We start from the raw sequence: 115,343 nt of genomic DNA, 5'->3' as shown, positions 1-115,343 counted from the left end.
CTTCGGTATCCGTCATGATCGGTTTAGGTTTTGCATCCGAAACCGGGGCAGCACGATAAGTCGCCGGCGCAACCGGCTGCGTATTGCCCACCGTTACCGGCGCAGGACTCGATGATCCAAACAGCGGTCCAACCAAAATGGATGAACCTGAACTGGTTTTCACTTTCAGTTTCAACGTGCCATCGCGGCTGTGCTGCGCAATCGGATCGGGGATATCCGGCACCGCATTGCCGGTACCGCGGGCATAGGCTTTCGCCGGATCCAATAACGTGGTGGTTTCGGTCAAATCCTTCTCGGTGGTGAATACCAGCAGATAAATCTTTTGTTGACCCAGCGCAGGCGTCAGTTTCATCACGCCTTCCAGCCGATCCGCCGCCATCACGCCCGGCTGCTGGTAGGTGAAAAAGCGCGCCGGGAACCAGGCCGCCGGACGCATGTTCTCATCCAGCACCAGCACATTCGGTGCGAACACCTGATTTTGTTTCACTTCACTGCTCAGCGTAATGGTGAGTTCACCGATATTGGCTGGCAAGCTGTAGGCCGCCACCGAACCCGTCACGCCCGCTGCATTCAGGTTGCTGTGGCTCTCGCTCAGCGTAGTGACCTGCGTGCGTGAGGTATCGACCGGCAGCCAGCTCAGCGTTTGCAGGCTGGCGGCGGGGAATGTGGGCGCGGCAGAGAGATCCTGTGGCACCAGATTGACATCAGCGAGCGCCGGTAAACTTTGACCGGCCAGCAGCGCGGCGCTCAGGCAGAGCGCAAAAACCGTTTTTTTCATTCTCATTGTATAACCTCAAAAACTGTCAGGCGGCGGCGCGAACCAGGCAATGGCGCGCCGCGCCGAAAAGAGATTGTCTCAGTTAAGCCACATGCGGGTGCATTACCACCAAATCTCCATCTGCGCCCCGAATGTCACCTCATCGTTGTTGCCACGGCTGTTGGTCAGAATGCCGTTGCCGCTGCTGTCGTTCGAGGCAAAGGAGGTCAAATCACCTGAGCTGTCTTTGCTGTAGCCCCACTTCTCATCCCATTTGGCGTAGGTCGCGAACAGACGCAGTGCCGGACGCGACCAGATGCTGTCGCCCGCCTGCCACTGTTGCGCCAGCGTCACTTTGTACTGGCCGTTGCGCTCGTTCACCTGCTGCGACTTCACGTTGTCGTAGCCCACTTCAAGCAGCGTGCTCATGATTGGCGTCCATTTGTACATGGGGCGCACGCCCACGGTGTACCACTCGGTACCACGGTTGTTATCGAGATCGGTGTTCTGGTACATGGCGACATACATCAGATCCCAGCGATCGGCGAGGCTAATCGCACCGTGATCGAGTACGCGATACATGCTGCCGCTGTTGTTGATGTTGGTGCCCTGCGGCAGCCCTTTACCCTGTGAAGTCAACGCATCGGTGGCGTACTGCAGCACGAATTTGTTGTAGCCCTTCAGCATGCTCTGCGTGTGTTCGGCGGTGAACATCCAGCCATCTTTGGAGGCGTTATCTTCCAGGCGATAACCGTCACGCGCGTTGGCGCGGCCATAATCGACGCCCAGCTCCAGCACGCCGTTCGGGTTGGTTTCAAGACCTGCGAGGCGCACATCAAACACGTCGTTGGCGGTGCTGGTGGCGTAATCACGAATCTGATCGCTGGAGAAGGTGTAAGAACCGCCCGCTTCGGAGGAGCGCGTGGCGGCGAAAGAGAGTTTGCCAAAGCCGAGATCCACATCTTCCAGACCGGCACCGGGACCGGAAATATCCCAGTAGTAGAAGTCGATCATATGCACGTCATGACGCTGGTAGAAACGCTTACCGGCCCAGATGGTGGAACCCGGCAGCGATTCGATCAGGTTTTTGCCCTTGACGTTGGCCTCGCGGAACGCGGGCGAGGTCGCTTCCCAGTCATTCTGCTGAGAAACCGAATAGGCGACGTTGGTATCGAAATAGAAGCTCTTATCGCCCTCTTTCCACACTTCCTGGCCCAGCTTCAGTTCAGCGTAGGTTTCACATTCGTTGCCCAGACGGTATTTACTTTGAGCGCCGGTGGCCTGAAAACATTGCTGTTCCCCGCCGCTGCCGGTCCAGCCGATGCCGGAACGGGCATAGCCGGTAAAATCGACTGCCATCGACGGGGCAGCGAGCGTGCCTGCCGCGATAGCAACCGCGATAGGGAGTTTGCGCAGAGTTAACATTTTCTATCTCCTGAGGTCATTGCTTTTATTGTTTTGCAGGGCTAAACACCGGGTTCCTGATGTAGCCGGCGACAGGCGCTGCCATCTTCACGGAAAAGATGGCAACGCTCTGGCGGCAGGCCGATGCCCATCAGGGCGCCCTCTTCTACCAGCACGACGTCCTCCTGGCGGTATACCAGGCTTTGACGAATGGCGGGAATCTGGATGTGAATTTGCGTTTCGTGTCCCAGCTGCTCCACCACCGTCACCTCGCCTTCGAGGGTGACGTCAGCGATATCGCTGGAGAGCAGATGTTCGGGACGAATGCCTAACGACATGTTGCTGCCCACCTGCACACCGGCGCTGTCGACCGGCAGCCACACCAGCTGGGTATTGGGTAAACGCACCTGAACCTGATCGATGGCGGTGGCGGTGACTTTTACCGGTAAGAAATTCATGCGCGGTGAGCCAATAAAACCGGCGACGAAACGATTGGCGGGATAGTGATACAGCTCGAGCGGCTTGCCGACCTGGGCAACGTGGCCGCCATCCAGCACCACGATCTTATCGGCCAGCGTCATCGCTTCGGTCTGATCGTGGGTGACGTAAATCATGGTGCGCTTCAAACGCTTATGCAGGCGTGAGATCTCGATGCGCATCTGCACGCGCAGCGCCGCGTCAAGGTTGGAGAGCGGCTCATCGAGTAAAAACACCCGCGGTTCCGCCACCAGCGTTCGGCCAATCGCCACGCGCTGACGCTGACCACCCGACAACGCTTTCGGACGGCGATCCAGCAGATGCGCCAGCTGCAGCACTTCCGCTACCTGATTGACCCGCTGCTGAATCTCCGCTTTGCGCGTGCCGGCCAGCTTCAGGCCGAACGACATGTTCTCAGCCACCGAAAGGTGGGGATACAGCGCGTAGGACTGAAACACCATGCCGATGCCGCGCTCGGCGGGCGGCACCTCATTCATGCGTTTGTCGCCAATAAACAGATCGCCGCTGGTGATGGTTTCCAGACCGGCAATCATGCGCAGCAGCGTCGATTTGCCGCAGCCTGAAGGTCCGACAAAAACCACGAACTCGCCTTCGGCGATCTCAAGGCTGATGTTTTTCGACACCTCGGTTTCGCCCCACACCTTGGAGACACTGCGCAACGTAACGCTCGACATGATGCTTTCCTCTCAGCTTGCTATCAGCTTGCTATTCCTTGTCCGCAAGTCGGCGGACAGACCCCGGCGACCACTATGGGCAAGGACATCAAGGCCGACATCCTCCACCGCACGGCATCAGCGTGGGGGAGGAGACGGGAGGAGGAGATCTTGCAAACCTGTCTGATAAAACGCGGCAGGCAACCATTTTTGTGAGCTATGACGCAGAGCAGAGCGACGATTGTGTGCGCCAGCCCGTGATAACCGGGTGGTTTTGCAACGCAGATCACATCAGGTGATAAGCAGGCGTAGAGCCGGGGAGGATGAGAAGCGGCGGCAGATACTCACAATGTGGCAGGTAAAACGATTTCCGTTTCCGCTAACAGGATGGAGTTATGACAATGAAAACCGGTGCACGCATTCTTGCCCTTTCCGCCCTGACGGCCGTGCTGTTTTCAGCCTCTGCCGTTGCAAAGATTGAAGAGGGAAAGCTGGTCATCTGGATCAACGGCGACAAGGGCTACAACGGCCTGGCTGAAGTGGGTAAAAAGTTTGAGCAGGAGACCGGCATCAAAGTGACGGTTGAGCATCCGGACAAAATGGAAGAGAAGTATCCGCAGGTGGCCGCCACCGGCGACGGCCCGGACATCATCTTCTGGGCGCACGATCGCTTTGGCGGCTATGCGCAGTCGGGCTTGTTAGCGGAGATCTCGCCGGATGCGCGCTTCCAGGAGAAAATCTTCCCCTTCACCTGGGACGCGGTGCGCTTCAACGGCAAGCTGATCGGTTATCCGATTTCGGTAGAGTCCTTGTCCCTGATCTACAACAAAGATCTGCTGCCTGAGCCGCCAAAAAGCTGGGAAGAGATCGCCGCCATTGATAAGAAAATGCGCGCGCAGGGCAAGAGCGCCATGATGTTTAACCTGCAGGAGCCTTACTTCACCTGGCCGCTGCTGGCGGCGGGCGGCGCTTATGCCTTTAAGCTCAACGATGGCCGTTACGACGTGAAAGATACCGGCGTGGATAACGCGGGCGCCAAAGCGGGCATGAGCTTCCTTGTTGATCAGGTGAAGGCCAAAACGCTGAATGCCGATACCGATTACTCCATCGCCGAAGCCGCCTTTAACAAGGGGCAAACCGCCATGACCATTAACGGGCCGTGGGCGTGGAGCAACATCGATAAGAGCAAAATCAACTACGGCGTCACGCTGCTGCCCACGCTGCATGGCAAAAACTCCAAAACCTTCGTCGGCGTACTGAGTGCCGGCATCAATGCCGCCAGCCCGAATAAAGAGCTGGCCAAAGAGTTCCTGGAAAATTACCTGCTGACCGATTCTGGTCTTGATGCGGTCAACAAAGACAAACCGCTCGGCGCGGTGGCGCTGAAATCGTTCCAGCAGACGCTGGAAAAAGATGAGCGCATTGCCGCCACCATGACCAACGCGCGCAACGGCGACATCATGCCGAACATTCCGCAGATGGCCGCCTTCTGGTACGCGATGCGCACCGCCACGCTGAATGCGCTGAGCGGACGTCAAAGCGTCGATGCGGCGCTGAAAGATGCGCAGGCACGACTCAACAAGTAATCCTCTCTACCAGAGCCGGCGCAATCCGGCTCGTTACTGGCTGTTAAGGAAAACCGCATCATGTCAGGAAAACCGAAAACAGCACGGTTCAGCGCCGTGCTGAAGGCTCTTTTTCTCGGGATCTGCTGTCTGCTGGTCGGCTATCTGCTCGTGCTGATGTATGCAAAAGGTGAATATCTGTTTGCGCTGGTGACGCTGATTATCAGCGCCGTCGGCATCTGGATTTATGCCAACCGTCGCGCTTATGCCTGGCGCTATGTCTACCCCGGACTCGCCGGCATGGCGCTGTTCGTACTGTTTCCCCTCGCCTGTACCGTGGCGATTGCCTTTACCAACTACAGCAGCACCAACCAGCTGACGCTGGAACGTGCGCAACAGGTGCTGTTGAGCCGTCAATATCAGGATGGTTCGGCGCTGAACTTCTCACTGATCCCGGCGGGCGATCGCTGGCAGCTGGTGCTGACCGAAGCGGCCAACGGGCAAACCTTCGTTTCGCCGGCGTTTGCCTTTGGCGGATCGCAAAAGCTGAAACTCACCAGCGCCCCGCCACCGCCGGGCGAACGCGCCACACTGCGCATCGTCACCACCAATCGTCAGGCGCTGAACCAGATTCAGGCCGAACTGCCGGATGGTCGTCAGGTGGTGATGAGCTCACTGCGTCAGTTCTCCGGTACGCGCCCGTTGTATGTACTGCAAGCCAACGGCGATCTGAAAAATCAGCAAAGCGGCGCGCTGTATCAGGCCAATCGTGAGAGCGGTTTCTATCAAAACAGCAGCGGCGAAGCGCTGAGTCCGGGCTTCACGGTGAATACCGGCTGGAAGAATTTCATTCGCGTATTTACCGATGAAGGGATTCAAAAACCGTTTCTGGCGATTTTTGGCTGGACGCTGCTGTTTTCGTTTGTGACGGTAATTCTCACCGTGGCGGTCGGCATGGTGCTGGCTTGCTTAGTGCAGTGGGAAGCGCTGAAAGGCAAAGCGGTATATCGCGTGATGCTGATTTTGCCTTACGCCGTGCCCGCGTTTATCTCGATACTGATCTTCAAAGGCTTGTTTAACCAGAGCTTCGGTGAAATCAACGTGATGCTGAAAGCGCTGTTTGGCTTCCAGCCCGCGTGGTTCAGCGATCCAACGCTGGCGCGCACCATGCTGGTGATCGTCAATACCTGGCTGGGTTATCCCTACATGATGATTCTCTGCATGGGGCTGCTGAAAGCGATTCCAGACGATCTCTATGAAGCTTCGGCGATGGACGGCGCCGGGCCGCTGCAGAACTTCTTCCTGATTACCCTGCCGCTGCTGTTGAAGCCGCTGATGCCGCTAATGATTGCCAGTTTTGCCTTTAACTTTAATAACTTCGTGCTGGTGCAGCTGCTGACCAACGGCGGACCGGATCGTATCGGCACCACCACGCCAGCGGGTTACACCGATTTGCTGGTCAATTACACCTGGCGCATTGCGTTTGAAGGCGGCGGCGGTCAGGACTTTGGTCTGGCGGCGGCGATTGCCACGCTGATCTTCCTGCTGGTAGGCGCGCTGGCGGTGATCAATCTTAAAGCCGTGCGGATGAAATTCGATTAAGGAGACGTTATGGCTATGGTGCAACCCAAATCGCAAAAGCTGCGTCTGTTGATGACGCACCTGCTGCTGCTGATGTTTATTGCGGGAATTCTGTTTCCGCTGCTGATGGTGTTCGCCATCTCACTGCGCGCCGGTAACTTCGCCACCGGCTCGCTGATCCCGGAGCAGATTTCCTGGGAACATTGGCAGCTGGCGTTAGGTTTCAGCGTGGAGCACGCCGATGGCCGCGTCACGCCGCCGCCCTTCCCGGTGCTGCTGTGGTTGTGGAACTCGGTGAAAATCGCCGCCATCAGCGCGATTGGTATTGTGGCGCTTTCCACCACCTGCGCGTATGCCTTTGCGCGCATGCGTTTTGCCGGGCGCGCCACGCTGTTAAAAGGCATGCTGATTTTCCAGATGTTCCCTGCGGTGCTGTCGCTGGTGGCGCTCTATGCGCTGTTTGATCGCTTAGGACAATATCTGCCGTTTATTGGCCTGAATACGCATGGCGGCGTGATCTTTGCCTATCTCGGCGGCATCGCCCTGCACGTCTGGACCATTAAAGGCTATTTCGAAACCATCGACGGATCGCTGGAAGAAGCCGCCGCGCTTGATGGCGCCACACCGTGGCAGGCGTTCCGGCTGGTGCTGCTGCCGCTCTCAGTGCCGATTCTGGCGGTGGTGTTTATTCTGGCATTTATCGCCGCTGTCACCGAAGTGCCGGTCGCCTCGCTGCTGCTGCGCGATGTGAACAGCTACACGCTGGCGGTCGGCATGCAGCAATATCTCAACCCGCAAAACTATCTGTGGGGCGACTTTGCCGCGGCGGCGGTGCTCTCTGCAATTCCGATTACGCTGGTGTTCCTGCTGGCCCAACGCTGGCTGGTCAGCGGCCTGACGGCTGGTGGTGTGAAAGGCTAACCCGTTTATTATCCTCCTTCCTCAATGTTCACTGCAGTTGAGGGTTTTGGCGGCCTTAGGGCCGCTTTTTTTATGGGGTGTGGGGTTATTACAGATCCTTTTGTCACCCGATATAGACTGAATCAATGCGGTCGCGTCAAATTTGGTTAGGGTTTCCGAGTAGTAGAGGCCGCGATCATCTTCTCAAACAATAGGTGTAACGGGTTGAAAAATGAATGTTGCGCTCATGCGACGCTGTGTTTGGAATTTATCAAAAGCGTCAATCGGGCTGACATTTTCCAGATTGCTAAAGTTGAGCCGTTCAAATAAATAACGTTCAATACGTGAGGATAGGATGTATTCATTATTTAAGTGCCCGGTCTGTTTACTGATTCGCTGAGTAAAGCCGCTAATGATAACGGTATTAAATGGCAGCGCGCAAAAAGCCATACCAGCCAGCCGCAATACGATACCATGCACATGCAAAGCATAACGTTCTCGCATCGCCTTTTGTGACAACTCTTTTTCAATAATCTCTGTTCCACGGGCATTCACCCGTACTGATGAAGTAGGCAGCATTTCATATTCTGGCAAATCTACTTCAATGAGAATTTCAGATGTGGAGGCATTCACCTGAAACGACACCAGCGTCTCGCGTGGCCAGTCTGCAGCTTGAATGACTTCGGACAGAAGTGATTCGAAATAGCTGTTATCGGTGGCGAATTGCGATTCAATATTTGCCAACTTGCTTGCAATCTTCTTTTCATGTTCAGCCGCATCGAATTTCCAGTTAGCGTATAGCTCCGCCCAGCGCTGACGCATCGCCTGATATCGCTTCAGAGAAAGTTCGTTTTCCTGTTCGCACTCTTTTACTTCTCGTTGCCATTGCTCAATATTACGTGTTTGCCGATCCTGGCGAGCAGAAGCTGATTCAAATATTCGTCCAATAAGACCACGACCTTGATTGTCTTCAGGTTGTTCAGGTGCAATAAGAGGAACGGGCTTTTCGGGACGGACAGGTGCAGGCACATTGTAGGGCTGCAACATCAACTGCCGATAATGCGCTTCGAGCTCGGAGTAGGAATGCCCCGTACGAGGATCAGGTGTAAGGAGATAGATATTCACAATATCGTCTACAGCCTGATTAAGCGCTTCCACCTCTTGCTCAAGCTCTTGCCGTAAATAGGGATCCTCTTGTCGAGAAGCATTGCGTTTTCTGCTCGCTGCACTTGCTCGATCTAAACGAGTTCGATAGCTCAATCCCGTCCCTGGAAGTCCCAGATTGGCATAAGTACCGCGTTTGCCGAACGAAACGGATGCCCCTCGCGGCCCAACACTCATACTCGCACCCGAGGAGCTCAGGTTCATCCTTACACCGGGAATAATGCTTATCGATTTTCGAAATCTAAACCTCATGTTATTAACCATTCCTTTTGATTATTGAGTAAGGGTAAAAAATTGCCATTTTTCCCGGCTTAAGATGGCGATAAGATAGCCATCAATGTTGTCTAGCCAACCGTAAATATATCGTTATTCGAGTGCGGCTGAATGAAATTATAAAGAACTTTATTGCCCAAGCATTTTTGAATACAGGTCGTAATTTTCCTCATCAAAGCAGACCAAATTGACTTGCTCGATATTGGCGTTCTCACGCAAACACTGATCAATCACGGCTAGTGCGATTTCAGCCGCCAGCACTTTCGGAAATCTGTATATACCAGTGCTGATATTAGGAAACGAAACGGTTTGAATGCCGTATTCTTTTACCAGTTTAAAACAGCTCAGATAGGCATTTTTCAACAGCGTTTCTTCGTCATGTTGCCCGTCATGCCAGTGTGGACCAATGGTGTGAATGACATATTTTGCTGGCAAATCACCCGCCGTTGTGATCACTGCATTTCCGACTTTGCAGCCACCTTGTCGATTCCTGATTTGCTGACACTCAGCCAAAATCGCCGGCCCGCCCGCACGATGGATGGCGCCATCAACTCCGCCGCCGCCCAGCAAGGAGGTGTTGGCGGCGTTCACAATGGCTTCCACTGGGACTTTGGTTATATCGTCTTTAAGCAATACTATTTTGTTCATGTATTTTTAATCCTCAGCGTCAGCAATCTTAGCCGAATGCTAAGCAATCATCCTCTCGTTCCATCCATCCTTAAACACAATATTTCCGTCCACGTATTTCCATGTGATCGTTTCATATCGTAGCTCAATATTTTCCAGATGCGTGCTGGTCTGGCCGTTTGGCAGCAGAGCCGGAGAGATGCTGGAGATTTTGACGTTATCCAGGCGGATATTAAAATACTCAACCTCAATACCCGCTTCGTTAATTTGGTACATCTTGATGGTCGCAGATTTCAGCGTTCTGGCCTGACACAATGCACGAAACAGTAGCGGCGTTGTTCTATCGAACTCCTTTTGAACGGATATTGGTGCATGAATGCGTGTGGCTGTCAGCTTTCCAGTGTGCGGATCCACCGGGATGGTAATATTGTGCATGACCGAATTGAGCTCTATCGAACCGAGTCTGGTCGGCATCATGCTCGAACCCACAATTGGCGATCCGCTTTCATCTTCTAACCAGAGATGTGCTGGAGTTGACATATTTAATCCTTTAAATTAACGAAACTTATAAATAAAGAATGTCAGAGCGCACAAATAAAACACCCCTACGCTCAACATTCCACTATCTGGATAATAAATTACCTTTAACACTCCAAATATTAAAGTAGTAATAACCGGGCCATAAATACATAGCAAAAACTTTCCTTCAGTAATTAACCACCGTTTTAAAAATCTCTTCATGTTTTCCCCATCAATTTCATTAAAACTGCAGCGATCTCATAATCTGATAGCCATTCGTTTTTAAGTGCGCCTGCACGTATTAGTGAAGTTTCAACAAGGAAATACATCATTTCGAGCTCACGAACATATAATGCGTGATAATAAGGCGGATGCATTAACTGCAGGCGCTTCGCGCTGTCTGCTGCATTCTGAACTACACCATATATTCCCAAGCCACCGGCCATAACCCCAACGACTTGTCCAATGTTCCTTCCAATAGGTAGAGTAATGTTAAGTCCCGCTACAACCGCAAGTGTTGCGCCCAGACTAAACGAAGATGAAGTGAGTGTACTTGCAGCGATATGGATGTTAGCCCGCATTAGATGCATTTTTATTACTTCAAGCTGCCGGAAATTTCTGTTTTGCAGTTGATAATCTAAGTATGTTTTTAGCAGTGAGAAAACAATATTTCGCTCTTTTACTAACTGCGCTACCCCCATCAGGAATCGACTATCCTCAAGCGCCTGTTTTTTACAAACATCATAATACTCATCAGTAAAACACGATGCATAAAATGAAAGCCGGGTCGCCCCTTTATTAATCTTACTGACCTGATCGGAAACTGCATCAATAACGCCGGAAACGGCGTTGTCGAGCTTTTCTGCCAGAATCCTTTGCGCCTGAAGCTGCTTTATGACCGCATCACTGTGATACATGTATATCCCTGAAATTTCCTCCGTTAACCACGAAAACTATAGGGTAATGGTATAACTCAGGGAAGCTGAAATTTAGCCAGACGTGATCCTTATTCATAAAATAAGGATGTATAAATTCTCACTTAATTGTGTGTTTTACTCATTTCAGTAAAGAAAATACTGAGAGGCGATAGCGTGTGAAATATCTATTATTTAATCCGTGATTGCGTAGAGATGTATATCATTCGTCTTAAGCTTATTAATGCGGAACGGTCGCCATGAATTAATGGCGACCGTACGGATCAATTCATCACTAATCCGCCATCGACGCACAACGTTTGCCCGGTGACAAATTCGCTCCAGTCGGAGGCGAGAAACAGCACCGGGCCGGTGACATCTTCCGGTCGCGCGATGCGCCGCAGCGGAGTTTGCGCGGTAAGAGAATCGCGCACCGCTTTGCGCGTTGCCTGGCTGGCATCGGTGGGATACACCAGGCCGGGCGCCACGCAGTTTACGCGGATCCCCAGCGGGCCCAGCTCCATCGCCAGCGTGCGGCTAAAGCCGGTCAATGCCGCTTTGGCGGTGATGTAATCGTGGTAAGGCACCGAAGGACGCGCCACCAGATCGCTGGTGAGATTAACGATGCTGCCGCGCACGCGCGCACGCATCAAAGGCAGCGCCGCCTGGCAAACGTTATAGGCGGCTTTTACCGCGCCATCGAACTGCGACTGATAGCCTGACCACGACGTTTCCCAGAAACGTGAACGATTTTCAGTGTCGAAAACGTAGGGTGCGAAAGCGTTGTTGATTACCGCATCGAGGCGGCCGGTGGCGTTGACGATCTGCTCCATCATGGCGTTGACCTGCTGCTCACAGATGACGTCTGCGGCAATCGCCAGCGCGTCGCCGCCCAATGCGCGACACTCCTCAACCACGCCCGCAGCGGCAGCTTCATTGCGCAGATAGTTCACCACCACAAACGCGCCTTCTGCGGCGAAGGCTTTAGCGATCGCCGCACCAATGCCGCGACTTGCGCCGGTCACCAGAACTGTTTGATTGGAGAATTTCATTTTAGCTCCAGGTTGATATGGTCACGCAAAATCTGCAGCGGCGCGATTTATCGCGCACAGCTGATTGATGCGCTATAAATTAGCCGCTACGGTATGTGCGATCTGTTATCGCGTCACTCCGCATACGGTGCGTAACGCTCGGCGGTCGCTTCTGCGCCCTGCTCGATCTCCGTGATGGTCACCAGATCGAGCAAACTAAAACGTCCATCGTGATGCCAGCCCGCTTCCGGCGAGGTCATATTGCCGAACGCCGCGATGCGCGTAACGCCCACTTGCCCGAGCAGAGCCGAAATGCCGAACAACGCCTGCGGCGCGGCCGCCACGCCTGCGGTTTGCAGAAAATGCCGCTGCGGCGCCACCAAATCGACCACTTCCTCCAGCGCATCCACGCACACCACTTTCAACGTACGGCCCAATGCCGCCGGCGATAAAGGCTCCGCATGATCAACGCTCACCACTGCCCAATCGTCTGCCGCCTCGCCGTAAAGCGTACGATCGCCGCCCAGCGCGCGAATCTCCTCGCCATTACGCCACGCGGCAATGCTGTTGATCTCTTCGCTCGCCAGCGGACGGCGCGGATGTTTGTGCGCCAGCGCGGCGAGTTCATGGGCGATATAGCTGGCGAACTCATCCGGCGACACCTTGCCGCCGCGCTCGACAAACAGCATTTGCGGCGAGTAACAACCGGCCTGGTCGTAACGCATCACGTCATACGCCACACGACGCGCCAGCTCCGCGCCCTGTCTTGCATTCAGCGCCGAACGCGCCACTATTCCGAAGCTGATTTTGTGGCCGTGCGGCAGAAAGCGCGTGGTAACCGGCAAACGCTGTTGGATCGCCGCCAGCGTTGAATTTCCGCCATAAGCCACCAGCGCATCGGGCTGACGCAGCCACGTTAGTTCGGTTTGCGCATCGCCGCCTTTCCACCACACCACCGCGATACATTCGCCCAGTTTAGGATCGATCTGCGCCAGCAACTGCGCGAACCAGCTTGCCATCAGCGGCTCATTGCCTGGCAGTTTACCGATGGTGCCCGCCTTAACCAGCAGACCGCAAATCAAACTCCACAGCGGTAAGCCCGGCACGTTGCCCGCCCAGATATGCATTAACAATTGCGGGCCAAATGCGCGCGCAAAGCCGCCTTTGGGGCGCGGCTGGAAATCGTCGAGCATCTGCGCATCGGCGAAATCCTCCGCCAGAAAGCGCTTCAGCTGCGGTTGACGAAAGGTTTTCAGATAGCCGGTAAGGCCAAGCCGCACCATCTCGGCATCGTAACCGGTGACGATGGGCAGCAGCTTTTCGGCCTTGATGCGCAGTGGATGATGACGATCGAGCAGTCGCGCCACCGCTTCATCAATGATGCCCATGATCTGCGCCACGCTCAGCTGCTGGAGATAAGCGCGGGCGTTGGTGCGGATGCGCGCTGCGAGCGCCTTTATCTGCGCGTCATCAAGTTGCGGAACGCAAACCTCGAGGCTTTCGCCACGATGATTGAAACTCAGCGTGTGCCAATGCACTTCGTCAGCGGAGAGGCCCGGCAGATGTCCGGCAATTTCTTTCACGACTGTGCCTGCGCGCTGGCGAGAAACGCTTCCATGGTCAGCGAACAGCCTCTGGCGTCAGCGCCGGTCGCGCGTCCCAGCAGATGGAATCCACCGGGCACCATCACGCCTGCATCTTCCGTTAACAAAGCGGACACCGAGTTGAAATGCGCCAGATCGTGATGCGCCAGCACGCCAACTTCGCCGTCCGGCACATCATCACCGGTAAGCGGATTGACCACGCGCGTGCGGATCCAGTGCGGCCCGGATTTCACCGGCGGGCAGCGCTCATTGCCCGCGTCGTAAAACTGCGTGCTGATTTCCGTCATGCCGTACATGTTGATGCAGTGGGAACGCGGAATGCCGAAGGCATGAGAGAGCGAAGCGTAGAATTCTTCCGCGCCCATCTCGCGCGACTGGCCTTTGAAACCGCCGGTATCAAGAATGCGACTGCCTGCCGGCAGCGCGAAGCGGCGTTTTTGGCGCTGCATGTCATCCAGCAGAGGCACAAAGCTGTAACTGGCGCCCAGCAACGCGTAGGGTTCGCCGCCCGCTTCGGCCTGTTCCAGCGCAGTGAACAGACGACTGGTTTCGAGGCCATGTTCGCCCACCATTACTTCGCTGTTTGGCGTGCCACACTCCTTCATTGCCAGGTCAAGATAGGTCGCCAGCGAGGAGTTCGGCATCGCCACGGTATCCGGGAACAAAATGCCCATACGGATGCGTTCGCGGCCCGCCATAAAGCGACGGCGGAAGTTTAGCAGCATCGATTTTTTCCACACCTCCAGCGTCGGATGGTAACTGCGCCCTTTTACCGTGCCGGTGGTGCCGCTGGTCATGAAGATTTCGGCAATTTGTTCGGTGGGACGGCAGCTGAGCGTCAGATCTTTGAAGGCATTAATCGGGATGGCGGGAATGTTGCGCCAGTTTTTCACCGTCAGCGGCGTGCGTCCGCGCTGGGTGGCGAAGCGTCGATAAGGGGAATTGTGTGCGAACTGATAAGCGAAGATTTCGAGGGCCAGCTGGTTGAAATCGTCGTCTGAGCTATCTTCGCGCTGCAGAAATGTCAGCAGAGCCTGGATGATGTGTATTTCGTTCATGTGCGTCGCCACCTTTGCGATTGCGCAGAGACTCTCAGGCAACGCCTGAAGAGCGCGAACTGTCCGCTACAAAGCACAAAGAGGGAATCAGGGCGCAATATCGCCCTGCGGTTCCGCATCCCTACGCCGGTATTAGCCGGATCAGGTTCGGAGGGTCACTACGTTGCCCGCGCATACACGCCAGCCGGTAGAATCTCAGCCCCTTAACAGAGCACCCCTTGGAACAAGCCGCAGTCTAGGATGGCGCGCGATGATGTGTCAACCATGTTAAATACGCGTGAAAATTTGAGCTGCCCGGCACAAATCACGTCATGTCTTATACTCAGAGCATGAGTATTTGCGGAGGTGAAGTATGGCTGGCGGTTGGTCAGAAGACGGTGCGGTACACAAACAAATTGATGCCACGGTAGATGATGCGGTGGCCCGCGCTCGTGAAAATCTTGGGCACGGTGAAAGTGCTGAATTTTGCGACGAGTGCGGCGAACCGATCCCGGAAGCGCGTCGCGCGGCACTGGCTGGCGTGCGTTACTGCGTGAATTGCCAGAGCAAGATCGATAAAAAACAGGCGGCGATCAGCGGTTATAACCGCCGTGGAAGTAAGGATAGTCAGTTGCGGTAGTTATTTAAATTAATGATTCACTAACACCGGAATGCGCACCTGAATACACAGGCAATTCATTGCTACGTGGTATTGCAGGTGAATGCTTAATCAATCAGTTAAACGTCTGCGTCATGCTAAATCCGATTAGCTCTCAAATTAATAACCGCACATACCGTAGCGTCGCGATGTATCGCGTAATGCTTGTCAGTTAAGCAAGCATTTTGCTTTTAATCTGGTGCGGGCGCTGCCACATCTGCTGCGGCAAATGAGCCCTTTTTAGCAGCACTCACTGAAGCTTCCGAGCAGGCCGGGGACGCTTTTGGACCGGCAATCCGCAGCGCTGAACGAAGCGAGGATGCCAGGAGAGCCCGCAGGACGCGGGCGAAAGGCGGAGACGGGACAATGAAGTCCCGTCTCCGCCGGTCCGTCAGGCAAACGAGCGAAGTGAAGGTACCGCTCTAGCGGCGCGAGGACCGCCGGACCAAAAGTGGCCCCGGCCTGCGCACTCGTCGTTGGCTTAACTTACAAGCATTACGCGATGTATCGCGCGTTTCCATAGCGGCAGCACGCAGACGCATAAGCGCTTAAACCTGCATTACGCGGCCTCAACCGGCTGGCAAATCTCCAGAATGGCCAGCAGATAGATGCGCACCATATCGAGGAATTCACTGATTTCTACGCGCTCATCCGGCATGGTGTTGTATTTGCCGCCTGGCCCACAGACGATCCCTTCCATGCCCGCATGCTGATAGAGATGTGCCGCATCGGTGCCGAAGAACGCCGGAGGCGTGATCACGCCGGTGGGCTGTTCGGTGCCGCGCACGGTTTTCCAGCCGCGATTCACCGCTTTGACGATGGCGGATTCCGGTGACACTTCGAACGGTAACATGGTGGGTTTATCACGGATGCCATCATCATAAAGTTCAGCTTTCAGGCCCGGATAGCGTTGGCATAAGGTGTTCAGCAGCGCCTGCAGATCGGCGAGCACACCTTCCACCGTTTGTCCTGGCGCGAAACGTGCCGAGCCTTTTAAGCGCACAAAGTCAGCCACCTGCGGCGGTCGCCACTCTTCCAGATCGCGGCCTAACGCGCCATGCACGGTACCGATATGACCACGATTAATCTTGCGATGCTCAGCGGTTTTCGCGCCGCTAAAGGTCATGCCGTTAATCTGCGGGATCAGCTCGACGGCGGCGCTGATCGCATCCACCGCTTCTTCACGTTTTGACAGATGCCGCGTATCGCCAGTGAGCTCAATAGTAAACATCAGCGAACCGGCGTGCATGGTCAGCGCTTGCAGATCGGTGGGTTCGGCATTGATGAAGTAGTCGGCGCGCACACCTTGCTCAATCGCCGCCAGCGTACCAATGCCGCCCTGCAACTCGCCCACCACGTAGGTCAGAATCACATCGCCTTTCAGCTTCACACCAGCATCAATCAGCGTTTTCAACGCGCAAAAATAGGCAGCATCACCCGCTTTCATGTTCGAAACGCCGATACCGTAGATAAACTGTTCGTCGATTTTTCCTTCCCAGGGATCGACAGTCCAGCCTTCGGTGACTGGATTGGTATCCAGATGTCCGTTGAACAGCAGGCTTTTGCCGCCGCCGCTGCCTGCCAATCGTCCGATGGCATTCAGCCTGTCGCCGGGCACGTTCTGCAGTTCGGTTTCCAGGCCCAGCTGCGCCATCTGCGCGGCCATGTATTTCGCCAATTCACGCTCGCCATCGGTGGCGCTGTAGCTTTTGTGCTGCACCATTTTCGCCAGGAATGAGAGGCAAAAATCGCGATCGATATGATGAATCAACTGTTCAGGCTTCATGTTTCTCTCGTCATGCAACGGACTTGGATAAGTCGGGAATATGCACCGCATCAAGCAGTGCACGGGTATAAGGATGTTGCGCCAGCGCCGTCATGTTGTCGCCGGGCAGCACTTCCACCACGTCACCGCGATACATCACGGCGACACGATGGGCGATTTGGCGAATCAGGTTGAGATCGTGGGTAATAAACAGATACGCGGTGCCGTAGCGGCGGCGCAGTTCCAGCAGCAGCTCGATAATGGTGGCCTGCACCGAGACGTCGAGCGCGGCGGTGATCTCGTCACAAATCACCAAATCCGGCGGATTGGCAAACGCACGGGCGATAGCAACGCGCTGCTTCTGCCCGCCGGACAGGGCATGCGGATAACGCTGCGCAAACTCCGCCGGCAAACGCACTTCCTGCAGCAGGCGCGCGACCGCCTGCGCTTCGGTTTCACCTGCGGGTACACCATACAACCGCAGTGGCCGTGCGATGATTTCGCCAATGGTCATGCGCGGATTCAGCGAGGCATCTGGATGCTGGAAAATCATCTGCACGCGGCGGCGATACTCTTTATCCATTTGCGCCCGGCCATGCAGCGCGTAGCCACAAAAGTCGAGCTCGCCGCTGAACGGCACCAGGCCGGTAATGGCTTTACCGAGCGAGGATTTGCCGGAACCCGATTCACCAACCACGCCGAGAATTTCTCCCTGATGAACGGTGAGCGCAACCGCATTGGCGGCGCGCGTGGTATTGGCTTCACGCTTCAGCAGACGATCAAGAAGACCTTGTTTGCCGTAGTCGATGGTCAGCTGCTTTAGGCCGAGTAACGGTTGGTTGCCGGGCGCGTCCTGCACCAGCCGGTGCTGCGGATTGGGTACCGCCTCAATCAGCTTGCGCGTATAGGCGTTTTGCGGCGCGCTAAACAGGCTGCGCGTGTCGGCCTGTTCGACAATGCGTCCCTGTTCCAGCACACAGACGCGATTGGCCACTTTGGCCACCAACGCCAGATCGTGCGAGATGTAGAGCGACGCAACGCCGGTCTCTTCGCGCAAACGCTCGTACAGATCGAGGATTTGCGCCGAACTGATCACATCCAGCGCGGTGGTTGGCTCATCAAAAATCATGCAGTCCGGCTGGCAGGCAAACGCGGTGGCGATCAGGATGCGCTGCTTCTCGCCACCCGACACCTGATGCGGATAGCGGCGCATCATGCGCGCCGGATTTTTAAGTTCAACGTCACGCAGCAGCGATTCGCCCATCTCCTGCGCTTCACGCGCCGATAAACCGCGATGGCGGCGTAACACTTCGGTGACCTGCTCACCTAATGTCAGCGTGGGATTGAGCGAGGCGCTGGGATCCTGAAAAATCATGCCGAGTTTGGCACCGCGCAGCGCTGTCAGTTTGGCCGCGGGTAAAGTCAGCAAGCTCTCGCCGTTGAGACGAATATCGCCCTGCAACTCGCGCGCATTGCCCGCCAGCCAGCGCATGATCGCCCAGCCGAGCGTGGTTTTGCCGGAACCCGATTCGCCCACCAGCCCCATCACTTCGCCGGGCATCACCTGCAGGTTGATGTCACGCAGTACCGGTAGCGCATGTCCTTTGGCTATCGCGTAATCGAGGCTGTAATTTTCCAGCGACAGCACCGGTGTCAGCTTGTCACTCATCAGTGGCTCCTTGGGTTGAGCACATCACGCAGCCCGTCACCCAGTAAATTAAAACCAATGGCGACCAGCGCGATGGCGAGGCCCGGAATCATCATCATCCACGGCGCATTAAAGAAGTAAGCGCGCGCTTCGGAGACCATCAATCCCCATTCTGGCTCTGGCGGCTGCGCGCCCAACCCCAGAAAACTCAGGGTGGCAAACAGCATGATGGCGAAGGCAACGCGAATGGTGGCTTCCACGATGATCGGCGCCAGAATATTCGGCAGCATTTCTCGCAGAATGATGTAGTGCCCGGCTTCGCCGCGCGCGATGGCGGCGTTGATGTAATCCTGCTGGCGGGCGGCCAATGCCACGCTGCGCGAGATGCGCACCATGCCCGGCACAAAGGCGATAGTGATCGCCAGCACCGCGTTCATGCTGCTCTGCCCAAGCGTGCTGACAATCAGCAACGCAAACAGCAGGCTGGGAATCGCCATCACCGCATCCATGGTGCGCATCATGAACTCATCAAATTTGCCGCCCAGATAGGCGCTGGCGGTACCGAGCACCGAACCGATTACCATCGCCAGCGCGGTCGCCAGTAGCGACAGTAGAATGGTTGAGCGTGCGCCCACCAGCACGCGGCTGAAGATGTCGCGGCCCATCTGATCGGTACCAAACCAGTGTTCCGCGCTGGGCGGCTTATAGCGCGTCAGGATGGAGATCGATTCAGGATCAAAAGGCGCGACGTGCGCACCGCCCACCACCATCAGCAGCGCCAGCAAGATAATCAGCACGCCAGCGGCACCCTGCGGTGAACGCAGCAAACGTTTCAACATATCAGGCATAGGAGATCCGCTTATCGAGAGTGACATAGGCCAAATCAGCCAGGAAGTTCACCACTGAATAGGTCGCGGCGAGAATCATCACGCCAGCCTGAATGGTGGGCAGATCGCGCGCCTGCACGGCGACAATCAGTTCGCGGCCAATGCCGGGAATGGCGAAGATCTCCTCCACCACCACAATGCCGCCCAGCAGGTAACCAACATCCAGCGCCACAATGGTGATGGTCGGCAACAAGCCGTTACGCAGCGCATGTCGCCAGAGAATGCGGCGACGCGATAAGCCTTTCAACCACGCGGCGCGGATGTAATCGGTATGCAACACATCAACCATTTCTGAGCGCACCATGCGCGAGACGTGCGCCACCAGAATCAGCGCCACGGTCACCGAAGGTAGAATCAGGTGCTGGATCCCGCTGACGACGTTCTCACTGAGCGGCACATAGCCGGTGGCGGGCAAAATCTGCCAGACATCAGCAAACAGCAGCAGCACCAGCGTGGCGGTGACGAACTCCGGGAAGGAGATGCCGATATAGGAGATGACACTCACCAGCACATCGGCGGTTTTGCCACGGCGCACCGCCGCCCAGATGCCGAGGGGAATCGCGATGATCAGCATCAGAATTAAGGCGCACACCGCCAGCAGCAGCGAGCGTGATAATGCCGTCAGCAGCGTCGGCGCCACTTCAAGACCATTGCGCATCGATACGCCAAAGTTGCCCTGCAGCGCCTGCGTCAGCCAATGCCAATATTGCTGCCATGCTGGGGCATCCAGCCCCAGACGTTCACGCACCGCCGCTAGCGCTTCCGGCGTGGCGTTTTGTCCCAGCAAGGTGACAGCCGCATCGGCCGGTAGCAGTTGCGTGATGCCAAAAACCAGCAGCGACACCACTAACAAGGTGTAAACCATCAGCAGAAGGCGTTTGAGCAGATAACTTGCTGTCACGTTCGCTCCTTACGCTGCGCGCTTCGGCGCTTTGTCGGTTAACCAGACATGGTCAAGACGGAATACCGCACCGCGCGGATGCAGATGATATCCGCCGACATAATCGCGGCTGGCGGCGAGCAGATCGAAGAAGGTCGGGATCACCGATGGCACTTCGTCATGCATCAGCTGCTGCGCTTTGCCATACAGCGTGGTGCGCTGTGCTTCATCACGGGTTTCACGCGCCGCACTTACCGCTTTATCAAACTCCGCGTTGTTCCAGCGCGTTTCATTCCACGATGCGGTTGAGGTGTAGAGCAGCGAGAACACCGCGTCTGGCGTCGGCTGCATGTTGTAGAAGCCAACGTAGAAGTTGCCCTTCTTCCACACCTGATCGAGATAGGTGCTGTGCGCCATGGTCTGCACGTTGATGCGGAAACCGCCCTGTTTCGCCATCTCGCGCAGGGCGATGCCCAGCTGCGTGCGGGTGGCCGGTTTGTCGGAGGCGATAAGTGTTAAATCGATCCCGTTGGGATAACCGGCCTCCGCCAGCAGCGCTTTGGCTTTGCTGTAATCCACCGCTTTTTTCGCCAGGTTGGCGAAGAACGGATACGCGCCGTTAATCGGCGTGTCGTTGCCCGGTGAACCCAGGCTATCCGCCACGAAATCCACCGACGCCTGACGATCAACGCACAGTGCCAGCGCCTGACGTACCCGCACATCGTTAAACGGTTTTTGGTCGCAGCCCATGTTCACATTGAGGAACTGGCCGGAGGCCACGCGCAGCGGCAGCACGCCGGAAGATTTGGACAGGCGCGCGAACTCGCTCGACTGCGCGCTCAGCATCAGATCGGTGTCACCGGAGATCAGCGCGGAACTCTCCGCGATGCCATCGGGATAGACCATCACTTCTACGCCATCCAGATAGGGACGCGCCGGATCGTAGTAATGCGGATTGCGCTTCACCACAATTTTGCGTTCTGGATCGTAGGAGACCAGTTGGAAAGGGCCGGCACCTAACGAGGCTTTGCTCAGCTTGTCATACTGGCCTTGCGCGATACTGGCGGGGATGATTTTCGCATCCGGATAAGCCAGCATCACCGGCAAATCGGCGTAAGGCGCATCGGTTTCAATCAAAACCGTGTTGGTATCTGGCGCGCTGACGGCGTTAATCGGCCCAATGTTATGCAGTGCTGGCGAGGCATTTTTCGGATCGAGCAGCGCCTGCAGGCTGGCGACCACATCGGCGGAAGTCAGCGCGGAACCGTCGCTGAACTTCAGGTTCGGGCGCAGGGTAAACGTCCACTGTTTAAGATCGGCGCTGGCCTGCCAGGATTGCGCCAAATCGGCTTCGGCTTTCATCTCCTGCGTCAGACGCGTTAAACCGCTGTACAGCAGTTCCGCCACCAGATATTCCGGGTTGACGCGCACCTGATGTGGATTTAACACGCCGACGGCTTGATCAACGCTGATGCGCAGCACACCGCCTTTACGCGCCGTGCCGCCCGGCGTGGCGCTCGCCACCTGTGCGGCATGGGCCGAGAACGACCAGGGCAGCATCGCTGCGCCCGTCAGAGCGGTAGAACTGGCGATAAACTGTCTGCGGTTTAACCCTTTCATTGCGCACATCTTCTCTTCCTCGTGATTAGTTAATTACCCTGGGTTGGCTGAAAATCATCGGCGAGATACGCCAGAATGGACTGCGAAAGTGCGATCATATCTGCCAGCGTGGTGTACTCATCGGCGGCATGAATGCGGTTGTCAGGACGGGCGAGGCCGCCGAGTAAAATCTCCTGAATCCCGGCTTGCTGGACCCAGCCCATATCGGAACTGGTGGACGATCCCCAGGGTTTGAACTCGCTGGGTTGGAAGCCAAAACCCTGACTCAGCGCCGCCTGCCAGCGCGGCCAGTGCGGACCGTCCGGATTAGCGACCGGCGCCAGATGGCCAATCATTTGCAGCGTGACGTCGAGCGCGGTGCTGTCGCGCATCGCACTTTCCACACAGTGCGTCAGCTCCTGCCACACCGCGTCAAAGCGCTCTTCCGGCGCGTAGCGGCGGTTAATCAGCAGCTCAAACCGTTCTGGAATGGTTGATCCTTTGCTGCCGCCCTGCGCAGCGGCCAGCGTTAACAGTGACGTCAACGGTTTGCCGTGATAGTGCGGCGGAGAAGGCATCGCCGAGGTGCGTTGTTCCACCTCGAGCTTCAGCCGATAAAGCGCGTTCATCATTGGCAGCGCCGCTTCAATAGCATTAATGCCGTTAACCGGATCGCCGGAGTGCGCCGAACGTCCGGTGATAATCACTTTGAGATCGATGCTGCCAAAGCAACCGGCCCAGATGCGCGGCACCGCGCCGCCGTTGAAGCTGAGCAGGTGACCGGAGAAAAGCTGTTGTTCCGCCAGATAACGAATGCCGGGATACAAGCCGCCCTCTTCATCGCTACACAGCAGAAATACCGGATTAAAACGCAGCGGGATGACCGCCGCCTGTGCCGCGCGCACTGCCGCCATCGCGGCAACGATGGTGCCTTTCATGTCTGCAGCGCCACGCCCAAACAGCTTGCCATCTGCTGCGGTCAGCGTGAGCGCTGGAAAACGCCAGCCATCGCCGGCGGGCACGGTATCGGTATGGAAATAAAGATTGCAGTTTTCAGCGGCACCAGCATCAAGCGATGCCAGCAAATTGACGCGTTCACCGTACGCGCTGCCGTCCGGTGCCTGCCATAAATGTTCCGGCACGGAGACGCGCGCAAAGTGAAAATCCAGCGGTGCTAACAAGTGCGTCATCAGGTCAGCAAATGCGCCATAACCGTTGCCTGGCGGGAAGCAGGTATCCACCTCCAGCATCTGTTTAAGGTCATCCGTCATTTGCGCGCCGTCATGAGCAATCATCGCTAATGCGTTGTTAAAGCGTGGATTTTGCATCATAGGATTATCGTCTGTTGTATTTCTATATAGTTTATAGATAATGCAATTCAACGACTGAGGTCAATCGGTAATCGGAAACATGCAAAAAAACTATGACGCGAACCACGCTCAACCTTTCGCCAGACTCAGCGAAGGTGAAGGTGCGCCGCTGTATGAAGTGGTCAAGCGCCATATCAGCGAATCGATCCTGCAAGGTGAACTGCCCGCGGGCACGATTTTGCCGAGTGAAAATAGCCTGGCGGCGAAGTTTGGTGTGTCGGTGGGCACCGTGCGCAAAGCGCTGGCGGCGCTGACCACGGAAGGCATGCTGATGCGACGTCGCAAAACCGGGACCGTGGTAACCGGCTGGGCGCCGCTGCACAATCTCAGCCACTTTTTCCAGTATTTTCGCCTGCACGATAAAACCGGCGGATTGCTGCAATCCGATACCCGATTACTGGATTATCAACTGAGTCTTGCCAGCGCCGACGAAGCAGAGAAACTGCAAATTGGTCAGGGCGATGAAGTGATCCGGCTGAAGCGTTTGCGTCGCGTGAAGGGCATCGCCGCGATGCATGAAACGCTGGTGCTGCCTTCGGCGCGTTTGGCCGATTTCCCAGCAGCCGATCAGTTACCGCCGCTGCTTTATCGCTATTTGTTTGAGCGCTACGACCTGCGCGTCGCCGCCGTGCGTGAACAAATTACCGCCACGCTGGCAAATGAAGAGGATGCGGCGCTGCTAGAACTGAGTTTGCCGCACGCCGTGATGGTGATTGATGAAGTGTCGTTTGATCAAAGTGCACTGCCGGTAATTTTGGCGCATCACCGTTTTAGTACCGAACATTTTATGTATGTGAATGAGATCCGCTAAGCGCGCGGCATGAACCGCCATCTGAGTAGGGTTAAACAGCGCAGATGCGCCGGGTTTCTGGCTGTTTCGGGAAAATGTTCTAAGCTATTTAGGTAGTTAAAACTTATTCCACTGAAAGGAACTCATCACGATGAAAAAAACAGTACTGGCAACGGCATTTCTTGGCACTTTTATGGCAATGACATTGACCGCTTGCTCTTCAAATCAGGCGATTAAGACCACCGACGGACGCACGATTGTGACGTCTGGTAAGCCGCAAATCGACAGTGACACGGGCCTTGTTTCTTACAAGGATGCGCAAACCGGTAAAACTGAGCAGATCAATCGCGACAAGATTACCAACATGAGCGAACTGGATAATTAATATCCTTTTAACAGCCTGGAGAGACTAATGAAAAAATCAATTTTGCTTTCTATTACTGCGCTTATTGCCCTGTCCGCTTTAACCGGATGCACGCGTACCTCGTACGCTATCCACACCAATGATGGACGCACCATCGTCACCGATGGCAAACCACAGGATGCTGAAACCGGCCTGCTGGGTTACGTCGATGCCAATGGCGTGAAGCAGCAAATCAATAAAAGTGACGTGAAAGAGATCTCTGAAGTTCCGCATTAATAATCTTTCTCACTCAAGCCGCCCGCTGTTGTGGATTTCCTTACAGCGGTGCGGGCTTAAACGCCATTCAAATCTCAAAACGTATAGGTCACCGCCGCTGTTGCGGTCAGCTGATTCTGCCTGAACACAATGGGACTGTCCGCCGCGTGATCGTCCAGCCACGTGTAGCCCGCACTTAACGCGCCGCCCCAGTGCTGGGTAAACTGATGACTCCATGTCAGGTCGGTTTCCACCCCATAAAATCCCGCTGCTGGTGAGTAAGTCGCATAGCCACTTTTCACGCTTTGACGCGCACTGACGCCGTACCAGGTTTGCATGTAACGCGCATCCCCAAATAGCGCGGACGTCTGCAAGGAAAGGCTATCCTGCTGGCTTTGCAGCGGAATTAACGTTACCGAGGTGCGATAATTCACGCCCTGACTGTCTGTCAGCGGCAGCACGGCTTTCGCTTCGAGGACCAGCCACGGCGAGACCGCCCAACCGGCCGCAATAGCGGTGTTGAGTGTGGCATTGATCGTGCCCATGCCACGCAGCTTGTCAGAACCGTCGCGCCAGTCGGAATCCTTGTCTGCCCTGCCCAGGCCATATCCCAGCGAATGCTCCAGATACAGGCCGCTGTCGCTTTGCAAATCGTAGCCGACCCCCTTTTGCGAATCGACGAAAAAGGCACCTTTTCTGGCCTGCAACATCGGCACCGCTTGCCAGCGTTGCTTGTCCGCGCCGCTGTATGTCGGCGTGGTCTGCGCGCCCACACCAATCATCACGCCATCCTGCGCTGCGCTGTCATCAGCGCGGCTGCTGGTACTGATACTGACCAGTAACAAACAGCCACTGTACAGCGCCTTTTTTCTCGTTATCATCGTGTCACCTCAGTTACCCATCTGTTTTTAGCCCCTTGCCCGGGCGTTGCGTCACGGATTGGAGTATCCCGAAGCATTGTCAATAACGTGCCAGGGATTTATGAAGAAACTGTCAAGGTGAGCCATGAACAACAGACGAGTATTGGTTATTGAGGATGATGCAGACGCGGCAGACGTGCTGGAAGCCTATCTGCTACGTGAAGGATACGCCGTGGAGATTGCCGGCGATGGGCATAGCGGACTTGAGCGCGTTGAGAAGTGGAAACCCGATCTCATTCTGCTCGACATCATGTTGCCCGGCATGAACGGCACCGAGGTGCTGGCTGCCGTGCGACGCCGCGCGGACACGCCGGTGATTATGATTACCGCGATGACCGACACGCCCGACAGAATCGGCGCGCTGCGCTTAGGCGCGGATGACTACGTCGTGAAACCCTATCATCCGGGCGAAGTGGTGGCGCGCGTGCAGGCGGTGCTGCGCCGCAGCCGGGCGGCCGTTGCGGAGGATGAAGTGCTGCGCTGGCAGGCGCTTGAGGTTAATACCGCCGCGATGACTGCAATGGTCGCGCAGCCAGAGCAACAGCCAACACGCGTTGAACTCACGCCAACCGAATTTTCCCTGCTGGTGACCCTGATGCGAGCGCCGGTGCGCGCACTCAGCCGTCACTATCTGATCGAAACCTGTATGCCTGAAAGCGAGGCGCTGGAAAGGGTGATCGACACCCACGTTTACAACCTGCGTAAGAAGCTCGAAAACGCCGGTTTATCCGAGATATTACTCAACGTGCGCGGCGTGGGTTACAGGTTCAGACAGCCATGAAAAAGTCACCTCCTCAAACGCTATGGCGCTGGATCTGCGTGCGTATTTTGACGCTGGCCATCGTCACGGTGATTGCCGTCGCCGGGATTATGTTCCTGCGCTTTGCGCTGCAAAACCTGTGGATCATCCACCATATGCCGCCGGCGATGCGCCAGGAATTTCTGACGCTGCGTGCGCATCCGCAAACCAATCTGCCGCGCTTCCACGAGATCGTTGATGAACGCTGGGGCGTGCGCTACTCCGATCCTTCGGTGGGTGCCGCTGACTGGCTGATGGTGATCATCCTGATTTTCATCATTACGCCGTTTGTTGCCTTCACCGTTCTGCGCAACGCCCGCCCGCTGGCGTTGCAGTTTAGCCACCTGAAAAAAACCGCTGATCGGGTATCCGAAGGGCAGTTTGGTTCCGCCGCCACCATTGTAAAAAGCGCGCCGGCGGAGTTGTTGCACTTCGCACACGACTTTAATCGCATGAGCCAGCAGCTGGCGCTCTACGATCGTGAACTGCGCGCCTCGCACGTGGCGCTGGCACACGAACTCCGTTCGCCGCTGACGGCCGCCATTGGCCGGTTACAAGGTCTGCTGGATGGCGTGTTTCAGCCCGAACCGCAGCAGATGGAGATGATCATGAAACAGCTGCGCCACATGAGCCGACTGATCGATGAGCTCCACCTGCTGTCGCTGGCCGACGCCGGACAACTCAAGTTGGATCTGCATGAGATCAACCCCGGAGAACTGGCGCGGGAGCGCGTGGCCTGGGTGCGACCGCAAGCCGAAGCCAGCGGCATGATCATCAGTGTGGCAGCAGACAGCACGCTCACCTGCCGCGCCGATCCCTTCCGCCTGGGTCAGGTGTTTAGCGTGTTAATTGAAAATGCGTTGCGCTATGGCAAGCCTGCGGGACAGTTGCAAATTATTGCCCGCGCAGTGCCGGGAGGTTGCAGCATCGAATTCAGGGATGATGGCCCCGGCGTGGCGCCTGAATTTCTGCCCGAGATGTTTGAACGTTTCACGCGCGGTGAATCCTCGCGCGCGCGCCACTCAGGCGGCAGCGGGCTGGGCTTGTCGATCGCCCGCGCCATCTGCGCGGCGCATGGCGGCAGGATCAGCGCCAAACTACCCAAAGAGGGCGGCCTCAGCCTGGCGATTTTCCTGCCGGACGTCAGTCCGGCACCGTTTTAAGCGCTCTTGACAGGATCTTGACTCGCCGTACAACGAATCTCGACAGTTCGCCGTTTTAATGGCGCCAAATCCTTGTACGGAGTGGCGCCATGACTGACTCTTTCACCGGCCTGGTCAAACAGGCCGCCGACCATCTTATCGATGCACAACGCCTGATAACGTTACTGCCATTGTTGCCCTGCATGGTGGTCATCGCCTTGTCGCTGACTGCCTGCGGGCCACGCGATCCCTTACCACCCGCGCCTCCCCGACCGGTAAAATTCATCACCGTGAAGCCCGCCCTGCAAGGGCAACAGGTGCAGATGACCGGCGATATTAATGCCCACGACGAAACATCATTGGGTTTCAGGCTGGATGGGCGGATTCTGACGCGCCCTGCCGAAGTGGGCGATCGTGTTGACGCCGGTCAGGTGCTGGCAACGTTAGAGAGCAGCACTACCGCCAATGCGTTACGCAGCGCGATGGCGGACACCGACAGCGCGCGGGCAGCTGAACGCGTTGCGGCGCTGAATCTACATCGTATGAAACAGTTGATGCCTTCCGGTGCGATTGCACGGGCGCAGCTCGACAGCGCGCAATCCGATTGGCAATCCGCTGCGGCGCACCTGCAAAGCAGCGAAGCCGCACTCAACAGCGCGCAGGAAAATCTACGCTGGACGCAGCTGACGGCTCCTTTTAGCGGCGTGATCACCGCCGTCAGCGCCTCTGCCGGACAGGTCGTGAGCACCGGTCAAACGGTGATGTCACTGGCAAGCGGTGCGCGGCGGGATGTGGTTCTGGATGTGCCTTTCCCGGCAGCATTTTCCTCGCTCCCCAGCGATGCCTTTCGCGTAACTCTGCTCTCTTCACCGGCGATCGCCGCGCAGGCGCATCTGCGCGATATCAGCCCGCAGGCCGACCCGCAAACGCGGACCTGGCGGGTTCGATTAACGCTAGACGATCCACCGCCAGCGATGCTGTTGGGCGCCAGCGTCAGCGTGGCACTACCGGAGAGCGATCCCCGCACCTTTATCCTTCCTGCATCCGTGCTGACGCGCCTGGCGGACAAACCGGCGGTGTTTGTGCTGGATGCGCAGCGCGGCAAGGTCACACGCCGCTCGGTGGTGATTTCCCGCTTCACCGCCAGCGAAGTCTATATCGCCAGTGGTCTCACGGCAGGCGAAAGCGTGGTCACGGCAGGCGTCAGCACACTGCGCGATGGCGAAGCGGTTGCGCGGGGAGATGAGCAGCCATGAGTGAACCTTCCGCTCGCGATAAATTCAACCTTTCCGCCTGGGCGCTGGCTCATCAACAGCTGATGGCTTTTCTGATGCTGATGATCCTTGGCGCTGGCGTGCTCAGCTATCAGGCGCTGCCGCGCAACGAAGATCCCGCCTTTACCATCAAAACCGCCGTGGTCTCCGCGCAGTGGCCCGGTGCCGATCTCGACGATACGGTGCAACTGCTGACTGAACCGCTGGAGAAAAAGCTGCAGGAAGTGCCCTATCTGGATTACGTGCAGAGCGAAACGCATCCCGGTAAAACCGTTATCTTTGTCAATCTGCGCGACAGCACGCCGCCCGGCAAAGTGCAGGACATCTGGTATCAGGTACGCAAGAAAATGCAGGATGTCAGCTCCGCGCTGCCTGCGGGCGTTGCGGCACCGGCGGTCAATGATGATTTTGACGATACCTTTGGCACGATTTACGGTTTTACTGCGGAAGGATTTAGCACGCGTGAACTGCGCGATCGCGTTGAGTCGATTCGCGATCGGCTGATGAGCGTACCGGATGTCGGCAAAATTACGTTGCTCGGCGTGCAGGAGCAGCAGATTGTGGCGAGCTTCTCTCCGCGCACGCTCGCGGGAATGGGCCTGAGCCTGCAACAGGTCACCGATGCCTTGCAGGCGCAGAATGCCTTGTCACCCACAGGCGTCATTCGCACCAACAGCGATAACATCGCGCTGCGCGTCAGCGGTGCCTTCAACTCGGAACAGAGCCTGCGCGCCGTGACGCTGCACATCAATGATCGCTACATTCCCCTGACCGATATTGTCACGCTGACGCGTGTGGCGGCGGAACCGCCAACGCCGCTCTATCGCGTCAACGGTAAGCCAGCGATTGGGCTGGCGATCTCCATGGCGCCGACCGGCAATATGCTGGATTTTGGCCACGCGTTAACGGACAAAATGTCGCTGATTGCCAGCCAACTGCCGCACGGAATTGAGGTAACGAAAGTGGCGGATCAGTCGCGGGTGGTCAACGACGCGGTCAGCGGATTTGTGCGGGTGCTCGGTGAAGCCATCTTTATCGTGCTGGCCGTCTCTTTCGTCTCGCTCGGGCTGCGTGCCGGTTTAGTTGTGGCGGCGGCGATTCCTCTGGTGCTGGCGATGACCTTTACCGGCATGATGCTGGCGGACATTGGGCTGCAACGCATTTCCCTTGGCGCGCTGATCATCGCGTTGGGGTTGTTGGTGGATGATGCGATGATCGCGGTGGAGACCATGGTCGCCCGACTCGAAGCCGGTGATTCCCGCTGGCGCGCCGCTACAGTAGCCTTTGAAACCACCGCATTTCCGATGCTCACCGGCACGCTGGTGATGATTGCCGGTTTCATTCCCGTCGGCTTCGCCGCGTCCGGCGCGGGGGAGTATTGCTACTCGCTGTTTGTGGTGGTGCTGATCTCGCTGCTCAGTTCATGGGTCGTTGCGGTGCTGTTCTCTCCGCTGACCGGCTGCTGGATCCTGGCATCAAGGCCAGGTAAATCGCACGCTGAGCCCGGTTGGTTGCTGCGCCTCTATCGCCGTCTGGTTTCACAGGTCTTGCGCCATCGGGGCTTGACGCTCGGCCTGGCGGGCGCATCGCTGCTGCTCGCCATCTGGGGCATGAGCCATCTGCAGGGCGAGTTTTTCCCGGCATCCGATCGCCCGGAGCTGCTGGTCAGCCTCACGCTGCCCGCGAACGCCTCGCAGGCGCGCACCTTAAGCGTGGTAGAACAGCTCGAAGCGAAACTCAGCGGCAACACCAATATCGACCATTTCTCCTCGTATAGCGGCAGCGGCGCCGTGCGTTTTTATCTGCCGATGGACGTGCTGAACGATGATGAAAACATCGCCCAGCTGGTCGTGGTAGCCAAAAATCTGGCGGCTAGAGATCGGTTGAAAGCTGAACTCGATCGCCTGCTGGCACGAGATTTCAGCGATGTGGTGACGCGCGTATCGCCGCTGGAACTGGGGCCGCCGGTTGGCTGGCCGATCCGCTATCGCATTAGCGGGCCGCACTACGAGCGGGTGAAACAGTATGCGGAAAAGCTGGCCAGCATCCTCGGGCAATCCCGCGCAACGCGCAGCGTAAACCTGACAGCGGGCGAGCCGGAACGCGTCATCACCTTTGCGGTGAACCAAACCGCAGCCCGCGCGGCTGGCGTCTCTTCACAGGATATCGCGCAGCTGCTGAACCGCGTGTGGTCCGGTCAAAGCGTGACTACCGTGAGAGATCATAACCGGCTGGTTGATGTGCTGTTGCGCGCCAACGATGCTGACCGGCTGGATTTAACCAGCCTTGCTGCGTTGAAACTGACCACCGCGTCAGGCGCGAAGATTGCCATCGGCCAGGTTGCGACACTGCAGTGGGGATTGCAGGATCCGGTGATGTGGCGTCGCCAGGGTTTTCCCTATGTGGTGGTACAAACTGATGTAGCGGCGGGCATGCAAGCGGAGACCACATCCGCGCAGCTCATCGCAGATGTCCAGCAGCTGCGTGCCGGATTAGCGCCGGGTTACACCCTTGATGAAGAGGGCCGGTTGCCGAATCGGATAAAGGTAACGGCTCAGTGTTTGCCGTTTTGCCGGTGACGTTGTTTGTCATGCTGATTCTGCTGATGGTGCAGCTGCAACGCGTATCGCGCATGTTGCTGGCATTGGCGATGGCGCCTTTTGGACTGCCTGGCATTGTTCTGGCGATGCTGCCCAGCGGCACGCCGATGGGATTTGTCGCCCTGCTCGGTATGATTGCGCTGGCTGGCATGATCATCCGCAACGCGGTGATCCTGATCATGGAAGCCGATAGCAATCTGCGTGCTGGCATGTCGCGCAATGATGCGGTAAGCCTAGCGGCTGAGCATCGTGCCCGCCCGATTCTTCTCACCGCCTGCGCCGCGATTTTAGGTATGATTCCCATCTCACATCAGGTGTTTTGGGGGCCGATGGCCTACGCCATCATTGGTGGATTGCTGGTGGGAACGCTGATGACGCTGACGGTATTGCCCGCTGCGCTCAGTCTGGTGATGCAGCGTGAATCAGCGTCTTCCGCTGAATGAAAAAGGGTTGGCTGGCATGGCGCCAGCCAACATACGTTAACGGGCCAGACGCCAGCCGCGTGTCAGGCGCTTCTCTATCTCCACCAGCACAAAGATCCCGGCGCTCACCGCCAGCGAAATCAGCCAGTATTTGAACGGCAATGGCGCGGTGCCAAACAGCGTATTCATCAATGGAACATAGATAATCATCGCCTGCAGCGCGATAAGCACCACGGTGACCAGCCAGATGCCACGATTTTTCAGCAAGCCGGCATCCAGCGAGAATCCGTTACTGTTGCGGCAGTTCAGCATGTAAACCCACTGCGCGGTGACCAGCATCTGCAGCAGCACGGTGCGGATGAACTCCGGCGTGTAGCCGCGCGGCTGGAGCCAGGCTTCCAGCACAAAGGCGCTAATCGAAATCAGCAGGCCGACGAAGATCACGCGCCAGATGGCGTAAGCGTCCATCACCGGGCTGCGTGCGTTACGCGGCGGGCGGCGCATGATGTTGCGCTCTGCCGGTTCAAATGCCAGACCAAACGACAGCGTTGCCGAGGTCGCCATGTTCATCCACAGAATCTGTACCGGCGTTAGCGGCAGCAGGTTGCCCATCAGAATCGCAATGATGATCAGCAATCCCTGCGCGAGGTTGGTCGGCATGATAAACAGAATGGTTTTCTTCAGGTTATCGTAGACGCGTCGGCCCTCTTTCACTGCAGCTGCGATGGTGGCGAAGTTGTCGTCGGCGAGGATCATATCCGCCGCCTCTTTGGTCACTTCGGTGCCTTTGATGCCCATCGCGATACCAACGTTGGCCTGCTTCAGCGCGGGCGCATCATTGACGCCATCACCGGTCATGCCGACGATCTCACCGCTGCTCTCCAGCGCTTTCACCAGACGCAGCTTATGCTCGGGGCTGGTACGGGCAAAAATGTCGTATTCACGCGCCGCCACGCCCAACTCGGCATCGTCCATGTGCTCTAGCTGGTAACCGGTGATGGCAGAATCGCTGTTACCAATGCCCAGCATCTGGCCAATCGCCATCGCGGTTTCCGGGTGATCGCCGGTGATCATCTTCACGCGAATCCCTGCCTGCTGGCAGTCGCGAATCGCGGTGATGGCTTCCGGACGCGGCGGATCCATCATGCACGCCAGGCCCAGCATCTTCATGCCGTTGCGTAAATCCTCATGATCGATGTGGTGCTGCGCTTCCGGCAGCCAGCGCCACGCGGCGGCAACCGTGCGCAACCCTTCGCTGGCGTAGGTGGTGATCGCCGCTTCCCAATATTCGCGATCAATCACTTCCGCATCGGTAGCGCCCTGCTGCTGTTGACACAGCGACAGCAACACATCGGGCGCGCCGGTCATCAGCAGGCACGGTTTGCCATCAATCAGGCAGCTCACCGCCATGTATTTGTAGGCCGAGTCAAACGGCAGCTTGCTCAGGATCTGCACCTTGTCACTGTGAATGCCCGCCTTGGCGGCCAGCACTTTCAGCGCCCCTTCCGTTGGGCCACCCACAATGCCCCAGTTGCCGTTGGCATCCTGACGCAGCTGGCTTTCGTTACAGATATCCACCACCTGCAGGAAGCCCTGCATCAGCGCATCGCTCTGTTGACCCGCTTCAAGGGTAAATTCGCCTTTGGGTTCATAGCTGTTGCCGCTGATGCGCCACTGGCTGTTCGCCAGCACCACCGCTTTCACCGTCATCTCGTTCATGGTCAGCGTGCCGGTTTTATCCGAGCAGATCACCGTCATCGCACCGAGCGTTTCGACCGTCGGCAGCTTGCGAATGATGGCGTGATTGCGTGCCATCGACTGCACGCCAAGCGACAGAATGATCGAAATAATCGCCGGTAAACCTTCCGGCACCGCCGCTACCGCGAGGCTGATCACCGACAGCAGCAGCTCCGTCACCGCGATGTCGCGCAGCAGATAACCAAACACAAACAGCGCCGCCATCATCAGCATGATGATGGCGAAGATGGCTTTTCCGAGTTTGTCGATCTGCACCAGCAGCGGGGTTTTCGCCTCTTCAATCGCGGAGATCATCGCATTGATGTGGCCCAGCTCGGTGTCGCCGCCGGTGGCGATCACCACGCCCAGCGCGGTACCTGAACTGACGGTGGTGCCGGAATAGGCCAGATTCAGGCGATCGCCGAGCCCTTTTTCACCTTCAAGTGCCACGGTGTTCTTTGATACCACCGTGGATTCGCCGGTCAGAATCGCCTCTTCGACGCGCAGATTGTGCACCTCGAATAGCCGCAAATCCGCCGGGATCTTATCGCCTGGGCGCAGCATTACCACATCGCCGACCACCAGATGCTGCGTAGCGACGGTGATCTGCTGGCCATCGCGCAGCACCATGGCATCGCTCGACATCATGTTCTGGATGCTTTTCAGCGACTTTTCGGCGTTGCTTTCCTGAATGAAGCCGATCAGGGCGTTGATCACCGCCACGCCGAGAATCACAAAGGTATCCACCCAATGGCCCATCACCGCGGTGATCACCGCCGCAGCTAGCAAGATGTAGATCAGTACATCTTTGAAATGCGCCAGAAAACGCATCAGCAGTGATTTTTCCGCCTTTTGCGGCAGCACGTTCGGCCCGTCGGCGTCCAGTCGTTGCTGTGCGTCGGTGCTGCTCAACCCCGCTGGTGAGCTGTTGATGGCTTTAAATACGGCGGCGTTATCCTGCTGATAATAGGGACGCGCGGATGCTTCCGGACGTTTTGGCTGAATAGGAATAACGGTCATAATTAACCCCGTGACATTGAATTGAAAATAAAAAAAGCGTGCGAAAATAAAAACCACATTTTAATTATATTTTCCCGAAGCATACTGACCGTGGTCATGTTTTTACCGATTCAGAAGTGTGATGCTAATAGTGATAGCACTGATTGCGTAATGTTATTATTTAAAAGCAAATAGAAAGGCACATGACACATATTAATTTTAGTTTCATCTCGAAATGTATTAATTATAGGGGGAATTATTATGAATAAATTACACAACCTGACAATACCGATGATCATTTCCTTTATTATCATTGCGGTATCATCAGCTACCGCCATCGGCTTACTCTCTTATCATGTGGTTTCGCGCATGGTGGCATAATTGATTTCGCCAGACATCGCTAAATTAAACCAACCTTAAACGCACATAATTGTTTCCACCTAATGACCCTTATTTTGCGGAGGGTCATTATTCCCTCTTTCAGGCAATGGCATATTTCCGCCCTTTCTTTCTTATTGAGGCAGGGGCATGAATAATTGGCCAGTGCTGGGCGCACTTGTAATTTGTTTGGTTTTGATCGGTTGTGACAATAAAAGCGATGATGAACTCAGCGCACCTCGCGTAATTAAAGCGCTAACACTGACGGAAAATACCACAGAGAAAGTCAGGGTATTTCCAGCGCGTATTTCGGCGGGCGATTACACCGAATTGGCCTTTAAGCGTACCGGGCGGCTGGCGCAGTTGCAGGTGCGTGAAGGCAGCCATGTTAAGGCTGGCGAGGTGATTGGCCGACTGATCGATACCGATGCGCAGCTGCGCGTCAACGATCAGCAGAACAGATTCCAGCTGGCGGATCGTCAGTATCAGCGCTTCAGTGCCCTGGCCACACGCAGTGCGGTTTCGCAGGCAGATATGGATATGCAAAAGGCGAACCGCGACTCCGCCGCCGTGGCGCTCAACATCGCCAAACAGGAGCTGGATTATCACACCTTGCGCGCACCGTTTGACGGCATCGTCACCAGCGTGGCCTCACAAAATCATCAGGTGGTCACCGCCGGACAAACGGTGGCGGTGATCAGTCGCAACGATGTGCTGGATGTGATATTCAGCGTGCCGGAAAACCTGTTCACCAGCCTTGACGTGCAAAACGTGAGTTATCAGCCAGAGATCAGCCTGAATGCGCTGCCGGGCCGCACGTTTCGCGCGGCATATAAAGAGCATCGCGCAGCAGCTGATGCCGCCACGCTAACCTGGCAAGTGGTGCTGACGATGCCGCGTCCAACGGATTTACCGCAGGTCAGCGGACTGAGCGGCACGGTGAAAGTGCAGATGCATAACCTGCCCACTTCCGACGGCACGCCGCTGCTGCGCGTGCCGGCCAACGCGGTGTTTAACCCGGATCACAGCCTGCCGAATCAGCCTTACGTGTGGCTGATCAGCGGTGAGGGTGATGTGGTTAACGTTCAGCAGCAGCCGGTGGTGGTGGGAAAACTCAATGCGCAGGGCATCGAAATTCTCTCCGGCCTGCAAGTGGGCGATCGCATTGTGGTCGCGGGCGTCAGCGATTTGCGTGATGGTCAGGCGGTGCGCCTGTGGACACGCGAGCGAGGTCTGTGATGCGCCTGCTGGAACCGTTTCTCAAATACCCGATTCGCAGCTGGCTGGTGATCCTGCTGCTGGGCGTGGGCGGCATTTTTGCGCTGCTCAACATTGGCCGTCTGGAGGATCCGCTTTTCACCATTAAATCGGCGGTGATTGTGACGCACTATCCCGGCGCGTCGGCGCAGCAGGTGGAAGAGGAAGTGACGCTGCCGCTGGAGAACGCCTTGCAGCGCTTGCCATCGCTCGACAACGTCAGTTCGATCTCCAGCAACGGTTTGTCGCAGATCACCGTTACGATTCACAGCCACTATCGCGCCGACGACTTGCCGCAGGTGTGGGATGAATTGCGTCGCCGCGTTGACGATGCCACGCGCCAGTTTCCACCCGGCGTCAGCGCGCCGCTGGTAAATGACGACTTTGGCGATGTCTACGGCTACTTCTTTACCCTTTCCGGCGAGAACTTCACCAACAGCGAGCTGCGCACCTACGCCGATCAATTGCGGCGTGAGCTGAATTTGGTACCTGGCGTGGCGAAAGTGGCGATTGCCGGTATTGAGCAGGAGCAGGTGAATATCACGCTCTCCAGCCAGAAGATGGCGGTGCTGGGCGTGACGCCACAGCGCGTGGCCGCTTTGCTCAACAGCGTCAATGCCGTCTCCGATGCGGGCCAGATTCGCCTCGGCAATGAAGCGATTCGTTTCCATCCGACCGGCGAGTTTCACTCACTGGATGAGATCGGTGCGCTGCCAATCTCTGCGCCCGGCAGCAGCCAGCAAGTGTTGCTGCGCGATATCGCCTCGCTCAGCTATGGCGTTACCGATCGGCCGGGCAATCTCTATCACGCTAACGGCAACGCCGCGCTGGCGATGGGCGTCTCCTTTGCGCCTGGCGTCAACGTGATTGATGTCGGCGATGCGTTAAGCGCCAAAATTCAGCAGCATCAGCAGGCCAAACCGCTCGGCATCGATCTGAACGTGTTTTATAACCAGGCGCAGGAAGTGAAGCAGTCGGTGGATGGTTTCATCAATAACTTTCTGATGGCGCTGGCGATTGTCGTCGGAACGCTGCTGCTGTTTATGGGCGTCCGCAGCGGCATGGTGATCGCCGCCTCGCTGGCGCTTAATGTGCTGGGCACGCTGCTGATCATGTATCTGTTTAAGCTTGAGCTACAGCGCGTGTCGCTGGGTGCGCTGATTATCTCTCTCAGCATGCTGGTGGATAACGCCATCGTGGTGGTGGAAGGCATCAAGGTCGATCGCCAGCGCGGCAAGCCGTTGCGACAGGCGATGATGCAGATGGTGAAACGCAGCGCGCTGCCGCTGCTCGGCGCCACGGTGATCGCCATCATCGCCTTCGCGCCAATTGGTTTATCGCAGGATTCCACCGGCGAATACTGTAAATCGTTGTTCCAGGTGCTGCTGATTTCTCTGCTGCTCAGCTGGATTACCGCGCTGACGCTGACGCCGGTGTTCGTGCAGTGGATGGATGGTCGCCAGGCAATCAGCAAAGAGACCGCGCAGCCGTATCAGGGCGTGGTGTTTCGCCTGTATCGCCGCGTGCTCACCACGCTGCTGCGCTTCCGCATCACTACTTTAGTGCTGATGGCCGCGTGCCTGGCCGCCTCGGTCTATGGCTTCGGCTACGTGAAGCAGAACTTCTTCCCCGCCTCCAATACGCCGATTTTCTTCACCGATCTGTGGCTGCCGTATGGCACCGACATCCATTACACCGCACAAACCGCGCGCGAGGTTGAAGGCTGGATCAACCAGCAGCCGGGCGTCAGCAGTACCGTGACCACCATTGGTCAGGGCGCGATGCGCTTTACACTGACCTACGATGCGACGCGTCAGTACAGCAATTATGCGCAGATCATGGTGCGCGTGCAGGACGCCAGGCAGCTGGAAATGCTGGCGCAGCACACCGAGCAGCACATCGGCGAGCACTTCCCACAGGTGACGGAGCGCATCAAACGCATCAATTTCGGTAGTGCCAGCGACAGCGCCATTGCGCTGCGGATTACCGGCCCCGATCCCATTACGCTGCGGCAGATTGCCAGCCAGATTGACGACATTTTCCTCGCCGAGGGCAGCGCGTTTCCGCCGCGTCATGACTGGCAGGCGCGCAGTAAAGTGATTCGTCCGCAGTATTCACCGCTGCGCGGTCAGGAGCTGGGCGTGGACAAGCGCGAGATCGACCGCGCGCTGCGTATCAACTTCAGCGGTGATAGCGTCGGCTTGCTGCGCGAAGGCTCGCGGTTGATGCCGATCATGCTGCAGACCTCCGAGCTGGAGCGGCAGAATATCGACCATCTTGGCAATATTCAGGTGTGGAGTCAGGCGCAGCAGCGCTATGTGCCGCTGGCCAATCTGGTGAACGATTTCCAGCTGGAATGGGAAGATCCGCTGATTATGCGTCGTGACCGCATGCGCGTCTTGACGGTGCAGACCGATCCCGATCCCGCCAGCGGCCGCACCGCCGCAGAGATTGTGGCGCGCGTGCAGCCGGCCATCGATCAGCTGAAGTTGCCCGCCGGCTATCATCTGGAATGGGGTGGCGAGTTGGAGAGTTCACGCGATGCCCAAAGCGGCCTGCTTGGCTCGCTGCCGTTAGGTTTTCTCGCGATGTTTGTGATTACCGTGCTGATGTTTAACTCGCTGCGCGATGCGCTGGCGATCTGGATTACCGTGCCGCTGGCGCTGATTGGCGTCACCTGCGGCTTCCTGCTCACCGGCATTCCGTTTGGCTTTATGGCGTTGATTGGTTTGCTGAGTTTGTCAGGCATGTTAATTCGTAACGGTATCGTGCTGGTTGAGGAAACGCACCAACTGGCGCGGCATCAGCCGTTACAGCAAGCGATTCTCGACGCCGCAACGTCGCGTCTGCGCCCGATTCTGCTCACCGCCTTCACCACCGTGCTCGGCCTGCTACCGCTGCTGCGCGATGTGTTTTTCCAGAGCATGGCGGTGGTGATCATTTTCGGTTTGGGATTCGCCACGGTGCTAACGCTCCTGGTGTTGCCGGTGCTGTATCGGAGTTTTTATCTCTATAAAAAGGATTAAGCGTTTAACACCGCACACTCCGTAGCGGCGCGATTTATCGCGCTTATCATTGGCGGCACCCTGCCCATCCAGATAATGCGCAATAAATTGCGCCGCTACGAGATATCATCAACACGTTGCCCCGCGCTCGCTAATAATATTTTTTTCAACATAAACGTCAGCGGAATTGCCAGAATCGCACCGATGATGCCCAACAAGGATTGCCAGATAAGAAACGCCAGCAGTTGTGTGGTAAGTGCCATATTCAATCGTTTGCCCAATAACAACGGCTCAATGACTGAACTCAGAATTAAATTCAACGCCACGAAGAACAGTGCGACCACCAATGCGGTTTGGATATCGTACAGCATATAACTTTGCAGCACTGGCGGGATGGCCGCCATAAATGAACCCAGCACCGGAATATAGTTGAAGACAAACATCAACACACCCCAGAAAAAGGCGAACTTCAGGCCAAGAAGATGAGCACCCGCCCAGACAATAATGCCGCCGACAATACTGGTCAGGGTTTTAACCTGAGCATAAACGATAACGCTTTGCACACCCTCTTCAAGCGCCACATAATAGCGCTGATATTTCCCTTCGGCCTGTTTGCGTAGCAGGATTTTTAAATTTCTCATTTCATACAGCATGAAAAACAGCATCAGAAATACCATCAGCCACCAGGAAAGAATGCTGGGTATTTGCGTGAGAAAACCCGTGACAAAGCGCACCACCGCACCCGCATCAACAAACGCCAGCATGTCGTTGGGCGTTAAAACCAGGCCCAAATGACTAAATGTCTGCGTCACCGGCTCGAAGCGTTCGGCCAGTAACTGCGGTGCCTGACGGCTCAGCTGGATTAAATCGGGGGTTAATACGGTGAGTTTGATGATGGTGAACACAATCACCAATAACAGCAGCACAATCACCAGCAGCGATGACAGCAGACGCGGCACGCGTTTTCTTTCGAGCCGACTGATTAACGGATCGAGCATAATCGCCAGAAACAATGACAGCATCACCTGATTAATTAATGCCGATGCCAGATAGATACCGGTGAGAATTATGGTCAACGTGGCGAGAATTATCAGTACGCGCAAAAGCCTTGACCATAAAGGAAACTCGTTCAGTCCCATTATTAAGATCCTTCATCCTATACAAAATGTATTATAGAGAAAAACCTGTGCGCTGGGCCTTGTTTGAGGTCAAGTGACGAAAAACATTCAGGCCGTAAGAGAAGCGGCCTGAATGTCACGCGCTATTAATTGATTCTGAATCTCCGCGTTAATGGCTTTTCGATTTCGACAATTAAAAACATCACGAAGCCAATGATCAAGGTAATAATCCAGTAACGTAACGGTAGCGCGGTGGTACCAAACAGCAGCTGCATAAAGGGCGCGTAGATAATCAGCAATTGCAGAACTAACAGCACGCCGCTGACGATCCAGATGCCTTTATTCATCAGCAAACCTTTGCTCAATGAGAAGCCGTCGGAAACACGACAGTTCAGCATATAAAACCACTGCGCCGTTACCAGCGTTTGTAATAACACGGTACGAATAAACTCCGGTGAATAGCCGCGCGGTTGCAGCCAGGCTTCCAGTACAAAAGCGCTGATGGCGATCATCGAACCGACAAAAATCACGCGCCAGATGGCGAAACCATCCATCACATGCAGCTTGGGATCGCGCGGCGGACGACGCATGATATTTTGCTCACCCGCTTCAAACGCCAGGCCGAAGGAGAGCGTGGCGGAAGTCGCCATGTTCATCCACAGAATCAGCACCGGGGTCAGCGGAATGAGGTTACCGGCCAGCAAGGCAATGATGATCAGCAAGCCCTGCGCCAGGTTGGTCGGCATGATGAACAAAATGGTCTTTTTCAGGTTGTCATAGACACGGCGCCCTTCCCGCACCGCGCTGGCGATGGTGGCGAAGTTATCGTCCGTCAGCACCATATCGGCGGCTTCTTTAGTCACTTCGGTGCCTTTAATCCCCATGGCGATACCGACATCCGCCTGCTTCAGCGCGGGCGCATCGTTAACGCCATCGCCGGTCATCCCGACCACCTCTTTTTTGCTTTGCAGCGCCTGCACCAGACGGAATTTATCTTCCGGGCTGGTACGGGCAAAGATGTCGTACGCCTGCGCCGCCTCACTCAATTGCTGGTCATCCATCACTTCCAGCTCGCGTCCGGTGATGGCGGTGCTGGCGTTACCGATTCCCAGCATCTGCCCGATACTCATCGCAGTTTGCGGATGGTCGCCGGTGATCATTTTCACGCGAATGCCGGCTTGCAGGCAGTCGCCAATCGCGGTTATGGCTTCCGGTCGCGGTGGATCCATCATCCCGGCGATGCCGAGCAAAATCATGCCCTGATGCAGATCCTGATGCGTCAGCTCAGTTTGTCCTGGTGTGGCCGGTTTCCAGGCCGCCGCCACCATACGTAATCCTTCGCGCGCATACTCCTCAATTTTGGCTTCCCACCACGGCAGATCGATCGGCTGCAATCCGGCTTCTGTTTGCTGCTGCTGACAATGTCTGAACAGTACGTCCGGCGCGCCGGTCAACAGCACGCACTCTTCATCGCCAATCAGATAGTGCGTCGACATGTATTTGTATTGCGAATCAAAGGGGATTTTATTGCGCAGTTCGGTGGTGACTGAAGGCAGATGTCCTTTGGCGGCCAGCACTTTAAGCGCGCCTTCCGTCGGGCCGCCGGTGATTTTCCACAGTCCGTTTTCGTCTTTAATCAGCTGGCTGTCGTTACACAGATCGATGGTGCGCAGATAGCGCTCGAGGATCGAGCCTTGCGCCACTTTCACCGGCACAGCGTCATCGGCTTTATGGATGGCGCCCACCGGTTCATAGCTCACGCCATCAACGCGGTAAATCTGATCGGCGGTGATAATCGCTTTCACCGTCATTTCATTCATGGTCAGCGTGCCGGTTTTATCTGAGCAGATCACTGTCATCGCGCCCAGCGTTTCCACGGTAGGCAGCTTGCGGATGATCGCCTGCTGCTTCGCCATGGTTTGCACGCCAAGCGACAGAATGATCGAGATAATCGCCGGTAATCCTTCGGGAACCGATGCCACCGCAAGGCTAATCAGAGACAGCATCAGCTCTGAAACCGGCATATCGCGGAACAGCAAACTAAAGACAAACAGCGCGGCCATCATCGCCAGGATGATCAGGAAAATGGCTTTACCGAGTTTATCCATCTGCACCAGCAGCGGCGTGCGGTGCTTTTCGATATCGGACATCATCTGGTTGATGTGCCCAAGTTCCGTGGCGCCACCGGTAGCGACCACCAGTCCTTTGCCGCCGCCCGAACTGACGGTGGTGCCGGAGAACAGCAGATTGGTACGATCGCCCAGCGGCAACTCGCCGATGAGCGCGTCCGTGCCCTTCTCAACCACGGTGGATTCGCCCGTCAGAATCGCTTCTTCAACGCGCAGGTTATGCGCCTCAATAACGCGCAGATCCGCCGGGATGCGGTCGCCAGCGCGGATCACCACCACATCACCTGGCACCAACGCGGTGGTGGGCAGTGTCTCGTGATTACCCGCACGGATCACCACCGTTTCGCTGGAGAGCATATTGCGGATACTTTGCAGGGATTTTTCCGCATTGCTCTCCTGAATGTGGCCAATCAGGGCATTCACCACCGCCACGCCGAGAATCACCAGCGTATCAACCCAGTGTCCCATGACGGCAGTTAGCAGCGCAGCGGCAAGCAAAACGTAGATCAGCACATCGTTGAAGTGAGCGAGAAAACGCAGCCAAACCGGCTTGCCGGGTTTCTGTGGCAGGGCATTTTCCCCGTACTGTGTTAGGCGCGCCGCCGCTTCAGCACTACTGATTCCCTCGGTGGAACTTTGCGTACTGGCCAGCGTTTCATCGACAGAAAGTTGATAATAGGTACTTTCCGGTTTAGCAGTATTCATCGCTTTCTCCTCAAATCCTGTTTCGGAAATCAAGGCGGTGATATCCCGTATTTAACAAGTCGCCATTGAACGAAAAGATCAGACCTGACTTATCCGGTGGAAGAAGCGGTCCGTTTCAGATTGAAAAATATGTCGTTAATGGCTGCTCAGCGGCAATGGAGCAGCCCTATTTTCTATACGAAATTGAAAGTTTTTTGTAAAATGAACGCTATAAACGTAGCACAGGGATATTCAACGCATTCATTTCTCAATAAAAGTCGCGAGGCGGAAAAAATTTATCTCACCAGACTTATCCGATCGCGGATAATAATAAAAATATAGTGTGATAATTCATAAGGCTGGGTAATTTAAAGCCAATATTCAGGTTACTTTAATCTGATATTTTATATCGATATTGCGGATTAAATATCCATGAAAATCATTTTTATTAGATTTAAATCTGGTTAATTTCATCAAAAATATTACAAGCTATCAGGCTTTACTTTTTTTGACATCTGCGTCTATGCTCATCGATAACAAAAACATCCTGTTAATACTTCTCACCTTTCAAGGCGATGGCGCAGTTTTTCTGTGGTCATGGTTAATGGAGGCAACGATGTATGGTTATAGTCTGCTCCGTTTGAGTCTTTATGTTGTCATTGCGATCGTTACCTGCTCCGCCGTAGGACTATTCACCTACGCGGTTGTCTCTATGCTTGGTAATTAAATTATCCACTCACATTATTGCCAACAATGGATTCGTTGTTGCTGAGGATAAAACAGTGACTCGTTATATTATGCTGACTGCCATTGTTATATTTTTAACAACGGGTTGCGATCAAAAAACACAGGAAGTCACGCCACCGCCACGCATGGTGAAAGTCGTTGAAGTTGTGGCGTCCGGCGAATCTCAGCAACGTATCTTCCCGGCGCGCATTGAATCCGGCGACTCCACCGATTTGTCGTTCAAACGTGCAGGACAGATTGAATCGCTGGATATTCGCCAGGGCAACCGCATCGAGCAGGGCCAGCTCATCGCCAGGCTTACGGCGCGGGAAGCGCAGCAGCGCGTTAATGAGCGCCAGATCGCCGCCACGCTTGCACAGCGGCAATTTGCCCGCTTCCAGACGCTCTCCGGCCGCCAGGCGATTTCGCAGGCAGACATGGATGTGCAGCGCGCCAACCGCGATGCGGCCAATGCCGCGCTGCAAATTGCCCGTGAGGAGTTAAGCCAGATGACGCTAACCGCGCCGTTCAGCGGTGTGGCCGCCGTGGTTAACGTGCGCAATCATCAGGTGGTCGCCGCCGGACAAACCATCGCTACCTTGACCCGCAACGATCTGCTCGACGTGGTGTTCAGCGTGCCGGAAAACCTGTTTACCGCGCTGGGTATGCGCAACCTGACCTATCGCCCGGTGGTGCGCATCAACTCGCTGCCGGATCGCGAATTCCAGGCCGAGTACAAAGAGCACACCGGCAGCAGTACCAGCAACTCGCTGACGTGGCAGATCATTTTAACTATGCCGCGCCCGGCCGATTTCCCGGCGGTGGGCGGCGTCAGTGGCACGGTGACGATTAACCTCGCCAATCTACCCGCCAACGTGAATCGCGAATCGTTAGTGGTGCCGGTGGAAGCGGTATTCAATCCCGATAACAGCCAGCGCAACGAGCCGCATGTCTGGGTGGTGCAAGGCAGCGGCGATCAGTTGACGTTAGAAGATCGCAAAGTCAGCGTGGGCGAAGTAACCGATCGTGGCGTGGTGATCACCGCCGGGCTGCATGCAGGTGAACGCGTGGTCGCTGCTGGCGTCAACGAGCTGCATGCTCAGCAACCGGTACGCATCTGGACGCGTGAGCGGGGGCTATAATGGATATCTCCCGGCAGTTTATCGATAATCCGGTCCGCGTCTGGCTGGCGATTCTGTTACTGGGCGTCGGCGGCATTTTTGCTCTGCTCAATATTGGCCGTCTTGAGGATCCAGCCTTTACCATTAAGACCGCGGTGGTTGTCACCCACTATCCCGGCGCGTCCGCGCAGCAGGTGGAAGAGGAAGTCACCTTGCCACTGGAAAATGCGCTGCAGCAGTTGCCCTATCTGGACAATGTCAGCTCCATCTCTTCCAACGGCCTGTCGCAGATTACCGTCAACATTGACTCGCGTTACCACTCCAACGCGTTGCCGCAAATCTGGGATGAGCTGCGGCGCAGAGTCGGCGACGCGGCGCGTTTCTTTCCTCCCGGCGTAGCAGCGCCATTCGTTAACGATGATTTTGGCGATGTGTTTGGTTTCTTCTTCGCCATTTCTGGCGACAACTTCAGCAACCCGGAACTGGTGCAATACGCGGAGCAGCTACGGCGTGAACTGGTGCTGGTGCCGGGCGTGGGCAAGGTGGCGCTGGGCGGCGTGATCCCGCAGCAGATTAATATCGATGTCTCCTTAACGATGATGGCCGCGCGCGGCATTACGCTGCCGCAACTCGCCAGCGTGCTAAGTCGACTCAACGTGGTCTCCAATGCGGGCGACATCAAAGCCGGCACGGAATCGATCCGTCTGCATCCAACCGGCGAGTTTCAGAACATCGAGGAGTTGGGCGACTTGCTGGTCAGCCCGCCTGGCGATCACGCCACCACCCGATTGCGCGATATCGCCTCGCTGTCGCGCGGGCTGAGTGAATCGCCCTCCAGCATTTACCACGCCAGCGGACGTCCGGCGGTCACCATGGGAATTTCGTTTGTTCCCGGCGTGAATGTCATTGATGTCGGGCGCGCGCTGGAGGCCAAACTGCAGCAGATGTCGGCAGAAAAACCGGCGGGCATTCAGATCAACGTGTTTTACGATCAGGCCGCCGAAGTGGCGCACTCGGTGAATGGCTTTATTACCAACTTCCTGATGGCGCTGGCGATTGTCGTCGGCGTGCTGCTGATCTTTATGGGGGTGCGCAGCGGCATTATCATCGCGTTGTCGCTGGCGCTCAATGTGCTGGGCACGCTGCTGATCATGTATCTGTGCGGCATTGAGTTGCAGCGCATTTCGCTGGGCGCGCTGATTATTGCGCTGAGCATGCTGGTGGATAATGCGATTGTGATTGTCGAAGGTGTGTTAATCGCGCGTCAGCAAAACTCGCCGCTGATGACCACCATCAACTTTGTGATTCGCCGCACCGCCTTCCCGCTGCTGGGCGCGACGATAATCGCCATTCTGGCGTTTGCGCCAATTGGTCTTTCGCAGGATTCCACCGGCGAGTACTGCAAATCGCTGTTCCAGGTATTGCTGATTTCCCTGCTGCTGAGCTGGTTCTCGGCGCTTACCATCACGCCAGTGCTGATCAAATGGTGGCTGTTTAAAACACAGGAACCTACTAAAGCTGCGGCTGAAGTTTCACCTTATGACGGCGGTTTTTATCGCTTTTATCAGCGCATGTTGCTGGTGTTGCTCAGGCAAAAAACCCTCACGCTTTCGCTGATGGCGCTGCTGCTGGCGCTGGCGATTTGGGGCTTTGGATCGGTACGACAAAACTTCTTCCCTTCAGCCAATACGCCGATCTTCTTTGTCGATCTCTGGCTGCCGTACGGCACCGATATCAACGCCACCGAGCAGATGGCCAGCGACATTGAAAAATCGATTACCGGGCAGCAAGGCGTGGTGTCTACCGTCACCACCATTGGCCAGGGCAGTATGCGCTTTATCCTCACTTACAACGGGCAGCGTCAGTACAGCAACTATGCGCAAATCATGGTGCGCATGGACGATCAGCGTAATATCGGGGCGCTGTCACACCGTATTGATGCCTACATCGTGCGTCAGTATCCGCAGGTCAATGCCAGCACCAAACGGGTGATGTTTGGTCCTTCAGGCGGTAGCGCGATTGAGGTGCGTATCAAAGGTCCCGATCCCGACAGAATGCGCCTGATCGCCAGCCAGGTCGGCGACATCCTCACCGCCGATCCCGCCACCGACAGCGTGCGCAACGATTGGCAAAACCGCAGCAAAGTTATTCGCCCGCAGTTCAATCTGGCGCTGGGCCGCGAGCTAGGCGTCGATAAGCAGGAGGTGGATAACGCGCTGGAGATGAATTTCACCGGCAGCCGCGTTGGGCTTTATCGTGAAGGCGCTGACCTGCTGCCGGTTATCGTGCGGCCACCGGCCAGCGAGCGGCAGGACGCCAATCATCTCAATAACGTGCTGGTGTGGAGCCAGAGCCAGCAGCAGTACATCCCGCTCAGCAACGTGGTGAGCGGTTTTACGTTGCAATGGGAAGATCCGCTAATTCTGCGCCGCGATCGCAGCCGCGTACTCACCGTGCAGACCGACCCGAATCCGCTCAGCAATGATACCTCCGGCGATATTGTGGCGCGCGTGAAGCCGCAGATTGAGCATATCCCGCTACCGCACGGCTACAGCATTGAGTGGGGTGGCGATGCGGAGAGTTCCAGTGAAGCGCAGCAAGGCGTGTTTACCTCGCTGCCGCTGGGTTATCTGGTAATGTTTGTGATCACCGTGCTGATGTTTAGCTCGCTGAAAAACGCCGTCGCCATTTGGCTGACGGTGCCGCTGGCGCTGATTGGCGTGACGCCGGGCTTTTTGATCACCGGGATTCCGTTTGGCTTTATGGCGTTAATCGGCCTGCTGAGTCTGAGCGGTATGTTGATTCGAAATGGCATCGTGCTGGTCGAAGAGATTGAACAGCAGAAGCTAGTAAAGCCGCAGGCTGACGCGATCATCTACGCCGCCACCTCGCGTCTGCGCCCTATTCTGCTGACCGCCTTTACCACCGTGCTCGGGCTGGCGCCGCTATTGCGCGATGTGTTCTTCCAGAGCATGGCGGTGGTGATCATGTTTGGTCTGGGCTTTGCCACGGTGCTGACGCTGCTGGTGCTGCCGGTGATTTACGCCTGCTTCCATCGCCAAACGGTGGCTAGCGCATCATGAATGTGACCGGCCTAAACGTGATTAAAACGCTGGGATGTATGACGGCGGTGACATTTTTCACCGTGTACAACACCTGGGATCGCTACGATTACGATTATCACTGGATTCTGGCGTTTCTGACCTTTATCTCCACCATCGCGACGCCGCTGTTTTTTGTCGTCGCCGGGATTATGGATGCCCGTTCCGAGCAGGATGTTAACTGGCAGATAGGCAAGATTCGCAATCTGGTGATCGTATTTCTGTTCTGGATGACGGTCTATTACCTGTGGGAACCCTATCAGCGCGGCTACCTGATCCAGCCGTGGTTCATCTTCTCATTCATTATCATCTACAGCTTTCACCCGCTGATGATCTGGCTTAGCCAGCATCGACGCGCGTTCGTTGCGCTGGTGTTTGCGTTGCTGGCGTTCTCATATGGCTACGATTTGCTGGCGGTGCTGCATCCGGACGACCCGCTGTTCCGGCTTGAGCCGCAGTATCGGCTCTGGACCTGGCTGCTGTTTTACTTAACCGGCCAGCTGTTGTGCGATCCGCTGATTAATGACTGGATGGAGCGCAAAAAAGTGGCGCGCGGCGCGGTAATCGCCCTGCCCTTTATCTACCTGTTTACCTGGTTTTATGAGCAGCACTTTTTCTTTGCGCTATTCAAAGCCGATCGCAACGCCTTTATTCTCACCGGCTCGCAGATCTATCTGCTGGTGGTGGTGCTGGTGATCGCCGCCAGTCAGGTGCGCTTTCGCCGCAATGTGGCGGTTAAAGAGACCATTCTGGCGACCATCAGCAAAACCATGACCGGCGTCTATATTCTTCACTACTCGGTTTTCCATCTGCTCACCGCGCTGATTCCCATCACCTCGCTGGCGACTAAGCTGACGCTGATTGCCGTGACCTTTGCCGCTTCGGTGTTGCTCTCCAGAGTGATCCTCGCCAGCGGCTGGCTGAAAAAAGTCATAACGCTTTGATGCAGGCCGGCAGATTGCTCTGACTGCTGCAGTCAATGCGCCCCTTGATTTGCAACATCATGTAATCGAAAAACGGATTGGAAGTGTTGCGCATCAGCGTATCCAGCCCAACGATCAGGCTGGCGGTTTCACCGCGCAGCGAGATGGTGCCAAAGCTAATGCCATAACGATTCTTTTCCGTTGGCTCGCGGCCATACAGCGAGTCGCTGAGTGGGAACGGCACGGCAATGTGCGATAACGAATAGGTATCTTGCGGCCAGGCTTCGTGCATCGAACGCACGATTTCTTGCGTTTGATCCGCCGCTGTAATGCGCGCCACGGTTTGATAGGTGGTCGGTGACGCGTTGGTGATGACCGTTGAGGCATAGCGGCGCGGCGCAGGCGGCAACAAATTATTGACCGCTGAGTAGAGCGCGGGCCTGAACAGCGCGCGCAAGTTCGCCGCCTGGTTGACGTCGAACATCACCAGTTCACTGCCGTTATCCGGCAGATAGCGATAGAACGCATTGACCACTGCGCGGGTGCTGACGGTGGAATCCAGCACTGACTGGAAGGTCAGCACCGGAGGAAACGCCGGCATGCTGCCGCCGCGAATCACATGCAGCAGCTGATCCTGCATCGCCTGAGTCAGCAGCCACGATTGCCGCGCCGCGCGCACCGGGAACGAGTTGTACTTGAAAGGATTGTATTCCGGGATGATGCTCAGCCACGCCGCTTTGGCGAAGCCGGGGATGATGGCTGGCCAGCCGGCTAAGCCAGCAAACCGCGCATAGGCGGTGACGCCAATCATCGGCGACAGCAATACCAGCTGCTGCGGCTTGCGCAGCGCGTTATTTTGCAATGTATCGAGGCTGTATTTCACCGCCAGCGCGCCGCCGTTCGAGTATCCAACCAGATGCAAAGGTACGTTGCTACCCGCCAGGCGTGTCGCTTCGCGCACCGCTAAGCGGGTTGCCGCCATCCACATTTGCCAGTCAACTTTGGTGAGTGAACCGGGCGCCGTGCCGTGTCCCGGCAGCCGCGGCACTACCGCCACAAAACCCTTCTGCTGATACGCCTGCGCCAGATGGCGCATGCTGTACGGCGAATCGGTTAATCCATGCAGCAGCACCACCGCACCTTTCGCTTTTCCTTCCGGCTCGAGGATATAAGAGCGATTCCAGTCGGTGTCGAATCGCGCCGGATAAACCGGGCTTTGCGCGTTAAAGCGGTTGAGCGCCGTTTTCTCATCGCCACTAAGCTGGTCGGTCACGTTGAGCTTCATGTCGTGGAAAATCGCTGCTTCACGCGTCAGATAATCCGCGAAGCTGGCGCGATCAATCTCATCCACCGACATTTCATCCGCCGACCACGTATGCCAGCGATGCAGTGGCGGTCCTTGTTCGGATTGATAACCACGGATCACCAGGAACATCACCAGCAAAGCCAGCAAGCCTAACGCTACGCGCTTGAGCACTTTGCTGATGCGATCTTTATGCAACGCGTTGACGGAATCAGAAGGCATAGCGAACCCAGGCAAACAGCACGTTACCGTTATTGTAAGTGCCGGGAATATAGGTGAACTGCACGTTGAGGCGTTTATAACCAGCGGAGAACAGCGGCAGCACGATGGGCAGCGGCACGTAATTGGCGAAGTCATCGCGCGCGGTGATACCGGCGGTTAGCCCAAGTCCGAGACGAAAATCACGCGATTGATCCAGATACCAGCCTTTCTCCCAGCCATAACCAATGATCGGCTGCCATTCGTTATGGGAATCTTTAAACGCCATCGCGTAGAGCGCGCTCCAGTTACCGTCTTCATTGATGCGCGAGACGCCCAACCCGCCGCCCCACGGCGTTTCATTGTAGTTATCGGTTTTATCTTTATCGTAAGCAAAACGAGCATGCCAGCTGATGAAAGGCAGATAGAGATCGTAATACTGCGGTTCCTGCCAGGTTTGTGAAACGTCCTGCTTGAGCCATTCCCAGCCATCGCTGATTGAGTTGGCCGCCGAGGCGGGACAGACAAACAGGGCCAGAGTAAGCAACCAGGCCGCCTGAAGAGTACGCATCATGTATGCCTCTGAAATTCACCGCCGCGAAAAGGAGTGGAAAAGCTGACGTGCTCACAAAGCAGATCAAGCCACTTAACCGGTAATATTATAGTTGCTTGTTATTGCTATAGGAAATGACCTGGATTAGCTGTTATCGCGCTTTCAACCAAAACACGCCAAAGAGATATGTCGATAAAATGCGTTTTTTTAAACATGTCAGAAGAGATCGAAAAGCCCAATGTGGGGTCCTTAGTTTTTTATCAGAACGGTCCCCAGATAATCGCCACACCAATCAGTAGCATCACCACGCAGATAACAAACCACCTTGTGATAATCGGCGCGGCAAAGCACAGCCAAAGATGAAGCGTAACCGGCCGTTCAGCCGTCCAGGTCTTTAAATGGTTAAAATAAATAAACATATTCGTTGCTAAATTATTATCGCTATGTCTTAATGCGTCATCGGTTTGGAACACAGACCTTATGAAAGCAGTTTTAGTAAAGCAGTCCTCAGTTCAAGTGTTATCCCTAGATATCCTTCTTCGAGAGCCTCCTCCTAAGTGCCCAATAAGTAAATCTTTCACTTCAGGCCAATTTTCGCCGCTACAAGTGGCTCATCAATTAAGGAATTATCTATGTCTAACAAAATGACTGGTTTAGTAAAATGGTTTAACTCTGATAAAGGTTTTGGCTTTATCACTCCTAACGATGGCAGCAAGGATGTTTTCGTCCATTTCTCTGCAATCCAGAGCGACAACTACAAAACTCTTGATGAAGGTCAGCAAGTTTCCTTCACCATCGAAAATGGCGCCAAAGGCCCAGCAGCGGGCAATGTTACTCCGCTGTAAGCCGCGCTCATTATCAGCAACGCTTACAATAGCGATGAAGACAATAGTCTGAGCAGATAAGAACCGCTGATAATAAAAAAACCCGCCTCGTGCGGGTTTTTTTATTGCCTGAAATTGGTGTGACTAAGGTTTGCATAGTGAATAAAATGCTCGCCAGCGGAATTTACGTAGTGGCAGCGCCTCCCAGTCGTTAAAGCTGCAATGCAGGTAATGTACGTCGGTGGTTATGCGACTTTACTCGGAGCGAATGTGGCATTAGCCAGTATCTGGCGCACAGCTCAAGCACAACTCTGCATAGAAGATTACGGTTTTGAATCAAAAAAAAATGAGGTAGGTTTTTTTGCCTTATCCACAAGCGAAGAGCTGTAAAAACAACGATGTTAGAATTGCTTGTTTATAAAAATCTTTTTAAGCGTAGCTTTGATGGTTATATTTAGTACGATTTGATTATGTGCGTAGCCAGGAAGTTACCGCTAATCCAGGTATCTAACGTAAACCAAGGGAATGAAATTAATGAGAGCAGTCGAGTTATTGCAGTACATTCTGAAGCCAGGCACTGGACAAGAATTCCATACAATCATGGTTGAAATAAGTGCTCCTCTCCATCGTGGAGCGGGTATCGACATCATTGCATTTGGCAACTCGATTCATGATGAGGATTCTTACTTTCTGATTCGGGCATTTAATGATATTGAACATATGAAAGCGTCTCAGGAAAAATTTTATATGAGTGATGAATGGATAAATGGCCCTCGAGAAGCAATCATCGAACGAATTCAAACCAGCTTAAAATCGGTATTGATACTACCGACTATGGTAATTGATGGGCTTAGAAGTAATTAAAAACAAGGTGATAAAAGGGACATTACATGCATTGTTGATATAAATTACCTTGTCGCTTTGGATGATGAAGCGTGGAAACTATAAGATGTCACCAGGTATTAGTTATGAGATACCTCACATCACTCATGCCGGACAGCTTTAAAAGCTGTCCACTTTGCCCAGAAGCGGAGGCTGTCTGTATTAAGGCATCATCAGTGCCATCACTTTTCGGAAAACAATAAAACTACTCAATGGTGGCTTAAATGCGGATGACGCATTTAGAGGTATTCTATAATTTCAAACCCTTCATCAACTGTAGGTTCTGAGAAATAACTCGTAATGGTATTGAACTGTTGATCTGTAGCTGCAAAGTCGTGCGTACCTTCTGCGTTACGGGCGTGTAACCGGGCTCTGCAGACTTCATCAGATACGTTCAAAAAATGCAGACGATTATCAGCACCTGACTCCTTAATAATACTCATCATCCATTCACGCTGTGTTCGTGTGTTTGCCGGAAAGTCCAGAACAACGGATAAACCCGCTTTGAGTAGTGCCACCAGGTGGGGCTTCATAGCCCTTTTGAGCTTTGAAGAAAAATGAATATAATCCGCCAATGATTGCATTTCATTTTCATAGATCGCAGCCAGCCAGTTGTCCTCACTAACAATTATGGAGCCAGGTAAAGTACCTAATTTTGTGGATAATGTGGATTTGCCTGATGCAATTTTTCCGCATAAAAGATGCAGGGTTGGTTTTGCTGAAGTTGCCACTGTATCGAAGTCCATATTTACCTCAATGGTTTGTTCGTTAAGGCCCACTTTACTGGCGGGAAATGGCGAACGTAATCCCACCTAAAAATTGGAAGTGATGATAATGAGTGGGTGAGATTGTACTGAGCCGGTTGCTGCATTTTTCCAGGCTAACAGGCGACAACATAAAAATCAGCTTTTTTTTAACTTTTTACTTTTAAACGTCCGCTGCTCGCCCAAAGCTGCCCATTAACGCCTATCTGCTTAAATAACAAGCGTACTGAGAGAAGTTTTCCTTTTGCTAATCGGATCCCCTAAACTCCATCGTGTAGATCGCAACATATGGGCATTGACCTAAAATGAATTTACCATCAGAAAATGAGACTCGTAACTTAAAGCCATTGCCACAATGTCCATCAGTGTCTGTTATGAGAGCCTTTCATTTAGTTCACGCTGACGCGCCAGACAGCTTCAACGGACGTAGAAAGTGGACACCGGTTAATAAGAAGGAAATAGGATGCTTTTGCCCGGTTTGAATTTCACACAAACGCTACATCACCCGTCATTTCGACTATGAGCCGTCCGCTGTTTGTTTCTCTGGATGGGCCCAAAGGGGTTGGCAAAACCACGCTGTTGGAAGCCATTACGAAAGTACTCAGGTCAGATAACATCAAGGTAATCCGGCTTTGCGAGAAAAAAAGCGATCCCTTCAGGAGAGAAACAATGGCTCTGGTGAACAGGCTGGCCAGAAATCCCTCCATGGTTTTAGAGCGGGAAGTTTGTGCGCGCTTTGCTGATAGCCGTGCATGGATTTCCCAACATGTGCTGACTAAACAGCCACCGGACAGCATCATTTTGATGGATCGCTGGTACCCGTCTGATGCCGCGTTTCGCCGGATGGTTCCATTTGCTGAGATTTTACAGTTAAACATTGATCGAAACGTGCAAGCGCCGGACCTGCATGTCGGGGTTATTACTGCGCCTGAAATTTCATGGGCAAGGGCCGCGGCCAGAACGCGCGGGTTAAGTAGTACGGTGATGCATAAGCTGGAAGATCATGTCGCTTGTACTCAGTCGTTCGAGCGAGCCGTTGCTAAACACGGCTGGGTTTTATGCCGTAATGAAGGGATGATCGAACACGCAACCCTGCAGGTTGTCAATGAGATCTACAAACTGCTGAATGCCCTTTAGGAAACAGTTCTGCGGACACTTTTCTGCCGCATTCCGTTAGACCTAATAGTGGAAACTCATCACTCTGACTGAGCACTGAACACATCCGTCTATTGTTATCAGTTGCTACTCGGGCAACCTATACATCGGGGCAGTCCCTGAAAGTTCTACAGACGCACGTCTTGTGGATACGCTATGGCTGGGTGTGCTCCAGATATAACAGCGCGGTGCATAATATGCAGCTGGTGTCCGCCAACTTCCGCGTAATAAGCTAGCTATCCGTAAATGTAACGAAACCAATATCGTTACCTGCAAAGGGTTTTATTGCATCCTTACGCTTTCATATTTATACAGCTGTTCACGGATTACTTTAGAATTAAATATATCACCCCTTTTTGTAGTGCCTTCCCATTATTTCACCGAGTTAATATCCATCATTGAGAAGCGCTTAACGCCTTTAACATTAAACCTCTTTCATGCAAAATTGCACATAATATCACCCTGCATTAGCACCTAATAACGGCAGTGAATAGTCACTTAGAAAATATATAAATCTAAGATTTCATGACTTTTAGGAATTAACCTTTAGCTAAATCCGTCATAGCGCCTACAGTTTAAGTCGAGGTTGTCATAAACGTGAAAATGGAGGATGGTTAATGTCTTTTCAACACGACGGGAAAGGCTACGTCATTATTGGCGAAGCGGCAATGAGTATTGCCTTGGGACAGAGAGTTGTCAGCGTACAATCGCTGATTGACGAACTGGAACATATGGCAAATGCAGGCGGCAGCAAGGCAAGGTTGTCTGATATTTCTGAAGCCACAAAATGGTTGAAGAGTTTCGAAGAGCCCGATCGCGCTGTCCATAACGTGCCTTACCTGCAGACGCTTGCAGGCTTGAACGACGAAACGATCTGACGCCTAAGGACGTAGTCCGGCTCTGGCCGGAAGACGACGACGAAGATGACCTCAACGGTCGCGTTTAACGTGTACCGGCTGGAGAAAATGTCAGGGACGACACTCTCCCCTTCCTTAATTAATCCCCACCTGTCATTTGGCAATATTCATTTCCCATTCCCAAATTACGTATCAAAATCTTCATTAATTGAGGCAAGTTTTGTCTTGAAAACGATTTCATTATTTTCCCTCGAAATTTGAGACTTTTCTTTATCATCAAGCAATGCGTTTACATCTGGCATAATTTAAGATAATTATCAGCAAGTTGAGCAGCAACGTTAACATGCAAAATTTGATAAACCGTAATCTCTAAACAATCTTAAAGACCTTAAGGAAGTTTGTTACTACACTATTCCTACGGTAATCGAAAATATTGGAGGAAACGCAGTGTTATTTCATGACGAAGAACAAGGCCATATCATTATTGGCGAGGCAGTGATTAATCTTGCTGTGAGTCAGAAGGAAATCAACATTCACTCCCTCATCATTGAGTTGGGCACCATGGCCGAAGGCGATGCCAGCGACAATAGACTTGCTCAGATAGCCGACGCCAGACGCTGGCTAAAAGCCTTTGTCGAAACCTCCCCACGAAACCGCGAAGAGCTACGTTGGCTTTCAGCATCCAGACATTTACGCGCTATCAACAATGATCGTTAATGGGTGACTAACGTTGATTCAGGTTAAGGATGCGCCTCAGGGCGCTCCGCATTATGTCGATAAGTAAGTGAGTTAAACAGACTTCATTCCCTGAACCTTTCCATACCCCCTCTTCCAGTTAATCGCCTCCTCTCTCTTTGTACAAATTTACCCTTATCTTCAACAACCAGAACCCGACAGCTGATCTCACAACCAAACATAACTACCTGAATAAAAAGGATAAGCATCTTTTGCTTGAAAAGAAAATCTGTACAGATAAATTAATCCTGTACAAGTTTTAAAAGATTGTCTAACTTTATGTTCAGACAGAATCGACTATCCCAACTTTTACGAGGTTCGCATGCGTCAGAGTGTTTCTAAATTTCCCGATACAGCCAGCGATATTGCACATTATTTTAGCAAAGCAAGCGCGCCAACTCAGCAAGAAACGCTAGGTCAAATTGTTGTCGAAATCCTTCGGGCTGGCAAGAACCTTAACCGTAAGGCTATCTGCACTAAACTGTTAAGACGTCTTGAAGTCGCTGCCACTCAAGAAGAAGAACGCCACTATCAGACATTGATCGGCATGCTGTTCGATCGCTAACTTTTATCTGTTGGCGAGATAAGCCAGTCACGATCCCGTCGAAGGAATTCAGGCTTTAAACCGCTCATTAATGGATTTTTATCCACGAAAGGCGTGCCATAACAGAAATATGCGCTAAATTTAGTTTTGAATGACTTTTAACTGGATAAATAGCCCAGAAAGCATGGGTTTGTTTAGCCAACACCCAACGCAATAGCGTAAACATCTTTCAAACGTTGCCGCAGAAATATCTGATCACAAGGAGAGAAAATGCAACAAAGCGCACAGCAAACGTCCCGCGAAATAGACATTACTGACTATCTCCAAAACGCAGGTGACAACCTTTCTGCGGAGAAGACACTGATTGACTCCGCCATCCAGACGCTAGAGAGTCAGGGTAAGAGTGTCTCCAATAGCGCCATTATTTTGTACTTCATCTCGGAAATTGAAAACACCACTGACCCGCTGCAACTTGACGCGTTACTCAATGCGTTAAAAATGGTGGTGGGCTTTACTCCGGGTGAAGAAGAGCGTTGGGCATTTTTCTACTGGTGAGTAAAGTCTCAGGGAAATGAGGATCAGTGTTTTAATATGGATGTAGCGGTCAGAAAAGCGGGGGAATTAACACAACTCTCCCCGCTGATAGGCAAATAGAATAGATTGGTTTTATTAATTATCATCATTAGGCGTACGGCCTACAACGATTTCAAGGCAGTTGCGCAGCACATCGAGTTGCTCAATATCTGTCGCACTCTCCAGCTCCGCTATCAGACTCATAATGATGGCCTTGTTCGTCACTCTTCCTCTCTCTGCGATCAATGACTTTACGATGATACCAATGACTTCTTTTTCCTGTGCATACTGGTCACCGGTGCTGTGTAAATAACTCTGCAGGTCTGACTCGATAGTATTCTGCTGCATAAAATATCCTTACTGAGTTGCGCATTTTTGTCTCTCTTCCACGCACTTAAGCCCTTAGCCGGCGTTAATGTCGGGTTGAGTCGTCATTACCGAATTTGTCTATATCAAAATTTGCCATGTGCTCCCGGTCTCCAACTTTAGGGGATTCACTCTCGGCAATTTCTTTCTTAACATCCTGCATAGCGAGAAGTATTGCGCGCGCACGTTCTTCATCCTTTTCAGCTTTCAGCATGCATTCAAGCTTCGAGAGGAGCGCACGTCGCGAGATGCCGGCTTTTTCGCGCAGCAATGCTATTACCGCCTCGCCGATGAGAAGATCACTCAACTTTTGTTCATGGTGATTTTTCATATCACTCTCTGTTCAACATTTAGTGTTGAGAAGAGAGAGAGCTGCGGCTAAAAAATGCTGCAATATCATTTACTGAATGGCATCTACCCGGGTTCTGCTGCAAGGAAACCTCACGTGTTCATATTTTAATCAGATCGTCATGCAGTAAACTTATACAATGATCGCAATGTTGTACAGCTTTATCAGCGTGAATTGATGAATATTTAATATGAGATAGGGCAAGTAAAAAGGAATGGACTTTTATGGCAGGAAAAAATGACCTCTGAAAGTGGAAATCTCTAACGCTTTCAGAGGCGATGCAAAGCATCATTCGTTACGTGCGGAGAGTACCGCTGGGTCAATTTATAGGAGATTAAAAAAAATGCACGGGTTATATTTTTTTATTTTAGCTCCTATTACAGTCATTTAAATTGCATCTTTATCAAAATGAAACCGCTTCGGTTATTTATGAACTCAATCATCAAGAATATTGATAATTTTTATTTGGCGATTCCAAATAAATGCCATTTATTAATCGATTTCTCATTTTTAAAAGACCACGTTGATAAGTAACGCTCGGGTTTTACTGACGAGGATAAACGAAGCCAGGCATTGATTTCAGGACTGTCTACCAGACCATTGCTGTGATGATTGAAGTGATAAAGGCCTCGTGCCCGAGCCTTTTCATTTTTATTTGTGGACCTGAGTTGCAGGCGTCAAATACTGCTACTACTCTTTTATCGCTTCATACTTGGTACGAAGGTTACACACAGCACGCACAGCGTGCGAGAGTCTTTGCATATTGTTCATACTTCCTTCCCCGCTCCAGGCGGGGATTTTTTTCAGCATTAGCCTACCTGACACGGAACCAGATGGCATACATCGCCGGTAAAAACACCAGCGTCATAATGGTGCCGCCCAGCGTCCCGCCAATCAGCGTGTAAGCCAGCGTGCCCCAGAACACGGAGTGCGTCAGTGGAATAAATGCCAGAATCGCCGCTAACGCTGTCAGCAGAACCGGCCGGGCGCGCTGCACCGTTGCCTCAACGATAGCCTTGAAAGGATCGTGGCCTTCTCGCTCATTCTGATGGATTTGTCCGATCAGGATCAGCGTATTACGCATCAGAATCCCTGACAGCGCGATCAGCCCAACCAGTGCATTGATGCCAAAGGGCTGCTGGAATAGCAGCAGCATGGGCACAACGCCAACCAGCCCGAGCGGCGCGGTCAGAAAAACCATCACCATCGCTGCCATGGAACGCACCTGCAGGATGATGATCAGCAGCGTCAGGGCAATCATAATTGGGAACAGCGGCAGCATCGCTTTAGTCGCTTTACCCGACTCCTCAATCGAGCCCGCCTGTTCAATACGGTACCCCGGCGGCAGTGACGCGATTAATGGCTGAAGTTCCCGGCTCAACGCACTTGAGACATCCGGTGGCTGCAATCCGTCAGCAATATCGCCGCGCACCGTTATGGTTGGCGTTCTGTCGCGGCGGCGCAGCAGCGGATCTTCCATGCGGATGTCGATTTCACCGAGTTGCGAGAGTGGAATGCGCTGCCCATCGGCTCCGGCTAGCGTCAGAGCGTCAAGGCGCGCGGGATCGAGGCGCACCTTTCCGGCTGCACGACCAACCACTTCCACAGATCGGATATCTTCACGAATCGCCGTGATCGATGCCCCGCTCAGCAGGAACTGTAGCTGACGAGCCGCCCCGGCAGGCGTTAGCCCCATCGCCTGCAGCCGATCCTGATCCAGCCTGAAATGCATTACCGGCACGCGTGAACCCCAGTCGGTGTTGACGGTGCGCATCATCGGGCTGGCCTGCATCAGTACTTTCACCTTCGCGGCCAGCTGGCGCAGTACGTCTGGATCGGGACCCATCACTCGGTAAGCGACCGGATAAGGCGAATAGGGACCGAAAACCAGCTGTGTAACGCGCACCTGCGCTTCAGGCGCGAGCCCATCTGCTGCCGCTTCTCGCAGACGCTGCTTCAGTGCATCGCGATCGTGCTCGCCGTTGGTCAGCACCACGATTTTGGCAAAAGAGGGATCCGGCAATTCCGGGGCCATCGCCAGATAGAAACGCGGCGCACCCTGCCCGATATACGCGGTTACCGTGCGGGTTTCTTTTTGCTTTTTCAGCCAGTGCTCAATTCGCGCCGTGATCTGACTGGTCTGCTGTATTGAGGTGCCATAAGGCATTTGCACTTCAACCAGCACCTCAGGACGATCGGAGGTTGGGAAGAACTGTTTTTTCACCAGCCCCATGCCAATGATGGCCAGCACAAAGCAGCTAATCACCGCGCCTGCCACCCACCACTTATGCGCGATGACTTTGGTTAGCAGTCGTCTGAAGCGATTGTAATGGCGGGTGTTATAGATTGCCGCGTGGCCACCGACTACCGGCTTGATGTCGGGCAGCATCTTCACGCCCAGATAAGGGGTAAACAATACTGCCACCACCCACGAGGCAATCAGGGCAATCCCCACTATCCAGAACATATTGCTGGTGTATTCACCGGCGGTGGACTGCGCAAAGCCGTTGGGCATGAAGCCGATCGCGGTTACCAGCGTGCCGGCCAGCATCGGCGCGGCTGTATGGCTCCAGGCGTAGGCCGATGCTTTGATGCGGTCATAGCCCTCTTCCATTTTCACCACCATCATCTCTATCGCAATGATGGCGTCATCAACCAGTAAACCCAGTGCGAGGATGAGTGAACCCAGCGTGATGCGGTCAAAGTTTTTTCCCGTGGCGGCCATCACCACAAATACCACGGCAAGCGTCAGCGGAACCGCGGCAGCAACCACGATGCCAACGCGCCAGCCCATGCTGACAAAGCACACCACCATCACCACCAGCAGAGCCACGAAGAACTTCACCATGAACTCATCGACAGCCGAACTGATGTTAACCGCCTGGTCGGAAACGTTGGTGAGCGTCATGCCCAGCGGCATGTCGCTATTTATATTTCGGACCTCTTGTTCCAGCGCCTTACCCAGCTCAAGACCGTTCCAGCCTTCCCTCATTACCACGCTCAACATCAGTGCAGGTTCACCCTCATTACGGATGAGAAAATCGGGCGGATCGACATAGCCACGTTCGACCTTGGCCACGTCGACAAGCCGTAGCGTGTGATTACCGGAGACGACCGGCGTGTTGCGGATTTTTTCGAGCGTATCCAGCGCTCCGTCGAGGCGGATAAACACCTCGGGCCCGCGCGTTTGTATCGAACCGGCGGGCGACAGGGCATTTTGCCCGTTCAGGGCGTTAAATATCTGTTCCGGTGTAATGCCCAGCGTAGCGAGGCGATCGCTGGAAAAGGAGACATAAATACGTTCTGCCTGCTCGCCGGTAATGGTGACTTTTTTTACGCCCGCAACGTGTAGCAGCTGCTGGCGGAGTTTTTCGGCATCACGAGACAGAAATCGCTGCGGTTCACCCTTTGCTTTCAGTGTATAGAGGGCAAAAACCACATCCGAGAATTCATCGTTAACCATCGGCCCGATCACACCCGCCGGCAGGTTGCGCGCCTCATCGCTGAGCTTTTTGCGTGCCTGGTAAAACTGCTCCTGCACTTCGGAAGGCGGCGTGCTGTCCTGCAGGGAAAGCATGGTGTATGCCATTCCGGGACGAGTATAGGTCTCGGTGCGGTCATACCACTTCAGCTCCTGCAGCCGCTTCTCCAGCGGCTCAGCCACCTGATCCTGCATCTCCTGCGCGGTGGCGCCAGGCCAGGCGGTGATCACCGTCAGCTGCTTGACGGTAAACGGGGGATCTTCCGCTCTTCCCAGACCAAGAAAAGCCACTATGCCGGCAACCGTAACGAGAATGATCAGGAACAGCGTGACCGATCGTTCACGCACCGCCAGCGCCGAGAGGTTAAAGCGATTGTGGCTCATGGCGTGGCTCCTTGCGACCCAGGCGTTCCGATGCGGACGGCTTCACCTTCATGCAGCAGGTGTGCGCCCAGCGCGGCCACCTGTTCCCCGCTCTGAAGCGGACCCGACACGCGCGCACTGTCGTCGCTGATACCGAGCAGCGTCACGGCCCGCCAGGTGACTTTGGCGGGTTTGCCTTCCACCAGCCAGACGCCAGCACCGCGTCCCGCATCCCACACTGCACTGAGCGGTAATGACCAGGATTCTGGCGTCGCCACAGATTCCGGGATACGCAGGGTTACGGTTGAACCCAGTGGAGCACCGGCTGCGGCACCGCTCAGCACATAGCGTGCTTCGTAGGTGCGGGTTGCTGCATCCGCCGAATCTGACAACTCGCGCAGCCTGGCATCGTTCTCGATCCCACTGCCATACAGGATGGCTGTAGCCGGCGATCCCACCTGCGGGCGCAATGTCTCCGGCAGACTGACCATCGCCTCACGCTGACCGGCGCGGGCGAGGCGCACAACCGTTTGACCGGCGCTAACCACCTGGCCTGGGTCGGCCAACGTATCTACCACCACGCCATCGGCATCAGCACTTAATACAGCATATTGCGAGGCGTTGAGCGCCACGCGTGCCTGCGCCTGCGCGGCGCTCAGATCGGCACGCGCGGCATCTGCCGCTGCACGAATTTGACTGTAAGAGGATGCAGAGACCGCGCCAGAACCCACCAATCCACGATAGCGTTTCTCATCATCGCCGGTCTGGCGCGCGCGTGCCTGGGCGGCGTTTACCGCACCCTCCGCAGCGCGGACCTGCAGCGCGAGATCAGCCGGATCGAGCCTCATCAGCAGCTGACCGCGTTTGACGCTTTGCCCCTTATCAACCAGACGCTCAAGCACCTTGCCCGACACGCGAAAACCCAGGTCGCTCTGAAAACGTGCGGCCACAATGCCGGTAAAAACGCGAGATTGACCCGCCGCAGGCTCGACGGTCGCCGTCCTGATGAGTGGCGGCCGGGAGCGCGGATCGTCAGCGGCTGATAGAGGTTCGCCGCAACCAGTCAGAATGACCGGCAGCAGGCAGATGACGGACAACAAAGGGAGATGCCGGAGCATGGGTTACCTTACTCAAGGGAAGTATGAGGACGCCATTCTCTGACTAGTGACCAATTATGTCAATGGTCACAAACTACGGAGCGAGACTTCTAAGTACTAATGCAGCCAATTGGCTTGCATCTTCTCTGGCCGTATCAAGTGAGGATTGCAGTTGCAGTGGATCGGCAAGAGGTCTGAGTACCAGATAGACGGCAGCGGCCGTTTCATCCAGCGGCGTTTTACGCTCAAATTCCCCGGCAGTGCGTCCTGCGCGCAGGATGGCGAGCACGATTTCACGCAGGGAATCCTCATATTGCACAGCAGCAGGCCAGTCCTCACGCGAGGAAGCGGCGGCAATGTCATACAGCCGCCGCTCGCGGAAAAACAGCTCGCAGCCTGCCACAGCAAGCGTCTGAAACAGCTGCTTTATTTTTTCCGTGGCGGAAGGTGACTGCTCCAGCGCAGCGTTCAGCCTTTCCGTGATATCCGTAAGGCAATTGGCGCAGATGACTTCACCGATTTCCTGCTTAGAACCGAAAAACTTGTAAATGTAGGCTTTGGAGAAGCCGATTGATCGCGCGAGATCGGATACGGTGGTTTTCTCAAAGCCGTAATGGCTAAAGTACTCCATGGCGGCAGCCACAATCTGATCGCGGATGGTGTGATCGGAAGGCCCACGCGTGGCGGCGGTAGTTTTTTTCTCTGTCATATTTCAACTTTGCTCGGTGAGCTGATGTAAACGATGAGTGACCAGTGGATATTTTGGTCACAATTTCTCATCGCTTCAAGGCCTGATTGATATCATCACAATCTCAGCGAAATCTCTGGAAAACCGCTTTTGGTAATGTCGTGCGCCCTGCCCGACATAACGCTGGCGTAAACCGACCGGGCTGCGGGAATTATCATCTACGCTTCTTAAGTGAAATTTAACTTTTACCCGGAGAACGTAGTGCCAACTTTGAATTCCAGTCCTCAACCCGATCTGAAACGTTCATTCATAGCCACCCTTCCACTGGGAATCGGTATGATGGCGGCAATTGATGAAGTGGTATTTCATCAGATTCTGGCCTGGCATCACTTCTTTGACTGGGGCACACCCGCGTTTAGCCTGCTTTCAGATGGATTATTGCACGCAGGCGAGCTGATTCTTTTCGTGCTTGGTTTTTTCATGTTTGCGGACCTGCGAAGCCGTGGAAAACTCAACCGCACGGCAGCATGGGCAGGATTCATTGTGGGGTTGGGTGCGTTTCAACTGTTTGATGGAATTGTTGATCACAAGCTGCTCAGGCTGCATCAGATCCGCTATGTTGATAACGTGCTGCTTTACGACCTCATCTGGAATCTGTCTGCTGTGCTGTTATTGGTGGCAGGCTTGCTGATTTATCGTCACGCGCGTTCTGCTCTATCCGCTAAAACGGAAGTTTAATCCGTGGATTCCATGATGCATCCTGCGGCGATGCCCCATTCAGTCGCGCTATTTACTCTTCTGGTCATAGCTCCTGCTGTCATCCTCTTATTTTATTTGATCGCCGCTGTCCGTTTACGCCGGGTTGCCCACTGGAGCGCCTGGCGCATGGCCAGCTTCACCGCCGGCATCGTCATGATCGTGGCATCCATGCTGCCGCCTTTGGCTAACTGGGCGCATCATGACTTACGCGGTCATATGTTGCAGCATCTGTTACTTGGTATGTTTGGACCTCTCGGATTGGTATTTGGGGCGCCCGGCTCACTGATATTACGCACTCTATCCGCACGGTGGGCGCGCGCTATGATGACTATTCTCCGCACCCGCCCGATACGCTTTTTAATCCATCCATTTACCGCTGCTTCGCTGGATATTGGCGGGATGTATCTTCTTTATCTCACTCCGTTATATGCGTTGAGCATGGCCATTCCTGCTCTGTTTATTTTCCTTCATCTGCATTTTGTCCTCTCCGGCTACCTGTTTACCTGGTCTGTTGCCGGGCCCGATCCCGCGCCTCACCGTCCATCGAGAACTGTGCGTCTGGCGGCAATTTTTTTTGCTACGGCCGCTCACGCTATTCTTGCGAAGTTGATGTACGGCTTCGGATACCCACGTGGAACCTTAGCCAGCGCTGAAGAAATTCAGCAGGCTGCGCAGTGGATGTATTACGGCGGAGATATTGCCGAGTTTTGCATTATCTTCGGCTTTTTTGCCGCGTGGTTCCGGCAACGCAGCACGCTGCCAGAAATGCTGGTGGGGAAATAATGACCATTCCATGACAAAATTATTTGCCAATATGAAAAGTAATAACATTTGTAGGTAAGACGTGGTTACCGTAATCAATAATGTGGCTATTATTGCCCCTTTGAACACCCGCTGGCTCCAAAGGACTGTCTGCTGCTATGCCTGTAAACTTTGACCTTAACGATCTTTATGCCTTCCGTGCGCTGGTTGAATACAGTAATTTTCGGCTTGCCGCTGAGTCCATCTGCCTTTCTCAGTCAGCGTTGAGTCGTAGGATTGAAAAGCTGGAATCCGCGTTAGGGATCAAGTTGTTCGACAGAACGACCCGGCGTGTCACGTTGACACTATATGGACGGACCTTTGCTGAACGCTCAGATCAGCTGCTGGCGAATGTTGAACTGGTATTAGCGGATATTAATAAGGTGAGTCAGGATCGTGTAGGGCTGGTCACCGTTGCCACTGTGCCCTCGGCAGCCTACTATTTTATGCCCGATGTTATCCGCCGTTTCCAGACACGCTATCCACGGGTGCGTGTGAAAATCATTGATAGTAGCGCTGGAAACGTCATTGAAGCAGTGGCCAGTGGTCAGGCAGACTTCGGCATCTGTTTTGCCAGAGATTTGCAAACCACTATCGAATTTATACCCTTGACGAGCGATGTCTACGTGGCGGCCTGCAGGCGGGATCATCCATTAGCCAATAAAAAAAATCTGACCTGGCGAGAGTTTTATCAGCAGGATTACATTGAGCTGGATAAGACCTCCGGTAACCGCCATCTACTTGATAAGATGCTGGATCACATCGTTCCTGAGCGCCCCAGTATCTGCGAAACCCGTCATGTGACCACCATGCTAGGTATGGTTGAAGCGGGTATCGGCATGGCTGCCGTACCCGCTATGTCGATGCCGATGTCAGAGCATTCAGTACTCACACACCTTTCACTCACTGAGCCGGTGGTAAAGCGTACGGTTGGCCTGATCAGGCGCAGTGGCCGTATGCAATCCTACATTGCAGCTGAGTTAGAGAAGCTGATCACTGAACAGTATCGTGTTGTTTAACTGGCAGTTCAGCCGTCACCGATCGCAATCCGGTAGCGCGCACAGTATCTTGCGCCTCAGCCGAAGAGAGGAAGTTGAGTAACGCTTTGCCCTCCTGCCCGTTTGTTGCTTTGGCGGTCACCGCACCGGCAAAACGGGTAACGTATTGCACATCTTCAGGCAGTTCACCCACAAAGGTGACGCCCGGCACAGGTAGCAATTCACTCACTTGCTGGAAACCGACGGCATAATTGCCTTTAGCCACTTCGGATGCCACCGGAATGCGCTCTACCCTATGCGCTTTTGTTTTTACCTGGTCTTCTATTCCCAGTTTTTTAAACAGTTGGCTGCTGACATAGCGGCCGCTGGCACTGTCAGAATAAGCAATAGATTTGGCCTGCAAAAGGGCATTACGCAGATCTGCATCCGTTTTAATATTTAGTTTAGGCTCACCTTCTTTAACGACCATACCAATTGAAGAGTCGGCTAGCTCAACGCGCGAGCCCGGCTGAAGCCAGTTATCCTTCTCCAGGTTTTTTAGCGCATCACCGACCATAATCACCACATCCGCCTTCTCCCCGCGCGCCAGGCGCGCTGGAATCGCCTGAGGCGTTCTCCCCATCGAGGGGCCAGAGATCAAAATGATCTTGTCGCCGCTTTTTGCTTCAAATTGTGGAGCCAGTTTTTCCAGCGCCGCTTTAAATCCGCCCGAAATCATAACGGTGACATCTTTGGCCGCCGCTGAAAAACTAACGGAACTCACTAACAGCGTAATGAGAAGTGAACGATGTATTTTTTGCATGATGTTATTCCTGAACTAACCAGCGGTTTGAAGTGATAACGCGCTGCGACGGTATAAATAGAGGGTGGCCAGTAATGCACAAATCGCAGCAAAGCTCATCCAGTAGCCGGGTGAAGCCTTATCGCCGGTGTACTCAATCAGTGCAGTTGAAATGACTGGCGTAAATCCACCGAAAATAGCCGTAGCCAGACTGTAGGCCAGAGAGAAGCCTGCAACTCGCACTTCTACCGGCATAATCTCTGTTAATGCCGGGATCATGGCGCCGTTATACAGACCGTAAAGGAAGGAGAGCCACAACAACACTGACAGCATCATGGAAAAGCTGGGTGCTTCAGCAAGCAGGTTAAGTGCCGGATAAGCAGTCATCAGCGCTAACATCGCCATGGTCACCAATACAGGCTTACGGCCATAGCGGTCTGACAGGGCTCCCCCAACCGGTAGCCAGAAGAAGTTTGATACCGCAACCAGCAGAGTCACCAGCAGGCTGTCAGAAGCGCTCAGCATCAGCACTTTTTTACCAAAAGTAGGGGCGTATACGGTGATCAGATAAAACGCGGTGGTGGTCATGGCGACCATCAACATTCCGGCGATAACCACCTGCCAGTTTGCTAACAGCGTTTTAAACACGTCACGCATCGCCAGGTGGTTGCGGCGAGCAGTGAACGCTTCGGTCTCCTCCAGTTTACGGCGCAGAACAAAAATGAACGGAACAATCAGGCAGCCGAACAGGAAAGGCAAACGCCATCCCCACTCGCGAAGGGTGCTTTCTTCCATGGCCGCATTCAGTGCGAAGCCCATGGCCGCTGCCACCATAATGGCCACTTGCTGGCTGCCAGATTGCCAGCTGGTGTAAAAACCTTTACGGCCGGGCGTGGCAATTTCTGCCAGATAAACGGATACGCCGCCTAACTCTGCGCCCGCTGAGAAGCCTTGCAATAAGCGCCCACATAGCACTAAAAAGGGTGCCCAGAGCCCAATCGTTTGATAAGACGGAATGAGAACAATCAGGAAGGTCCCCGCCGCCATGATCGACAAGGTAACAATGAGCCCTTTACGTCTGCCAACTTTATCAATATACGCGCCCAGCACAATCGCGCCGACCGGACGCATTAAAAACCCTGCGCCAAAGACCGCAAAGGTCATCATCAGCGAAGCAAATTCACTGCTGGCCGGAAAGAAAGTATGGGCGATATAAGTGGCATAAAACCCGAAAAGGAAAAAATCGAATTGTTCCAGAAAGTTGCCAGAAGTCACCCGCAGTATCGCACTGCATCGGGTTCGGGCCGTCATGGGTAGGTTAGAGGAATGCATGTTTATCTCCAGTTTGTCATTAGCGCTTTTACAGCGCCTGCTTCTGCAGACTGGATGAGCAAAACAAACTATATAAGCGCAATAAACTCATGGGTTGATGCGTTTACTGCATTAATCTGCGTTAACAAATTCATTAACAAGCTGCAACGGGCCTTTAACAGCCCCTCACTTCTTAGCGTTACTTTTTGAGGGCTAAAAACGTCATACGTATTTTGTGACGAGGCTCATATCTGGTGAGGATGAAAATGACGTCGATAGGGAAACGTCGTTTTCGGAATCTTAAAATCGCCAGGAATGCGCTGCTGTTCACATTCCGTGCAAATAAAATTTCTGGCATAGCCTTCTTCGCTGCAAGAAAGATACGACGCGGTCAAATATTTCTCTTTTGTTACTTTATTGGAGATAAATTGTTAATAAAAATGGCTCATCACCTCTGAAATTCGGGATGCCGGGAAAGGGAGGAGTGTTTATTTACTTTTTATTAACACAAGTAATCTTTAAATTTAACAAATATGGGCATTGTTCACATTTTGATCACAATCATGCGAAAATCGGTGTCTCCTTCAGTTAATCTCTGAGTGTGAATTGAATACCAACCGTCCGCTCCCTACTGCAAAACATCATAAGAAAGGTATCGCAATGAAATTTAACCTCGCATTAGTCAGTGCATGTGTGGTTTCAGCATGCATGTTATTCACAACACCCACTTTCGCCGCTAAGCCTTACGATATTGCCGTGGTCGCCAAAGTAACCGGCATTCCATGGTTTACCCGCATGGAAGTCGGCGTGAAAGAAGCCGCGCAAAAACTGGATGTCAACGCTTATCAAGTCGGCGGCTCCACTCCAGACCCGGCCCAGCAAGTCAAAGTGATTGAAGATTTGATTGCTAAAAAAGTCGACGCCATCATCGTGGTGCCAAACGATGCCAAAGTATTGGAGCCGGTATTAAAGAAAGCGCGTGACCAGGGCATCGTGGTATTAACCCATGAATCGCCGGACCAGCAAATTGGTCAATGGGATATCGAAACCATCGACAGCCAGAAATATGCTGAAGCCAATATGGACGAACTGGCAAAAGATATGGGTAGCAAAGGAGGGTACGCCATTTATGTTGGATCCCTGACTGTGCCGCTGCATAACGCGTGGGCGGATGCTGCGATCAAATATCAGAAAGAAAAGTACCCGGATATGCATGAAGTAACGTCTCGCCTGCCGGTGGCGGAAAATATTGATAAGTCGTACTCCACCACATTGGATTTAATGAAGACCTATCCCGACCTGAAAGGGATTATCGGTTTCGGTTCGCTCGGCCCGATTGGTGCGGGTCAGGCGGTTCAACAGAAACGCGCTAAAAATAAAATCGCCGTTGTTGGTATCGCTATGCCCGCTCAAGCTGCTCCGTATTTAATGCGCGGTGATATTAAGAAAGCGCTGCTGTGGGATCCAAAAGATGCCGGCTATGCCTTAGTAACGGTCGCTGATCAGCTATTGCAGGGTAAAGAAGTCACCAAAGATCTGACTATTGAAGGGCTGGGGAAAGCCGACGTAGATATGGATAAAAAAGTCATTCGCTTTAATAAAATTCTGGAAGTGACACCAGAGAATGCGAAATCACTTGGATTCTGATCAGGCTTTTTAATTCAGGTATTTTCCGGAGACAGATTATCTCCAGCGCCACACCAGGCTAAGAGAAATAAATACGGCGTTGTATGTTGTGCCGTATTTAGATCTCGACTCAGACATGAAAATTTATACCCAAAATAATTCCAGCCAGGGCAAAGTTGCCAATGAGAAAATGTAACTCATTGATTCAATTAAAACTGTGCAGCCAACGCCCACTGGAATTACAAAGGATATGCTTAAGGATCGGTGATGAATACGCTTAATACGTCCCCTGCCCCTTATGAGGCCTTTATCAGCCTTGAAAGAATCAGCAAAAAATTTCCCGGCGTACTAGCATTAGACAATGTCAGCCTGACGTTAAATAAAGGCGAAGTGCATTGCCTTGCTGGTCAAAATGGCTGTGGCAAAAGTACCATCATTAAAGTCATTTCTGGTGTTTATCAGCCGGAAAAAGGCGCGGCCATTACGCTGGACGGAAAACTATTTCATACTCTTACGCCCCAGCTCTCTTCGTATTACGGCATTCAGGTTATTTATCAGGATTTGTCTTTATTTCCCAACCTGTCGGTAGCCGAAAACATTGCCATTCACCGTTATTTACCCGGCGGAGATTTTTGGGTACATCGCGAGGCAATGCGCAAAAAAGCGGTGGCAGCGATGCAACGGGTCGGAGTCTCTCTGGATCCGGATCGTAAAGTCGAAAAGCTGTCGATCGCCGATCGCCAATTAGTCGCCATATGCCGCGCTATCGCCGCTGACGCCAGTTTAGTGATTATGGATGAACCGACCGCATCGCTGACTCGTACTGAAGTGAATGGTCTATTGCGCGTGGTGAATGAGCTCAAATCCGCCGGTATCTGCGTGGTGTTTGTCAGCCACCGTCTTGATGAGGTGATGGAAGTGGCCGATCGCATCAGCGTGATGCGCGACGGCAAACTGGTTGGCACCTATCCGGCCAGCGAACTCGACAGTAATGAACTGGCATTCCTGATGACCGGACAACGTTTTACCTACAGTCATCTGCCGCATCGTGCGCCAGCTAACGTGACGCCACTCCTTGAAGTCAGCCAACTAAGCCGCAAAGGTCAGTATCAGAATATTTCACTGGCGCTGCGCCAGGGTGAAATCACCTCGATTATTGGCCTGCTCGGTTCGGGCCGGACGGAACTCTGTCTGAGCCTGTTCGGCATGAGCCAACCAGATAGCGGAGAAATCCGCGTTAACGGCAATGTGGTGCAATTCCACAGTAACCGCGACGCCATCCGTCACGGCATTGCTTATGTGTCAGAAGACCGTCTGACGCAGGGTCTGATCATGGAACAATCCATTTATGACAACACGCTGGTGTCCATTTTCGACAAGCTGCACACCAGCGCAGGATTAATGGACCATCAGAAAGCCGCAGCGGTGGTGAGAGACCTGATCCGCGATTTGAACATCAAAGTCTCGGATAGCCAGTTACCCGTTAAAACCCTTTCCGGCGGTAACGCGCAGCGTATCGCCATCGCCAAATGGGTAGCAACGCGACCCCATATTCTGATCCTCGATTCGCCGACCGTCGGCGTAGATATTGCCAACAAAGAGGGAATTTATCGCATCGCACGCGATTTGGCGGAATCTGGCATGGCGGTGCTGATGATTTGCGATGAAATTCCGGAAGCCTATTACAACAGTCATCGCGTGCTGGTGATGCGCAAAGGCGAACTGGTAGCGGAATTCGCGCCGCACCAAAGCAGCGAAGCGCAGATTGCGGAGGTGATTAATGGATAATAAATCTCTGTCGAAACTGTTTTCCCAGCACGAATTCTGGCTGGGATTACTGATTCTGCTGCTGGTGATTGGCTTAAGCGTCGGCACCAGTGAATTTATGACCCTGGGTAACCTGACTGACGTCGCCACCAGCTACGCCATTCTTGCCATTCTGGCCTGTGGACTGTTTGTGGTGTTAATTGCCGGGGGCATCGACATCTCCTTTCCGGCCATTACCTCAATCGGTCAGTACGTGATGGCCAGTTACATCATCCATCACGGCGGTAGCTTTCCACTGGCATTTGCCCTGTCGATGGGCAGCGGGTTGCTGCTCGGGCTGGTCAACGGTTTTCTGGTGTACTGGCTACGCGTTCCGGCCATCATTATCACCATTGCCACGTTAAACCTGTTTTACGGTCTGCTGGTGTATGTCACCAATGGCACCTGGTTATACGGGTTTCCCGACTGGTTTATGAACGGTATTAATTGGTTCTCCTTTACCGCCGCCGACGGCTACGACTATGGCCTGACTCTGCCGCTGCTTAGCTTGCTGGGCGTGATCATCGCCACCGGCGTGTTGATGAACCGCACACGCGTGGGGCGCCAGATTTATGCCATGGGCAGCAACCGTGACGCTGCGTCGCGTCTCGGCCTGAACATCCTGCGACTGCATTTTTATGTATACGGATTTATGGGATTGCTGGCGGGTATAGCGGCCGTGGTTCAGGCGCAAATCACCCAGTCTGTCGCGCCTAATTCCCTGCTGGGTTATGAGCTGACGGTGCTGGCGGCGGTGGTATTAGGCGGCACCAGCATGACCGGTGGCCGTGGCTCGCTGACCGGCACCATTCTGGGGGTAATGCTGCTGGCCTTCCTGCAAAATGGTATGACCTTGCTGAGCATTTCATCTTACTGGCATCAGGTTTTCAGCGGCGTGATCATTCTGGTCAGCATCAGCAGCACCGCGTGGAACGAAAAACGCAAACTGGCTAAGGGAATGTGACATGACAACCTTAAACCGCTTCTTTCCTGGCGATCGCATCATCCGCTTGCAGTTATTGATCATCGTCGCCGTTGCCGTGCTGTTCTCGTTCACGCTGGGCGGCAGTTTTTACAGCGTCGGCAATTTCCAGTCGATCTCCTCTCAGTTACCGATTCTGGGCATGCTGGCGCTGGGTATGGGTATCACCATGCTCACCGGCGGTATCAATCTTTCGGTCATTGCCGGAGCCAATGCCTGTTCGCTGGCGATGGCGGCCATTCTGGTCGCGCACCCGAACCAGCCAGAATATTTCGCGCTGGCGATGCTCGCGGGTCTGGTCATCGCTGTGCTCATTGGCGCGCTCAATGGCGCACTGATCGCCTATATCGGTGTTTCGCCGATTCTGGCGACCCTCGGTACCATGACGCTGATTGGCGGGCTGAATATTCTGCTAACCAATGGTGCTGTGATTTCCGGTTTCCCGGCAGCCATTCAATATCTCAGCAACGGCAGCCTGCTCGGCATTCCGGTTGCGCTGCTGTTATTCCTGCTGGTGGCGCTGCTGTTGTGGGTGTTACTGGAACATACCACGCTGGGACGCAGCCTCTATCTGATGGGTTCTAACGAACAGGCCACGCGGTTCAGTGGTGTTAACACCCACAAAGTTACCCTCGCGGTGTATGTGCTTTCCGCGCTGCTCGGATGGGGCGCGGCACTGCTGATGATGTCCAAATTCAACTCGGCCAAAGCAGGCTATGGCGACTCCTATTTGCTGGTGACCATTCTGGCTTCTGTACTCGGCGGAATTAATCCCGACGGCGGGTTTGGCCGGGTCATCGGCCTGGTACTGGCGTTGATCGTCCTGCAAATGCTCGAGAGCGGCCTTAACCTGATGGGCGTCAGCAGTTATCTGACCATGGCGCTGTGGGGTTGCGTTCTGATCCTGTTTATCGCTCTGCAAAACAGAAAATCATAAGCGAAAGATTTTTACGAAGGGAAAAAACATGGCGACATATTTTATTGGAATAGACGTAGGAACCGGCAGCGCCCGCGCAGGCGTCTTCGATATGACCGGCCGCATGGTCGGCCAGGCCAGCCGTGAGATCACGTTGTACCGCCCGAAAGCCGATTTCGTCGAACAGTCTTCCGATGAGATTTGGCAGTCTGTCTGTAACGCCGTAAAAGACGCGGTTAATCAGGCAGATATCAATCCTATTCAGGTGAAAGGCATCGGTTTTGACGCCACTTGTTCGCTGGTGGTGCTGGATAAAGAAGGTAAACCGCTGACCGTCAGCCCTTCCGGGCGAAGCGAGCAGAACATTATTGTATGGATGGATCACCGTGCTATCACGCAGGCAGAACGCATCAATGCCACCGGCCACCGCGTGCTGGAATTTGTCGGCGGAATCATCTCACCAGAAATGCAGACGCCAAAACTGCTGTGGCTGAAGCAACACATGCCGACGACCTGGAGCAACGTCGGGCATCTGTTCGACCTGCCTGATTTTCTTACCTGGCGCGCCACGCAGGACACCACGCGTTCGTTGTGCTCCACCGTCTGCAAATGGACGTATATCGGTCACGAAGACCGCTGGGACTCGAGCTATTTCCGCCAGATCGGTCTGGAAGATTTGCTGGAAAACAACGCGTCAAAAATCGGCAGTGAAGTAAAAACCATGGGTGAGCCGCTGGGGCATGGATTAACTCAGCGCGCCGCTGCAGAAATGGGGTTGATTGCCGGTACGGCGGTCAGCGTCTCCATTATTGATGCCCACGCGGGTAGCCTCGGCATTCTGGGTGCCAGCGGCGTATCCGGCGAATCAGCAGATTTCGATAATCGCATCGCGCTGATTGGCGGGACGTCCACCGCTCATATGGCGATGTCGCGTAGCGCGCGCTATATCGGTGGGATCTGGGGGCCATATTATTCGGCGATTCTGCCGGATTACTGGCTGAATGAAGGCGGACAATCGACTACCGGCGCGTTAATTGATCATGTCATTCAGTCACACCCGTGTTATCAGGATTTGCTCAAACAGGGCAAAGACAGCGGCAAAACGATTTATGAAATTCTGAATGGTATTTTGCGCAAGATGGCGGGTGAGCCAGAAAATATCGCGTTCCTGACCAAAGACATTCATATGTTGCCCTATTTCCACGGCAACCGCTCACCGCGTGCCAATCCAACACTGACGGGCACGTTGACTGGCCTGAAATTGTCTCGCACGCCGGAAGACATGGCGCTGCATTATCTCGCCACCATTCAGGCGCTGGCGCTCGGCACTCGTCATATTATTGAAACCATGAACCAGAGTGGTTATTGCATTGATACCATGATGGCGAGTGGTGGCGGCACTAAAAACCCGATTTTTGTGCAGGAGCATTCCAACGCGACAGGCTGCGCAATGCTGTTGCCGGAAGAGAGTGAAGCGATGTTGCTCGGCAGCGCCATGATGGGCACCGTTGCAGCGGGTGTCTATGATTCGCTGCCGGAAGCCATGGCTGCAATGAGCCGTATTGGTAAAACCATCACACCTCAGACCAACAAAATTAAAGAGTATTACGATCGTAAATACCGCGTATTCCACGAGATGTATCACGACAGCATGAAATATCGTGACCTGATGCAGGGGAAAACCGAATGAATGCGGAAGAAGAATTTACTCAGGCATGTCAGGCCTGGCAGACCTATAGCGAGGAATTACTGGCGTTACAGCGTAATCTTGATGCCGAAACCTGGCATCAGCTCCTGATGCTGGTTACCGGATGTCACGGTAAAATTGTTGTGACCGGTGTTGGCACCTCGGGCATTGCCGCGCGGAAAATCGCCCATATGCTGGCGTGCGTCGAACAACCGGCAGTGTACCTCAACGCTACCGATGCAGCCCACGGTGACCTGGGATTTATGCGCAACAACGACCTGATGATCCTGATTTCACGAGGCGGTAATTCTGAAGAACTGACGCGCCTGCTGCCGACGCTTAAAACCAAAGGCGTTGCTATCATCAGCGTGACGGAAAACCTGGACTCAGCGATTGCCGACGCCGCTACGCTGGTGGTGAAAACGCATATCCAGCGGGAGATCGACCCGCTTAATATGCTGGCTACCACTTCTATCATGCTGGTGCTGGCGGTGTTCGATGCGCTGTGCTGTAACATCATGCTGCGTAACGGCTTCGATCAGCAGCGGCTGCTCAACGTCCATCCGGGCGGAAATGTCGGCAAAATACTGCGCGAACAGGATATGTGATCGACACCTTCATCCTGTAATTTCTTCCGCTAATAACATGCCAACACTACTTAATCATTTGAGGAGTGATACCCGATCGACATCACTCCATAAAACCGTTAATGCTGACTTCAGGCAGTGGTATTAATGTTGCGCCCAATTGCAGGGTTTGCAGGCAACTGAGGAATCGAATCCAGAATGCCGCTTGCCATCGATTGCTGATTATCTAACGTTTTCTTCAGTACTAACGTGCTTATTTTATTAGCCAGTTCCATGTTATCAAGGCCGGTAGCCAGTGATGTAATTTGTGATACATCCATCTTGCTCTCCTGATTAATACGAATATTGAGTACAAAAACAGCTTTTAAAAGCCTGAAACTTTTATCGGCATTTGCACGCATTACTTTAACGTTCACTCGTAAGGCGATTTCGCAGAATCGCCCCTCAAACCACTCACCGCATTATGAATGTCTGCGCTGCCTCAATGCATAGGCCAGCACCACGACAAAGCACAGCAGCGGCAGGCTGTAAGCCACAGCGGTACTGACGTGGTCAGAAATCAGCCTGATGAAATAGGGCATAATCGCGCAATGAATTGCGCCGCTACACTGTGTGCTCTCGGTAATTAGCCCCGTTAAAGAAAATCATGATCATCATCACAATATATAGAGTCGAACACGATTAAATAATGGACTCAATATTTGAAAACGCACGTCATTAATCTGATTAATAAAAAAAACCTTCACTAATTGGATATCAGCAGCCACACTGTCAACCAATTAATTTAGCCTGCAGAATAAACAGTAATATTGGGTATTTTTTATATGAATATTTCGCAATAATACACAACATTAATGCATATAGAAGAAAGCTTCATTTTTTGCGGATGGCTTATAAACAGTCCTTAACGCTATCAACACAGCTCTGTAGATGAGAGACATGCAATGTACTCTAACTCAATATGGATCATGTTAGAAAAGTCAGTCAATATCATCGGGCTACTATATATTAATGCGCTGATGGCAAAATACGTTGGCCCTGAAGACTATGGCAAAATAAACATTTCAACTTCTCTGTTTATATTTGTGCAAACGCTATCGTGGTTTGGCGGTCAGAACATCATCTTTAAACGCATGAGTGAAAAGAGTAAGTCTGGGATCGCATTAGCGATACACACACAAAATCAACGGCGATTTTTCTTTCTCCTGTCATCAAGCGCGGTGTTGATCTACCTCTACTTCTTCACTGACATCATTGTGTTTCTATTTGGTGTGGCCAACTGTATTGCCACTTACTACATTGTGATGGACTTCTTTTCCATCTACAACAACACGCAATTAAAATCAAAAATAAACACTATCACCAATGTGATCGGCTTATCTGTTGCCTTGTTGATTCGATTCTCTATTTCATACTTCAAAATGCCCGTGTACTACTTCACCATTCCTATTATTATCATCCCGCTCATTCCTTATTTCCTGCGTCTTATCTATTTTAACTACACCACAAAAGTAAATGAGAATCGTAAAGGCGCCGGAATGTATAACCGTCATATGTTATTCACCGGCGGTGCGCTGATTTTATCAAGTCTATCGGCTGACATCTATACGCAGATATCGAGCATTTTTTTGGCAAAAATCCTTTCTTACTCAAATCTGGGCGTGTATAGCGTCGCGTTAACCATAGGAGGTGCCTGGTCATTTATCGTATTGGCATTAATAACAAGCTTCTTCTCAAAGATATACAGTGAAAAAGATCAAATCACCGTTGAAATGCTACTCATTAAAATCAACCGAATTGTCATCTTGTGTTCGCTTATAGCATTAGCTGGATTCTACATTTTTGGTGAATACTTCATACATTTACTGTATGGCGATAAGTATATGGATTCCGTGAGTATCATTCCCATCATTATCATCGGCACTATGTTCTCTGCATTAGGTACAATTTGTTATCGCTATATGATCAAAGAGTCCGGATACAGTTACCTGGCTAAAAAGATGTTTTTATGTTGTGTCTTAACCATACCGCTTTCATGGCTAATGATTAATTCCTTCGGCATTAATGGGGCCGCATACTGTTTTTTGATCGTTGAGATTATGTCTTGCACTTTACTCAATTACTTCTTCAGAAATAAAACAATCATCAAAATGCATCTTAACATTTTCAAACTGAGATAATTTTAATGAAAATGATAAAACACACAGTCAAATCAGCGTTAAAAATCAGCGCATATATGTACCCAGAATTTTGCGCTAAAACACATTACTATATTAAGTTCAAGAAAAAGCTGAACTTAACCAATCCAATCAATTTCAATGAAAAAATTCAGTGGCTCAAATTCAATGAGTTAAATGGTGATATTTATACCTTGTGCGCGGATAAGTATAAGGTTCGGGAGTATGTGATAGCGAAAGGGTGTGGTGAAATCCTGAATGAACTCTACGGCGTGTATGATGACCCAATGGATATTGACTACCGCGCATTACCCAATAAATTCGCACTTAAGTGTAACCATGGCGCAGGTTACAACATAATCTGTGATAGCAAGGCATCACTGGACATTGAAAAAACCAACAAGCAACTCAGTAAGTGGTTGAAGCAGGATTTCTCCTCCCATTTCATTGAGCCGCAGTATAAGAAAATTGACCGTAAAATCTTATGCGAAAAATACATTGAGAATGAACGTGGTGGATTCCCAGAGGATTATAAATTCTACTGTTTCAATGGAAAACCTTATGCGGTAATGGTGTGCATGGAGCGAGAGAAAGGTACACCTAAATTCTACTATTTTGATATGAACTGGCATCCGCTTCCCTTTGAAGATACTGTTGAATTAATCAATACCAACAGTTATCCAAAAATGCCGGAAGGTTTCAATAACATGAAAGAGTATGCGGTTAAACTGGCCGCTGATTTTAAATTTGTTCGTGCTGACTTCTACCTTCTCAACGGTAAGGTTATTTTTGGCGAATTGACATTTACGCCCTCTGCGGGACTCGATGTGACACTGCAGGAAGCCGATGCTATTTTAGGCAGCCAGCTAAAGTTGTAGTTTCAAAGTGATTGATTTACCTCCTTTCGTAACAGGTGCGCATCAATGCGCACCCTACAAAAACCTCGCCAAACTGCCTAAGGGTCGCCATTTGTGGCGACCGATGCATACACCACCCATCCCCTGCCTGCTACAGCGTCTATACTGATAAGTATGAATAAATAATCTGCAGATAACCGATATCAGAATGGTTACTGAATTTTTTGACTTATCTGACAACCACGGTTGTTGGCTTAATAAAAGGGAAAGTAATGCCATTATTATTTGATGAGTTATCTGGTGCTCCAACATGGGTGCCTGCTGTTATGCTTGTCACTCTCTCACTCGCAATAGGATTTCTGGCGCGATTTATTCTCCTTAGATTTATTCGCTACTGGCAAAAACGTGACAGAAAACTGTTCAAGTCACTGGAAAAGCATCTGCGCGGGTCGCTGTTTCTGTTTATCCCTTTACTGTTAATTAGTGCTGGACTTAATTATGTTAATATCCAGCCAGGATCTCTGAGCTTTATTACCACCACCGTTAATATATTCATTATTTTATCCTTTTGTTCGGTACTTATTCGATTGATTAATGTGGCGCAGGATATGCTATTTATTCGCTATGACATCAATCTTTCGAATAACCTTCGTGCGCGAAAAATTCGCACGCAGATAATGTATGTGAAAAAAGTCGCGATTGTCGTACTGGTGACACTGTGTCTTTCGCTAATTTTGCTCAGTTTCCCTGGCGTGCGAAAATTCGGCACGACCATTCTCGCCGGTGCCGGCGTTGCCGGTATAATCATTGGCTTTGCTCTGCAGAAATCGCTGGTTAACCTCTTCGCCGGGATTCAGATCGCCTTTACCCAACCGATAAAAATTGATGATGCTGTGGTGGTGGAAAATGAATGGGGCTGGATTGAAGAGATCAACCTGACTTATGTTGTGGTGCGTATTTGGGATCTGCGTCGTTTAGTTTTGCCCATCACCTACTTTACCGAAAATGCCTTTCAGAACTGGACGCGCAATAACGCCCAAATATTAGGCTCTGTTTTTCTTTACCTCGATTATTCGATGCCATTAGATCCTCTGCGTAAGCATTTTGAAAAAGTCCTCAGTGAAACTAAACTCTGGGATCAACAAACTCAGGTGCTTCAGGTTACGGATACCACTGACAAAACCATGACCATCAGATTATTGATGACGGCGCAGAATTCCCCCACCGCCTTTGATTTACGCTGTTACGTGCGGGAAAAGATGATTGAGTTTATTCAGCAAAATTATCCGCAGAGTCTTCCTCATGTGCGGGCGACATTGACTGATGCCGGGTTTAGAGAGGCGAGTCAATAAAGTTGTTGTGGAAAATCTTATACAGCACATGCTCAGCTAGTGCGTGATCGGCAGGTAACGCGGGATGGAGAAAGATAGTTTGTTTCTGCATCCCCAATCGCTGCATCAGCTTCTCAGATGGCGTGTTATGAGTACTGGTGAACGAAACGACCTCGGGAAGATGCAAAACATTAAACGCGTAAGCCAACGATGCCTGGGCGGCTTCTTTGGCGATTCCCTGCCCCCAGAACTTTTTATTAATACGCCAGCCAATTTCCGTGCAGGGAGAAAAATCGAAGCGATCTGGCTGCTGTGCTAAACCCACGCTGCCGACAAATTCGCCGGTGGCTTTCATCTCAACGGCCCAAAAACCCCAACCCTGGTTTGCACCAATCATCGCCTTAAATCTTGCAACGACGTTGTCGCTTTCCTGACGACTCAGCGTTTTCGGGAAATACTTCATCACTTCGGGATCGGCATTGAGTTCGGCAAAGGGTTGTAAGTCTGTTTGCTGCCATTGTCGGAGGATCAGGCGGTTTGTCTCTAACATGGTAAATTTTCCCTTAAACGTTATCCGATTCCTTAAGTTTACCTAACAGCCTTCGCTATAAACAAATTACACAGCCCCTTTCCTTTCATGAAAATCGATATCACCGATCGCAGGCGTTGTAGCAGCAATTCCTGATAGTCTGCTGATGTCATGTTCATTTTAAAAGGAGCATCAGTAATGGCAGCAAAAGAACACCATTATCAGGTCACGGTGCGCTGGACCGGCAACCGTGGCAACGGCACCGCATCTTATACTGCTTACGATCGTAACGCGGAGCTGATTGCCGCTGGCAAAGAGACGATAGCGCTAAGCGCCGATCCAGCGTTTCGCGGGGATGCGACGCGCTGGAATCCGGAAGAGTTATTGCTGGCTTCGGCCTCGGCATGCCACAAATTGTGGTATCTGCATTTATGTTCTGACGCCGGAATTGTAGTGGAAGCTTATGAAGATGCAGCAGAAGGGACAATGATTGAGGGCACGCGCGGTCGGTTTACCAACATCACGTTGAAATCGCGCATTGCGCTGCGCGATCCGGCGGATGCGGACCGCGCGCGTGAACTGCATCATCAGGCCCACGAAGCCTGCTTTATTGCTAACTCGCTTAACTACCCAGTGAACTGCGAACCCGAGTTCGTGTAATTCAGGCCGCGCCGGCCAGCGACGGTTGCCACAAGCGTACGCCGTTGCGTCCGGCGCGTTTCACCTCATACAGCGCTTCATCGGCATGCCGCAACCAGTGACGTATGGATTCTGCATGCGCTGCCGATGCAATACCTATACTCACCGAACAACGAAACTCCGCCGATGCCGGTAAACGCACCTGCGCGATCTTTTCCTGCAATCGTTGGGCCAGCGCCACCACCGATTCGTCGCTGGCATGATGCACAATCACGCCCAGCTCATCGCCGCCAAAACGCGCTGGAATATCCTGCAATCCCACATGATTTCGCAGCAGCGAGGAAATTTCCGCCAGCAGGAAATCCCCCGCCTCGTGTCCCCAGGTATCGTTTACCGATTTGAAATAATCGAGGTCTATAAGCAGTAAATAGCCAGCGCTGTCGCCACGACGCGTGCTGAGAAATTCGCTCTCCAGCCGACGTTCAAACAAGCGACGATTGGGAATCCCCAGACCGGGATCCATCAGCGCAATGCGCTCCAGCTCGCGGTTGCGTTTGCGCAGTTGCCAGGTGAGATTGTACGAGGTGACGCTGAGTACCAGCATGTAGCAGGTTGCCAGCGGCAGGCTCAGCCAGACGGTTCGCGTGCTGAACGCCAAATCAACGCCTGCGCCATCTACCAGCCATACCAGCACAAAGGCGCAGAGAAATGCCTGCATCGCTGCAATCAACTGGGCAGCACCGCCCGCTGCATAGCGGTCCGAGGCCAACACCGCCATGATGACAAAGGAAGGCAGCGGACTCAGCGCCATCAGCGCTACCCAAATGCCACCAAAGGCGGCATCAAGGGTTAAGTTGTGCCGCTCGGTGGCGGTGGAATCTTCGGCCCGCAGCGCGCGCTGATAAGCCAGCCACGGCCAGAGAAACGCATTCACAAATAACAGGGCGCTAAACGCCAGGCCACGATCCCGCTCCATCAGTACCGAGAGAATCGGGAAAAAACATAACATCGTGCCGAGTTGACGCATGATAAACATGCGGCGGACGAAGCGTTGGGAGCGCCGCTTCAAATGGCTATCGTCAGGTGAGTAGTAGTTCATGCAGGGAAAGTATCAGGACGACAAGAATTGCAGTTTAACGGGAAATATCGGCGGCAGGTCGCTTTATTTTAAGAATATTTACCTTGCATTTCTGCGGCCGAAAAAAAGTATTGCAAGCTGACCCAAAGAAAGACCGTGGAAGTAAATCTGGAGCTACTTCCACGCTGTTTTTCTAACGTGCAGCACCTTGCAGGCGGAACTGCGACACCAATCGCTCCAGCATCAGCGCCTGCTCTTCCAGGGAGTTCGCCGAGTGCGAAGAGGCGCTCACCAGCGTGGCGTTCTGCTGCGTGGTGGTATCCAGCTCGCCGACCGCGCGGGCAATTTGCTCGATGCCGCGGCTCTGTTCATCCGACGCGGCGGAAATCTCTTCCATAATTTGATTCACACGCGCAATGCTGCCGAGAATCTGATCCATGGTTTCACCGGCGCGCGCCACCTGCTGATGGCCATTGCTGATGCGTCCGACCGATTCATTGATCAACTGTTCGATGTCTTTCGCCGCCCCGGCGCTGCGCTGTGCCAGATTGCGCACTTCGCTGGCGACCACGGCAAAACCGCGTCCCTGCTCGCCGGCACGCGCGGCTTCTACCGCCGCGTTCAACGCGAGGATGTTGGTCTGGAACGCGATGCTGTTAATCACGGCGGTGATATCGGCAATCTTCTTCGAGCTGTCAGAGATTTCGCCCATGGTGTTCACCACTTCACGCACCGCGATGCCGCCTTTGTTGGCGTTGTACGAAGCTTCCGCCGCAATCTGACTCGCCTGTCGCGCATTGGCGGCGTTGTTTTTCACCGTGGCGGTGAGTTGCTCCATGCTGGCAGCGGTCTCCACCACCGCCGCCGCTTGTTGTTCGGTGCGTGAAGACAAATCGAGGTTGCCTTGATTAATGGCGCTGGCCGCCTGCGATACACTGCTAACGCTGCTCAGCACATCGCCGATCATGCTGCGCAGCCGTTCGTTCATGCGTCCCATCGCCGAAGTCAGCTTGCCGAGTTCATCATGCCGATCGGTGGCAAACTGCGAGCTGAGATCGCCATTGGCAATGCGCTCCGCCAGTTCGAGGTTATGGAATACCGGACGCGTGATCTGACGAATGATGTACCACGCCACCAGCACGCCGAACAAAATCGCCAGACCACCAATCAGCAGCGAAATTGCCGCCGAGCCGTTGGCCAGTTCATCGTTACGCGCTTTGACGATGGTAATAATCTGTTTGATCGCTGCACTGCTCTTATCGCCCGCCACTTTGACGGTGTCTTCCGCCGCACGCAGCTGGCCATAGGCATCCGCCGCTTGCAGACTCAGGCTTTTGAATTTCTCAGTGTCCTGCCACAGTACGGTGAATTCGCCCTGCTGTTCCGGCGGCAACTGCGCCAGCAGCGCTTTCATGCCTTGATCCGCCTGCTGGAAATGATTCTCCAGCGTTTTACGCAGCGCATCGCTGACGTTAAAACGCAACGCCCAGGCTTCTTCGCGCACATTGCTGATAGCGAACAGCTGCTGGTAAATTTGATTGGTAAGTTCAGGATTAGTAACAGGAGTGCGAATCAGTTGGGTGTAGCGCGTAGTCATGTCTTGCTGGCTTAAAGCGTCAATTTGCGAGCGCAGGCTATTGAGTTGCTGCGTGGCTTGCGTCATCGCGCCAATGCTGTTCTGGAAACTGCCGAGGTGCGTTCCCAGTTCATCCACCCGCGCTCTGGCACCTTCCGACCATGAAAGCTGCTTCGCATCGCTGGTGAGTTGCTGCGCATGCGTGACGTAATTTGCCATCACCTGGCCGGATTTGTCATCGCCATACAGATATTTGAGGCGGTTAATTTTGGCCTGGAACACTTCAATGTTGATGTCATAAATCAGGTTGGTTTTCTGATAGATGTCATGAATGGCGTTAAAGCGCTGCACGCTTAATCCGGTTGCCAGCGCCACTAACAACAGCACGATGCCGAATCCTGCCGACAGCTTACGCATGATGCGCACGTTACGTAATCGGGATACCAGCCCCATCTTCCCTGCTCCTGCGTTAATTATTTTTGTATGGTTTGTAAGGGAGTTATCGGAGCGTTGCGGGAAATGTTTATTCGGGATGGTGCAAAAAGTGATTGCAGGATGTGACGCGCTATTGAGAGCAGTGCGCAAATTTAGGGGCAAACTTGTTGCGCTAACTGGCTGAAACCTAAACGGAGTGGTAACCCCATCACCCACGACTTTACTTTTTTTCCTGACTAACCCAAACCAGCTCGTCAGCAAAAGTTTGCTCTATTGGTTAGCATTTCACATTAAAGTATGTTGTAACTATATGAGCTAAAATCTACGTTTGTCGAAAATATTGGTCTGGCTTGCTTTAAAATTCAATGCTATCAGCAGTTTGTGTCTCTGCGAAGATGGCGATTTCAGGATGAACTCGCCTGCGGAAAAGCGCAGGCGTTAATGGTTTTACCAGCGTGTCGCTTGCATATCGATAACGAAACGATATTTCACATCGCCCTTCAACATGCGCGCGAAGGCTGTTTCGATCTCTTGACCGGCAATCACTTCAATATCGGCAGTAATATTGTGCTTGCCGCAGAAATCCAGCATCTCCTGAGTTTCCTGAATGCTGCCAATTGATGAGCCGCTAATGCTCAAACGACGATTTACCATCGGCGTCACATTTGGAGACTGGTGCGGTTGCTCCGGGATACCCACCAGCACCAGGCGACCGTTGGTTTTCAGCGTGGCAAGGTAAGGATCGAGATCGTGCGGAGCCGAGACGCAGTCTACGATGAAATCCAGTGAAGTTTGCGCGGCGGCCATCTGCCCGGCGTCACGTGAAACCACCACGCGCGTCGCACCCAAGCGCAGCGCATCTTCACCTTTGCCGGGTGAAGTGGTGAAAAGCGTGACTTCCGCGCCCATTGCGCTCGCCAGCTTAACTGCCATATGCCCTAATCCGCCCAAACCGACTACGCCGACTTTATCGCCGGCTTTTACGTTAAAGTGACGCAGCGGCGACCACACGGTAACGCCCGCACACAGCAGCGGTGCAACGCCAGCCAGTGGCAAGGTTTGCGGTACGGACACCACAAAGTGCTGATCGACCACCACATTCTGCGCATAGCCGCCCCACGTGCTGTCGCCGGTGTATTTGTCGATGCCGTTATAGGTCGCCACAAAGCCGGCTTCACAATATTGCTCTTCTTGCTGCTGACAGAAATGGCATTCGCGGCAGGAATCGACCATTACGCCGACGCCAACTACATCACCGGCTTTGAAATTCGTTACGTCCGCGCCGGTTTCAACAACGCGTCCGACAATTTCATGTCCCGGCACCAGCGGATAGCGGCTGACCGCCCATTCGTTACGGGCCATGTGCAGATCCGAATGGCACACACCGCAATACAGAATTTCAATTTTGACATCCTGCTGTTGCAGCGGTCGCAATGCAATCTGGCCTGAAGAGAGCGGTTGGGCCGCGTCGTGCGCGACTAATGCATTGATTTTCAAAGGGCCTCCGAAATGAGTTGGCTTTGGCTAGCTGAAGGCGGCAGACTATAGTTAACATGGTGCAAAATTGATAGTAGTTACCTTTTGGTAACCATTCAGGAGACGAGAACTATGCCCGCGATGGTAGACGGTAAACTGTTTTTTTATGCGGATTCGCCGCCGCGACGGTTAATGGATCTGTTTTCGGTGAAATGGAGCAGCATGGTTCTGCATGCGCTCTATCATTGGCCTAACCATCGCGCGCGCACCGGCGAGCTCCAGCGCAGTCTGCAAGGAATTTCGAAGAAGATGCTGTTTCAGACGTTGAAAGAGCTGGAGCAGCGCGGGCTGATTGCGCGTCACGTTTATGATGTGGTGCCGCCGAAAGTCGATTATCGCCTAACACCGCTCGGCATGACGTTCGCGGCACCGATCGAGCAGATGTATCAATGGGGGCTGGAGAATCAGGCGGCGCTGGATGAGATGGAAGCCCACTTTCGCGCCGCTACGGACGTGCCATCAGCCGCGCCACACATTCCCGATCGTGCTGCTGACGCGGATTAAACACCACCAGGCTTAAACCCGGTTTACCTTCAACCGCAAAGGTGCTGTATTCCATCTCAAGCACGCCTTCGTCCGGCAGCCACAGCTGTTTAATACCTTCGCCATGCTGACTCACTTCCTGTGATTGCCACAGCTGGCGGAAGGTGTCGCTCATCTCGCACAGCTCCTCCACCAGCGCGCGCACATGCTCGCTGGCGCCGGTGCGCGCCACATCTGCGCGGAAGTTGGCCACCATGCCGCGTGTCACTTTATGCCAGTCCGGCAGACGCTTTTTCATCTCCTCGTTGCGAAACATCATCAGCAGGATATTGCGCTGGGCTGGCGGCAGTTCAGCGTAATCGACAAACACTTTGGTTGCCGCACGGTTCCACGCCACCACTTGCCACTCTGCGGTTTTGACCAGCGCTGGCGTGTTCTCCATGCTGTCGAGCACGCGCTGCAGCGATGGCGAAACATCCACGCCCGCCTGCCATGTCACGCCAGGCAGACGATTTTGCGCCAGCAAAAACAGATGATCGCGCTCGGCGGCGCTCAGCTCTAATGCGCGGGCTAAGCGTTCCAATACTTCTTCCGATGGCGCGCCGCCTCTGCCCTGCTCCAGCCACGTATACCAGGTAGTACTGACACACGCGCGCACCGCCACTTCTTCCCGGCGCAGGCCCGGCGTGCGGCGGCGAAGTAGGGTGTAACCAAGTTTCGCCGCATCCAGCCGCTGGCGACGTTCACGCAGATAGTTGCCGAGCTGGTTGTCATCTTGGGAAGTCATGCCTTTATCCTGTTAGTGCGTATACCTGTATAAGCTCACGACTTTTCGTCGCGTTGCAGACTTTTATGATAGTGCTTCAACTTTGAAAAAGTGGAGCACCAATATGCGAATTTTTGTGACCGGGGCGAGCGGCTTTATCGGTTCCGCCATTGTGAAAAAACTGCAGGCACGCGGTTATCAGGTGCAAGGTCTGGCGCGCAGCGAGGCTTCCGCAGAAAAACTGCAGCAGCAAGGTGTGCAGGTGATTCGCGGCGATCTGCAAGATCTCGACGGCCTGCGTAAGGCGGTCGAACAGAGCGATGGCGTGATCCACGCAGGATATATTCATGATTTCAGCCGCATGGATCATGCCGCCGAGGTCGACCAACGCGCGATTCTGGCGATGGGTGACGTATTGGCAGGTTCAGATCGCCCGCTGATTGTCACCACCGGCACCGCGCTGGTGTCGCCGGGACGTCTCGCCACCGAACAGATTCGACCAGCAGCGGGCACGCATCCACGTTCCAACTCCAACGTCGCCGCGCTGGCGCTGGCCGACAGCGGTGTGCGCGTGGCGCTGGTGCGTTTACCGCCAACCGTACATGGCGCAGGCGATCACGGATTTATTCCGATGATCATCAATATGGCGAAGGAAAAAGGCGCAGCGGTGTATGTCGGCGAGGGTGAGAATCGCTGGCCCGCGGTGCATCGCGATGATGCCGCTGAACTGTTTTGCCTCGCGGCTGAAAAAGCTGAGCCGGGCGCGATTCTGCATGCAGTACAGGAAGAAGGGGTGCCATTCCGGCAGATTGCCGAAACCATCAGCACCGGATTATCACTGCCGGTGAAAAGCCTGACGCTGGAAGAAGCAAAAGCGTGGTTAGGCTGGATGGCATTTTTCGCGTCAACTGACAATCCGTCATCCAGCGCGTGGACGCGTCAGACGTTTAACTGGCAGCCGAGCGGGCCGGGGTTATTGCAGGATATGCGCGAGGCGGGATATTTCAGTGAGTGAACCCGTGATGAGTTCTCAAGATCATTGACTTAAAACGCTAAGAGAAATATTTACCCACATCATCACGCTGATGAATAACAGCGAGCACTTCAATTCCACCGGGCACCAGACGATAGAAAATCATGTGGGAGCCGCTAGGGAAACTCAAAATATTCGGGCCAAGTTCGTCACGTTTACGGCCTGTGCCCGGATTTTTATCTAAATGACTCAAGGTGTTCTGCATACCCTGAACATAGATTTGCGCTGTCATTGGCCCATACGTTTTATGCGAATGTGCATTGATGTCTCTGACCTGCTTTCTTGCTGGTCCGGTAAAAATGACGGTCATCCCTGGGTTTACTCCCCGGCAGATTTGATTTCTTCAGCAGCCAGTGGACTAAAAACATCTTCCAAAGTGTAAACATCGCCTTGCTCGGAAGCAGCAATAGACTCGGTAAGCATATTGCGAAGATTCTCCAGCTTATGTGCTTCCAGCGCGTTGTAATCGTCCACTGACATAATGACAAATTTTGGATTGCCATTTTTGGTAATGCCGACAGGCTCGCGTGTCGCTTTGTTGAGAACTTCGCCAAACTGGATTTTGGCTTCGCTGGCTGTAAAGCTATACATAATCCCACCTATTTTGGTCAAATCGTACCGATTCGTACCTATATTAGTTCTCGCGATGCTCTATTACAATCACAACTTTGACCATTGTCGACACCTCCAAAACATCAGCCAAACGGCACTTCGCGCGCCAAAATGCGGGCGATCACGTTAAGCGCGCCTTCGTCATTGTTGCTTTCGGTTCTGTAACGCGACACAGCGCTGACCGGCGCGGCGGCGTTCGCCATTGAGAAGCTGTAGCACGCCTGACGCAGCATTTCGATGTCATTGGCGCTGTCGCCTATCGCCACCACTTCACAATCATCAATGCCCCATTTTTCCTGCAGCAGCGCGATGCCATGCGCTTTGTGGCAGCCGGGAATGATCAAATCCACAAACCCAAAACCGCTGGAAACCGGATGCATGATGTTTTCAATCGCGCCCAACTCAGCGTGCAGACGTTCCATCAAGGCATCAACGCCTTCGTGCGCCAGATTCAGCGAGAACTTAAAGATGGTGTCGTCGATATCGTAGAGATTGTCGCGCTTTTCCAGACGATGATAGTGATTCGCCAACATGGCAATCACTTCGTCGGACATTGAGGTGTGCACGTACGCGCCGTTGCGGCCACAGACCACGGTGCTGATGTCCGGCTCTTTGGCGAGGATGTCGAGAATTTGATGCACGCGCTCCTGCGCCAGTTCGCCGCAGAAGATCTCTTCATTACTGTCAGAAACCCAGGCGCCGTTTTCCGCAACAAAAGCGATCTCGTCTTTGATATCAGGAAAGTAGCGCAGCAACTGATAATACTGATTGCCGCTGGCGACCACGAAACGAATGCCCTTCTCTTTCAGCAACGCATACTGACGCGCAAAGCGCTGCGCGTTGTATTGTTTGTTGTCATCGAGAAAAGTGCCATCCATATCCACCGCAATCATCTTCACTGCCATTTTGCTCTCCCGTTTGCTCATTCGGCTCAATAAAGTTTTGTTAAGCTTACTCGCGGTGTGGATTATTGAGAATGTGAATAATGAGTTTGTTAACCGCTTTCAGAGATTTCCAGTCCATCTTTTACTGTAAATCGGCGCCTTTTTCCCTGATCCAGGCACAAAACATCGCCGCCATCTCTTGCGCGTAAGCCTGAATCTCAGCTGGCGTGCGCGGCGATTCGGAAAAATGTTTTCCAACATTGCCCAGCGTACTGTTCAATAAATCTGCGGTGCGCGCCCGTTCGTCATCCCCTGAATGCGGTAATACTTCACGCAGAAAATCACTGATGACGTTTTCACCCGCCGCGCGCGCTTCCTGCACTTCCGGCGCATCACGATACAAAGGTGCGGCGTCATTCAGCGCGGTGCGCATCGCCGCCTCTTCACATTCCGAATGCAAAAACGCCAGTGTGAGATCGTGCAGTCGTTGACGAGGCGTGTTGGCGGTATTGCGCAGAATCGCACCTAACAAATCGCCGGTACGCTGCCACTCTTCGCTTTGCAACCTGAAAAGAATAGCTGCCTTATTGGGAAAATATTGATACAGCGATCCAATACTGACGCCCGCGCGTTCCGCCACCCGCGCCGTGGTGAAACGCGCGGCGCCTTCCAGCGCCAAAACCTGAGTAGCCGCCTGCAAAATGGCGGAAACCAGCTCGCTGGAACGTGCCTGCCTGGGCTTTTTTCTCTCTGAAATCTTATTGTTACGTGGTTCAGTCACTATCATCTCCTGAACACGAATAGTGAAATGCGAATGATTCATCGTATTCTGTTGGCACAGCAAAATCCATTTGTCTGCACGGAGAACAACATGAATACCTTAACCTCTGCGCCACTGGCGCCGCTGCTGAATTACCTGTTTGAGCTGGCCGATAATATGGCGCATCCAACCAATAATGCCTTCAGAACCATGACTGACGCCGAGCAACATCGCCTGCTACACAGCAAAACCGATTACCTGGAACTTTATGGACATCTAAAAGAGGTGCCGTTAGCGGTATCGCGTGAAACCGGCAAGTTGCTGTATATGCTGGCGCGCAGCAGCAATGCCAAAACCATCGTTGAATTTGGCACCTCATTCGGCATTTCCACGCTGCATCTGGCGGCGGCGCTGCGCGATAACGGCGGCGGTAACATCATCACCTGCGAGTTTGAACCGGGTAAAGTCGCGTTAGCCCGTAACCATTTCGCCGATGCCGGCGTCAGCGATTTGATTGAGATGCGCGTGGGCGATGCGTTGCAGACATTGAGCCGCGATCTCCCCGCCTCCATCGATATGCTGGTGCTGGACGGCGCAAAAGCGATTTACCCGGAGATCGTGACGTTGGTGCAGCCTTTTTTGCGTCCCGGCGCGCTGATTGTTGCCGACGATGCCGACTTCAGCCCGGAGTATCTGGAGCTGGTGCACAGCAATCGTGGTTTTATGTCGCTTCCGTTTAACGATGGGGTTGAGGTGTCAATGTGGGTTGGGAATGAGTCATTATGAAGGTCGCCAGGAATGGCGACCTGACTAATCAGTTGAACCATGGCTGGAACGGGTCGGGGAATTCCACCCAGTTATCGGGTCCGAGCGCCATTTCCTCATCGGTTAACAGCGCCTGTTCCAGTTTGCTACGCAGCGCGTTTTCATCCATTTCTATGCCGATAAACACCAGTTCCTGTCGCGCGTCGCCGCTGCCGTCAACCCAGTTTTCTAAGATGTAGCCAAGGTTTTCCGCATCTTCCGGCCAGCGATCTTTTGGCACGCTGGCCCACCACATGCCGGCTAAACCCTGACGCGATACGCCGCCTGCCTGCGACCACGAACCGGCATGACGCGGACGGCTGGCAAGCCAGAAGTAGCCTTTGGAACGCACCACGCCGTGCATCTCATTTTCAATCAAGTGAGCAAAGCGCATCGGATGGAACGGACGACGCGCGCGGAACACGAAGTTACGAATGCCGTACTCTTCGGTCTCGGGCGTGTGTTCTCCACGCAACTCCTGCAGCCAGCCCGGCGCCTGCGCGGCGGCGTCAAAATCAAACAAACCGGTGTTGAGCACCTGATCCAATCCCACTTTGCCGAATTCAGAGGTGATAATGTTGGCGCGCGGATTGAGCGACGTCAGGATCGCCATCAGCCGCGCTTTTTCCGTCTCGTTAATCAGGTCGGTTTTATTAAGGATCAGTACATCGCAGAACTCGATTTGATCGACCAATAAATCCACCACCGTGCGCTCATCCTCAGCGCCCAATGATTCTCCGCGCGACTGAATGCTCTCATTCGATTCATAGTCACGCAGGAAGTTAAAGCCATCGACCACCGTCACCATGGTGTCGAGCGAGGCAACTTCAGACAGACTCTGCCCCTCTTCATCGGCGAAGGTGAAGGTCTCCGCCACCGGCAACGGTTCAGAAATGCCGGTCGATTCGATCACCAAATTATCGAAGCGGCCATCTTTCGCCAGACGATTAACCTCCAGCAGCAAATCTTCACGCAATGTGCAGCAGATGCAGCCGTTACTCATTTCCACCAGCTTTTCGTCGGTGCGCGACAGCTCTGCCCCGCCCTCGCGCACCAGCGCGGCATCGATATTCACTTCCGACATATCATTGACGATCACCGCCACACGACGGCCTGCGCGGTTATTGAGAATATGATTGAGCAGCGTGGTTTTACCTGCGCCAAGAAAGCCGGAAAGCACGGTGACGGGAAGTTTTTTGAAACCATTCTGATTTTGGGTTAATGCTGACATAGCAACTCCTCTAAATGACAAGGTTCACAAGACGTATAGGCATACGCGCAATGGTGTTTTTAGTTATGTTATAACATAACAATTAACGTTGTCATTGAGGAATGTTGAGCGATGGGATTGGTCGCCATGAATGGCGACCTTACGACGAACGGGGAAAACCTGCGATTACTGGTTGTCGGGATAACTCAAATCGATGGCGTTATCCGGCAACGTAGTGAAGTTTTTAACGATGGTGCGAAAATCCGCGTTCGGTTTGAGATCGGCAAACTGCTGCGGATAGAGATCTTTCGCCAGAATTTCCATGCCGATGATGTTGTACGGATGATTATAGAAGTGGTGGTACACGCCATATACGCGGCCCTGTTTCACCGGCTCGATCTGCGCCAGGCCGGTGCGCTTCAGCAGCGTCTGGAAGGTGGCTTTCACTTCTTCCGGCTGCACGCCATAACCAAACGGCAACACATTGGCGTTTGGACGTTTCGATCCGGTCATGATGTAGACATCCGGTTTCATGGCGATGATTTTTTCCAGCGCCACAAATCCGGCATTGCCCGGCAGCAGTTCAGAGCCGATATTTTTGCCGCCCACCGCTTCCACCAATCCGCCCCAGCCATTGTGGCTGTGCGTAAAGCAACAGTTGTCGCTATTCCCGGCTATCGGCTCGATAAACACCGTTGGCTTATCTTTTACTTGCGCCACGCCTTGGGTGATGCGCGCGAATTTCTGCTGATAGAAATCGGTATAAGCCTTGGCCTGGCTTTCGCGGTTCAGCACTTTACCAAGCAGCGTCACGCTCGGCGCGGTGTTCTGCGCGGGATGCAGTTCATAATCCAGGAACACCACCGGGATATGCAGATTTTGCAAGGTGCCGAGCACGCCCGATTGCTGTAACGCCGGTTTGGCGCGCAGTTGCGCAATCATCAAATCAGGTTTCTGCGCCAGCACGCTTTCGAGATTGACCTGGCCCTGATCGTTAAAACCCATATCGACGATTTTCGTCGCTTCCGGCCAGCGCCCTTTCAGTACATCCCAGGTTTGCGTGTCCTGCTTTTTCGGCAGATTATTCCACGCCACCACGCGCTTAAACGGATCGTCACGATCCAGCAGCGCCAGCGTCAGAATGTCGCGCCCATCCTGCAATATGATGTGCTGCGGCTCTTTGTTGATGGTTTGCGTGTTGCCGTCCATATCGGTGACGGTCAGCGGATACGTGGAGGCAGCCGCCGCCGTTGAAGCCAGTAATCCCATTGCCAAAAGCAGGCGCGTTTTCATGCCAAAACTCCGTGGTAAAAAGAATAGTTATTATTATCAATTACCTTAACACAACCTTAAGTGGCGAGAATAAACGCCACTTCAATCAGTTGTAACAGAGTTTTATGCGGGTGCTGTTAGGTGAAATCAGAGAGTTTTTGTCCGGAAGTGATCAGTTCCTGCAGCAGCATCTGGCGACGCTCCTGCGGCGTATCGCGGCTGACCATAAAACAGATTGCCGCCACCGCCTGACCGCTGCGCGAACGGATCGGCGCCGCCATGCAGCAGGTGAAGCTTTCCGATAATCCTTCGGTCATACAGTAACCGAGTTTTCCAGCGTGATGAATTTCATCAAGAAACGCCTGCTTATCGAGGATCTGGCCGCTGGCGAGGCGATAATCCTCCTCCGGGATCAGATCCAGAATCGCGCTGTCCGACCAGTTACTCAGCAGCAAACGCCCGGTCGCGGTCCAGGTAATCGGCACACGCACGCCGATATCCGAAGTGATTTTAAACGGATGCGCATTGCTCTCAGAAAGCACCACGGTGTATTTGTTGCCCTCCAGCATGCAGAGCTGCACGGTTTCACCGTGGCGCGCCACAATCCCCACCATGAGTTGATGCGCCCGACGGATCAGATCGTTATGCGCCATATAATCCGCACCGTAATAGTGCATCTCACGGCCAAAGAACACTGCGCCTTCGGCATCCAGCTCCACCAAACCGGCTTCACTTAGCAGGCTGACTAATTCATAGATGCTGGAACGGGGTGCGCCGGTGGCGTCGATCAACGCGCGCATCGACATCGGCTGACGTGCGCTGTGCAACTGCCGAAAGATATCAATAACCCGGTCAACGCCGCGCGCCCGCGAGGGTTTTTCGTCCGGCATAAACTCACTCCTTGGTGGCTTGGGTACAACAGATAAAGGCAATGAAAGAAGGGCATGATACACCGCGCATCGGCTTTTACCCATCCCGGATTAAATAAATATTAATTACCTGCCATTAATTAGCACGATCAATTTTGGTGCCTCATTATGGCGCAATACGCTCACTCAACGTTTATAAAACTACGATAACGATCACACTCCAATATAAACACAGACAAAAGTTAATTTTATTTTGCGATCCCGACGACATCACAAAAAATTAAATCGCTGTGCACATATTGCAAAAGAAAATTTCCTGTGCAAATCTTGCCCTATCCAGTATTGCAGATAGCAGTCTGGTATATCAGACAACACAGTAAGCAGATATTCGCTGCAACAGGAGCAGAAAGGGATGACGATTAAACGTTATGGCGTAGAAGGCGGAACCGGTACCGGCGGGCAGAAATTGCCGTTTGCCCGCGCGGTGGAAGCCGATGGCTGGCTCTACATCTCCGGCCAAACGCCGATGCGCGACGGCGAAGTGGTGGAAGGTGGCATCATCGAACAGACGCAGCTGGCGTTCGAAAACTGTCTCACCATCATGCGCGAAGCCGGTTATCGCGTCGAGGATGTGGTGCATGTCACGGCGGTATTAACTGATGCGCGTTATTTCAGTTCATTTAATAAAGTATTCAGTGAGATATTTAGCGGAAATCCCCCGGCGCGTATTTGTAGCGTGCAGGATTTAGTCGTCGACTGCAAAGTCGAAGTCGATATGAAATGCTTCCGCACCGATCGTAAATAAATATTACGGTTAAAACAGGCTGGCGAATGTTTACTTTCTCCGCCCACACCAGGACAGCCTGTTATTAATTGATGCCTTTCTATTTTGCTGTGAAATAACGGTATTACACCGTCTCGTCAAAATTTCTAAAGAGAGCATAACAATGAAGACAACATCGCTAAAAGTGAGCCTCAACGCGCTAGCCGGCGCGCTGGTATTACTGACGCTGGCGGGCTGTACGCCAACCGAAGAGAAAAAAGAAGCGGGCGCGGCGCCGCAATCAGCGCTGCAAACCGTATTGCAACGTGGCACGCTGCGCGTCGGTGACTGCCTGAGTTTCGCCCCGTTCGGTTTTTACGATAAAGACGGTAACCCGGACGGCTACGATGTTGATCTCGCCAAAGCGCTGGCCAAAGAGATGGGCGTGAAACTGGAAATGGTCAACACCACCAGCGCCAACCGCATTCCTAATCTGCAAACCAATAAAGTGGATGTGGTGTTCTGCAACTTCACCCGCAATCTGGAACGCGCCAAAGAGATCGGCTTCACCAACCCGTATGTGGTGGCAAGTGAAGCGATGCTGGTGCGCAAGAACAGCGGCATCCAGTCCGCACACGATATGGGCGGCAAAACCATCGCCACGGTAAAAGGCTCGACCAACGGTGACGAAGTGCGCAACCTGGGCATTGACGTGAAGATTCAGGAGTACGACTCATCGCAGGCTGCCATCCTCGCGGTGAAACAGGGCCAGGCTGATGCGATGATCGAGGATAACAACTTCCTCGCCTATCAGGCCAAGCTAGACCCAACGTTAACCGTGACCAATGAAGCGCTGGTGCCGCTGGAATACAACGCCTTTGGCGTGAAGCAGGGCGATCAGGTCTGGACCAACTACCTCAACGAATTCCTGTTTGAAATTAACGCCTCCGGTGAAAACGCCCAGCTGTATCAGAAATGGTTCGGCAACAAACCGCGTTATCCGCTGAATCCGCAATATTGATCCCACGCGGCGCGGCAACTGCTGCTGCGCCGCCCGAAGGAGCAGAACCATGAGTTATCAATGGCTAACCCTGTGGCGCTACGCCGACACTTTTCTTGCCGCCGCGTGGCTCACCTTGCAAGTGACATTGCTGGCGTTTGCGCTGGCGGTGGCGCTCGGTTTGCTCTCGGCGCTGGCGAAAGCGTCGCCGCTGGCCCCGCTGCGCTGGATCAGTCACTGCTACGTTGAGTTCATCCGCAACACGCCGGTGCTGCTGCAGATCTTCATCATCTTCTTTGGTCTGCCATCACTCGGCATCACCATGAGCGCCTTTACCGCTGGCGTGCTGGCGCTGGGGATTAACGTCGGTGCCTATCTGTCCGAAACCTTCCGCGCAGGCATTCAATCGGTGCCGAAAGGCCAGCTTGAAGCCGCATGGGTGCTGGGCATTCCCCGTCGTCAGGTGTTTCTCACCGTGGTGCTGCCGCAGGCGGCGCGCGCGGTGTGGCCCGCCATTATCAACAACCTGATTCAGCTGCTGCTCGGCACCTCTTTGCTGTCTGCGATTGCGCTGCCCGAACTGACCGGCACCGCCACAGTGATTAATGCGCGCACGCTTCTTTATATCCAGACATTTAGCGTCGTTGCCCTGGTCTATCTGGTGCTGAGCAACCTGTTCTCCTGGCTGGGAACGATGGCAGGACGGCGCATGTTCCACCCGCCGCTGGTGACCCCGGTAAAAAAGTCCGCCTGGTGGTGGGCAAGAAAATGGCTGACTAATCCAGTAAAACGGGAGAACGCGCTATGAACGAGTTAATCATTAGTTCGTTACCGATTCTGCTAAAAGGGCTCGGTATCACGCTGCTGCTGTCGGTGGCCGCGATCATTGGCAGCACGCTGCTGGGCTTGCTGGCGGCGGTGTTGCGCACCAGCCGCTTACCCGTTCTGAAGCAGATTGCGGTGATCTACACCGAGCTGTTTCGCGGCACGCCGGTACTGATCACGCTGATGTTCATCTACTTCGGCGTCGCCTATTTTGGCTATGACATCAACCTGTTTGCCGCCGGTATTCTTGGCCTGAGCATCTATCAGGGCGCGTATATCGCGGAAGTGTTCCGCGCCGGCATCGAAGCGGTGCCGAAAGGCCAGTGGGAAGTGTCATGGATTTTGGGCCTGTCTAAGCGTCAGACCTTTATGAACGTGATCCTGCCGCAAACGCGCGGCATCGTGCTGCCGCCGCTGGCGGGTCAGTATCTTTCCCTGATCAAAGACACCTCGATCGTCAGCATGATCGGCATGTCCGAACTGATGCATCAGGGCCAGGCGATTGTCGATCGCCTCGGTCAGCCGGTGGTGGTTTACGGTCTGGTCGCCCTGCTCTACTTCGCCGTCTGCTTCCCGCTTTCCCGTTGGGTTCAACATCATCAAACCAGGAGCCAAATCTCATGAGCAAATCCGCGATTACCTTAAGCCGGATAACCAAATCGTTTGGCGCAACCCAGGTGCTGAAAGAGATCAGCCTGGATGTTTCACCGGGCGAAGTGCTGGTGCTGATTGGCGCATCCGGCTCTGGCAAAAGTACCGTGCTGCGCATCATGAGCGGGCTGGAAGTGGCCGACGGCGGTGAAGTGTGGGTCAACGACGTTCCGCTGCACCAACGCAAGCGCGCCAGCGAAATCTGCGGTCACGTTGGCATGGTGTTCCAGCAGTTCAACCTGTTCCCGCACAAAACCGCGCTCGGCAACGTCACGCTGGCGCTGATCAAAGCGCAAAAGCTGTCGGAAGCCGAAGCCAATAAACGCGGCATGGCGGCGCTGACGCGCGTCGGACTGGCCGAGCGCGCGCATCACTATCCGGCGCAGCTTTCCGGTGGTCAGCAGCAGCGCGTGGCGATTGCCCGTGCGCTGGCGGTAGAACCGAAAATCATGTTCTTCGATGAAGCTACCTCGGCGCTGGACCCAGAACTGGTAGGCGAAGTCATGGAAGTGATGCGCAGCCTGGCGCGTGAAGGCATGACGATGGTGGTGGTGACACACGAAATGGGCTTCGCGCGCAAAACCGCTGACCGCGTGGTGTTTATGGATCAGGGCGTGATTGCCGAGCAAGGTTCGCCCGAGCAGATTTTCGTCAATCCACAGAACCCGCGCACGCAGCAGTTTTTATCGCGCGTACTTGAGCACTAACAGGAGGATCTATGTCGATTCGCTTTCCGCTGCAGGCGGATGGATTACTGGATGCGCAGCAAACCGCGCCACGTTTTAAATCGGTTGCCGGAGCAGGCGAGTCGCCGCTGGCTCTCGGCACGGCGGTGCTGAGCAGCGATCAGGTGTTTTCGCCGCTGATGATCATGAAACAGTCGGCGCTGAAGAACAATCTGCGCCAGCTAGCAGACTTCTGCCGCGAAAACGGCGTGATGCTGGCCGCGCACGGTAAAACCTCGATGTCGCCTGCCGTTTTGCGCCGCGCGATTAGCGAAGGCGGCGCGTGGGGTTTGGGTGCCGCCACGCCCGCGCAGGTGCGCGCGCTGCGTCAGTTCGGTATCCGCAATGTGTTTCTTGCCAACGAGCTGGTCGATCCGGCGGGTATTCGCTGGATTGCGCAGTGGCAGCAGCAGCACCCCGATCATGGCTTCCTGTGCTACGTCGATTCGCTGCAAGGCGTGAAGCTGTTGGCGCAGAACCTCGGCGACAGCCAGATTTCGGTACTGCTGGAGATGTCTGTCAGCGGCGGCCGCACCGGTTGTCGTTCTCAGCAAGATGCGCTGGCGATTGCCGAAGCGATCGCCGCCTGCCCGGTGCTCAAGCTGGTGGGCGTCGCCGGTTATGAAGGCGCGCTCGGTGCAGGCCGCGATGAAAGCGGCATTCAGCGTGTGAAAGATTACTGCCAGATGATGATCGCTACCGCTGAATTGCTGGCGGAAAAGCAGCTGTTTGCCAGCGATCACATCATCCTTAGCGCCGGTGGCGGCGCCTGGTTTGATGTGGTGACAGCGTGCTTCACCGCGGCGAAACTGCCGCTGCCGATGACGCCGCTGATCCGGTCCGGCGCCTATATGGCGCACGACAGCGGACTCTATGCACGCATCGCGCCCTTTGCTCAGCCGGGCGCAACGCATCATTTTGCTGCCGCGCTGGAGATTTGGGGCCGCGTGTTGTCGCGTCCGGAGCCGGGCCTGGCATTCGTCGATTTTGGCCGCCGCGATGTCCCGTTCGATCAGGATCTGCCAAATCCGCTGTGGATCCGCAACGCCGATGGCAGCGCCCCACGCGCGGCGACGCATTTGCGTATCAGTGATGTGAACGATCAGCATGCTTATCTGTTATTGCCGGAGGATGAGCCGCTGCAGGTAGGCGATTGGGTCGGCTGCGGTATTTCGCATCCTTGTACCGCCTTTGATAAATGGCGCTATCTGCCGCTGGTGGATGATGATTATTGCGTCACAGATTCACTGGAAACAGCATTTTGATGGGTAATTAGTCGGTGTTCGTAGCGGGGCAATTTATTGCGCGATAAATCGCGCCGCTACTGAATGGTGCATCTGTTGTAGCGACGCAATTTATTACATCAACGCCAACCCAACTCCGGTGCAACGTGGGTCAAAATGCTCTCAATCACGTGCGCACAGTAATCCACGCCTAACTGATTCGGTATAGTCAGCAACAGCGTATCCGCTTCGGCAATCCCTTCGTCCTGCGCCAGCTGTTTGATCAACTGATCCGGCTCGGCGGCATAACTGCGACCAAAGATGGCGCGGGTTTTCTCGTCGAGGAAACCCACCGAATCCTGATCCTGTCCACTGCGACCAAAGTAGGCGCGGTCGGTGTCGTTGGTCAGCGCAAAAATGCTGCGGCTCACCGAAACACGCGGCGTACGCTGATGACCCGCCGCTTCCCACGCCTGACGATAAGCACGAATCTGCTTCGCCTGCTGCACGTGGAACGGTTCGCCGGTTTCATCATCTTTCAGGGTGGAGCTTTGCAGGTTCATGCCCTGCTGCGCCGCCCAGATAGATGTCGCGTTGGAGCCAGAACCCCACCAGATACGCTCACGCAAACCGGCCGAGAACGGCTCAAGACGTAACAAGCCCGGTGGATTGGGGAACATCGGCTGCGGATTGGGTTTAGCAAAACCTTCACCGCGCAGCACTTCCAACAGTTCCTCGGTATGGCGACGGCCCATATCGGCATCGCTTTCACCGTTTTGCGGATCAAAGCCAAAGTAGCGATAGCCTTCGATAACCTGCTCCGGCGAGCCACGGCTCAGGCCGAGCTGCAGACGACCGTTAGAAATCAGATCCGCCGCACCGGCATCTTCCGCCATATACAGCGGGTTTTCGTAGCGCATGTCGATCACGCCGGTACCAATTTCAATCTTTTTGGTGCGCGCACCGACCGCCGCCAACAGCGGGAACGGCGAGCTTAACTGACGCGCAAAGTGGTGCACGCGGAAGTAAGCGCCATCGGCACCTAACTCTTCAGCGGCGACTGCTAAATCAATCGATTGCAGCAGTACGTCCTGCGCCGAACGGGTGGCGGATTGTGATGATGGGGTCCAGTGACCAAAAGATAAGAAGCCAATCTTTTTCATGCTGAAATTCTCCTCGTGAGCCGCGCCGGCTCGAACGTTTTCAATGCAGCAAGGTTACGCCACAGACGAGGTGACTGATAGCCAATAGATTTCGCGCGCTTCATCAACTTTTTTGCATAACTAAGAAAAAGAGATTCTTTGTGTTCATCACGGTGATCAATCATCGTCAAAAGCCTAATCACTGTTTACAGGTTCGGCTTCACCATGAGTAAAGGGACATCCGCCTATCTCAGTGCGCAACAGCGTGACGTGGTGCATCAACTGGCGCGCAGCTGGTTGTGGCGTAGCGAATTGCCAACGTGGCTATTGATGGTGGCGGTGTACGGCGGTTGGTTCGCCAGCGTTGTCTATTGGCGAACGTTGGGGTTAACGCTGAGCACGCTGCTGCTGGTCCTGTTTACCACCTGGTATATGTCGCTGCAGCACGAGTTGATTCACGGCCACCCGACGCGTTTTCCCCGTCTCAACCAGCTGTTCGGCACGCTGCCGCTGGCGGTGTGGTATCCGTATGGCTTATACCGCGACTCGCATCTGGCGCATCACCGCAACCACACGCTGACCGATCCCGATGAAGATCCAGAAACCTACTACCTTTCGCCTGAGCGCTGGGCTCAACTCAAGCCGTGGCAGCAGCAGGTGATTCATCTGCGCAACACCTTTCCCGGACGTTTGCTGATCGGCCCGCTGCTGGATATGGGCGCGAGCCTCAAAACATTGGTGCATGCCTTTATCCAGCGCGATAAACCGGCGATGGCGATGTGGATTATTCATCTCACCTTACTGAGCGGGCTGTTTTACTGGATGACGCTGCTTGGCTTCTCGCCGCTGTGGTTGGTGCTGACGGTGAGTTATCCGGCGCTGATGCTGACCAAAGTGCGATCCTTCTACGAGCATCGTGCCGACGAGGAGCCGCTGGCGCGCTCGGTCAATAACGAAGCCGCGTTGCCATGGCGTTTGCTGTTCCTCAATCTCAACTATCATTCTGTACATCACGATCTACCCGGTTTGCCGTGGTACGGATTACGCAAAGTCTATTTGCTGTATCGCGATGGTTATCACCAGCGTAACCACGGTTTTCGCGTCGCCGGTTATGGCGAATGGATAACCCGCTTCTGGCGCAAATCGGTCGAGGTTAATGCCCATCCGGGTACGCAAAAGGATGCACAGGATGCCCACTCTTTCGTTACCGATGTACGACATCAACCATCAGGCGACTATCGGCCTGACCTCAGCGCTAACGACGCTGCTGCAACAACGCGGCGTGCCAGCTGAAGTTAGCTGGCCGCAGGATTTACTGCCGCACTGGCGCGATGACCAGCTGCTGCTGAGCCAAACCTGCGGTTATCCGCTGGTGGAACTGCTGCCGGATGTGCAGCTGGTCGGCACCTTTCACTCCAGCGCCCAGGGCTGCGACGGCCAGCGCTATCGCAGCTGGCTGGTAGTGCGCAGCGCAGATGAGAACCTGACGCTAAGCGACTTTCGCGGACGGCGCGCGGTGTGCAACAGCAACGATTCCCACTCCGGTTTCAACTCGCTGCGCTACGTGATTGCGCCGCTGGCGCAGGACGGGAAATTCTTCAGCGCAACCCGCTTCAGCGGCAGCCATCGTCAGTCGCTGGCGGCGTTGCGCGCGGACGAGGCGGATATCGCGGCGATTGATTGCATCACCTGGGCGCTGCTGCGCCGCAATTTCCCGCAGGAGCTGGCGGGGCTGGAGATCATCGGCGAAACACCGCTGTGCGCCGCGCTGCCGCTGATTACGTCAGCCAAAACCGATGCAGCAACCCTCGAGAAATTGCGCAGTGCGTTGAGCGAACTGACCAGCGAAAAGCGTTATCAGGATCTGTTAGCGGAGAGTTTGATTAGTGGATTCAGCGTGAGCGATCGGGCGTTTTATGACGAAGTGCGGGAGTGGAAAGATCGCGCCGCCGCGCTGGGCGTGACGGCGTTGTGATGTTCAACATTGCGCAATAAATTGCGCCGCTACGGAATGTGCGGTGATTGATTACCGTACACATAAAGCGCACATATTCGTAGCGGCGCGATTCATCGCGTTCATTTGACCTTTAAGCCACTTCGACCCTGTGCCGCTGCGCCGCAAACTGATTCTCGGGTTCGGGCAAGCCGAGATTTTCACGCAGCGTCTCGCCTTCATACTCTTTGCGATAAATACCCCGCGCCTGCAACAGCGGAATGACCTGCGCCACAAAATCATCAAACGCCGTTGGCGTACCGCCACGCACGATAAAACCGTCGGTTGCGCCCTGCAGGAACCAGTTTGCCAGCCCTTCGGCAACCTGCTCCGCCGTACCCAGGAAACTCGGACGCGGTGTCGCTTCTTCCAGCGCCGCCTGGCGCAGCGTTAAGCCACGTTCGCGCGCGTTCTGTTTGATCTTGTCGGTGGTGCTGCGGAAGCTGTTGCTGCCCAGCTCGCCAATGTCCGGGAAAGCTTCATCCAGCGCGTACTGGCTGAAATCGTGATGCTCGAAGTAGCGACCAAGATACTCCAGCGCTTTATCGATGGTCACCAGCTCGGCGGTTTGCTGATAGCGGCGCTCGGCATCCTGTTCCGTTTCGCCAATAATCACGCTGATGCCCTGGAACACACGGATATCATCGGCATCACGCCCGCGTGCCGCCAGCCGGCGGCGCACGTCTTCACGAAACTCGCGCGCCTGCTCCAGCGTTTCCTGGCGCGTATAAATGGCATCGGCGGCTTCGGCGGCAAAGGCTTTGCCCGCTTCCGACGCGCCCGCCTGGAACACAATCGGACGGCCCTGCGGCGAGCGACCGACGTTGAGCGGTCCCTGCACCGAGAAGTAGTGTCCTTTATGATTTAGCGTATGCAGTTTGTCGGCGGCGAAGAATTCTCCGCTCTGTTTGTCGCGCACAAAGGCATCGCCTTCCCACGAATCCCACAGCCCTTTCACCACCTGCAAATACTCGCTGGCAACGCGGTAACGCTCGTCGTGTTCTGGATGGCTGCTACGCGAGAAGTTTTTCGCCGATCCTTCCAGCGGCGAAGTCACCACGTTCCAGCCGACGCGACCGCCGCTCAGATGATCGAGGCTGGCGAACTGGCGCGCCACGGTAAACGGCTCGCTGTAAGAGGTAGAAAGCGTAGCGACCAGCCCGATTTTCTGGGTCACCAGCGACAGCGCCGACAGCAAGGTGATCGGCTCAAAACGGTTGAGGAAGTGCGGAATCGACTGCGGCGTGATGTACAAGCCATCGGCGACAAACAGGAAATCGATCTTCGCCTGCTCAGCTTTACGCGCCAGATCCAGCACGTAATCGATGTTAATGCTGGCATCCGCCACCGCATCGGGATGACGCCATGCCGACATGTTGCCGGATACGCCCTGAATAATCGCGCCCAGCCGCAGCTGACGTTGTGTCTGACTCATTCTGCTCTCCTTAGTATGCGTTCGCGGGCTGCCAGTCAGGAATGACCGGCAGCGCCTGTAACAGTTTTTGCGTCCACGGATGCTGCGGCGCGGCGAACACCTGCTGTAGCGCCCCGCTCTCCACCACTTGTCCGTTCTGCATCACCAGCACGCGATCCGCCAGATGCTGGATCACGCCGAGATCGTGAGAGATAAACAGCAGCGCGGTGCCGTGTTCGGCCTGCATATCGGCCAACAGATCCAGCACCTGCGCCTGCACCGAAACATCGAGCGCGCTGACCGGTTCATCGGCCACCAGCAGCGCCGGATTCGGTGCAAAAGCGCGCGCAATCGCCACGCGCTGGCGCTGACCGCCGGAAAGCTGTTGCGGGTAGCGCTGCAGGAAGCGGTCGCCGAGCTGCACTTCATCGAGCAGTTGACGCACGCGCTGACGCCGCGCATCGCCGTAAATTCCGGCACTATCGAGGCTTTCGCCGATAATTTTCTCTACCGTGTAGCGCGGGTCGAATGAGCTGAACGGATCCTGCGCGATCAGCTGCAAGCGCGCACGCCGGGCGCGGCGCGCTTTCTCCGGCAGACGATCCCAGCGCTCACCTTCCAGCAGCAGCGTGCCGCTGTCCGGTTCGGTTAAGCCCATCACCACTTTCACCAGCGAGGTTTTGCCGGAGCCGGATTCGCCGACCACGCCAAGCGTCTCTCCGGCGTGCAGCGTGAAGTTGATGTCGTTGAGCACCAGGCGATCGCCATAGGCTTTATGCAGGCCGATGCCTTCCAGCAACGGTGCGCTGCTGGGTGTCGGGCGCGGCGGCAGCGGCGTCGGCTCAGCCGCGCTCAGGCGCAGACCGCGCGTGGCGGGCGTTGGCACCGCGCGCAGCAGGCGCTGCGTCCAGGCGTGTTGCGGACGATGGAGCAGCGGGCCGCTGTTGCCCTGCTCCACTACTTCGCCATCGCGCATCACCAGCACGCGATCCGCCAGTTCCGCCACCACCGCCAAATCGTGGCTGATCAGCAGCAGGCCGTGGCCGTCGCGGCGGCGCTGCGCCAGCAGTTGCAGAATCTGGCGCTGCACCGTCATATCCAGCGCGGTGGTCGGTTCATCGGCGATCAACAAGGTTGGCGTACCGGCCAGCGCGGTAGCAATTAACGCACGCTGGCGCTGGCCGCCCGAGAGCTGATGCGGATAGCGTTCGAGGCGGCTTTCGGCATCGTGAATGCCTGCCGCCTTCAGCAGTGCGAGGCTTTTGTCCTGCAAATTGTCGCGATGACCGGCGGCGCTAAGGGCATCACTCAGCTGCTGACCAATGCGGCGCAGCGGATCGAGCGACACCAACGCGTCCTGCAACACATAGCCAATGCGGCGACCGCGCAGCGCGCGCCAGTTGCCGCGGCTGGCGTGGCGCATATCGCGGCCGTCAATGGTGAAACGGTCGGCGGTTAATACTGCGCCCTCCGGCAGCAGGCCAAGCAGGCTGCGCGCGGTCAGGGTTTTGCCGGAACCGGATTCCCCGACCAGCGCCACGGATTCGCCCGCCGCGACCTGCAGGTTGAGGTTTTTCACCACCTGCTGCGGCCCGAAACGAATCGAGAGATTCTGGATATCAATAAACGGCTGGCTCATGCGGATCGTCCTTCAAAACGTGCCTGCCAGTAACGACCCAGCGTATTCACCGCAATCACCGTCAGCGTGATAAACACGCCCGGCCACACGGCGATCCACCATGCGTTACGCAGATAATTGCGTCCTTCCGCCAGCATCAGGCCCCATTCGGCGGTCGGTGGCTGCGGCCCCATGCCGAGGAAACTCAGTCCGGCGGTACCGATAATCGCGGTGCCGAGCCCCAGCGTGGCCAGCGCCGGCACCTGCGCAATGGCGTGCGGCAAAATGTGGCGCGTGATCAGCGTGAAGCGTGACAGGCCAAAGGTACGCGCCTGCTCAACGTAGCCGGAGGTCATCACGCTGTAGGTTTGTGCCCGCACCACGCGGGCAAAACGCGGCACCGACGCAACGCCGAGCGCGATAATCAGGTTGTTGGTGCCGGGCCCGGTAAAGGCGATCAGCATCAGCGCTAACAGCAGATCGGGAAAGGCGGAAATCACATCCACCGCGCGGCTCAACAGCTCATCAACCACGCCACGCGCCAGCGCCGCCACCAATCCCAGCAAAGTGCCAAACACCACCGCCAGCGCCATCGCCGCCACGCTGATCAGCAGCGAATAGCGGCTGCCGTAGATCACGCGCGACAGCAGATCGCGTCCCAGCTGATCGGTGCCTAACCAATGCTGCGCCGACGGCGGCAGCTGCGCGTTAACCGGATCGGCCAGCAGCGGATCGCTGTGCGCCAGCCACTGCGGCGCGATCACCGCGATAGACAATACAATGAGAAACAGAATCGCTGCCCACACCGCGGCGGGCAGCGCAACCGGAAGACGTTGCAGCACGGCAATCATGATTTGCTCTCCCCGCGCAGACGCGGATCAATCCACAGCGACAGGATGTCAACCAGGGTGCTCATCACCACGTAGATCAGCGCCGAGAGAATGGCTACCGCCAGCACCACCGGCAGATCCTGCGCCAGCACTGCATCGACGGTCAGTTTGCCAAGGCCGGGACGACCAAATACCTGTTCAGTAATCACCGCGCCGCTCAGCAATCCGCCTACCAGCCAGCCGGTTAACGTGACGGCAGGCAGCGCCGCATGACGCAGCGCGTGGCGCAGACGAATAGTGGTTTCCCCCATGCCCCATGCGCGCAGCGTCAGGGTGAATGGCGCATCCAGCGCGCGCTCCAGCTCGCGGCGCAGCAGTTGAGCGATCACCGCGCCCTGCGCCAGACCGAGCGCCAGCGCCGGTAGCACCAGCGACGACAGCGAGCGATCGCCCGCCACCGGGAACCAGCGCAGCGTAAAGCTGAAAATAAACAGCAGCACGATACCCATCCAGAAAGAGGGCGTGGAGGCCAGCAGCAGCTCGACACCGTTAGCCACGCGGCGACCAATGCGACGATGCGCGGTGCCGACGGCAATCACCACCGCAAAAATAATGCTGACCAGCAGCGCCGCCAGCGTCAGTTTGATGGTGGGCCACAGCTGCGTGGCCAGCAGATGGCTGACTTCAGTGTTGAGCATGTAAGAACGGCCAAAATCGCCGTGCAGCACGCGCCACATATAGTGCAGATATTGCCACCACAGCGGTTCGTTCAGGCCCCATTCGGCGCGGATCGCCGCCTCAATGGCTGGCGTACGCAACTGCTCACCGATCAGCAGGCTGACGATATCGCCCGGCGCCAGATGCACGCCGAGAAAGGCCAGCGAAACCGCCGCCCACAGCACCAGAACGCCGCCCAGCAGGCGGCTGACGATGCGGCGCGTCAGGTCGCTGCGCCACACCGATGGCCGACGCGCGCGTGGCGTGCGGGTGACAATGCTTTCCAGACTCATCTTCGCCTCCTGATTAGTGGTCGCTGAGCCAGATGTCGTACGCGTTCTCCGGCATCTGTTTAAAACTGCGGAAACCGGCACCGTGCACGTAGCTGGCGGTGGCGATCTGGTCTTCTGGTTCATACAGCGGGATCGCCAGCGCCTGCTGTCGCAGCGCGTATTGCTGCAGCTGGCTGTAGAATTTACGGCGCTGATTAATATCCAGCGTCGCTGCCGCCTGATCGAGCCAGCCGTTGATTTGCGGGCTGTTGACGCGGCTGTAGTTAATCGGCCCGCCAGCTTTCACCGGGCGATAGTGGTTTTCGATATCGATGCCGTCGGTTTCGGTATTCGAGTTAGCAATCGAGCCGAAGTGGCCGGTGTTGCGCACCTCGGTGTAGGTGCCAGAATCGACGTAGCGCAGTTTGATCTCCACGCCGAGACGCTGGCGCGCCTGCGCCTGAATCGCCTGCAGCAGCACATCGCGTTGATCGCGCACCGTTGCCTGCGCCTGAATCACTTCAATGCTCAGGCGCTGGCCGTCTTTAGTGCGGAAACCGTCGCTGTCGCGCGTTTGCCAGCCCGCTTCATCCAGCAGCTGGTTGGCGGCAGCGGGATTGTTACCATATTGACCTTCGAGATCGTTGTTGTAGAGCGGATCGACCGGCGAAGTAATCCCCCACGCGCGGGTGCGTTCGCCGCGATACACCGACTTCAGCAGCGGATCGATATCCAGCCCTTGTAGTAATGCCTGACGCACGTTCACATCCTGCGTCGGGCCGTATTCCACATTAAGGAACAGTGAATATGGCGTGCCGGTATTCAGCGCGTGCTGATAAGTGAAGTCGGGATTGTCTTTGAATTCACCGGCGTCATTGCCGGAGATCCCTTCAATCGCGTCCAGCTGCCCGGACAGCAGCGCGCCGGTACGCACCGAGGATTCCGGCAGGAAGCGATAGGTCACGCGTTCCAGATAGGCCGGGCCTTGATGCTTAGCGGTGGCGGGCGCCCAGTTGTAGTGCGGGTTGCGTACGAATGTCACCTGCTGGCCTTTTTCGTAGCTCTCGATAATAAACGGCCCGGTGCCCGCAATCTCTTTGCCACCGGCTTTCAGCTGCGGCGAGTTCCAGCTGGCCGGTGCCAGAATCTGCAATTTGGCGGCGAACGACAGGAACGGCGAATAGCCCTGCTTCAGTGTGATGGTGACGGTGTGATCGTCTGGCGTCGCCACGCTGGCAATTCTCGCGCCCAATGCGCAGATGCTGCTGCCGGCGCAATACTTTGCATCCTGCACATGGCGGAAATTCTCGGCCACCGCATTGGCATCCAGCTTCTCGCCGTTGGAAAAGGTGACGTCGCGGCGCAGGCTAAAGCGATACGCTTTGCCGTCCGGACTGACCTCATAACTTTCTGCCAGCCAGGGTACGAAACTGCCGTCGGTTCGACGCGCCAGCAGCGATTCCCACACGTTACGCAGCGTCACTTCCGCTTTGGATTGCCCATTCAGCTGCGGGTTAAACGGCACGGGTTCAGTTTCGACGCCGAAGGTTAAGCTGCCGCCGCTGCGCGGTTGCTCAGCGGCAAAAAGAGATGCGCTTCCCAGCAGGCAGGTCACACCCAGCGCGAGAGTGATTGAATTCGCTTTCATAAGATCCTTGGTGGTTGCAGGTGCTTTTTTAGTTATTCAGGCGATTTTGGCGATGGGTTGATCGGCTGGCGGGTTGAATTCCTTTTTCAGAAACACCAGCGCTTCGCCTAATGGATTGGTACGGTGATGGAACGGTTGATAACCGCGACGCAGATAGAGCTCGCTCAGCCATGGATGCTTTGTGGCGGTGGCGAGATAGACGCCCGGCGCTTTCAGCGTCTCTTTCAGCAGGGTTTCTTCGGCGTAGGTGATGATGTCGCGGCCGTAGCCCTGCCCTTTGTAATCAGGGTCGACGGCGAACCAGTGGATAAACGGCAGCGACGAAGGCGCATGTTCATCCTGCTGCCACGGAAAACGCACCGTGACGGTCGCCACCGCGCGTTTCCATTTGCGTAGCACCAGCACGGTTTCCTGCTCGATGACGCGGCGCACCTGCTCGACGTTGCCCTGTGAAATGGTGAAATGCACATCCAGTGCCACCAGCGCAGCATAGGCGCGTTGCAACAGCGCAAATATTTCTTCCGCATCGTCGGGCTTTGCAACTTCAATTAGCTGACTCATGGTGACCGTTTCCTTATTCAATCCTGCCGAAAGTATTAAAATCCGGCGGATTAAAGTAAACCGAGAATAACGGCAATCGATTTGTTGAATATGGGAAATGGTATTTTATTGCGATGCAATAATGCCCACGGAAATAAAACTCTCGTAGGGTCGCCATTAATGGCGTAATGCTTGTCAGTCAAGCAAGAATTTTGCTTTGAACAGGTAGCGGGCTCTGACACATCTGCTGCGTCACGGGCCGTCCTCACGCCGCTTACGCGGTACCTTCGGCTTCAACGTTGTGCCAAACGGACCGTTCGCGGATCGGCCGTCCTGGCCGGCCCCGAACTGCCTCACGCATCCCTGCGTGAGGCTCCTGGCCCAACGTAAAAGCCTCAGCGCTGCGGATAGCCCTTTTGCCGCAGCAGACGCGCCAGCGCCTTTAGCAAATGTGCCCTTTCTAAAAACACGCACAGAAGTTTAAGCAGGCCGGGGCCACTTTTGGGCAGGCAATCCGCAGCGCTGAACGCAGCGAGGAAGCCAGGAGAGCCCGCAGGACGCGGGCGAAAGGCGGAGCCGGGACAGGACGTCCCGTCTCCGCTGGTCCGTCAGGCAGACGAGCAAAGTGAAGGTACCGCGCTAGCGGCGCGAGGACCGCCGGACCAAAAGTGGTCCCGGTCTGCGCACTCGTCGTTGGCTTAACTGACAAGCATTACGCCATTTGTGGCGACCCTACGGTGACCGAACGGGCGATATTAAGGTTTAGTTACCCACACATCGTAAACGCTTTCTGGCATCTGCTTATAGCTGCGGAAACCGTAGCCGTGCACGTAGCTGGCGGTGGCTAACTGATCTTCCGGTTCGTAGAGCGGCACTGCCAATGCCAGTTGCGGTAATGCGACCTGCTGCAGTTGGCTGTAGAAATCGCGGCGTTTCTTAAGATCCAGCGTGCTGGCGGCTTTATCCAGCAAGCCATTGATCTTCTCATCGTTGACGCGGCTATAGTTAATTGCGCCGCCCTGAGCGATCGGACGATAGTGGTTTTCGATATCCACGCCATCGGTTGGCGTGTTGGAGTTAGCGATGGTGCCGAACTTACCGCTTTTACGCACATCGGCATAAGTACCAGAATCAACGTAGTTCAGCTTGAGATCCACGCCAAGACGCTGACGCGCCTGCGCCTGAATCGCCTGCAGCAGCACATCGCGCTGGTCGCGCACCGTTGCCTGTGCCTGAATCAGCTCAATGCGCAGACGCTGGCCATCTTTGGTGCGGAAGCCTTCACCATCACGGGTTTTCCAGCCCGCTTCATCCAGCAGCTTGTTGGCCGCATCCGGATTGTTGCCGTATTTGCCCTCTAGCTCTTTGTTGTAAAGCGGATCGATGGGCGACGTGATGCCCCACGCGCGGGTGCGTTCGCCGCGATACACCGACTTCAGCAGCGGATCGATATCCAACCCTTTTAGTAATGCCTGACGCACTTTCACATCCTGCGTCGGGCCATATTCCACGTTGAGGAACAGAGAATATGGCGTACCGGTGTTCAACGCATGCTGATAGGTAAAGTCGGGATTGTCTTTGAACTCACCGGCATCGTTACCGGAAATGCCTTCAATGGCATCAACCTGACCAGACAGCAGCGCGCCAGTGCGCACCGAAGATTCCGGCAGGAAGCGATAGGTCACGCGATCGAGATACGCTGGTCCCTGATGCTGCGCGGTGGCTGGCGCCCAGTTGTATTTCGGGTTTTTAACGTAGGTCACCTGCTGGCCTTTCTCATAGCTTTCGAGAATAAACGGCCCGGTGCCCGCCAGATCTTTGCCGCCCGATTTCAGCTGTGGAGATTTCCAGCTGGCCGGCGCCAGAATCTGCAAGCCCGCAGCGAAGGACAGAAACGGTGAGTAGACCTCTTTCAGGGTGATCACCACCGTGTGATCGTCCGGCGTTTCAATCTTCTCAATATGCGAACCCATCAGGCACAAACTGGTGCCGGCGCAGTATTGCGCGACCTGAGTTTGACGGAAGTTATCTGCCACCGCGTTGGCATCAAACTTCTCGCCGTTAGAGAAGGTGACGTCCTGACGCAGATTAAAGCGGATCACTTTACCATCCTGGCTGGCTTCATAACTCTGCGCCAGCCACGGCACAAAGCTGCCATCTGGGCGGCGCGCCAGCAGCGATTCCCAGAAGTTACGCAGCGTGATTTCCGCTTTGTCCTGACCGTTAAGCTGCGGGTTAAAAGTGGTCGGCTCGGTTTCAACACCGACCGTCAGGCTGCCGCCGCTTACCGGTTGGTCGGCGGCCACGGCGTTAATCGTGCTTCCCAGGAGGCTAAAACCTAATGCCAATGCTATTGAAGTGAATTTCATAGTGTCCTTGGTAATTGCAGGTAAATATTATGTAAGGCCTTAATCTGGCCTGTATTAATTTCCGCTGAATTATTAAAACCCGGACAAATAAATGTAAAACGACAATAGTGGCAATCGATTTGTTGAATTTGGCAATTCACCAGTCAGCGAAAAAACAGATTATCGTGACAGGCTCGCCGGTAGTGGAGGCACACCCGATAAACCGCGTAATCCGTACTCGACCATGGCCATATAGACCGCAAAATAATCCAGCGCCATGTGCATAAAGGAGAGATGCAAAATGAGCGTATTACTGGTTCTATTCAGCGTCAGCAACCCGGCTGCTTCAGCGTCCTGCAGGCAGCGTTTAATGTGCGAACGCGAAACCCCACATTTCACTGACGCTTTCAGGTAGTTGTACTCAATAACAGTGGTTTTTTGTTGCAGACTCTCGATGTACAGATCCATCAACAGCATGTGCCCGGCATCCCTGAAAATGAAGGCTTTACTCTCTGGCACCATATCGAACAAGTAAACATGCTTGAGCGTGATTTCAGCGTAATTTTTGAAGTATTCCGCATGAAAGTTTTCCATTTTCAGGCAAGCCGAAACATCGAAATCGTCGTACAACATACCGTAAGGAATCATCATGGTATTAATTAAAGCCCGCGTTTCATCCAGCGCTTTGCGGGTCACCGTGTAGGTTAACTTTCGTTTATCCTGCGCGTCCTTTTTAACTTCCATACGCCCACCGACCCGAATAAAGAGCAGAAAGGAATCAATAGTGTTGTCGCTAATCAGACCGGTTTTTTTACAAAAGTCTTTTACATCACGCAGCGTTGGGTTTGCTGAGGTGAAGGCGTACGCCATGATGGCCGAGCCAATAATAAAGCGATTAGCTTTGAAAATGACTTTAAAATAGAGCGGCTTAGTCAGATACAGTCTGAACAACAGTTTGTAATGCTTCTGCATAACTAATGAGATGTTGTCATTTGACTTAATCTCGGCTGCGCGTTTGTGAATTAATGCTGTGAGTTGCTGTTTGCTTTTCATATTGCTGTGTGGTGTGCCTGGTTATCAATTATAAAATTTTTAGAAAATCACTCTCATGCTCCTGGATTTATTTAAATCCTGTTGAGAGGCGGTTGATGATGCTTTATGGAGGTATTATTTCTGAGGTTAATATTTTAAGATTAACATGGGTCTTTTTGCCCTTCTGGGCACGATCTTACCATCAATGGACTATTTTATGTAAAGCTTGATTTATTCTGAGCTGACATGCCCGTTTCTAAGCCTGAAAATTGATCTTTGTTTTTACAATTATTTCATTAAGTTAGGTCGCGATATTTCCTCAAGTATTCCCTTTGTAGCACGGCTTAAAAAAATTAACCACAAAAATGGACAGTGACTTAACAAAGCCCCTATGAGAACTTTCTTAACGCACGGTTATTCCACTTGGTTAAGTGAGACTGGTTTATAGCTAGTCCGATTCACACAGGGAATATCCGACAGATTTTTGATGGAATTTATAAGGATTTATCATGGACGACTCACCGCATAAGACACTGCGTCACGGCCTTTCAATGGCTATTTTAAGCCATAACACTCTGGTGAAAAAACTCGCTTACCAACTGATTCTAATGGGTTTTATTTCCATGCCAGCGGCATGGGCGAATATGAGTGTCTATCCGATGGAAGTCACCCTAAATAATCAGGGTGCGGCACAGGTGCAGACATTATCGCAAAGCGGTGAAGCGCAGTTTATTCGCGTCAGCATCAAGCGAATTGAGCGCCCTGCAACACCGTTTGAAAAAGAAATATTGGTTGAAGATGCCGTTTCGCCATCGCTTATCGCCACTCCGGATAAATTCGCGCTGGCTTCCGGTTCACAACGCATTATTCGGCTGATTTCATTACAACCGCCAGAAAAAGAGACTGCCTGGCGCGTTTACTTCGAGGCCGTGGCTGCCCCGGATGAATTGAAAGATAAATCGCCGCAGAATAATAACATCAGCAACCAGGTCGGCATCAATTTAGTCTGGGGCGTGCTGGTACATATTCCGCCGCGTAATGCCAGATTATCGCTCACACAATCAGCATCAGGCGAAGTCAAAAACGCTGGCACGGTTCGCGTAGTGATTCGTGAGGTCGCGGTTTGCTCAAAACAACATAGCAGCAGCAGCTGTCAGTGGAAAAAAGAACACGCCACGGTTTATCCGGATGAGACATTGCGTTTTAAAGCCTGGAGTTCGGCAGAATTAGCCGCTGCCCAGGAAGTCAGAATAAAACATGTTGATCTCAATACGCGGAATATCGCCGAGTACGTTATCGGACACTGATCAACACGTATTAAAGGAATAACAACCTGTTTGTTATAAAGCAGTTCATTACCCATGAGACGGTCATTTACGGCCAGTACAAGGATTTTCACGGAGCTACAAATGCAAAAATTAATCAAACCACTAGTCATCGCTGCTGCGTTAACGGCTGTATTTAATGCACAGGCGGTGCAGAAAGATATTACGGTGAATGCGAATGTTGATTCGACGGTGGATATGACGCAGGCGGACGGAACCGCATTACCCGGCACCATTAATATGCAATATATTCCGGGCCGTGGTTTATCTACCTATTCTCTGGACACCAAAATCTGGTCGAACTCGCAAACTGCCAATATCAACGTTGCGCTGGTGAGTGCCGCTCAGCTTAACAATACCGT

The 115,343-nt window shown here is 54.1% G+C and carries 101 protein-coding genes, 1 pseudogene and 1 riboswitch (2 of these 103 only partly in view); of the genes and pseudogenes, 49 read left to right on the top strand and 53 right to left on the bottom strand.

The window, feature by feature from the left end; genetic code table 11:
- The 3 genes from malM to malK form a co-directional block, all read right to left on the bottom strand.
- A protein-coding gene (gene malM / locus DEU53_RS11490; protein WP_110867146.1) for a maltose operon protein MalM crosses the window boundary here: on the bottom strand, positions 1-784 show its 5' portion. 140 nt of this gene lie to the left of the window's left edge; the window shows 784 of its 924 coding nt (coding positions 1-784); the start codon lies at positions 782-784; the stop codon falls past the left edge of the window.
- Positions 785-880: 96 nt separating this feature from the next.
- Positions 881-2,182, bottom strand: coding sequence for a maltoporin (locus DEU53_RS11485; RefSeq protein ID WP_110867145.1), 1,302 nt, complete (start codon positions 2,180-2,182; stop codon positions 881-883).
- Between the two features lie 41 nt (positions 2,183-2,223).
- Entirely contained in the window at positions 2,224-3,333 is a 1,110-nt protein-coding gene (gene malK / locus DEU53_RS11480) for a maltose/maltodextrin ABC transporter ATP-binding protein MalK (RefSeq protein ID WP_101761287.1), read from the bottom strand.
- Positions 3,334-3,707: 374 nt separating this feature from the next.
- Between malK and malE the strand changes: the two genes are divergently transcribed.
- The 3 genes from malE to malG are packed head-to-tail and all read left to right on the top strand — an operon-like array spanning position 3,708 to position 7,379.
- Complete coding sequence (malE, locus tag DEU53_RS11475) at positions 3,708-4,898, top strand: maltose/maltodextrin ABC transporter substrate-binding protein MalE (RefSeq protein ID WP_110867144.1); 1,191 nt, start codon at positions 3,708-3,710, stop codon at positions 4,896-4,898.
- Between the two features lie 60 nt (positions 4,899-4,958).
- A complete protein-coding gene (gene malF, locus DEU53_RS11470; RefSeq protein ID WP_110867143.1) occupies positions 4,959-6,479 on the top strand; it encodes a maltose ABC transporter permease MalF in 1,521 nt (506 codons plus the stop codon).
- Between the two features lie 9 nt (positions 6,480-6,488).
- Complete coding sequence (malG, locus tag DEU53_RS11465; protein ID WP_008110659.1) at positions 6,489-7,379, top strand: maltose ABC transporter permease MalG; 891 nt, start codon at positions 6,489-6,491, stop codon at positions 7,377-7,379.
- A 183-nt stretch (positions 7,380-7,562) separates the two neighbouring features.
- On the opposite strand, the gene DEU53_RS11460 is transcribed toward malG, so the two are convergent.
- The 7 genes from DEU53_RS11460 to DEU53_RS11430 all read right to left on the bottom strand — a co-directional run bounded on the left by DEU53_RS11460 (position 7,563) and on the right by DEU53_RS11430 (position 14,548).
- Entirely contained in the window at positions 7,563-8,774 is a 1,212-nt protein-coding gene (locus DEU53_RS11460; protein WP_110867142.1) for a DUF4236 domain-containing protein, read from the bottom strand.
- A 150-nt stretch (positions 8,775-8,924) separates the two neighbouring features.
- Entirely contained in the window at positions 8,925-9,443 is a 519-nt protein-coding gene (locus DEU53_RS11455; protein ID WP_110867141.1) for an O-acetyl-ADP-ribose deacetylase, read from the bottom strand.
- A 39-nt stretch (positions 9,444-9,482) separates the two neighbouring features.
- Complete coding sequence (locus DEU53_RS11450) at positions 9,483-9,962, bottom strand: type VI secretion system tube protein TssD (protein WP_110867140.1); 480 nt, start codon at positions 9,960-9,962, stop codon at positions 9,483-9,485.
- A 197-nt stretch (positions 9,963-10,159) separates the two neighbouring features.
- Complete coding sequence (locus DEU53_RS11445) at positions 10,160-10,858, bottom strand: hypothetical protein (protein ID WP_110867139.1); 699 nt, start codon at positions 10,856-10,858, stop codon at positions 10,160-10,162.
- Positions 10,859-11,139: 281 nt separating this feature from the next.
- On the bottom strand, positions 11,140-11,907 hold the full coding sequence (locus DEU53_RS11440) for an SDR family oxidoreductase (RefSeq protein ID WP_110867138.1): 768 nt from the start codon (positions 11,905-11,907) through the stop codon (positions 11,140-11,142).
- A gap of 113 nt (positions 11,908-12,020) precedes the next feature.
- Complete coding sequence (locus DEU53_RS11435) at positions 12,021-13,469, bottom strand: acyl-CoA reductase (protein WP_110867137.1); 1,449 nt, start codon at positions 13,467-13,469, stop codon at positions 12,021-12,023.
- Entirely contained in the window at positions 13,466-14,548 is a 1,083-nt protein-coding gene (locus DEU53_RS11430) for a long-chain fatty acid--CoA ligase (RefSeq protein WP_110867136.1), read from the bottom strand. Before DEU53_RS11430 ends, DEU53_RS11435 begins: the two co-directional genes overlap by 4 nt.
- A 101-nt stretch (positions 14,549-14,649) precedes the next feature.
- Positions 14,650-14,777: riboswitch (TPP riboswitch) on the bottom strand.
- Between the two features lie 123 nt (positions 14,778-14,900).
- Between DEU53_RS11430 and DEU53_RS11425 the strand changes: the two genes are divergently transcribed.
- Complete coding sequence (locus DEU53_RS11425; protein WP_008110643.1) at positions 14,901-15,167, top strand: DksA/TraR family C4-type zinc finger protein; 267 nt, start codon at positions 14,901-14,903, stop codon at positions 15,165-15,167.
- Between the two features lie 577 nt (positions 15,168-15,744).
- On the opposite strand, the gene DEU53_RS11415 is transcribed toward DEU53_RS11425, so the two are convergent.
- Genes DEU53_RS11415 through DEU53_RS11390 form a run of 6 tightly spaced genes read right to left on the bottom strand, consistent with a single transcriptional unit; the run spans position 15,745 to position 23,295 of the window.
- Positions 15,745-16,971: a M20 family metallopeptidase gene (locus DEU53_RS11415; RefSeq protein WP_110867135.1), complete on the bottom strand. Its 1,227-nt coding sequence runs from the start codon at positions 16,969-16,971 to the stop codon at positions 15,745-15,747.
- A 10-nt stretch (positions 16,972-16,981) separates the two neighbouring features.
- Positions 16,982-18,619, bottom strand: coding sequence for an ABC transporter ATP-binding protein (locus DEU53_RS11410; protein ID WP_110867134.1), 1,638 nt, complete (start codon positions 18,617-18,619; stop codon positions 16,982-16,984).
- Positions 18,619-19,446, bottom strand: a complete 828-nt coding sequence (locus tag DEU53_RS11405) for an ABC transporter permease (protein ID WP_101761269.1) — start codon at positions 19,444-19,446, stop codon at positions 18,619-18,621. Before DEU53_RS11405 ends, DEU53_RS11410 begins: the two co-directional genes overlap by 1 nt.
- Entirely contained in the window at positions 19,439-20,386 is a 948-nt protein-coding gene (locus DEU53_RS11400) for an ABC transporter permease (RefSeq protein ID WP_110867133.1), read from the bottom strand. Before DEU53_RS11400 ends, DEU53_RS11405 begins: the two co-directional genes overlap by 8 nt.
- 9 nt (positions 20,387-20,395) lie before the next feature.
- Complete coding sequence (locus tag DEU53_RS11395) at positions 20,396-21,994, bottom strand: ABC transporter substrate-binding protein (protein WP_110867132.1); 1,599 nt, start codon at positions 21,992-21,994, stop codon at positions 20,396-20,398.
- Between the two features lie 20 nt (positions 21,995-22,014).
- Positions 22,015-23,295, bottom strand: a complete 1,281-nt coding sequence (locus DEU53_RS11390; protein ID WP_110867131.1) for a M20 family metallopeptidase — start codon at positions 23,293-23,295, stop codon at positions 22,015-22,017.
- Between the two features lie 79 nt (positions 23,296-23,374).
- Here DEU53_RS11390 and DEU53_RS11385 point away from each other — a divergent pair, with 79 nt between their 5' ends.
- From DEU53_RS11385 to DEU53_RS11375, 3 genes are all read left to right on the top strand, one after another.
- Positions 23,375-24,145, top strand: coding sequence for a GntR family transcriptional regulator (locus DEU53_RS11385; RefSeq protein WP_110867130.1), 771 nt, complete (start codon positions 23,375-23,377; stop codon positions 24,143-24,145).
- A 130-nt stretch (positions 24,146-24,275) separates the two neighbouring features.
- Positions 24,276-24,509, top strand: coding sequence for a YgdI/YgdR family lipoprotein (locus DEU53_RS11380; RefSeq protein WP_007885913.1), 234 nt, complete (start codon positions 24,276-24,278; stop codon positions 24,507-24,509).
- 27 nt (positions 24,510-24,536) lie between these two features.
- Positions 24,537-24,764 (top strand): YgdI/YgdR family lipoprotein, encoded by a 228-nt coding sequence (locus DEU53_RS11375; RefSeq protein WP_101761264.1) that lies wholly within the window; start codon positions 24,537-24,539, stop codon positions 24,762-24,764.
- 74 nt (positions 24,765-24,838) lie between these two features.
- Here the strand turns inward: DEU53_RS11375 and DEU53_RS11370 are convergent, their stop codons facing one another.
- Complete coding sequence (locus DEU53_RS11370; RefSeq protein WP_110867129.1) at positions 24,839-25,624, bottom strand: MipA/OmpV family protein; 786 nt, start codon at positions 25,622-25,624, stop codon at positions 24,839-24,841.
- A 124-nt stretch (positions 25,625-25,748) separates the two neighbouring features.
- On the opposite strand from DEU53_RS11370, the gene DEU53_RS11365 reads away from it, so the two are divergent.
- The 4 genes and pseudogenes from DEU53_RS11365 (at position 25,749) to DEU53_RS11350 (ending at position 31,921) form a co-directional block, all read left to right on the top strand.
- Positions 25,749-26,444 (top strand): response regulator transcription factor, encoded by a 696-nt coding sequence (locus DEU53_RS11365; protein ID WP_101761262.1) that lies wholly within the window; start codon positions 25,749-25,751, stop codon positions 26,442-26,444.
- Positions 26,441-27,625 carry a cell wall metabolism sensor histidine kinase WalK gene (locus DEU53_RS11360; protein ID WP_110867128.1) on the top strand — a complete coding sequence of 395 codons (1,185 nt, stop codon included), beginning with the start codon at positions 26,441-26,443 and terminating at the stop codon, positions 27,623-27,625. The genes DEU53_RS11365 and DEU53_RS11360 overlap by 4 nt, the downstream gene beginning before the upstream one ends.
- Before the next feature lie 89 nt (positions 27,626-27,714).
- Positions 27,715-28,860, top strand: coding sequence for an efflux RND transporter periplasmic adaptor subunit (locus DEU53_RS11355; protein ID WP_110867127.1), 1,146 nt, complete (start codon positions 27,715-27,717; stop codon positions 28,858-28,860).
- Positions 28,857-31,921 (top strand): annotated as a pseudogene (locus DEU53_RS11350) (efflux RND transporter permease subunit). Before DEU53_RS11355 ends, DEU53_RS11350 begins: the two are co-directional and overlap by 4 nt.
- Before the next feature lie 36 nt (positions 31,922-31,957).
- Here the strand turns inward: DEU53_RS11350 and DEU53_RS11345 are convergent.
- Positions 31,958-34,657 carry a cation-transporting P-type ATPase gene (locus DEU53_RS11345; protein WP_110867126.1) on the bottom strand — a complete coding sequence of 900 codons (2,700 nt, stop codon included), beginning with the start codon at positions 34,655-34,657 and terminating at the stop codon, positions 31,958-31,960.
- A gap of 507 nt (positions 34,658-35,164) precedes the next feature.
- Between DEU53_RS11345 and DEU53_RS11340 the strand changes: the two genes are divergently transcribed.
- Together DEU53_RS11340 and DEU53_RS11335 are read left to right on the top strand one after the other, a co-directional pair.
- Complete coding sequence (locus DEU53_RS11340) at positions 35,165-36,253, top strand: efflux RND transporter periplasmic adaptor subunit (RefSeq protein ID WP_110867125.1); 1,089 nt, start codon at positions 35,165-35,167, stop codon at positions 36,251-36,253.
- Positions 36,253-39,297: an efflux RND transporter permease subunit gene (locus DEU53_RS11335; protein ID WP_110867124.1), complete on the top strand. Its 3,045-nt coding sequence runs from the start codon at positions 36,253-36,255 to the stop codon at positions 39,295-39,297. Before DEU53_RS11340 ends, DEU53_RS11335 begins: the two co-directional genes overlap by 1 nt.
- 95 nt (positions 39,298-39,392) lie before the next feature.
- Here the strand turns inward: DEU53_RS11335 and DEU53_RS11330 are convergent, their stop codons facing one another.
- On the bottom strand, positions 39,393-40,415 hold the full coding sequence (locus DEU53_RS11330) for an AI-2E family transporter (RefSeq protein WP_110867123.1): 1,023 nt from the start codon (positions 40,413-40,415) through the stop codon (positions 39,393-39,395).
- A 125-nt stretch (positions 40,416-40,540) separates the two neighbouring features.
- On the bottom strand, positions 40,541-43,228 hold the full coding sequence (locus DEU53_RS11325; protein WP_110867122.1) for a cation-transporting P-type ATPase: 2,688 nt from the start codon (positions 43,226-43,228) through the stop codon (positions 40,541-40,543).
- Between the two features lie 761 nt (positions 43,229-43,989).
- Here DEU53_RS11325 and DEU53_RS11315 point away from each other — a divergent pair.
- The 3 genes from DEU53_RS11315 to DEU53_RS11305 are packed head-to-tail and all read left to right on the top strand — an operon-like array spanning position 43,990 to position 49,099.
- On the top strand, positions 43,990-45,075 hold the full coding sequence (locus DEU53_RS11315) for an efflux RND transporter periplasmic adaptor subunit (protein WP_110867120.1): 1,086 nt from the start codon (positions 43,990-43,992) through the stop codon (positions 45,073-45,075).
- Positions 45,075-48,137 (top strand): efflux RND transporter permease subunit, encoded by a 3,063-nt coding sequence (locus DEU53_RS11310; protein WP_110867119.1) that lies wholly within the window; start codon positions 45,075-45,077, stop codon positions 48,135-48,137. The genes DEU53_RS11315 and DEU53_RS11310 overlap by 1 nt, the downstream gene beginning before the upstream one ends.
- The gene (locus DEU53_RS11305; protein WP_110867118.1) at positions 48,134-49,099 is read left to right on the top strand and encodes an acyltransferase; all 966 of its coding nucleotides are present in this window, start codon (positions 48,134-48,136) and stop codon (positions 49,097-49,099) included. Before DEU53_RS11310 ends, DEU53_RS11305 begins: the two co-directional genes overlap by 4 nt.
- Here the strand turns inward: DEU53_RS11305 and DEU53_RS11300 are convergent.
- From DEU53_RS11300 to DEU53_RS23000, 3 genes are all read right to left on the bottom strand, one after another.
- Positions 49,086-50,603, bottom strand: coding sequence for a carboxylesterase (locus tag DEU53_RS11300; RefSeq protein WP_110867117.1), 1,518 nt, complete (start codon positions 50,601-50,603; stop codon positions 49,086-49,088). The genes DEU53_RS11305 and DEU53_RS11300 overlap by 14 nt on opposite strands.
- Positions 50,593-51,150: a lipid IV(A) palmitoyltransferase PagP gene (pagP, locus tag DEU53_RS11295; protein ID WP_370445567.1), complete on the bottom strand. Its 558-nt coding sequence runs from the start codon at positions 51,148-51,150 to the stop codon at positions 50,593-50,595. Before pagP ends, DEU53_RS11300 begins: the two co-directional genes overlap by 11 nt.
- A gap of 242 nt (positions 51,151-51,392) precedes the next feature.
- Positions 51,393-51,551, bottom strand: a complete 159-nt coding sequence (locus DEU53_RS23000) for a hypothetical protein (protein WP_158527634.1) — start codon at positions 51,549-51,551, stop codon at positions 51,393-51,395.
- 213 nt (positions 51,552-51,764) lie between these two features.
- On the opposite strand from DEU53_RS23000, the gene cspA reads away from it, so the two are divergent.
- Positions 51,765-51,977, top strand: a complete 213-nt coding sequence (gene cspA, locus DEU53_RS11290; protein WP_007885867.1) for an RNA chaperone/antiterminator CspA — start codon at positions 51,765-51,767, stop codon at positions 51,975-51,977.
- Between the two features lie 513 nt (positions 51,978-52,490).
- Positions 52,491-52,820 carry an NIPSNAP family protein gene (locus DEU53_RS11285; RefSeq protein WP_110867115.1) on the top strand — a complete coding sequence of 110 codons (330 nt, stop codon included), beginning with the start codon at positions 52,491-52,493 and terminating at the stop codon, positions 52,818-52,820.
- A 257-nt stretch (positions 52,821-53,077) separates the two neighbouring features.
- On the opposite strand, the gene DEU53_RS11280 is transcribed toward DEU53_RS11285, so the two are convergent.
- Positions 53,078-53,584: an ATP-binding protein gene (locus DEU53_RS11280; RefSeq protein ID WP_110867114.1), complete on the bottom strand. Its 507-nt coding sequence runs from the start codon at positions 53,582-53,584 to the stop codon at positions 53,078-53,080.
- Between the two features lie 537 nt (positions 53,585-54,121).
- Here DEU53_RS11280 and DEU53_RS11275 point away from each other — a divergent pair.
- From DEU53_RS11275 to DEU53_RS11255, 5 genes are all read left to right on the top strand, one after another.
- Positions 54,122-54,739 (top strand): dTMP kinase, encoded by a 618-nt coding sequence (locus tag DEU53_RS11275; RefSeq protein ID WP_110867113.1) that lies wholly within the window; start codon positions 54,122-54,124, stop codon positions 54,737-54,739.
- 635 nt (positions 54,740-55,374) lie between these two features.
- Entirely contained in the window at positions 55,375-55,635 is a 261-nt protein-coding gene (locus DEU53_RS11270; protein WP_110867112.1) for a hypothetical protein, read from the top strand.
- Between the two features lie 426 nt (positions 55,636-56,061).
- Positions 56,062-56,331, top strand: coding sequence for a hypothetical protein (locus DEU53_RS11265; protein ID WP_101761242.1), 270 nt, complete (start codon positions 56,062-56,064; stop codon positions 56,329-56,331).
- A gap of 340 nt (positions 56,332-56,671) precedes the next feature.
- Positions 56,672-56,914, top strand: a complete 243-nt coding sequence (gene ycgZ, locus DEU53_RS11260) for a regulatory protein YcgZ (RefSeq protein WP_101761241.1) — start codon at positions 56,672-56,674, stop codon at positions 56,912-56,914.
- Positions 56,915-57,163: 249 nt separating this feature from the next.
- Positions 57,164-57,448: a biofilm development regulator YmgB/AriR family protein gene (locus tag DEU53_RS11255; RefSeq protein ID WP_101761240.1), complete on the top strand. Its 285-nt coding sequence runs from the start codon at positions 57,164-57,166 to the stop codon at positions 57,446-57,448.
- Between the two features lie 114 nt (positions 57,449-57,562).
- Here the strand turns inward: DEU53_RS11255 and DEU53_RS11250 are convergent, their stop codons facing one another.
- From DEU53_RS11250 to DEU53_RS11230, 5 genes are all read right to left on the bottom strand, one after another.
- Entirely contained in the window at positions 57,563-57,814 is a 252-nt protein-coding gene (locus DEU53_RS11250; RefSeq protein ID WP_110867111.1) for a biofilm development regulator YmgB/AriR family protein, read from the bottom strand.
- A 64-nt stretch (positions 57,815-57,878) separates the two neighbouring features.
- Positions 57,879-58,163 (bottom strand): hypothetical protein, encoded by a 285-nt coding sequence (locus DEU53_RS11245; protein ID WP_110867110.1) that lies wholly within the window; start codon positions 58,161-58,163, stop codon positions 57,879-57,881.
- 832 nt (positions 58,164-58,995) lie between these two features.
- Positions 58,996-62,046 carry an efflux RND transporter permease subunit gene (locus tag DEU53_RS11240; RefSeq protein WP_110867109.1) on the bottom strand — a complete coding sequence of 1,017 codons (3,051 nt, stop codon included), beginning with the start codon at positions 62,044-62,046 and terminating at the stop codon, positions 58,996-58,998.
- A complete protein-coding gene (locus DEU53_RS11235) occupies positions 62,043-63,143 on the bottom strand; it encodes an efflux RND transporter periplasmic adaptor subunit (RefSeq protein WP_110867108.1) in 1,101 nt (366 codons plus the stop codon). The genes DEU53_RS11240 and DEU53_RS11235 overlap by 4 nt, the downstream gene beginning before the upstream one ends.
- 73 nt (positions 63,144-63,216) lie before the next feature.
- Positions 63,217-63,831, bottom strand: a complete 615-nt coding sequence (locus tag DEU53_RS11230; RefSeq protein ID WP_110867107.1) for a TetR/AcrR family transcriptional regulator — start codon at positions 63,829-63,831, stop codon at positions 63,217-63,219.
- 240 nt (positions 63,832-64,071) lie between these two features.
- Between DEU53_RS11230 and DEU53_RS11225 the strand changes: the two genes are divergently transcribed.
- The 3 genes from DEU53_RS11225 to DEU53_RS11215 all read left to right on the top strand — a co-directional run bounded on the left by DEU53_RS11225 (position 64,072) and on the right by DEU53_RS11215 (position 66,389).
- On the top strand, positions 64,072-64,548 hold the full coding sequence (locus DEU53_RS11225) for a DUF2243 domain-containing protein (RefSeq protein ID WP_199559705.1): 477 nt from the start codon (positions 64,072-64,074) through the stop codon (positions 64,546-64,548).
- 12 nt (positions 64,549-64,560) lie between these two features.
- Positions 64,561-65,352, top strand: a complete 792-nt coding sequence (locus tag DEU53_RS11220; protein WP_233501746.1) for a cytochrome c oxidase assembly protein — start codon at positions 64,561-64,563, stop codon at positions 65,350-65,352.
- A 137-nt stretch (positions 65,353-65,489) separates the two neighbouring features.
- Complete coding sequence (locus tag DEU53_RS11215) at positions 65,490-66,389, top strand: LysR family transcriptional regulator (protein ID WP_110867105.1); 900 nt, start codon at positions 65,490-65,492, stop codon at positions 66,387-66,389.
- Here DEU53_RS11215 and DEU53_RS11210 read toward each other — a convergent pair.
- Positions 66,364-67,170, bottom strand: coding sequence for a substrate-binding domain-containing protein (locus DEU53_RS11210; RefSeq protein WP_110867104.1), 807 nt, complete (start codon positions 67,168-67,170; stop codon positions 66,364-66,366). The genes DEU53_RS11215 and DEU53_RS11210 overlap by 26 nt on opposite strands.
- 15 nt (positions 67,171-67,185) lie before the next feature.
- Entirely contained in the window at positions 67,186-68,481 is a 1,296-nt protein-coding gene (locus DEU53_RS11205) for an MFS transporter (RefSeq protein ID WP_110867103.1), read from the bottom strand.
- A 639-nt stretch (positions 68,482-69,120) separates the two neighbouring features.
- Here DEU53_RS11205 and DEU53_RS11195 point away from each other — a divergent pair.
- The 6 genes from DEU53_RS11195 (at position 69,121) to DEU53_RS11170 (ending at position 76,085) form a co-directional block, all read left to right on the top strand.
- Entirely contained in the window at positions 69,121-70,107 is a 987-nt protein-coding gene (locus DEU53_RS11195) for an autoinducer 2 ABC transporter substrate-binding protein (RefSeq protein WP_110867101.1), read from the top strand.
- 246 nt (positions 70,108-70,353) lie between these two features.
- Positions 70,354-71,874, top strand: a complete 1,521-nt coding sequence (locus tag DEU53_RS11190) for a sugar ABC transporter ATP-binding protein (protein WP_110867100.1) — start codon at positions 70,354-70,356, stop codon at positions 71,872-71,874.
- Positions 71,867-72,856, top strand: coding sequence for an ABC transporter permease (locus DEU53_RS11185; RefSeq protein ID WP_101761228.1), 990 nt, complete (start codon positions 71,867-71,869; stop codon positions 72,854-72,856). The genes DEU53_RS11190 and DEU53_RS11185 overlap by 8 nt, the downstream gene beginning before the upstream one ends.
- Position 72,857: 1 nt before the next feature.
- Complete coding sequence (locus DEU53_RS11180; RefSeq protein WP_110867099.1) at positions 72,858-73,811, top strand: ABC transporter permease; 954 nt, start codon at positions 72,858-72,860, stop codon at positions 73,809-73,811.
- A 28-nt stretch (positions 73,812-73,839) separates the two neighbouring features.
- Positions 73,840-75,480, top strand: a complete 1,641-nt coding sequence (locus DEU53_RS11175; RefSeq protein WP_101761226.1) for an FGGY-family carbohydrate kinase — start codon at positions 73,840-73,842, stop codon at positions 75,478-75,480.
- Complete coding sequence (locus DEU53_RS11170; protein WP_110867098.1) at positions 75,477-76,085, top strand: SIS domain-containing protein; 609 nt, start codon at positions 75,477-75,479, stop codon at positions 76,083-76,085. Before DEU53_RS11175 ends, DEU53_RS11170 begins: the two co-directional genes overlap by 4 nt.
- Positions 76,086-76,195: 110 nt before the next feature.
- Here the strand turns inward: DEU53_RS11170 and DEU53_RS11165 are convergent, their stop codons facing one another.
- Positions 76,196-76,384 (bottom strand): YjfB family protein, encoded by a 189-nt coding sequence (locus tag DEU53_RS11165; RefSeq protein WP_110867097.1) that lies wholly within the window; start codon positions 76,382-76,384, stop codon positions 76,196-76,198.
- A 624-nt stretch (positions 76,385-77,008) separates the two neighbouring features.
- Between DEU53_RS11165 and DEU53_RS11155 the strand changes: the two genes are divergently transcribed.
- The 3 genes from DEU53_RS11155 to DEU53_RS11145 all read left to right on the top strand — a co-directional run bounded on the left by DEU53_RS11155 (position 77,009) and on the right by DEU53_RS11145 (position 80,450).
- On the top strand, positions 77,009-78,244 hold the full coding sequence (locus tag DEU53_RS11155) for an oligosaccharide flippase family protein (protein WP_110867096.1): 1,236 nt from the start codon (positions 77,009-77,011) through the stop codon (positions 78,242-78,244).
- 5 nt (positions 78,245-78,249) lie between these two features.
- Positions 78,250-79,119, top strand: coding sequence for an ATP-grasp fold amidoligase family protein (locus DEU53_RS11150; protein ID WP_101761223.1), 870 nt, complete (start codon positions 78,250-78,252; stop codon positions 79,117-79,119).
- Between the two features lie 251 nt (positions 79,120-79,370).
- Entirely contained in the window at positions 79,371-80,450 is a 1,080-nt protein-coding gene (locus DEU53_RS11145; protein WP_110867095.1) for a mechanosensitive ion channel family protein, read from the top strand.
- Here DEU53_RS11145 and DEU53_RS11140 read toward each other — a convergent pair.
- Positions 80,431-80,979: a GNAT family N-acetyltransferase gene (locus DEU53_RS11140; RefSeq protein ID WP_110867094.1), complete on the bottom strand. Its 549-nt coding sequence runs from the start codon at positions 80,977-80,979 to the stop codon at positions 80,431-80,433. The genes DEU53_RS11145 and DEU53_RS11140 overlap by 20 nt on opposite strands.
- 177 nt (positions 80,980-81,156) lie before the next feature.
- On the opposite strand from DEU53_RS11140, the gene DEU53_RS11135 reads away from it, so the two are divergent.
- Positions 81,157-81,618, top strand: a complete 462-nt coding sequence (locus DEU53_RS11135) for an OsmC family protein (protein WP_110867093.1) — start codon at positions 81,157-81,159, stop codon at positions 81,616-81,618.
- A 1-nt stretch (position 81,619) separates the two neighbouring features.
- Here the strand turns inward: DEU53_RS11135 and DEU53_RS11130 are convergent, their stop codons facing one another.
- The 3 genes from DEU53_RS11130 to DEU53_RS11120 form a co-directional block, all read right to left on the bottom strand.
- Positions 81,620-82,696, bottom strand: coding sequence for a diguanylate cyclase (locus DEU53_RS11130; protein WP_101761219.1), 1,077 nt, complete (start codon positions 82,694-82,696; stop codon positions 81,620-81,622).
- Between the two features lie 172 nt (positions 82,697-82,868).
- Positions 82,869-84,704 carry a methyl-accepting chemotaxis protein gene (locus tag DEU53_RS11125; RefSeq protein WP_110867092.1) on the bottom strand — a complete coding sequence of 612 codons (1,836 nt, stop codon included), beginning with the start codon at positions 84,702-84,704 and terminating at the stop codon, positions 82,869-82,871.
- A 429-nt stretch (positions 84,705-85,133) separates the two neighbouring features.
- Entirely contained in the window at positions 85,134-86,183 is a 1,050-nt protein-coding gene (locus DEU53_RS11120; protein WP_110867091.1) for an NAD(P)-dependent alcohol dehydrogenase, read from the bottom strand.
- A gap of 111 nt (positions 86,184-86,294) precedes the next feature.
- Here DEU53_RS11120 and DEU53_RS11115 point away from each other — a divergent pair, with 111 nt between their 5' ends.
- The gene (locus DEU53_RS11115; RefSeq protein WP_110867090.1) at positions 86,295-86,726 is read left to right on the top strand and encodes a helix-turn-helix domain-containing protein; all 432 of its coding nucleotides are present in this window, start codon (positions 86,295-86,297) and stop codon (positions 86,724-86,726) included.
- On the opposite strand, the gene DEU53_RS11110 is transcribed toward DEU53_RS11115, so the two are convergent.
- Positions 86,668-87,492 carry a helix-turn-helix transcriptional regulator gene (locus tag DEU53_RS11110; RefSeq protein ID WP_110867089.1) on the bottom strand — a complete coding sequence of 275 codons (825 nt, stop codon included), beginning with the start codon at positions 87,490-87,492 and terminating at the stop codon, positions 86,668-86,670. The two genes, DEU53_RS11115 and DEU53_RS11110, sit on opposite strands and share 59 nt — an antisense overlap.
- Before the next feature lie 103 nt (positions 87,493-87,595).
- Between DEU53_RS11110 and DEU53_RS11105 the strand changes: the two genes are divergently transcribed.
- Positions 87,596-88,486 carry an SDR family oxidoreductase gene (locus DEU53_RS11105; RefSeq protein ID WP_110867088.1) on the top strand — a complete coding sequence of 297 codons (891 nt, stop codon included), beginning with the start codon at positions 87,596-87,598 and terminating at the stop codon, positions 88,484-88,486.
- Between the two features lie 37 nt (positions 88,487-88,523).
- On the opposite strand, the gene DEU53_RS11100 is transcribed toward DEU53_RS11105, so the two are convergent.
- The 4 genes from DEU53_RS11100 to DEU53_RS11085 form a co-directional block, all read right to left on the bottom strand.
- On the bottom strand, positions 88,524-88,814 hold the full coding sequence (locus tag DEU53_RS11100) for a type II toxin-antitoxin system RelE/ParE family toxin (RefSeq protein WP_110867087.1): 291 nt from the start codon (positions 88,812-88,814) through the stop codon (positions 88,524-88,526).
- Between the two features lie 8 nt (positions 88,815-88,822).
- On the bottom strand, positions 88,823-89,095 hold the full coding sequence (locus DEU53_RS11095) for a type II toxin-antitoxin system Phd/YefM family antitoxin (RefSeq protein ID WP_110867086.1): 273 nt from the start codon (positions 89,093-89,095) through the stop codon (positions 88,823-88,825).
- 104 nt (positions 89,096-89,199) lie between these two features.
- Positions 89,200-90,021: a Cof-type HAD-IIB family hydrolase gene (locus DEU53_RS11090; RefSeq protein WP_101761208.1), complete on the bottom strand. Its 822-nt coding sequence runs from the start codon at positions 90,019-90,021 to the stop codon at positions 89,200-89,202.
- 121 nt (positions 90,022-90,142) lie between these two features.
- Positions 90,143-90,781 (bottom strand): TetR family transcriptional regulator, encoded by a 639-nt coding sequence (locus DEU53_RS11085; protein ID WP_199559704.1) that lies wholly within the window; start codon positions 90,779-90,781, stop codon positions 90,143-90,145.
- Between the two features lie 90 nt (positions 90,782-90,871).
- Between DEU53_RS11085 and DEU53_RS11080 the strand changes: the two genes are divergently transcribed.
- Entirely contained in the window at positions 90,872-91,546 is a 675-nt protein-coding gene (locus tag DEU53_RS11080; protein ID WP_110867240.1) for an O-methyltransferase, read from the top strand.
- A gap of 28 nt (positions 91,547-91,574) precedes the next feature.
- Here DEU53_RS11080 and zigA read toward each other — a convergent pair whose 3' ends face one another.
- The 3 genes from zigA to DEU53_RS11065 form a co-directional block, all read right to left on the bottom strand.
- Positions 91,575-92,795 (bottom strand): zinc metallochaperone GTPase ZigA, encoded by a 1,221-nt coding sequence (gene zigA / locus DEU53_RS11075; RefSeq protein ID WP_110867084.1) that lies wholly within the window; start codon positions 92,793-92,795, stop codon positions 91,575-91,577.
- A gap of 165 nt (positions 92,796-92,960) precedes the next feature.
- Positions 92,961-94,067, bottom strand: coding sequence for an ABC transporter substrate-binding protein (locus DEU53_RS11070; RefSeq protein ID WP_110867083.1), 1,107 nt, complete (start codon positions 94,065-94,067; stop codon positions 92,961-92,963).
- 116 nt (positions 94,068-94,183) lie between these two features.
- Complete coding sequence (locus tag DEU53_RS11065; RefSeq protein WP_110867082.1) at positions 94,184-94,936, bottom strand: IclR family transcriptional regulator; 753 nt, start codon at positions 94,934-94,936, stop codon at positions 94,184-94,186.
- Between the two features lie 391 nt (positions 94,937-95,327).
- Here DEU53_RS11065 and DEU53_RS11060 point away from each other — a divergent pair, with 391 nt between their 5' ends.
- From DEU53_RS11060 to DEU53_RS11035, 6 genes are all read left to right on the top strand, one after another.
- On the top strand, positions 95,328-95,720 hold the full coding sequence (locus DEU53_RS11060; protein WP_110867081.1) for a RidA family protein: 393 nt from the start codon (positions 95,328-95,330) through the stop codon (positions 95,718-95,720).
- A 142-nt stretch (positions 95,721-95,862) separates the two neighbouring features.
- Positions 95,863-96,699 carry a transporter substrate-binding domain-containing protein gene (locus DEU53_RS11055; protein ID WP_008109152.1) on the top strand — a complete coding sequence of 279 codons (837 nt, stop codon included), beginning with the start codon at positions 95,863-95,865 and terminating at the stop codon, positions 96,697-96,699.
- Between the two features lie 49 nt (positions 96,700-96,748).
- The gene (locus DEU53_RS11050; RefSeq protein ID WP_101761202.1) at positions 96,749-97,486 is read left to right on the top strand and encodes an amino acid ABC transporter permease; all 738 of its coding nucleotides are present in this window, start codon (positions 96,749-96,751) and stop codon (positions 97,484-97,486) included.
- Positions 97,483-98,127, top strand: coding sequence for an amino acid ABC transporter permease (locus DEU53_RS11045; RefSeq protein WP_110867080.1), 645 nt, complete (start codon positions 97,483-97,485; stop codon positions 98,125-98,127). The genes DEU53_RS11050 and DEU53_RS11045 overlap by 4 nt, the downstream gene beginning before the upstream one ends.
- A complete protein-coding gene (locus DEU53_RS11040; RefSeq protein ID WP_008109157.1) occupies positions 98,124-98,861 on the top strand; it encodes an amino acid ABC transporter ATP-binding protein in 738 nt (245 codons plus the stop codon). Before DEU53_RS11045 ends, DEU53_RS11040 begins: the two co-directional genes overlap by 4 nt.
- Positions 98,862-98,872: 11 nt before the next feature.
- On the top strand, positions 98,873-100,144 hold the full coding sequence (locus DEU53_RS11035) for an alanine racemase (RefSeq protein WP_110867079.1): 1,272 nt from the start codon (positions 98,873-98,875) through the stop codon (positions 100,142-100,144).
- A 98-nt stretch (positions 100,145-100,242) separates the two neighbouring features.
- Here DEU53_RS11035 and DEU53_RS11030 read toward each other — a convergent pair whose 3' ends face one another.
- A complete protein-coding gene (locus DEU53_RS11030) occupies positions 100,243-101,265 on the bottom strand; it encodes an LLM class flavin-dependent oxidoreductase (protein WP_008104762.1) in 1,023 nt (340 codons plus the stop codon).
- A gap of 204 nt (positions 101,266-101,469) precedes the next feature.
- Here DEU53_RS11030 and DEU53_RS11025 point away from each other — a divergent pair, with 204 nt between their 5' ends.
- Complete coding sequence (locus DEU53_RS11025; RefSeq protein ID WP_110867078.1) at positions 101,470-102,537, top strand: fatty acid desaturase; 1,068 nt, start codon at positions 101,470-101,472, stop codon at positions 102,535-102,537.
- Positions 102,434-103,219: a phosphate/phosphite/phosphonate ABC transporter substrate-binding protein gene (locus tag DEU53_RS11020; RefSeq protein ID WP_370445562.1), complete on the top strand. Its 786-nt coding sequence runs from the start codon at positions 102,434-102,436 to the stop codon at positions 103,217-103,219. The genes DEU53_RS11025 and DEU53_RS11020 overlap by 104 nt, the downstream gene beginning before the upstream one ends.
- Positions 103,220-103,331: 112 nt before the next feature.
- On the opposite strand, the gene DEU53_RS11015 is transcribed toward DEU53_RS11020, so the two are convergent.
- The 8 genes from DEU53_RS11015 to DEU53_RS10980 form a co-directional block, all read right to left on the bottom strand.
- Complete coding sequence (locus DEU53_RS11015; protein ID WP_110867076.1) at positions 103,332-104,672, bottom strand: LLM class flavin-dependent oxidoreductase; 1,341 nt, start codon at positions 104,670-104,672, stop codon at positions 103,332-103,334.
- Between the two features lie 10 nt (positions 104,673-104,682).
- Positions 104,683-106,290 carry an ABC transporter ATP-binding protein gene (locus DEU53_RS11010; RefSeq protein WP_110867075.1) on the bottom strand — a complete coding sequence of 536 codons (1,608 nt, stop codon included), beginning with the start codon at positions 106,288-106,290 and terminating at the stop codon, positions 104,683-104,685.
- On the bottom strand, positions 106,287-107,120 hold the full coding sequence (locus DEU53_RS11005) for an ABC transporter permease (protein WP_110867074.1): 834 nt from the start codon (positions 107,118-107,120) through the stop codon (positions 106,287-106,289). Before DEU53_RS11005 ends, DEU53_RS11010 begins: the two co-directional genes overlap by 4 nt.
- Positions 107,117-108,109 (bottom strand): ABC transporter permease, encoded by a 993-nt coding sequence (locus DEU53_RS11000; protein ID WP_110867073.1) that lies wholly within the window; start codon positions 108,107-108,109, stop codon positions 107,117-107,119. Before DEU53_RS11000 ends, DEU53_RS11005 begins: the two co-directional genes overlap by 4 nt.
- Before the next feature lie 13 nt (positions 108,110-108,122).
- Positions 108,123-109,736: an ABC transporter substrate-binding protein gene (locus tag DEU53_RS10995; protein WP_110867072.1), complete on the bottom strand. Its 1,614-nt coding sequence runs from the start codon at positions 109,734-109,736 to the stop codon at positions 108,123-108,125.
- A gap of 36 nt (positions 109,737-109,772) precedes the next feature.
- Complete coding sequence (locus DEU53_RS10990; RefSeq protein ID WP_110867071.1) at positions 109,773-110,297, bottom strand: GNAT family N-acetyltransferase; 525 nt, start codon at positions 110,295-110,297, stop codon at positions 109,773-109,775.
- Between the two features lie 734 nt (positions 110,298-111,031).
- On the bottom strand, positions 111,032-112,645 hold the full coding sequence (locus DEU53_RS10985) for an ABC transporter substrate-binding protein (protein ID WP_110867070.1): 1,614 nt from the start codon (positions 112,643-112,645) through the stop codon (positions 111,032-111,034).
- A 159-nt stretch (positions 112,646-112,804) separates the two neighbouring features.
- Complete coding sequence (locus tag DEU53_RS10980; protein WP_110867069.1) at positions 112,805-113,677, bottom strand: hypothetical protein; 873 nt, start codon at positions 113,675-113,677, stop codon at positions 112,805-112,807.
- A 488-nt stretch (positions 113,678-114,165) separates the two neighbouring features.
- Here DEU53_RS10980 and DEU53_RS10975 point away from each other — a divergent pair, with 488 nt between their 5' ends.
- Both DEU53_RS10975 and DEU53_RS10970 read left to right on the top strand, forming a co-directional pair.
- Entirely contained in the window at positions 114,166-114,963 is a 798-nt protein-coding gene (locus tag DEU53_RS10975) for a fimbrial protein (protein ID WP_110867068.1), read from the top strand.
- A 102-nt stretch (positions 114,964-115,065) separates the two neighbouring features.
- Positions 115,066-115,343 carry the 5' portion of a CS1 type fimbrial major subunit gene (locus DEU53_RS10970; protein ID WP_110867067.1) on the top strand. Its footprint extends 226 nt past the window's final position, so 278 of the gene's 504 nt are visible here — the first part of the coding sequence; its start codon is at positions 115,066-115,068; the stop codon falls past the right edge of the window.

It is taken from the genome of Pantoea sp. AG1095 (genome assembly GCF_003208415.1).
GTDB lineage: Bacteria > Pseudomonadota > Gammaproteobacteria > Enterobacterales > Enterobacteriaceae > Pantoea > Pantoea leporis.
Note: the sequence above shows the minus strand (reverse complement) of the source record. Positions and strands in the feature narration are given on the sequence as shown.

Coding starts and splice junctions, on each gene's coding strand:
- DEU53_RS11485 (WP_110867145.1), bottom strand. CDS start 2,182: ATGTTAACTCTGCGCAAACTCCCTATCGCGGTTGCTATCGCGGCAGGC.
- malK (WP_101761287.1), bottom strand. CDS start 3,333: ATGTCGAGCGTTACGTTGCGCAGTGTCTCCAAGGTGTGGGGCGAAACC.
- malE (WP_110867144.1), top strand. CDS start 3,708: ATGACAATGAAAACCGGTGCACGCATTCTTGCCCTTTCCGCCCTGACG.
- malF (WP_110867143.1), top strand. CDS start 4,959: ATGTCAGGAAAACCGAAAACAGCACGGTTCAGCGCCGTGCTGAAGGCT.
- malG (WP_008110659.1), top strand. CDS start 6,489: ATGGCTATGGTGCAACCCAAATCGCAAAAGCTGCGTCTGTTGATGACG.
- DEU53_RS11460 (WP_110867142.1), bottom strand. CDS start 8,774: ATGAGGTTTAGATTTCGAAAATCGATAAGCATTATTCCCGGTGTAAGG.
- DEU53_RS11455 (WP_110867141.1), bottom strand. CDS start 9,443: ATGAACAAAATAGTATTGCTTAAAGACGATATAACCAAAGTCCCAGTG.
- DEU53_RS11450 (WP_110867140.1), bottom strand. CDS start 9,962: ATGTCAACTCCAGCACATCTCTGGTTAGAAGATGAAAGCGGATCGCCA.
- DEU53_RS11445 (WP_110867139.1), bottom strand. CDS start 10,858: ATGTATCACAGTGATGCGGTCATAAAGCAGCTTCAGGCGCAAAGGATT.
- DEU53_RS11440 (WP_110867138.1), bottom strand. CDS start 11,907: ATGAAATTCTCCAATCAAACAGTTCTGGTGACCGGCGCAAGTCGCGGC.
- DEU53_RS11430 (WP_110867136.1), bottom strand. CDS start 14,548: ATGAACGAAATACACATCATCCAGGCTCTGCTGACATTTCTGCAGCGC.
- DEU53_RS11425 (WP_008110643.1), top strand. CDS start 14,901: ATGGCTGGCGGTTGGTCAGAAGACGGTGCGGTACACAAACAAATTGAT.
- DEU53_RS11415 (WP_110867135.1), bottom strand. CDS start 16,971: ATGAAGCCTGAACAGTTGATTCATCATATCGATCGCGATTTTTGCCTC.
- DEU53_RS11410 (WP_110867134.1), bottom strand. CDS start 18,619: ATGAGTGACAAGCTGACACCGGTGCTGTCGCTGGAAAATTACAGCCTC.
- DEU53_RS11405 (WP_101761269.1), bottom strand. CDS start 19,446: ATGCCTGATATGTTGAAACGTTTGCTGCGTTCACCGCAGGGTGCCGCT.
- DEU53_RS11395 (WP_110867132.1), bottom strand. CDS start 21,994: ATGTGCGCAATGAAAGGGTTAAACCGCAGACAGTTTATCGCCAGTTCT.
- DEU53_RS11390 (WP_110867131.1), bottom strand. CDS start 23,295: ATGATGCAAAATCCACGCTTTAACAACGCATTAGCGATGATTGCTCAT.
- DEU53_RS11385 (WP_110867130.1), top strand. CDS start 23,375: ATGCAAAAAAACTATGACGCGAACCACGCTCAACCTTTCGCCAGACTC.
- DEU53_RS11380 (WP_007885913.1), top strand. CDS start 24,276: ATGAAAAAAACAGTACTGGCAACGGCATTTCTTGGCACTTTTATGGCA.
- DEU53_RS11375 (WP_101761264.1), top strand. CDS start 24,537: ATGAAAAAATCAATTTTGCTTTCTATTACTGCGCTTATTGCCCTGTCC.
- DEU53_RS11370 (WP_110867129.1), bottom strand. CDS start 25,624: ATGATAACGAGAAAAAAGGCGCTGTACAGTGGCTGTTTGTTACTGGTC.
- DEU53_RS11365 (WP_101761262.1), top strand. CDS start 25,749: ATGAACAACAGACGAGTATTGGTTATTGAGGATGATGCAGACGCGGCA.
- DEU53_RS11360 (WP_110867128.1), top strand. CDS start 26,441: ATGAAAAAGTCACCTCCTCAAACGCTATGGCGCTGGATCTGCGTGCGT.
- DEU53_RS11355 (WP_110867127.1), top strand. CDS start 27,715: ATGACTGACTCTTTCACCGGCCTGGTCAAACAGGCCGCCGACCATCTT.
- DEU53_RS11345 (WP_110867126.1), bottom strand. CDS start 34,657: ATGACCGTTATTCCTATTCAGCCAAAACGTCCGGAAGCATCCGCGCGT.
- DEU53_RS11340 (WP_110867125.1), top strand. CDS start 35,165: ATGAATAATTGGCCAGTGCTGGGCGCACTTGTAATTTGTTTGGTTTTG.
- DEU53_RS11335 (WP_110867124.1), top strand. CDS start 36,253: ATGCGCCTGCTGGAACCGTTTCTCAAATACCCGATTCGCAGCTGGCTG.
- DEU53_RS11330 (WP_110867123.1), bottom strand. CDS start 40,415: ATGGGACTGAACGAGTTTCCTTTATGGTCAAGGCTTTTGCGCGTACTG.
- DEU53_RS11325 (WP_110867122.1), bottom strand. CDS start 43,228: ATGAATACTGCTAAACCGGAAAGTACCTATTATCAACTTTCTGTCGAT.
- DEU53_RS11310 (WP_110867119.1), top strand. CDS start 45,075: ATGGATATCTCCCGGCAGTTTATCGATAATCCGGTCCGCGTCTGGCTG.
- DEU53_RS11305 (WP_110867118.1), top strand. CDS start 48,134: ATGAATGTGACCGGCCTAAACGTGATTAAAACGCTGGGATGTATGACG.
- DEU53_RS11300 (WP_110867117.1), bottom strand. CDS start 50,603: ATGCCTTCTGATTCCGTCAACGCGTTGCATAAAGATCGCATCAGCAAA.
- pagP (WP_370445567.1), bottom strand. CDS start 51,150: ATGCGTACTCTTCAGGCGGCCTGGTTGCTTACTCTGGCCCTGTTTGTC.
- DEU53_RS23000 (WP_158527634.1), bottom strand. CDS start 51,551: ATGTTTATTTATTTTAACCATTTAAAGACCTGGACGGCTGAACGGCCG.
- cspA (WP_007885867.1), top strand. CDS start 51,765: ATGTCTAACAAAATGACTGGTTTAGTAAAATGGTTTAACTCTGATAAA.
- DEU53_RS11285 (WP_110867115.1), top strand. CDS start 52,491: ATGAGAGCAGTCGAGTTATTGCAGTACATTCTGAAGCCAGGCACTGGA.
- DEU53_RS11280 (WP_110867114.1), bottom strand. CDS start 53,584: ATGGACTTCGATACAGTGGCAACTTCAGCAAAACCAACCCTGCATCTT.
- DEU53_RS11275 (WP_110867113.1), top strand. CDS start 54,122: ATGAGCCGTCCGCTGTTTGTTTCTCTGGATGGGCCCAAAGGGGTTGGC.
- DEU53_RS11270 (WP_110867112.1), top strand. CDS start 55,375: ATGTCTTTTCAACACGACGGGAAAGGCTACGTCATTATTGGCGAAGCG.
- ycgZ (WP_101761241.1), top strand. CDS start 56,672: ATGCGTCAGAGTGTTTCTAAATTTCCCGATACAGCCAGCGATATTGCA.
- DEU53_RS11255 (WP_101761240.1), top strand. CDS start 57,164: ATGCAACAAAGCGCACAGCAAACGTCCCGCGAAATAGACATTACTGAC.
- DEU53_RS11250 (WP_110867111.1), bottom strand. CDS start 57,814: ATGCAGCAGAATACTATCGAGTCAGACCTGCAGAGTTATTTACACAGC.
- DEU53_RS11245 (WP_110867110.1), bottom strand. CDS start 58,163: ATGAAAAATCACCATGAACAAAAGTTGAGTGATCTTCTCATCGGCGAG.
- DEU53_RS11240 (WP_110867109.1), bottom strand. CDS start 62,046: ATGAGCCACAATCGCTTTAACCTCTCGGCGCTGGCGGTGCGTGAACGA.
- DEU53_RS11235 (WP_110867108.1), bottom strand. CDS start 63,143: ATGCTCCGGCATCTCCCTTTGTTGTCCGTCATCTGCCTGCTGCCGGTC.
- DEU53_RS11230 (WP_110867107.1), bottom strand. CDS start 63,831: ATGACAGAGAAAAAAACTACCGCCGCCACGCGTGGGCCTTCCGATCAC.
- DEU53_RS11220 (WP_233501746.1), top strand. CDS start 64,561: ATGATGCATCCTGCGGCGATGCCCCATTCAGTCGCGCTATTTACTCTT.
- DEU53_RS11215 (WP_110867105.1), top strand. CDS start 65,490: ATGCCTGTAAACTTTGACCTTAACGATCTTTATGCCTTCCGTGCGCTG.
- DEU53_RS11210 (WP_110867104.1), bottom strand. CDS start 67,170: ATGCAAAAAATACATCGTTCACTTCTCATTACGCTGTTAGTGAGTTCC.
- DEU53_RS11205 (WP_110867103.1), bottom strand. CDS start 68,481: ATGCATTCCTCTAACCTACCCATGACGGCCCGAACCCGATGCAGTGCG.
- DEU53_RS11195 (WP_110867101.1), top strand. CDS start 69,121: ATGAAATTTAACCTCGCATTAGTCAGTGCATGTGTGGTTTCAGCATGC.
- DEU53_RS11190 (WP_110867100.1), top strand. CDS start 70,354: ATGAATACGCTTAATACGTCCCCTGCCCCTTATGAGGCCTTTATCAGC.
- DEU53_RS11185 (WP_101761228.1), top strand. CDS start 71,867: ATGGATAATAAATCTCTGTCGAAACTGTTTTCCCAGCACGAATTCTGG.
- DEU53_RS11180 (WP_110867099.1), top strand. CDS start 72,858: ATGACAACCTTAAACCGCTTCTTTCCTGGCGATCGCATCATCCGCTTG.
- DEU53_RS11175 (WP_101761226.1), top strand. CDS start 73,840: ATGGCGACATATTTTATTGGAATAGACGTAGGAACCGGCAGCGCCCGC.
- DEU53_RS11170 (WP_110867098.1), top strand. CDS start 75,477: ATGAATGCGGAAGAAGAATTTACTCAGGCATGTCAGGCCTGGCAGACC.
- DEU53_RS11165 (WP_110867097.1), bottom strand. CDS start 76,384: ATGGATGTATCACAAATTACATCACTGGCTACCGGCCTTGATAACATG.
- DEU53_RS11155 (WP_110867096.1), top strand. CDS start 77,009: ATGTACTCTAACTCAATATGGATCATGTTAGAAAAGTCAGTCAATATC.
- DEU53_RS11150 (WP_101761223.1), top strand. CDS start 78,250: ATGAAAATGATAAAACACACAGTCAAATCAGCGTTAAAAATCAGCGCA.
- DEU53_RS11145 (WP_110867095.1), top strand. CDS start 79,371: ATGCCATTATTATTTGATGAGTTATCTGGTGCTCCAACATGGGTGCCT.
- DEU53_RS11140 (WP_110867094.1), bottom strand. CDS start 80,979: ATGTTAGAGACAAACCGCCTGATCCTCCGACAATGGCAGCAAACAGAC.
- DEU53_RS11135 (WP_110867093.1), top strand. CDS start 81,157: ATGGCAGCAAAAGAACACCATTATCAGGTCACGGTGCGCTGGACCGGC.
- DEU53_RS11130 (WP_101761219.1), bottom strand. CDS start 82,696: ATGAACTACTACTCACCTGACGATAGCCATTTGAAGCGGCGCTCCCAA.
- DEU53_RS11125 (WP_110867092.1), bottom strand. CDS start 84,704: ATGGGGCTGGTATCCCGATTACGTAACGTGCGCATCATGCGTAAGCTG.
- DEU53_RS11115 (WP_110867090.1), top strand. CDS start 86,295: ATGCCCGCGATGGTAGACGGTAAACTGTTTTTTTATGCGGATTCGCCG.
- DEU53_RS11110 (WP_110867089.1), bottom strand. CDS start 87,492: ATGACTTCCCAAGATGACAACCAGCTCGGCAACTATCTGCGTGAACGT.
- DEU53_RS11105 (WP_110867088.1), top strand. CDS start 87,596: ATGCGAATTTTTGTGACCGGGGCGAGCGGCTTTATCGGTTCCGCCATT.
- DEU53_RS11100 (WP_110867087.1), bottom strand. CDS start 88,814: ATGACCGTCATTTTTACCGGACCAGCAAGAAAGCAGGTCAGAGACATC.
- DEU53_RS11095 (WP_110867086.1), bottom strand. CDS start 89,095: ATGTATAGCTTTACAGCCAGCGAAGCCAAAATCCAGTTTGGCGAAGTT.
- DEU53_RS11090 (WP_101761208.1), bottom strand. CDS start 90,021: ATGGCAGTGAAGATGATTGCGGTGGATATGGATGGCACTTTTCTCGAT.
- DEU53_RS11080 (WP_110867240.1), top strand. CDS start 90,872: ATGAATACCTTAACCTCTGCGCCACTGGCGCCGCTGCTGAATTACCTG.
- zigA (WP_110867084.1), bottom strand. CDS start 92,795: ATGTCAGCATTAACCCAAAATCAGAATGGTTTCAAAAAACTTCCCGTC.
- DEU53_RS11070 (WP_110867083.1), bottom strand. CDS start 94,067: ATGAAAACGCGCCTGCTTTTGGCAATGGGATTACTGGCTTCAACGGCG.
- DEU53_RS11065 (WP_110867082.1), bottom strand. CDS start 94,936: ATGCCGGACGAAAAACCCTCGCGGGCGCGCGGCGTTGACCGGGTTATT.
- DEU53_RS11060 (WP_110867081.1), top strand. CDS start 95,328: ATGACGATTAAACGTTATGGCGTAGAAGGCGGAACCGGTACCGGCGGG.
- DEU53_RS11055 (WP_008109152.1), top strand. CDS start 95,863: ATGAAGACAACATCGCTAAAAGTGAGCCTCAACGCGCTAGCCGGCGCG.
- DEU53_RS11050 (WP_101761202.1), top strand. CDS start 96,749: ATGAGTTATCAATGGCTAACCCTGTGGCGCTACGCCGACACTTTTCTT.
- DEU53_RS11045 (WP_110867080.1), top strand. CDS start 97,483: ATGAACGAGTTAATCATTAGTTCGTTACCGATTCTGCTAAAAGGGCTC.
- DEU53_RS11040 (WP_008109157.1), top strand. CDS start 98,124: ATGAGCAAATCCGCGATTACCTTAAGCCGGATAACCAAATCGTTTGGC.
- DEU53_RS11035 (WP_110867079.1), top strand. CDS start 98,873: ATGTCGATTCGCTTTCCGCTGCAGGCGGATGGATTACTGGATGCGCAG.
- DEU53_RS11030 (WP_008104762.1), bottom strand. CDS start 101,265: ATGAAAAAGATTGGCTTCTTATCTTTTGGTCACTGGACCCCATCATCA.
- DEU53_RS11025 (WP_110867078.1), top strand. CDS start 101,470: ATGAGTAAAGGGACATCCGCCTATCTCAGTGCGCAACAGCGTGACGTG.
- DEU53_RS11020 (WP_370445562.1), top strand. CDS start 102,434: ATGCCCACTCTTTCGTTACCGATGTACGACATCAACCATCAGGCGACT.
- DEU53_RS11015 (WP_110867076.1), bottom strand. CDS start 104,672: ATGAGTCAGACACAACGTCAGCTGCGGCTGGGCGCGATTATTCAGGGC.
- DEU53_RS11010 (WP_110867075.1), bottom strand. CDS start 106,290: ATGAGCCAGCCGTTTATTGATATCCAGAATCTCTCGATTCGTTTCGGG.
- DEU53_RS11005 (WP_110867074.1), bottom strand. CDS start 107,120: ATGATTGCCGTGCTGCAACGTCTTCCGGTTGCGCTGCCCGCCGCGGTG.
- DEU53_RS11000 (WP_110867073.1), bottom strand. CDS start 108,109: ATGAGTCTGGAAAGCATTGTCACCCGCACGCCACGCGCGCGTCGGCCA.
- DEU53_RS10995 (WP_110867072.1), bottom strand. CDS start 109,736: ATGAAAGCGAATTCAATCACTCTCGCGCTGGGTGTGACCTGCCTGCTG.
- DEU53_RS10990 (WP_110867071.1), bottom strand. CDS start 110,297: ATGAGTCAGCTAATTGAAGTTGCAAAGCCCGACGATGCGGAAGAAATA.
- DEU53_RS10985 (WP_110867070.1), bottom strand. CDS start 112,645: ATGAAATTCACTTCAATAGCATTGGCATTAGGTTTTAGCCTCCTGGGA.
- DEU53_RS10980 (WP_110867069.1), bottom strand. CDS start 113,677: ATGAAAAGCAAACAGCAACTCACAGCATTAATTCACAAACGCGCAGCC.
- DEU53_RS10975 (WP_110867068.1), top strand. CDS start 114,166: ATGGACGACTCACCGCATAAGACACTGCGTCACGGCCTTTCAATGGCT.